The following is a 111,686-nucleotide window of genomic DNA, read 5'->3' on the forward strand; positions in this document are numbered from 1 at the left end:
CGTCGCCGGCACCGGCACGATCGACGACGCCGGCAAGGTCGGGCCGATCGGCGGGATCGAGATGAAGACGGTCGGCGCGCGTGCCAAGGGCGCCCAGTACTTCCTCACGCCCGCGGACAACTGCGCGGCGGCCGCCGAGGACACCCCCGAGGGTCTCACCCTCATCAAGGTGGACACCATCGACGACGCCCTCGACGCGATGAAGGACCTCGGCTCCGGCGACACCGCGGACCTGCCGACATGCACGGCTTCCTGACCGCGCGGGCGCACTTCCTGCCCTCCCGCGCGGGCACGCTTCCTACCCTCCCGCGCGGGCACGCTTCCTGCCCTCCCGTACGGGCTACTCCGCGAACGTCGCCGACAGCGCCTCCGCCAGACCCGGCACCAGGGCGGACCCGGTGAGGACCTCCGTGGGCGAGTCCTTCTCCCGCAGCCGCAGTGCGGAATCGCGGGCACCGTCACGCAGGACCGCGACCGTCATACGGACCTCCTGGCGCTCCGGGTGCTTCGCCACCCACGCCGCCAGCGCGGCCTCGTCCAGATCCTGCGGGACCTGGGCCTCCGCGGACGGCGGCAGCATCAGACGCTCCACGGTCAGGGCACAGCCGACCACCGAGTCGGGCCAGGCGATGGTGCCCAGGAACTCGTCGAGCGGCTTGCCCGTTGGAATCTCGTCCTGCTCGATCGGGGTGAGGGCGGTTGTCTCCTGCTCGTCGCCCAGACCGAGCCGGTCCGCCAGCGAGGGCTGTTCGGCGCGGAGCCGCGCGGTGTCTACGAGGGCGAAGAGACGGGCAGGCTGGTCCCAGCCGAGGCCGGAGACGTACTCGTCGATCTCGAGTACGGCCCGGGTGAGCGGGTTCGCCGCCATGGGTGTGTTGGACATGGTCACAATCCTCTCTCGTTCAGGACCGGAATCGGGAACTGAGTAAAGGGTGAGTAAGTTGCATAGGTGTGGGCCCACGATTGCGCGGGTCCACACACGGTCCACGAACTCGCGGACCTGACGAATCAACAGCGAATTTCGAGGTGCCTACCTTGGCTTTCCAGATGCCGGACCGTGGCGGAGGCCCGACAGGGCCACGGATGAGAGTGGGCCGCCCGTCCCGGCGGGTCCGGACCCTGCTCATGACCCTGGGCGTCCTGGCCGTCCTTCTCATGGTGTTCACCATGTTCGCGGGGTTCTGGACTGACTGGTTGTGGTACCGCTCGGTCGACTACTCGTCGGTGTTCACGACGACCCTGTGGACCAAGATCGGACTCTTCTTCGTCTTCGGCCTGCTGATGGCTTTCGCGGTCGGCTTCAACATCTGGCTGGCGCACCGGATGCGGCCGCCGCTGAGTGCCATGTCGTTGGAGCAGCAGAACCTCGACCGGTACCGGATGGGCATCGCGCCGTACAAGAAGTGGCTGCTGCTCGGCATCACCGCACTGGTGGGGCTGATCGCCGGCGCCTCGGCGTCGAGTCAGTGGCGGACCTGGCTGATGTGGGTCAACGGTGTGCCGTTCGGCCAGAAGGACCCGCAGTTCAAGCTCGACGTCGCGTTCTACGCCTTCGACCTGCCCTGGTACCGGTTCATGCTCGGGTTCGGCTTCGCCGCCGCGATCCTGTCGCTGATCGCCGCCGCGCTGACGCACTACCTGTACGGCGGGCTGCGGGTCACCAGCCCCGGCGCGCGGGCCACGGCGGCCGCCACCGGGCACCTGTCGGTGCTCCTGGGCATCTTCGTCGCCCTGAAGGCGGTCGCGTACTGGCTCGACCGGTACGGCCTGGCGGTCAAGTCCAGCGACTTCAAGGCGACCGACAACTGGACCGGTCTGCGGTACGTCGACGCCAACGCCTATCTGCCGGCCAAGACGATCCTGTTCTGCATCGCCGTGATCTGCGCGCTGCTGTTCTTCGCCACTCTGTGGCGGCGCACCTGGCAGCTGCCCGTGATCGGCTTCGGCCTGATGGTGCTGTCGGCGATCCTCATCGGCGGCCTGTACCCGGCGATCGTGCAGAAGTTCCAGGTCCAGCCGAACGAGCAGGCCAAGGAAGCGCCGTACGTCGAGAAGAACCTCAAGGCGACGCGTGAGGCCTACGGCATCGACGACGCCCAGGTCGACGAGTACCCGGGGACCAGCCAGACCGAGGACAAGACCAAGCTCCGGGACCAGGTCTCCGAGACGGCGAGCATCCGGATCATGGACCCGAACATCGTCTCGCCGACGTTCCAGCAGCTCCAGCAGATCAGGAACTACTACGCGTTCCCGACCAACCTGGACGTGGACCGCTATTCCGATCCCAAGACCGGCGAGGAGCAGGACACCGTCATCGGCCTGCGCGAGCTGAACCTCAACGGCATCCCGAAGCGGAACTGGATCAACGACCACTTCCGGTACACCCACGGATACGGTGTCGTTGCCGCCAAGGGCACCAGTGCCGACGACGGCCGTCCGGTGTTCACCGAGTCCGACCTGCCGTCCAAGGGCGACCTCGGCACGTACGAGCAGCGCATCTACTACGGCGAGCGGACGACGACGTACTCGATCGTCGGCGGTCCCCAGAAGGAGATCGACTACTCCGACGACAATGGCGAGAAGACGACCAGCTACAAGGGCGACAGTGGCGTCAACCTCGCCAACCCGATCAATCGGGCAGCCTACGCGGCGGCGTTCAGCGAGCCGCAGATCCTGTACTCCGGTGCCATCGGTGAGGGCTCGCGGATCCTGTACAACCGCACGCCCAAGGAGCGCGTCGAGGCGGTCGCCCCGTGGCTGACCATCGACGGCGACGCCTACCCCGCGGTGGTGGACGGCCGGATCCAGTGGATCGTCGACGCCTACACGACCACCAACGGCTATCCGTACGCGTCGCGGACGACCCTCGGTGACACCACGGCCGACTCGCTGACCGCCACCAACGACAACCGCGCGGTGGTGGCCCAGGAGAACCGGGTCAACTACATCCGCAACTCGGTGAAGGCGACCGTCGACGCGTACAGCGGCGAGGTCAAGCTCTACCAGTGGGACACCAAGGACCCCGTCCTGAAGACGTGGATGAAGGCGTTCCCGGACACGGTGGAGCCGAGGAGCGAGATCTCCGGCGGGCTGATGGACCACCTGCGGTATCCGCAGGACCTGTTCAAGGTGCAGCGCGAACTGCTGACCCGCTACCACGTGAAGGACGCCACCACGTTCCTCAGCGGCAGCGAGGTGTGGCAGGTGCCGGCCGACCCGACGAACAAGACGGGCGACGCGGTACCGCCGTACTACCAGAGCATGAAGATGCCCGACCAGAAGGAACAGGCCTTCTCGCTCACCACGACGTTCACTCCGAACGGCCGTGACAACCTCAGTGCCTTCATGGCGGTCGACGCCGAGGCGGGCAGCGAGGGGTACGGCAAGATCAGAGTCCTGAAGCTGCCGACGAGCACCACGGCGGCCGGACCCAAACAGGTGCAGAGCCAGTTCAACTCCGAACAGGACATCGCCGAGTCGATCAGGCTGCTGAGAGGCGGCGACTCCGAGGTCGAGTACGGCAACCTGCTGGCCGTTCCGCTCGACGGCGGACTGCTGTACGTGGAGCCGGTCTACGTACGTGGTGGTGGACTCAAGTACCCGCTGCTGCGGAAGGTGTTGGTGACCTACGGAGGCCAGACGGCCTTCGAGGACACGTTGGAGCAGGCTCTCGACAAGGTCTTCGGGGCCAAGGGTTCGGCCACCGAGCAGCCACCGGGCGAGGACGAGGGCACGCAGCCGCCGCCGACGTCCGAGAACCCGTCGGTCCAAGCGGCCCTGAAGGACGCCCAGGATGCCTTCCAGGCCGGTCAGGAAGCCCTGAAGAAGAACGACTGGGAGGCCTACGGCAAGGCGCAGAAGGATCTCGAGGATGCCCTGCGCCGGGCTGAGAAGGCCCAGTCGGCGGAGGGTGGGGGCGGCTCCGGTGGAGGCGGCTCGGACGCCTCGGAGAGCAGTCCCAGCCCCGACCCGAGCCCGAGCAGTTAGCAAGCCGCCTGGTCAAGGGCCCACCCCGCGCCGTGGTACGGTTGTACACACAACGGCGCGGGGTGGAGCAGCTCGGTAGCTCGCTGGGCTCATAACCCAGAGGTCGCAGGTTCAAATCCTGTCCCCGCTACTGAAGTCGCGATGACGGCGACATCAAAGGCCCGGATTCCTCAAGGAATCCGGGCCTTTGTGATGTGCGAACGCATGTGCCGAATCCGGCGACGGCCGCGCCGCCGACGGGAGTTGGCCGATCTGTGTTTGACTTGTCTCTCTGTGGGCATGTCGACAAAACGCTGAAGTGACCTCACTGACTGCGGCATGTCAGGTGTACCCAGGTTGCGGGTGGTGCGACGATGGACGTTATGGGGGATAGGGCAACTCTGTACGAGACGGGACGTTTTGAGCAGTCCTCCCCGCGGGAGGAACCTCGCGACGAGACGGGGGAAGCCGCCGACGAGGCGGCCGAGGAGCTGCGCCGGCGGCTCGCTGCCGAAGCCGGCGACGTGGAGGCGATGAGCGTCCTCGGCGCCATGCTGCTGCGCCGCGGCGACCTCGCCGGAGCCGAACCCCAGCTGCGTGCCGCCACTGCCGCGGGCGACCGCGCCGCCGCCAACAACCTGGGCGTCCTCCTGTTCCAGCGGGGCCACGCGGAGGAGGCCGCTGGATGGTGGCGGATCGCCGCCGTCGCCGGTTCCGCCCCGGCGGCCCACGCGCTCGGCCGGCACCACCGCGAGCGCGGTGACGAGCCCGCCGCCGAGTACTGGCTGCGCCAGGCCGCCGAGCAGGACCACGTGTTGGGTGCCTACGCACTCGCCGACCTGCTGGAACACCGCGGGGACACGGCCGGGGCCGAGCGCTGGATGCGGGCCGCCGCCGAGCGGGGGCACCGGGAGGCCGCCTACCGGCTGGCCAGGGCGCTGGACCGGAAGGCCGCGGAGGAGACCGACGACAGGGGCCGCCCGTTAGTGGAGGAGGCCGAGCAGTGGTACCGGCAGGCCGCAGCGCGGGGGCACCGCCGGGCCGCACTGCACCTCGGCGTGATCCTGGAGAAGCGCGGCGAGCTCAAGGAGGCCGGCCGTTGGTATCTGACGTCCGCCAAGGACGGGGAGGCGCGGGCCGCCTGCGCGCTCGGCTTCCTGCTGCGTGACGCCGGGGACACCGACAACGCCGCCGTCTGGTGGCTGCGCGCGGCCCAGGACGGCGACGGCAACGCCGCCAACGCGCTGGGCGCCCTGCACGCCGAGCGTGGCGAGACCCAGACCGCCGAACGCTGGTACCGGGCCGCGATGGACGCGGGCGACGTCAACGGCGCGTACAACCTCGCCCTGCTCTGCGCCGAGCAGGGCCGGACCGGGCCGGCCGAGCAGTGGTACCGCCGGGCCGCCTACGCAGGTCACCGCGAGGCGGCCAACGCGCTGGCGATCCTGCTGCTGACGGCCGGGGACGAGACGGGCGCGGAGCCCTGGTTCTCCAAGGCCGCGGAGGCGGGGAGCGTGGACGCCGCCTTCAACCTCGGCATCCTGCACGCGGGCCGGGAGGAGAACGCGACCGCGCTGCGCTGGTACGAGCGGGCGGCGGCCGCCGGGCACACGGAAGCCGCCCTCCAGGTCGGCATGGCCCGGTTGCGTGACGGCGACGAGGGTGAGGCGGAGCGCTTCCTGCGGTGCGCGGCGGGCGGCGGCAGCGCCGAGGCCGCCTACCGCCTGGCCACCGTCCTGGACGCCCGTCGCCCGCCGGAGCCCGCGCATGAACTGGGCGAACCGGTGAGCCGGCGCAGCGAGTGCGAGGAGTGGTACGAGCGCGCCGCCTCCCAGGGCCACCGGCGCGCTCAGGTGCGCGTCGGCATGCTCGCCGCGGCCCGCGGTGACGTGGTCGAGGCGGCCCGCTGGTACCGGGAGGCGGCCGAGGCCGGTTCCCGCAACGGCGCCTTCAACCTGGGTCTGCTGCTGGCCCGGGAGGGCAGCGAGCCCGAGGCGGCCGTGTGGTGGACCCGCGCGGCCGACGCCGGACACGGCCGCGCGGCTCTGCGGCTTGCCCTGGTCTACGCGCGCCGGGGCGAGCTCGCCGAGGGCCAGCGCTGGGCCGACCGTGCGGCGGCGCTGGGCCCGGCGGCGGTCACGGAACGAGCGATTCGCCTGCGCGACGCGCTCCGCGAGGAGCTGTCCGCGTGAGGGCTGACGGCGCACCCTCTAGGGCTCACGGCCTCCACCGAAAGGGATTTGCTTCCGTCCACATCCTTGACGTAACGTTGCATTCATCGACGCGGGGTGGAGCAGCTCGGTAGCTCGCTGGGCTCATAACCCAGAGGTCGCAGGTTCAAATCCTGTCCCCGCTACTGAAGGCCGAGGGCCGGAATCCGAAAGGGTTCCGGCCCTCGGTCTATGTCCCTGCTCAAGCTCCCAGACGCACGCGAAAGCCCCTCAGGCGCACGAAAGAGCCCCGGCACACTGCCGGGGCTCTCGCGTACGTCTGGGAGAAGGACGGCGCAGGCCGGGTGCCCTACGCTGCGGCGCAGTTCGGGCAGACGCCCCGATACGTCATCTCGACGCTCGAGATCGTGAAGCCGAAGCGCTCGGTGTCGGGGAGGTCGGCCAGCGGGTTGCCCGTCGGGTGCACGTCCCGGATCGCGCCGCACTGCGCGCACACCAGGTGGTGGTGCGGCCGGTGGGCGTTCGGGTCGTAACGCTTGGCTCGTTTGTCCGTGGCGACTTCCACCACCTCACCGAGGGTGACCAGTTCGCCCAAGGTGTTGTAGACGGTCGCTCGGGAGATCTCCGGCAGCCTGGTGACGGCTCTGGCGTGCACCTCGTCGGCTGTCAGATGGACATGATCGCCGTCGAGGACCTCGGCCACCACACGACGCTGTGCGGTCATCCGCCATCCACGTCCGCGCAGTCGTTCCAGAAGGTCGCTCATGGACACCAGCCTAACAGCTAGAGGGACCAGGTCCCGAACGGGTGTGACTTTGGAGCGTTGCTTGACTTAGACGTTGTCCATTGTGGGATCGGCGCTGGCTTTAGCCAAGGGTAAGTACTTCGGCGAGCGGCTGGAAGCCGCGGTCCAGGCCCTGTGCGGCTGATTCCAGCGCTGGACCGCTTGCCGTCGTGACGGGCCGGGCCCCCGGAAGGGGGCCCGGCCCGTCGGTTACACCGGCGTGCGCTGGGCGGCCTGCTGCCGTACGGGGGCCCAGCAGCGGATGATGTCGCGCACCGAGACGATGCCGACGGGCTCGCCCCGCTCCAGGACGATCAGATGGCGGAAGCCGCCGTGCGTCATGGCGTGAGCCGCGTCCTCGAGCGTCCAGGACGGGGTGGCGAAGACGACGTCGGTCGTGGTGTGGGAGTGGGCGTGCTCGGAGTCCGGGTCCTGCCCCAGTCCCAGGGAGTCGAGGATGTCGCGTTCGGTGAGAATGCCGATGCCGGTGCCGTCGGGGTCGAGGACCACGGCCGCGCCGACGCGGCGGGTGGACATCAGGGTGGCGGCCTGACGGAGGGTGTGGGCGGGGCCGATGGTGAGGACCACCGTGCTCATGGCGTCGCGGACGAGCATGGGATGGAGCCACCTCCTACCGGAAACCGTGCCGGCGGACCTCGGATCGATCCGCTGGTCCGCTAGTTCAAGGTTTCACAAGTTCACAAGCGGGGGGACTCTCACAGTCGCAGGTAAAGCGGGCGCCAACAAGAGGGCGTGTGCGGCGCAATGGGGGCGTGCGCTCGGACCGGACGTCAGTAGCGCTGGTTGAGATAGCCCAGCAGTTCGTCGTGCAGCAGCCCGTTCGAGGCGGCGGCGTTGCCGCTGTGCGGTCCGGGGCGGCCGTCGAGTCCGGTGAAGCTGCCGCCGGCCTCGGTGACCACGATCGCGGTGGCCGCCATGTCCCAGAGGGACAGCTCCGGTTCCGCACACATGTCCACCGACCCCTCGGCGACCATCATGTACGGCCAGAAGTCGCCGTACGCGCGCGTGCGCCACACCTCGCGGGTGAGGTCGAGGAAGCCGTCCAGCCGCGCCTGCTCCTCCCAGCCGCTGAGCGAGGAGTACGCGAAGGAGGCGTCGGAGAGCTTGGAGACCCCGGACACCTGGAGCCGGGAGGCCTGGGACAGGCTGCGGCCGGTGAAGGCGCCGTGGCCCTGCGCGGCCCACCAGCGGCGGCCCAGGGCGGGAGCCGAGACCAGCCCGACGACGGGCTGGAAGCCCCCCTCTTTGGCCTCCATCAGGGCGATCAGCGTGGCCCAGACCGGGACGCCGCGTACGTAGTTCTTGGTGCCGTCGATCGGATCGATCACCCAGCGTCGCGGTCCCGTGCCCTCCACCCCGTACTCCTCGCCGAGGATCGCGTCCCTCGGGCGGGCACGCTTCAGGTGGCCGCGGATGACGTCCTCCGCGCCCTTGTCCGCCTCGGTCACCGGCGTCATGTCCGGTTTGGTCTCCACCTTGAGGTCGAGGGCCTTGAACCGGTCCATCGTCGCGGCGTCGGCGGCGTCCGCGAGGACGTGGGCGAGACGCAGGTCGTCAAGGTAGTCGGGCATGCAATGAACCGTATCCGCCGAGATGGGGCCAGGGCCACCTCGGGTTCGCGGGGCTGTGCGCCCGCCGTGCACCGCCGTGTACGGATCGTGCGCGGGGAGTGCGCGGGTCACGTGCGCCCCGCGCACGATCCGCGTACACGCCGAGCGGCCGGGACACCTCCCGCGGCACCGCAACTCCGCACCCCACGCGAACCCTTGACAGTGCCCGGCGGTGCGTCAAATCTGAAGCGCAGAGCCGCTCGCCCGCCCCGAGGGAGGCGATGATGCCTGCAGCGCGGGAATCTCTGCTGGACGCCGCTTACGCGGCACTCGCGCGTCGCCCGTGGTCCGCGGTGCGGATGGTGGACGTGGCCGCGGCCGCGGGGGTGTCCCGGCAGACCCTCTACAACGAGTTCGGCAGCAAGGACGGACTCGCCAGGGCCCTGGTCCGCAGGGAGGCCGACGGCTACCTCGCCGGCGTCGACCGTGCCCTCACCGTCCACCACGACGCCCGCGACCGGCTCACCGCGGCTGCCGAGTGGACCGCCGCCACGGCCGCCGGGAACGCCCTGGTCCGCGCCCTGCTCACCGGCTGCTGGAGCGAGCGCCTGCCCTCCCCGGCCCTGGCGCCGGTCCGGTCCGGCTCCGCCGTGCCCGCCCAGCGCCGCGCCGACGGCCCACTGCCCTCGCCCGTCGACCTCGTGGCCCTCGTCCGCGACCGCGCCGTGGCCGTCCTGACCGGCCCCGGGGTGCCCAGGACCGACACCGCCGAGCTGGCCCGCTCCTGTGAGCTGGTGGTACGCCTCGCTCTGTCCTGTGTCGCCGCCCCGCCGCCGACCGAGGACGGCATCGCCGACCTGGTCCGCAGCGCCCTGAACCGTCAGCCGGTGCCGTAGCGCCGCATGCGACGCATGCTCATGACGGTCGGCGTTCCGCGCTCACCGCGCCGATCCCGACAGCTGGAGTCCGATCACTCCGATGATCACGAGGGAGATCGACACGATCTTCAGCGTCGACACCAGGTCCCCCAGGAACACCATCCCGTAGATCGCCGTCCCCGCCGCCCCGATTCCCGTCCACACGGCGTACGCCGGCCCGACGTCGAGTTTCTTCAGGGACAGGGTCAGCAGGCCGAAGCTGCCCAGCGCGAACGCGCAGAAGGCGATTGTCGGCCACAGCCGTGTGAAGCCGTGGGACAGCTTCAGACACACGGCGAACCCGGTCTCCAGCAACCCGGCCACCACGACCATGAGCCACGCCATGTGCCGTCCTCCCGTTGTCCCGGCCGCCGGTGACCGTTTCGCCGGATTCGACGGCTCCGGATCCGGCTCGGTGCGATTATGCACTTACCGTCCGCACGCCATGACAAACACGCGAGGATCAGTCGCCTTCCGTGTGCTCCCGCGTCGCCAGCAGCCTCCGCAGCGAGTACAGACGCGCCGGGTCCGCGTGCCCCTCGGCGACCCAGGCGTCCAGCGCGCAGTCCGGTTCGTCGTGACTGCACGCGCGTGGGCAGCCCTCCGTACCCGGCTCCAGGTCGGGGAAGGCGTGGATGACCCGGGACGGATCGACATGGGCGAGGCCGAACGACCGCACCCCGGGGGTGTCGACCACCCATCCCTGCGCGCCCGACAGGGGCAGTGCCAGTGCGGACGTCGTCGTATGGCGCCCGCGCCCCGTCACCGCGTTGACGTGCCCGGTCGAACGCCGCCGTTCCTCCGGCACCAGCGCGTTCACCAGCGTCGTCTTACCGACCCCGGAGTGCCCCACGAACGCCGTGATCCGGCCGTCCAGCTGCTCCCGCACCCGGTCGGCCGCCGCGCCGCTCTCCAGTTCCGCCCGGCTGGTGACGACGTACGGGATGTCGAGGTCGCCGTACAGCTCCAGCAGCTTGTCGGGCGGCGCGAGGTCCGACTTGGTCAGCACCAGCAGCGGGGTCAGCCCGCCGTCGTACGCCGCGACCAGACAGCGGTCGATCAGGCGCGGGCGGGGCTCGGGGTCGGCGAGGGCGGTGACGACGGCCAGCTGGTCGGCGTTGGCGACGACTACCCGCTCGTAGGGGTCGTCGTCGTCCGCGGTACGGCGCAGCACCGACGTCCGCTCGGCGATGCGGACGATCCGCGCGAGCGTGTCCTTCCTGCCCGAGAGGTCGCCGACGATCCCCACCCGGTCACCGACCACCGCCGCCTTGCGGCCCAGCTCCCGGGCCTTCATGGCGAGCACGATCCGGTCCTCGACGAGGCAGGTCAGCCGGCCCCGGTCGACGGTGAGGACCAGGCCCTCCGCGGCGTCCTCGTGCTTGGGCCGGATGTGGGTGCGCGGCCGGTTGCCCTTGGGGTTCGGGCGGGAGCGGATGTCGTCCTCGTCGGTGTGCTTGCCGTAGCGGCGCATCGTCTGCGTTCCTATGCCCCGAGCATCCCGGTCCACAGGTCGGGGAAGTCCGGCAGGGTCTTCGCCGTCGTCGCCACGTTCTCGATCTGTACGCCCTCCACCGCGAGGCCGATGACCGCGCCGGCGGTCGCCATGCGGTGGTCCTCGTAGGTGTGGAAGACGCCGCCGTGCAGCGGGCGGGGGCGGATGTGCAGACCGTCGGCGGTCTCGGTGACGTCGCCGCCGAGCTCGTTGATCTCCTTGGTGAGCGCGGCCAGACGGTCCGTCTCGTGCAGCCTGAGGTGGGCCACGCCGCGCAGGGTGGACGGCGAGTCCGCGAGGGCCGCGACGGCGGCGACCCCCGGTGCCAGCTCGCCGACGTCGCCGAGGTCCACGTCGATGCCGTGCACCGAACCGGAGCCGGTGAACACGAGCCCGTACTCGGTCAGTTCGCAGGAACCGCCCATCTCGGTGAAGATCTCCCGCAGCCTGTCACCGCCCTGGGTGGTACGGGCGGGCCAGTCCGGGACGACGACCCGGCCGCCGGTCACCAGCGCCGCCGCGAGGAACGGCTGCGCGTTGGACAGGTCCGGCTCGATCGTCAGGTCCCGTCCGAGCAGAGCCCCCGGAGTGACCCGCCAGACGTTGGGCTCACCGCCCGACTCGGGGCTGTCCACCTGGGCGCCCACCGCGCGGAGCATGTCGACGGTCATCCGGATGTGCGGCACGGAAGGGAGCGTCGAACCGGTGTGCCGGACCTCGACGCCCTGGTTGAAACGCGGCGCGGACAGCAGCAGGGCACTGACGAACTGCGACGACGAGGACGCGTCCACCGACACGGTGCCGCCGTCCAGGGCGCCGCCGCCGTGCACGGTCAGCGGCAGCGCGCCGCGGCCGTCGTCGTCGATCCGGGCACCGAGGTGACGCAGCGCGTCGATGACGCCGTTCAGCGGGCGCTCGTAGGAACGGGGGTCGCCGTCGAAGCGGACGGGACCGTCGGCGAGGGCGGCGACCGGGGGGAGGAACCGCATCACCGTGCCGGCGTTCCCGACATCGACGGTGGCCGGGCCGCGCAGGCCCGTGGGCAGCACCCGCCAGGCCTCACCGGTGCCGTCGGGGCCCACACCCTCCTCGATCTCGATGCCCATGGCCCGCAGCGCGCCCGCCATCAGCAGCGTGTCGCGGGAGCGGAGCGGACGGCGCAGCCAGCCGGGCTCGGAGGCGAGGGCGGCGAGCACGAGGGCGCGGTTGGTGACCGACTTCGACCCGGGTACGTGGACCGTCGCGTCGACGGCTCCGCTCGCGTGCGGGGCGGGCCAAAGGGCGGTGTGCGCAGGGTTAGCGGTCATGCGCCCCACTTTAGTGGGGGTCCCGACCGCCGGGCGTGCCCGGTACCTCCGGGTCGGGCTCTTCGGCACCACCGGCGTCACAGCCCCAGCAGCCACCGTCCCCCGCCGAGCAGCGCACACAGCGACACGGCGTGGAACAGGAACAGCCACAGCCCCGCCGGCACGTGCGTCAGCCGGGACAACTGGTCCGCATCCGAGTCTCCCGCACCCCCGCGCGCCCGCTTCGCCTGGAGTTCGAAGGCCGGACGCACCCCGCCGAGCAGCAGGAACCACACCACGGCGTACGCGAACGCCGCCTGGACCTGGGGGCCCGCCACCCAGGACACCAGGACGAAGGTGCCGCCGACCACCAGTACCGTCAACGCCCCGTACGCGTTGCGGATCATCACCAGCATCGCCACCAGCAGCAGCGTGGCCAGCCACAGCAGCAGGGTGATGCGCCCGGTGCCCAGCAGCGCCGCGCCGCCGAGCCCCAGCAGCGGGGGAGCGGTGTAGCCGGCCGCGGCGGTGAGGATCATGCCGATGCCGGTCGGCTTGCCGCGGCTGACGGTCAGGCCGCTGGTGTCCGAGTGGAGGCGTATCCCCGTGAGCGTGCGGCCGGTGAGCAGTGCCACGAGGCCGTGGCCGCCCTCGTGGGCGATGGTGATGGCGTTGCGGGAGAGCCGCCACAGCCCGTGCGGTGTGACGACGACGAGCGCGGCGGCCAGTGTGGCGATCACCACCCACAGATCCGGGTCGGGCTGGGTGCCGGACACCTCGTCCCAGAGTGAGGCGAGCGAGGCGGATGCGGTGCTGTCCATGTTCGGTGGGGGCTCCTCGGGGTCGCGGACCGGAGGGGGCGGCGCGGAGCGCCTCGTTGAGGGGTGGTGGCCGGGGGACGGGTGGGCCTGGCAGTGTTGCACGTATGTGCGGACGGTATGCAGCGAGTCGCAGGCCCGAGGATCTCGTGGAGATCTTCGAAGTCCAGAAGTGGGAGCCGGAGGAGACCCTGGAGCCCGACTACAACGTGGCCCCCACCAAAGAGGTCTTCGCCGTCCTGGATCGCGTGGTGAAGGACGCGGACGACCCGCGGCCGGTTCGGCAGCTGCGGAAGCTGAAATGGGGCCTCGTGCCGTCCTGGGCCAAGACGCCCGAGGGCGGGGCCCGGATGATCAACGCACGCGCGGAGACCGTGCACGAGAAGCCCTCCTACCGCCGCGCCTTCGCCACCCGCCGCTGCATCCTGCCCGCCGACGGCTACTACGAGTGGGTCACCGGCACGCAGGAGCGGGAACTGGAGGTCGAGGGCAAGAAGAAACGCCCCCGCAAGCAGCCGTACTTCGTGACGCCGGCCGACGGCTCGGTGTTCGCGATGGCCGGACTGTACGAGTTCTGGCGGGACCGGACCCTGCCGGACGACCACCCGCGGGCCTGGTGGGTGACGTGCTCCGTCATCACCACCGAGGCGGAGACCACGCCGCTCGCGGTGCCCCCGGCGGAAGGCCCGCGGACCCTGGCCGACATCCACCCGCGGATGCCGCTGATGCTCACGCCGGACCGATGGGACGCCTGGCTGGACCCCTCCCGGACCGACACCGGGGACCTGCGCGGGCTGCTCACCCCGCCGCCTCCCGGTCTGATGCGCGCCTTCCCGGTCTCCACGGCGGTCAGCAACGTCCGCAACAACGGCCCGGAGCTGCTGAACGAACTGGCCGCACCGGAAGAGGGCACACTCTTCTGATGTGACGAACGTGATGAACGTGACGAAAGCGAACGAGGAACCTTCGGCCGAGGCCACCGAGATCGTCGAGGCCACCGAGACCGTCGAGACGGAGGCCGGTCCCGCCCGCATCACCTGGCACCCTGCCCGGCACGCCCCACGCCTCGTCCTCGCACTGGGTCACGGCGCCGGCGGCGGCATCGAGGCGCGCGACCTGAAAGCCCTGGCCGCCGTGCTCCCCGCGCACGGCGTGACCGTGGCCCTGGTCGAGCAGCCCTGGCGGGTGGCCGGGAAGAAGGTGGCACCCGCGCCGAAGACCCTGGACCTCGCCTGGCGGGACATCTGGCCCGCGCTGACGAAGCCGGGCCTGCCGGTGATCTCGGGCGGACGCAGCGCCGGAGCCCGTGTCGCGTGCCGCACCGCCGGCGAACTCGGCGCCCGCGCCGTACTCGCCCTCAGCTTCCCCCTGCACCCGCCGGGCAGGCCCGAGAAGTCCCGCGCCGGGGAACTGCTCGGCGCCGCGGTCCCCACCCTCGTCGTGCAGGGCGGCAACGATCCGTTCGGCAAACCCGGGGAATTCCCCGAGTACAGCGAGTACAGGAGGGGCCGTGCGCCGGGGGTCCCCCCAGGCGTTCAGCTCCGGGGGAACGCCGGTGCGAGGGCGGTGGTGGGAGACGGGTGGGCATACGAACTGGTCGAGGTGGCCCACGGTGACCACGGCTTCGGCGTTCCCAAGCGGGCGGACATCACGCAGGACGAGGCCCTGAGGGTCGTCACCGGCGCGGTCGTGCGGTGGGTCGACGCTCTCGGACGGCGGCGGCCCGGCCCCCTCGGGTAAAGCTTCGGGAATGTCCCGACCCTCCGCGCTGTTGACCCCGACATATCAGCCGGTCACCGGCACCGACGTCGTAGGAGAGGGAGTCCGCCGCATGGGGTCGACGTATTGCCCGAGGCGCAGCAGCCGTGCCGACCTGGACTGGACGGTGCTGCACGCGGCCAGGACCGCCCCTGTTCGGGCGGCGGGCGGGCCGGATCGTCGTCTATCCTCCGATTCGAGTGGGGCCGCTTTGGGTCGCACGACGACTCTGGAGGAGGTGGGTCCGGTTCCCGGTACCGGCGCAGGGACCGAACACGGCCAGGCGGAGCAGCCCGAGGGCCAGGGCGGCAGGGGCGACAAGGGCGCCGAATCGCCCGCGGAGCGCAACGCGCGCTTCGAGCGGGACGCTCTCGAGTTCCTCGACCAGATGTACTCGGCCGCGCTGCGCATGACGCGCAACCCGGCGGACGCCGAGGACCTGGTCCAGGAGACGTACGCCAAGGCGTACGCGTCCTTCCACCAGTTCCGCGAAGGCACGAACCTCAAGGCGTGGCTGTACCGGATCCTCACCAACACCTTCATCAACTCGTACCGCAAGAAGCAGCGTGAACCGCAGCGCAGCGGCGCCGAGGAGATCGAGGACTGGCAGATCGCGCGTGCCGCGTCGCACATGTCGACCGGTCTGCGCTCGGCGGAGTCGCAGGCGCTCGACCACCTGCCCGACTCGGACGTCAAGGAAGCGCTCCAGGCGATTCCCGAGGAGTTCCGCATCGCCGTGTATCTCGCGGACGTCGAGGGCTTTGCCTACAAGGAGATCGCCGACATCATGGGCACACCCATCGGTACCGTGATGTCCCGGCTGCACCGTGGTCGCCGCCAACTGCGCGGCATGCTCGAGGACTACGCGCGCGAGCGCGGACTGGTCCCGGCGGGCGCCGGACAGTCGAACGAAGCGAAAGGCTCGGGGTCATGAGCTGCGGAGAGCCGCACGAGACGGATTGCAGCGAGATCCTCGACCATCTCTACGAGTTCCTCGACCGTGAGATGCCGGACGCCGACTGCGTGAAGTTCGAACATCACTTCGAGGAATGCTCGCCCTGCCTCGAGAAGTACGGACTCGAGCAAGCGGTGAAGAAGCTGGTCAAGCGGTGCTGCGGGCATGACGACGTGCCGGGTGACCTGCGGTCCAAGGTCATGGGCCGGCTCGACCTGATCCGCTCCGGTCAGGCCGTTCCCGATCAGGACGTCACGGCTTCTCCGGCTTCTCCGGCCCAGGCCCCCCAGGTCTCCGAGCCGTCCCAGGCCTCACAGGCCACGCCGCAGGAGTCCTGAGACCGGCAGGCCGGTCGTATGGCCGCCCGGCTTTGGCCGACCTGGAAACCGTTCCCCGAAAACGTCCCCCGAAAGGGGAGCGACGTCACCCGTACGTGCTAATCCGCGGGCCCTGGGTCCGCGGAGACGTCGTTCACCCCCTTAGGCTCCAGAACCTGACAGACGGCAGGCCGTCGAGCGCGGCAGGCACGGTCGGGGGGAGGGGCTCATGGAGGCGTTACCGACGCGGGCCCGCGTGTGTGTGGCCGGTGTCGCCGTGGCGGCCCTGCTCTGTCTGCTGCCGCCGCATGTCGCGCAGATCGTGCACGGTCTGCAGATGCCGCACGTTCCCTGGCGTGAGCTCGCCTCGCTCGCCGTGCTGTACGCGTGCTGTGAGTGCCTCGTCCGGTCCCGGCACCTCGGTGTCCCGAATCCGGGCGGCACCTTCCACCCCGTGCTGCTGGCCGCGGCCTTCCTGCTGCCGCCGTCCGCTGCCGCGCTGGTCGCGCTGCCCGGCGCGCTGCTCACTCCGGTGGAGCAGCGGCCGTTCCTCGCGCGGCGGGTCTGGCGGACCGGTCAGTTGACGCTCGCCGTGTGGGCCGCGAGTCGGGCACACCAGGCGGCAGGCGGCCGGGACGCGGTCGCGGCCGGGGACGTGCCGGCGGCGCTGGGTGCGGTCGGCGCCTCGGTGCTGGTGTTCTGCCTGCTCCTCACCCTGCTGGACCACGGCATCGTGGCGCTCACGGCCGGTGTGCCGCTCTGGCGTGGGAGCCCGGCCTCCCGGCCGGCCACCTGGCGGCGGCTGTTCCTGCGGTCACTCGCGCCGGTCACCGTGCACGGGCTCGCCGGACTGATGATGGCCCTGCTGTGGCGCAGCCCCTACGGGCCGGTGGCCGCGCTGCTCGTACTGCTGCCGATGTGCGTCTCGTGGTGGGCGTTCGCCCAGTACCACCGGGAGCGGGCCGCCCACCAGGCGACGATCCGCGCGCTCGTGCAGGCCGTCGACATCAAGGACGGGTACACGCGCGGGCACAGCGAGCGGGTCGGGCAGGCCTCCACGATGATCGCGCGTGAGCTCGGCATGGACGACGAACGGACCGAGGTGCTGCGCTTCGCGGGCATCCTGCACGATGTCGGCAAGCTCGGTGTGCCCACCCGGCTGCTCACCAAGAACGGACCGCTGACCCCCGAGGAGCGGCGGGTGATCGAACTGCACCCCGAGTACGGGCACGAGATGGTGCGGGGGATCTCCTTCCTGGGCGAGGCCCGCGCGGCGGTGCTGCACCATCACGAGCGGCTGGACGGCAGCGGCTACCCCTACGGGCTGGCGGGCGTTCAGATCCCGGAGTCCGCGCGGGTGGTGGCCGTCGCCGACGCCTTCGACGCGATGACCTCCACCCGGTCCTACAGCAGGGCCCGGCCGGTGCCCGTGGCGCTGGAGGAGCTCCAACGGTGTGCGGGCGCCCACTTCGACCCGCGCATGGTGGAAGCGCTGGTACGGGCGATCGGCCGGGCAGGCTGGCATCCCACGGTGACGGCCGAGGACGTCCGGCCCCCCGGTCCGTCCGCCCCCGCGCCGGTCCCCGACCTCGCTCCCGACGACGCCGGACCCGTCGCCGATCAGCCCCGGGCCCGCCGATGAGCCTCCGGCTGCACACCCTCGTGCACGCATGCGCCGCCGTGCTCGCCGGCGGCTGTCTCGGCGCCACCCTGTGGAACGGGGTCGCGGAACGCGGCATCGCCCTCGCCTTCGGGGTGCTCGTCGCCGTCGGCGAACTCACCCGGCACAACGGGCCGCACATCCGTCAGGCCGCACCGCTCGCCGCCGCCGGGGCACTGGCGTACGCGCTGCTCGGTGAGGCCGGTGGGAGGCACACCCACCACGACGCGGCCCAGATCGTCACCGTGGTCCTCGCCGGCTCCCTGCTCGGCAGCGTCCCGCACGTCGGGCGCGGCCCCGGGCCCGCCCGCGACCACCTGGCCCGCCGGACGCTCACCGTCGGGTTCGTCGCCGCGTGCTTCCAGCCCCTCTACGGCCGCGGGACGTTCGACGACTGGGGCGGCTCCGCCCACGCGCTGCTGCTGCTCGCCCTGCTGTCCCTGTCCACGCTCTGCGACGCCGTGCTCGCCGCCGCGCTGGCCCACTCCCGCACCGGCTGGCCCTTCCCGCCGGTGCTGCGCGACGAACTGCGGGCCCTGCCCGGCATCGGGGCCGCCGTCGTCGCGACGGGCGCGGTGATGGCACTCGGCGTCGCGGTCGTGGGACTGTGGGCGCTGCCCCTCCTGTCCGTGCCGTTGCTGCTCGCACAGCTGTCCTACCGGCGGTACGCCGCCGTCCGGGCGACCTACCGGCAGACCATCACCTCCCTCGCGCGGGCCACCGAGATCGCCGGCTGCACCCCGGCCGGGCACGCTCGCAGGGTCGCCGAACTCAGCCAGTCGGTGGGCCGGGACCTGGGGCTGACCGAACCCGACCTGACGGTGCTGGAGTACGCCGCCCTGATGCACGACATCGGCCAGCTCAGCCTCGTGGACCCGGTGCCCGTGGGCGCCACCGCCGCCCTGCCCGCCCCGGAACAGCGGCGGATCGCCCTCCTCGGCGGCGCGGTGGTCCGCCAGACCGGGGTGGACCCGCGGGTGGCGGGGATCGTGGAGCGGCAGGCCGACCCCCACCGGGAGCAGCCGCTGGCCGCGCGGATCGTCCGGGTGGTGAACGCGTACGACGAGAAGTCCCGGGCAGGAGGGCCCGGCGGGCCGCTCACGGCACTGGAGGAACTGCGGCTGGGTGCCGGGGAGTACGCGCCCCAGGTCGTCGAATCGCTGGCCCGGGTGCTGTCCCGGGAAACCGGGCAAACCGGGCAAACCAGGGAAACAGGGGAAGCAAGGGAAACCCGGGATCCCCAGGAGCACGGAGAGCGGTATGCGACATGAGGACATCGGCACGGGGGGCGGCGCCGGGGTGTGAGGACGGGCGCCGAGCGTGCCGAGAGCCGCGAACGGGACGGTCTTACCCGGCCCGGGGCTGGGTAACCCATGGGTAATGAGCGCCGTTCCGGCCGTACGTGGTTGGATGCGAAGGAGACGGTGTCCGGGGGGCTAGGCCGCCCACCGAACGGAACTGGCAGGCGGGAATCGTGAGGATCTTCGGCAAGGGACGGAACCGGCCCTCCGCCTCCTGGCGGCAGGCCACGGACCGCGCGTTCACACTCATCGGCGACGGTCGGTACGAGGACGCGGGCGCGCTGCTGACCCGGGCCGCCGATCTGGAACCCTGGCTGTCGGAGTCCTGGTTCAACCTCGCGCTGCTGCACAAGTTCCGGCACGACTGGGAGCAGGCACGGGCGGCGGGCCTCAGGGCCGTCGCGCTGCTCGACCGGGACACCGGGGCACCCGACTGGTGGAACGTCGGCATCGCCGCCACCGCCCTGCAGGACTGGCCGCTGGCCCGTCGCGCCTGGCAGGCCTACGGGCTCCGGGTGCCCGGGAGTCCCACCGGCTCGGGTGAGCCGCTCGGCATGGACCTGGGCAGCGCGGCCGTGCGGCTGTCCCCTGAGGGGGAGGCCGAGGTCGTCTGGGGGCGGCGGCTGGACCCCGCGCGGATCGAGGTGCTGTCCATTCCGCTGCCGTCCTCCGGCCGCCGCTGGGGCGAGGTCGTCCTGCACGACGGGGTGCCGCACGGAGAGCGGAGCACGGTCGCCGGGCACACCTACCCGGTGTTCGACGAGATCGAGCTGTGGGCGCCCTCACCCGTGCCGACCTGGGTGGTCCTGCTGGAGGCCGCCGGCGAGGCCGACCGGGACGCCCTGGAGCAGCTGGCCGCGGACGCGGGGTTCGCCGCCGAGGACTGGTCGTCCTCGGTGCGGCTGCTGTGCCGGATGTGTTCTGAGTCCCGGATGCCCTCCGACGAGGGCGAGGGTGAGCACCTCGATCCGCACGACCACAGTGAGCCCGGGCACCCCGGGCCGCTCGGTCACCGCACCGACGGGCAGCTGTGGGTGCCGGAGCGGGAGTGCGGGCTCGCCGCGCCCGCCTCGCTGGTCCGCGGCCTGCTGGACGGTTGGGTCGCGGACAGCCCGGACTCACGCGACTGGCGGGACCTGGAAGAGGTTTGCTAGGCCGGCTGCCGGGGCCGTGTGCCGGGCGCGGACCACGTCGGGGACCGGGGCCGACGGGGCGGCCGGCCACCGTACCCTGTATCAGCATCACCCCCCATGTTTTCCAGGAAGGCGTACGTCGGTCATGGCTCAGCAGGACACCGATCAGCAGCACGCGGGCGTGCTCCCCGTCGACGACGAGGGGTACGTCATCGACACGGAGGACTGCGCCGAGCGCGAGGCCGCCTGGGTCGAGCGAGGCACCTCGCGACCGATCACCGTGGTCGGCAACCCGGTGCTGCACAAGGAGTGCAGGGACGTCACCGACTTCGGCCCCGAACTCCAGCAGTTGGTCGCGGACATGTTCGCCAGCCAGCGCACCGCGGAGGGCGTGGGGCTGGCCGCCAACCAGATCGGCGTCGACCTGAAGGTCTTCGTCTACGACTGCCCGGACGACGACGGTGTGCGTCACGCCGGGGTGGTCTGCAATCCCAAGCTGGTCGAACTGCCCGCCGAGATGCGCCGGCTGGACGACACCAACGAGGGCTGCCTGTCGGTACCCACCGCGTACGCTCCGCTGGCCCGGCCCGACTACGCCGAGGTGACCGGTCAGGACGAGCAGGGCAACCCGGTCAAGGTGCGCGGCACCGGCTACTTCGCACGGTGTTTGCAGCATGAGACCGACCACCTCTACGGCTACCTCTACATCGACCGGCTGTCCAAGCGGGAACGCAAGGACGCGCTGCGGCAGATGGCCGAGAACGAGCCGCGCTACCCCGTGGTCGCCAACGACTGACCGCCGGGAACCTTCGCTCCCCCTGGGAGCCCAGTGGCCCCTGCCGCCGCTCAGGTCCCCCCGGGGCACAGAACCTCCCTGTGCACGGCGTCCGGTCCGGATTCCCTTCCGGACCGGACGCCGTTCGCCTTTCCGTCATATGTTCGACCCCTCGACGGGTCATCAATCCTGATATCAGCCACACAAGGGGAGAATCTCGGCATCGCGGGGTAGCGAATGAAGCAAATACGTTCCCAGGGAGGTCAGTTGTGGTGCTGAATGGAGGTGTGGATACGCACCGGCGCACGCCCGGCGGAGAGGACCGGGCGCATGACAACTGGCGGCCGAGAGGGGATTGTTCGTGCATGCTTTGTCACACGGCACCACATCGAAAACGACCACCGTCGCGGTACCGCAGACGCTGTCTCTCCCGGTGATCGAGGCGGCGTTTCCCCGGCAACTCCATCCGTATTGGCCGAAGCTCCAGCAGGAAACCCGTGCGTGGCTGCTCGAAAAGCGGCTGATGCCGCCCGACAAGGTGGCGGAATATGCCGATGGCCTGTGCTACACGGACCTCATGGCGGGCTACTACACGGACGCCGCCGACGAGGTCCTGCAGGCGATAGCGGACTACAGCGCGTGGTTCTTCGTCTGGGACGACCGTCACGACCGCGACATCGTGCACGGCCGGCCCGCCGCCTGGCGGCGGCTGAAGGAGCTGCTGCACACGGCTCTCGACAGCCCCACGGACCACCTGCGCCACGAGGATTCACTGGTGGCCGGGCTCGCGGACAGTGTGCGGCGGCTGTACTCGTTCCTTCCGGACACCTGGAACGCCCGGTTCGCCCGGCACTTCCACACGGTGATCGAGGCGTACGACCGGGAGTTCCACAACCGGACGGAGGGAATCGTCCCCACCGTCGAGGAGTACCTCGAGCTGCGTCGGCTCACCTTCGCGCACTGGATCTGGACCGACCTCCTGGAACCGAGTGCGGGCTGTGAACTCCCGGACGCCGTACGGAAGAACCCGTCCTATCGGAAGGCGGCCCTGCTCAGTCAGGAATTCGCCGCCTGGTACAACGACCTCTGCTCGCTCCCGAAGGAAATAGCGGGTCATGAGGTGCACAATCTCGGAATCAGTCTCATCACCCACGAAGGGCTGACCCTCGAAGAGGCGGTTGTCGATGTGCGGCGCCGCGTCGAGGAATGCATCACGGAATTCCTGGAAGCCGAACAGGGCGCCCTGAAGTTCGCCGACAGCCTCGACGACGGAACGGTGGGAGGAAAGGAACTGGGGGCCGCCGTGCGGGTCTGCCTCGGAAACATGCGGAACTGGTTCAGTTCCGTCTACTGGTTCCACCACGAGTCCGGCCGGTACATGGTCGACAGCTGGGACGACCGCTCCACGCCCCCGTACGTCAACAACGAAGCGGCAGGTGGGAAATGACCGTCGAGTCGGTGAAGCCCGACGCGTCCGACGCGTCCGACGCGTCCGCGGCGACCGAACCGCGCGAGCCTCCGGTGGCCGGTGGCGGAGTTCCCGGCCTGGGCCACGGCCTCAAGCTGGTCCGCGATCCACTGGCCTTCATGGCCCAGCTGCGCGACCACGGCGACATCGTGCGTCTGAAGCTCGGCCCCAAGACGGTGTACGCCGTCACCACGCCCGCCCTCACCGGGGCGCTGGCGCTCGATCCCGACTACATCATCTCCGGCCCCCTGTGGGAGTCCCTGGAGGGCCTGCTCGGCAAGGAGGGCGTGGCCACGGCCAACGGCCCGCTGCACCGGCGTCAGCGGCGCACCATCCAGCCCGCCTTCAAGCTCGACGCCATCCCCGCCTACGGCCCGATCATGGAGGAGGAGGCACACGCGCTGACCGAACGCTGGGCCTCGGGGGAGACGGTCGACTGCATCTCCGAGTCGTTCCGGATCGCCGTGCGCGTCGCGGCGCGCTGTCTGCTGCGCGGTGAGTACATGGACGAGCGGGCGGAGCGGCTGTGCGCCGCGCTCGCCACCGTCTTCCGCGGCATGTACCGGCGGATGGTGGTGCCGCTCGGCCCGCTGTACAGGCTGCCGCTGCCGGCCAATCGCGAATTCAACCGGGCTCTGGCCGATTTGCACCGCGTGGTCGACGAGATCGTCGCCGAGCGCCGTGCGTCCGGTCAAAAGCCGGACGATTTGCTGACGGCATTGCTGACGGCGAAGGACGACGACGGCGACCCGATCGGGGAACAGGAGATCCACGACCAGGTGGTCGCGATACTCACCCCCGGCAGTGAGACGATCGCCTCCACGATCATGTGGCTGCTTCAGGAGCTCGCCGCGCATCCGGAACACGGGGACAGGGTGCGAAACGAAGTTCTCGACGTCACCGGTGGGCGTCCGGTGGCATTCGAGGACGTCCGCAAGCTCACCCACACCAACAATGTCGTCGTCGAGGTCATGCGTTTGCGGCCCGCCGTCTGGATATTGACGCGCCGGGCGGTCGCCGAAAAGGAACTCGGTGGCTATCGCATTCCGGCCGGGGCGGACATCATCTACAGCCCGTACGCGATCCAGCGCGATCCGAAGTCGTACGAGCGCAACCTGGAGTTCGACCCGGACCGGTGGCTCCCGGAACGCTCGAAGGACATTCCGAAGTACGCCATGCGTCCCTTCAGTCTGGGCAACCGCAAGTGCCCGAGCGACCACTTCTCCATGGCCATGCTGACGCTGATCACCGCGGCGCTGGCGACGAGGTACCGCTTCGAGCACGTGGCCGGCTCCGACGACGCCACCTGCGTCGGCATCACCCTGCGGCCGAACCGGCTGCTGCTGAGGCCGGTCGCGCGCTGAACCGTCCCGTCCGGCGGGCGTTCAGGCGGCCTCGGGGCCGCGGAACGTCCGCCGGTAGGCGTTCGGGGTCGTGCCCACGGTGCGCATGAAGTGGTGACGCAGCGCGGCCGAGTTGCCGAAGCCCGTACGGCTCGCGATCGCGTCCACCGTCTCGTCCGTCCCCTCCAGCAACTGCTGGGCGAGCAGGACCCGCTGGCGCAGGATCCAGCGGTACGGCGTGGTGCCGGTCTCCTGCTGGAAGCGGCGGGCGAAGGTGCGGGGGGACATGTGGGCGCGGGCCGCGAGCTGCTCGACCGTGACCTCCTCGTCCAGATGGCGCTCCATCCACCTCAGCACCTCGGAGACGGTGACGCCCCCGGACCGCGGCAAGGGTCGCTCGATGTACTGGACCTGGCCCCCCTCGCGGTGCGGGGGCACCACCATGCGCCGCGCGATCCGGTTGGCGACGGCGGAGCCCTGTTCCTTGCGCACGAGATGCAGACAGGCGTCGATACCGGCGGAGCTGCCCGCTGAGGTGATCACCGGGTCCTCGTCGACGTAGAGCACATCCGGCTCGACGGTCAGGTGGGGATGCCTCCTGGCCAGCGCATCCGCATGGCGCCAGTGGGCGGCGGCGCGCCGGCCGTCGAGGAGGCCGGCGGCGGCGAGCACGAACACGCCGGAGCAGACGCTGAGTACCCGGGCGCCCCGGGCCACACCCCGGCGCAGCGCGTCCAGCAGCTCGGGCGGGAAGTCCCGTGTCTCGTAGCACGACCCGGCGGGTACGGCGATGAGGTCCGCCGCCTCCAGGCGCTCCAGGCCGTGCTCGACCTGGAGCGAGAATCCCGTGTCGCTGCGCAGGGCGGGGCCTTCGGCCGAGGCGACCGCGAAATCGTAGACGGGCAGGCCTTCATCGCTGCGGTCGACGCCGAAGACCTCGCAGACGACGCCGAGTTCGAAGGGGTTCACGCCGTCGAGCAGGACGACGGCCACGTTGCGGAGCATGGCTCCAGTGTGCCTCGCCGGTGGCAGTAAATCGAGGGGGTGCGGCAGTTCTGCCACTGGTTGGCAAGGAGTGTCCGGCGCGACAGTGATGTACATGGATACGACGCAGATGGAAGCACTGATCGGAACGCTGTTCGTCCTCGGACTGCTCGCCCTGATGGTTCTCCCCGCCGTCGTCGGCATCGCGCGCGACCGGAGGACGGACCGGCAGCTGAGGCAGGCCGAGGCCGACAGCGCCGCAGCCGAACGGGACGCAGCGGGACGTGCGGCTGCCGCGTGGCGGCGCACGGCCGCCGGGCCGTCCCGGCCGGCGGGGAGCACCGCGCACGGCCCCGCGCGGAGTGCCGCCTCGCAGCACACCGCATGCGCGGCGTGAGACGGGCGGCACCCCGGCGGATCCCGGACGAAGCCCCAGGTCCTGCGGGCCCTCCTAGAAGTCCTCGTCCAGGTCGACCGTGCCCTCCACGGCGACCTGGTACGCGGACGGACGCCGCTCGAAGAAGTTCGTGAGCTCCTGGACGCCCTGCAACTCCATGAAGGAGAACGGGTTGTCCGATCCGTACACCGGCGCGAAGCCCAGACGGACGAGGCGCTGGTCGGCGACGCACTCCAGGTACTGCCGCATCGACTCGGTGTTCATGCCCGGCAGCCCGTCACCGCACAGGTCGCGCCCGAACTGCAGCTCCGCCTCGACCGCCTCGCGCAGCATGTCCGTCACCTCCTGCTGAAGCCGGTCGTCGAACAGCTCCGGCTCCTCCTTGCGCACGGTGTCGACCACGTCGAAGGCGAAGGACATGTGCATCGTCTCGTCCCGGAACACCCAGTTGGTGCCCGTCGCGAGACCGTGCAGCAGGCCCCGGCTGCGGAACCAGTAGACGTAGGCGAACGCCCCGTAGAAGAACAGACCCTCGATGCACGCGGCGAAGCAGATCAGGTTGAGCAGGAAACGACGGCGGTCGGCCCGCGTCTCCAGCCGGTCGAGCTTCTCCACCGAGTCCATCCACTTGAAGCAGAACTCGGCCTTCTCGCGGATGGAGGGGATGTTCTCCACCGCGGCGAAGGCGGCGGCGCGGTCCTCCGGAGCGGGCAGATAGGTGTCCAGCAGGGTCAGATAGAACTGGACGTGCACCGCCTCCTCGAACAGCTGCCGCGACAGATACAGCCGCGCCTCCGGGGAGTTGATGTGCTTGTAGAGCGTGAGCACCAGGTTGTTGGCCACGATCGAGTCGCCGGTGGCGAAGAAGGCCACCAGCCGCCCGATCAGGTGCTGCTCCTCCGGACTGAGCTTCGCCAGGTCGGCGACGTCCGAGTGAAGGTCGACCTCCTCCACGTGCCAGGTGTTCTTGATGGCGTCCCGGTAGCGCTCGTAGAAGTCGGGGTAGCGCATGGGGCGCAGGGTGAGTTCGAAGCCCGGGTCGAGGAGGTTCTGGACTCGGGCGGTGGTGGCGGTGGTCGAGGTGGTGGCGGACATCACTGGCAGGCCTCGCAGGACTCGGGGTTCTCAAGGGAGCAGGCGACCGCTTCGGGGTCGGGCGCCGACTGCTGGACGGGGGCGGGAACGGGGGCGTGCGCCTGTGCCTGGCCCTGGGCCGCGCGGGCGATGCGGGTCGCGGGGCGCGAGCGCAGGTAGTACGTGGTCTTCAGACCCCGCTTCCAGGCGTAGGCGTACATCGAGGAGAGCTTGCCGATGGTCGGCGTCTCCATGAACAGGTTCAGCGACTGCGACTGGTCCAGGAACGGGGTGCGGTCGGCGGCCATGTCGATCAGACAACGCTGCGGGATCTCCCACGCGGTGCGGTACAGCCCGCGCACCTCCTCGGGGATCCAGGTGAGGTCCTGCACCGAGCCGCTTGCCTCGCGCAGCGCCTCACGGGTCCGCGCGTCCCAGACGCCCAGCCGCTTCAGGTCGTTCACCAGGTACGAGTTGACCTGGAGGAACTCGCCGGACAGCGTCTCGCGCTTGAACAGGTTGGACACCTGCGGCTCGATGCACTCGTACACGCCCGCGATCGACGCGATGGTGGCGGTCGGCGCGATCGCCAGGAGCAGCGAGTTGCGCAGGCCGGCCCGGCCCATGCGCTCGCGCAGCGCGGCCCACCGCTCGGGCCAGGTCGCCTCCACGCCGTAGTGGTCGGGGTGCAGGACGCCCCGGGCCGTACGCGTCTTCTCCCAGGCCGGCAGGGGGCCGTGGGACTCGGCGAGGTCGGCGGACGTCTCGTACGCGGCGAGCATGATCCGCTCGGCGATACGGGTCGAGAGGGCCTTCGCCCCGGGGGAGTCGAAGGGCAGCCGGAGCTGGAAGAAGACGTCCTGGAGGCCCATCACGCCCAGCCCCACCGGGCGCCAGCGGGCGTTGGAACGGCGCGCCTGCTCGGTCGGGTAGAAGTTGATGTCGACGACCCGGTCCAGGAAGGTGACGGCGGTGCGGACGGTGGTGTCCAGCCGCTCCCAGTCGAGGCCGCCGCTGGCCCGGTCGACGAACGCGCCGAGGTTGACCGACCCCAGGTTGCAGACCGCCGTCTCCCCGTCACTGGTGACCTCGAGGATCTCCGTGCACAGGTTGGACGAGTGGACGACGTGGCCCGGCTCGGCGGTCTGGTTGGCGGTGCGGTTGGCGGCGTCCTTGAAGGTCATCCAGCCGTTGCCGGTCTGGGCGAGGGTGCGCATCATGCGCCCGTACAGCTCCCGCGCGGGGAGCGTCCTCGTCGCCAGACCCGCCGCCTCGGCGGCCCGGTAGGCCGCGTCGAACTCCTCGCCCCACAGGTCGACCAGGTCCGGGACGTCGGACGGGGAGAACAGCGACCACGGCGCGTCGGCGTTCACCCGGCGCATGAACTCGTCCGGCACCCAGTGCGCGAGGTTCAGGTTGTGCGTACGGCGGGCGTCCTCACCGGTGTTGTCGCGCAGCTCCAGGAACTCCTCGACGTCCGCGTGCCAGGTCTCCAGGTAGACCGCCGCCGCGCCCTTGCGCCGGCCGCCCTGGTTCACGGCGGCGACCGAGGCGTCCAGTGTCTTCAGGAACGGGACGATGCCGTTGGAGTGCCCGTTGGTGCCGCGGATCAGCGAACCGCGGGAGCGGACGCGGGAGTAGGCCAGACCGATGCCGCCGGCGTGCTTGGAGAGGCGGGCCACCTGGTGGTAGCGGTCGTAGAGGGAGTCCAGCTCGTCCTTGGGGGAGTCCAGGAGGTAGCAGGACGACATCTGGGGGTGCCGGGTACCGGAGTTGAACAGGGTGGGGGAGGAGGGAAGGTACTCCAGACGGCTCATCAGGCCGTACAGCGCGGCGACCTCGTCCACCGAGCGGGCGCTGTCGTCCTCGGCGAGACCGGCGGCGACCCGCAGCAGGAAGTGCTGCGGCGTCTCGACGACCTTGCGGGTGACCGGATGCCGCAGCAGGTAGCGGCTGTGCAGGGTGCGCAGGCCGAAGTAGCCGAAACGGTCGTCCGCGTCGGGGTCGATCAGCGCGTCGAGACGGGCCGCGTGCAGCAGGACGAACTCGGCGGTCCGGTCCGCGACGAGGCCCTCGCGGTGTCCCGTCGAGACCGAGGAGGTGAACGACGTGACACCCTGCGAGGCGGCCTCGGCACGGATGCCGAGCGTCAGCAGTCGTGCGGCGAGCCGGGAGTAGGCGGGGTCCTCGGAGATGAGCCCGGCCGCCGCCTCGGTGGCCAGCTCCCGCAGCTCGGTCTCGTCCGCATGGGCGGACCGGCCGCGCAGCGCGGCGGCGGCGACCCGGCCGGGGTCGGCGTCGGGGAGATCGGCGGTCAGCTCGGTCAGGGTCCGCAGCAGCGCGGCACCGGGGCCGTCGCTCACGTCGGTCACGTCGACCGCTGAAGCAGGATCGGCTGGCGCGATGGTCACGTGGGGCTCTCCCTCGCTCGGCACGGGGCCTCGTCGAGGGCAGGGGGCAGCACACGGGCGCGCGCACGCGCCTCGCGCCCACCGGCCCATTCCACGAGGCCCGGACGTCAGGCACCCGGACCGGACGGCCGGGCGCACTGTCGGCAGGTCCTCGGACTGAAGCCCGTGCGGGCACGCGGGAAACGCGGACACGCACAAGTACACCGTTGCGGGACAGTTCCGGATTCACACCGGATTCCCCTGCGGCGACAGCAAGCATGAGCATACATCTTGTGCCGTCTGTCGCCAGCAGGCCCATATCTTGTGTCAGGGTGGTGCTGGAGCGCGGTGATGTCAGAGCGTCAGCTCGTAGGTGAGCAGCATGATGTCGTCCAGGTCCGGCAGCGGGTTCCAGTCGCGCTCAGGGGTGCGGGTGAAACCCAGCCGTTCGTAGACGCGGTGGGCGGAGCGCATGGTGCGCTGGGTCGACAGCACGATCCGCCGGCACCCCTCGACCGCCCGTGCCCGGTCGACGCAGGCGCGCACCAGGGCCTCCCCGGCGCCCCGGCCCCGGCCCGCGCGGGCGACCGCCAGCATCCGGATCTCCGCATCATCCGGCCCCGCTATGTCGGCCATCGGACCGGGGCCCGGCACGAAGGTCACCCCGCCCAGCACCGTCCCCCGCTCCACGGCGACCAGCACCTCGGCCGCCGCCGCCCGCCCCGCCACGTCCCGGAGCCGGCCGAGGTACGCGTCGCTCTCCCCGAAGTCCAGCAGCCCGTCCAGCAGGTAGGCCTGCGCGGTGATCTCACCCAGTTCCGCGTACTCGCCGGGCTCCACCGGCCGGATGACGATGTCCATGGTGCGAGTGTGCCGGACGGATACGACAACGGGCCGCCGGATTTCTCCGGCGGCCCGTCACCCGATGTGCCCGGGGCGTCAGTGGGAGCTGCCGGCCGTGGCCGGCGGGAGCTCCACCTTGACGCCCGGGTCGCCCGCGTCCGCCGTGTAGTCCTCCGGCCTGGTCTGGTCGATGCCCTCGGGCGCCTTGAGCGACCTCATGACGAAGGTCAGCACGACCGTGACCACGACATTGAGCACGAAGGCGGTGAGACCGATGTAGCCGATCTCGCCGATCCCCGGGATCTCCTTCGCGGACCCGCCGAAGTGCTTCTGCGTCGGCGAGGCCACCCCGTACGCCGCGACCGTGCCGTAGACCATGCCGACCGCCCAGCCGCCGAGCAGCGCCCAGCGGTGGAACCAGCGGGTGAACAGGCCTCCCACCAGGGCGGGGAAGGTCTGCAGGATCCAGATGCCGCCAAGGAGCTGGAAGTTGATGGCGACCGTCTTGTCCATGGTGAGGACGAAGGCCAGCGCACCCACCTTCACCAGCAGCGAGACCACCTTGGAGACCTGGGTCTCCTGTGCCGGTGTCGCGTCGGGCTTGAGGAAGTCCTTGTAGATGTTGCGGGTGAACAGGTTCGCGGCCGCGATCGACATGATCGCCGCCGGCACCAGCGCACCGATGCCGATCGCCGCGAAGGCCACACCGGCGAACCAGTCCGGGAACATGTTCTCGAACAACTGCGGGATCGCCAGCTGCCCGTTGCTGACCTCGACCCCGGCCGCGATCGCCATGAAGCCGAGCAGTGCCAGCAGGCCCAGCATCAGCGAGTACAGCGGCAGGATCGTGGTGTTGCGGCGGATCACCTCACGGCTGCGCGAGGACAGCGTCGCGGTGATCGAGTGCGGGTACATGAACAGCGCGAGCGCCGAGCCCAGCGCCAGAGTGGCGTAAGTCCACTGCCCCGCCTCGCCCGGCACCAGCGAACCGCGCGGCGCGCCCGTGGCCGGGTTGGTCTCGCTGTACGCCTCGCTCGCCCTGGCGAAGATGACGTCGAAGCCGCCCAGCTTGATCGGGATGTAGATGATCGCCACCGCGATCACGAGGTAGATCAGCGTGTCCTTCACGAACGCGATCAGCGCGGGGGCCCGCAGACCCGACGAGTACGTGTACGCGGCCAGCACGCCGAAGGCGATCAGCAGCGGCAGGTCCTTGACGAACCAGTGGGTGCTCTCCCCGCCGCCGACCCCCATCACGTCCAGCACTGCCTGGATACCGACCAGTTGGAGCGCGATGTACGGCATCGTCGCCAGGATGCCGGTGACCGCCACCGCCAGCGACAGCCCCTTGGAGCCGAACCGGCCGCGCACGAAGTCGGACGTCGTCACATAGCCGTGCTTGTGCGAAACCGACCACAGCCGGGGCAGGAAGGTGAAGATCAGCGGGTACACGAGGATCGTGTACGGCACCGCGAAGAAGCCCGCCGCGCCGGCCGCGTAGATCGCCGCCGGTACGGCCACGAAGGTGTACGCCGTGTACAGGTCGCCGCCGAGCAGGAACCAGGTGACCCAGGTGCCGAACGACCGCCCGCCCAGGCCCCATTCGTCGAGGCTGTGCTCGTTCGCGGCCTTGCGCCAGCGGGCGGCCAGAAAGCCCATCACCGTGACGAGGACGAAGAAGAAAATGAAGACGGCGAGTGCCACGCCGTTCACGCCGTCGTTCACCGCTGCGCACCGTCCTTCGCGGCCGCGCGGGCGCGCTGGTCACGCTGCCACAGCTTGTACGCGGTCATCGTCAGTGAGGCGGAGACCGGCACCCACAGCATCTGGTACCAGTAGAAGAACGGGATGCCGATGAGGACGGGGTCGGTCTTCGCGTACGAGCCGACCCACATCAGGGCCACTAACGGTGCCAGGAGGCAGACGGCGATGACGACGCGCATTGGCGTCACCACCGGCCGTCTGCTGGTTTCCGGGGCTTGCGACATAGAACGGTTCCGTCCCCTCGCTGATCGCCTGTTTGACGCGCAGGAAATCTAGATCGCGGTGGACCGGGGCGGAACCCCTCGCGGGGATTGCGTACTTAAACTCCACGGAACCTCGTCCGGACAGCGGTGGAATCTCCGGTGAAACCCCCGCCAATCCCTCCGGACTCAGTCCTGCGGGCGCTTCAGACGGGCGACGAACTTGTACCGGTCGCCCCGGTACACCGACCGCACCCACTCCACCGGCTGCCCGTCCCGGTCCCGGGAGTGCCGGGAGAGCATCAGCATCGGCAGTCCCACATCGGTGCCGAGCAGGCCGGCCTCGCGCGGGGTGGCCAGCGAGGTTTCGATGGTCTCCTCGGCCTCCGCCAGGTGGACGTCGTACACCTCGGCGAGGGCGGTGTAGAGGGAGGTGTACTTGACGAGGCTGCGGCGCAGCGCCGGGAAGCGCTTCGCGCTCAGGTGGGTGGTCTCGATGGCCATCGGCTCGCCGTTGGCCATGCGCAGCCGCTCGATGCGCAGCACCCGTCCGCCGGGGGTGATGTCGAGCAGTTCGGCGAGCCCGTCGTCGGCGGTGATGTAGCCGACGTCCAGCAGCTGGGAGGTGGGCTCCAGGCCCTGGGCGCGCATGTCCTCGGTGTACGAGGTGAGCTGCAGCGCCTGCGAGACCTTGGGCTTGGCGACGAAGGTGCCCTTGCCCTGGATGCGCTCCAGGCGGCCCTCGACCACCAGCTCCTGGAGCGCCTGGCGCACGGTGGTGCGCGAGGTGTCGAACTCCGCCGCCAGGGTGCGCTCGGGCGGGACCGGTGTGCCGGGCGGAGCCGTCTCGGTCATGTCCAGCAGGTGCTTCTTCAACCGGTAGTACTTGGGCACGCGGGCCGTACGGACCGTGGTTCCGCCCTCGCTCTCCGTGCTGTTGACGTCGGTGCTCATGCTCTGCCTTCCCGGCTCCGAGTGCCGAACGACCGACACCCCATCGGCCCCGGCTCACATCGTGGCACGGCTGTGGGCGGGGAGGTTCCCCGCACGCTCCGTGATCCCCTCTGTATACCCCTGGGGCGGGGGCTGGTCTAGTCCACCGGGGGCGGGCCCGTGGGCACCCGGTGCCCACGACGCCCGCACTGCCTTTGAGGCCTTCGGTCAGATCCCCTGCCAGTCCGGCTTGTTCACGTAGGCGTGCCGGAAGTAGTCGGCGAACTTGAGCTTGCCGGCGGCGGCCTCGTCGACGACGACCGTGGCGTGCGGGTGGAGCTGCAGCGCGGACGCCGGGCACACGGCGGCCAACGGACCCTCGACGGTCGCGGCGATCGCGTCCGCCTTGCCCTCTCCGGTGGCGAGCAGCACCAGGTGGCGGGCCTCCAGGATGGTGCCGATGCCCTGGGTGATGACGTGGTGCGGGACCTGGTCGACGTCGCCCGCGAAGAAGCGCGCGTTGTCCGCCCGGGTCTGCTCGGTCAGCGTCTTGATCCGGGTGCGCGAGACGAGTGAGGAGCACGGCTCGTTGAACCCGATGTGCCCGTCCGTCCCGATGCCGAGCAGCTGCAGGTCGATGCCGCCGGCCTCGCTCAGCGCCTTTTCGTACGCCTCGCACGCGGTCTGCACGTCCTCGGCCGAGCCGTCGGGGCCCATGAAGGCGTCCATCCCGATCCCGAGCGGCTCCAGCACCTCGCGCCGGATCACCGAACGGTAGGACTCGGGGTGATCGGCGGGCAGCCCCACATACTCGTCGAGCTGGGCGATCCTCGCCCGGGAGGTGTCCACGGCACCGGAGCGCACCTGGGCGGCCAGCGCCTGGTAGACGGGCAGCGGCGTGGAGCCGGTGGCCACGCCGAGCAGGGCGTCGGGCCTGCGCCGCAGGAGTTGCGCCATGGCCCCGGCGATGAGTTCGCCGCCGGCCTCGGCGTCCGGAACGATGACAACTTCCACGCTGAGCCTGCCGATCTGAGAGGGGACTCGACTGGTGACCGGCCCCGGACGGGGCGGGCGAGTCGTATGGTTTAGACCAATATAAATTTAACAGAACCGGGGTTCCGCCCCGGGCCGAGGCCGCGGATGCCGGGCCCTCGGCCCCACCCCAGCATCCCAGGACGGGACGGTTGCGGCCCACTCGCCGAAATCACCATGCGCTTCCGGTCCCGTACCGCGCCCCCGCGGGATAGGCTGCACGGTGGACGACCGTGGACCCGTCTCCGCGCGATCATGGAAAACGCGACGCTGAAAGTCAACACTGAAAGTCAACGCTGAAAGTTGACGCAGGAAGTCGATGTGAGAAGTCGGCAGGAGAAGCCGACGCGGAGAAAGACAACAGCGAACAGTCTCCAGCACATGGACACGGATAGTGGTCTAGTCCACAATGCGTACCAGTACACACCAGCCTGCCTTCCCCGCACAGGAAGGCGGACCGAGGACCCGGAGCTCTCTGCCCTGACTGCCCCGGTTCCTCACCCCTCGGCCGACCGGGACCGCACACCCCACGGCCGATGTCGCTCCGGGCTGCGGTGCCGGGAGGGCTGAGGGTCCCTCTCAGGCGCCGCGGCCCGCGGGTGTTTCCGGGGGAGGGTGCGACGCCCCGGTACGCTCGCTGACGTGCCCTCCATGAACGAACTCGTACTCCAGCACACGGCGCTCGACGAAACCGACCTCGAGTGGCTGCATCTGCTGGTCTCGGAGTGGCAGCTGCTCTCCGACCTGTCCTTCGCCGACCTGGTCCTGTGGGTCCCCACCCGGGACGGCACCCGTTATGTCTCCGTCGCCCAGATGCGGCCCAACACCGGCCCGACCTCGCACCAGGACGACATGATCGGCCATCTCGTCCCGCGCGGTCGCCGGCCGATGCTGGACGCGGCCCTGGACGAGGGACGGATCGTGCGGGAGGGCGACCCGGAGTGGCGCGAGGAGGTTCCGGTCCGCGTCGAGTCCATCCCCGTACGGCGTGAAGGCCGCGTTCTCGGCGTCATCGCCCGCAACACCAACCTCCTCACGGTGCGCACCCCCAGCCGACTGGAGCTCACCTACCTGCAGAGCGCCTCCGACCTCGCGCAGATGATCGCCACCGGAGCCTTTCCGTTCGCGGACCGCCAACTCGACATGGGTGCCCTGCCCCGGGTGGGCGACGGGCTGATCCGGCTCGACGCCGAGGGCATCGTCCAGTACGCCTCCCCGAACGCCCTGTCCGCCTACCACCGCTTGGGCCTCGCGGCCGACCTGGTCGGCCACCATCTCGGCCGGACCACCGCCGAACTGGCCCCTTCCCGCGGGCCGGTGGACGAAGCGCTCGCCAAGGTCGCCAGTGGCTGGGCGCCGCGCGAGTTCGAGATCGAGGCGACCGGCGGGGTGATCCAGTTCCGGGCGATCCCGCTCAAACCGAAGGGAACCCGGATCGGTTCACTGGTCCTGCTCCGGGACGTCACCGAACTTCGCCGTCGCGAACGCGAGCTGATCACCAAGGACGCGACCATCCGGGAAATCCACCACCGGGTGAAGAACAACCTCCAGACGGTGGCGGCGCTGCTGCGCCTCCAGGCCCGGCGGATCGGTTCCGAGCGCGGCCGCGCGGCGCTGGAGGAAGCGGTGCGCCGGGTCGGGTCCATCGCGATCGTGCACGAGACGCTTTCTCAGAACCTGGACGAGCGCGTGGAGTTCGACGAGATCGCCGACCGGGTCCTGGCGATGGTCGCCGAGATCTCCCCGGGCAAGGTCACCGGCCGGCGCGCCGGCCGCTTCGGCATACTCGACGCCGAGGTCGCCACCCCGCTGTCGATGGTGCTGACGGAGGTGCTGCAGAACGCCCTGGAGCACGGCTTCCGTGAGGGGGAGACCGGCACGGTCGAGGTGACCGCGGTCCGCGGTGGCACCACGAAGGAGACCCGCCTGCTGGTCACCGTCCAGGACGACGGCGTCGGCCTGCCCGAGGGCTTCGACCCGCACACCGCGGGCAACCTGGGCCTGCACATCGTGCGCACCCTGGTCGAGGGCGAGTTGAGCGGCACCTTCGACATGGTCCCGGCCCCGGAAGGGGGCACCCGGGTGGTCCTGGACATCCCGGTGGACATGGACAAGTGACGCGGAGCGACAAGCGAAGAGCCCCGGACCGGGAAACGGTCCGGGGCTCTTCGTCTGTGCGATGGCGTTCCCCTCCGGCTCGAGGTGAGTCGAGAACTCGGGGGAGCATCGGGGGAACTGCGTGCTGCGGCTCGGGGGCGGGAGTTGCGTACGCGCTGTACGCGCCGCCAAGCTCAGGCTGTCAGCAGGGGTGGGTTGTCAGGCGGATGCCTGACGGGCCCGGTTGCGGGCGGCGCGGCGCTTCATTGCGCGGCGCTCGTCCTCGCTGAGACCACCCCAGACGCCGCTGTCCTGACCGGACTCGAGTGCCCACTGCAGGCAGCTCTCGATGACCGGGCAGCGACGGCAGACGGCCTTGGCTTCCTCGATCTGCAGCAGCGCAGGACCGGTGTTGCCGATGGGGAAGAACAGCTCGGGGTCTTCCTCGCGGCAAACGGCGTTGTGACGCCAGTCCATGGCTGCTACCTCTCCTTGGTGTGAACTACACGATGGCTTGTGAATGTGAACGCTTTCACGAATCCCCCAACAAGTGAAGGGCCGAACGCCAGGTTCCCTGGCGTGGTCCTTGGGTACGAAGGGGGGTTCCGGCGGTCTGTGGAGGCCGATGCTGCGGGCCGTCCCGATCGCCATGTAGAGACTCGCAAACCTCGGCGGCGGATACAACCCCTTCCGGGAAGTTTTTTTTGATTCATCGGTGTCGACTAGGTCACAGCCGTACTTCCATGGGGTGGATCCTGGCCTAAACGTTCGAGTGAAAGGACTTTAGCCTTTTCCGCTCACACAATCACACGCAGTGCACGGCGAACGCCTGTGAACGTCACGCTGGTGCGCAGTCCGAGGTGGTCACCGTCCATCTGGAGGGGCAGTGGCACCTTCGAATGCAAGGTGAACTGGGTGAGATCGTGTCCGGCGACCACATGTCTGCCCCGGGGTCCGCGCTCGGGGGACGAAGTGAGCAACTGGGTGCCATACCGGGCAACGGCGGCGGTGGACAGCCGCTTCAGACCGAAGATGTCGAGGCCGGTATCGAACGAGGCCTTAGGTGACGCGTAGATCGGGCGATTGCCGAGAAACGTCCACGGGGAGGCGTTGGACACTATGGAGAGCAGCAGATCGGTGACCGGCTCCTCGCCCGGCTGCTCCAGCGTTATCGCCCCGTGTCGGCGGCGCGGCTCTCCGAGCAACTGGCGCACCACCTGACGCATGTACAGCGCGTGAGTGGACTTCTTGCCTCGCTCACGGTGCTGTTCCACTCGGCCGACCACCCCGGCGTCGAAGCCCAGTCCCGCGTTGAAGGTGAACCAGCGGGGCGGCACGGCCTCGTCGTCCGTCCCCGGCGTGCCCGACGTCAGCCCCAGACCGACGGTGCGCTCGCGGCTCTCGCGCAGCGCGTCCAGCAGGGCGCCGGTGGCCTCCACGGGCTGGTTGGGCAGACCCAGGGCGCGGGCGAAGACATTGGTGGAGCCGCCGGGGACCACGGCGAGGCCGGGCAGGCGCTCCGGGTCGGGGCCGGCGTGCAGCAGGCCGTTGACGACCTCGTTGACCGTGCCGTCACCGCCGAGGGCCACCACCAGATCGATGTCGTCGCTCTCCGCCGCCTGCCGGCCCAGGTCCCGTGCGTGCCCCCGGTACTCCGTGGTCACCGCCTCCAGTTTCATCTCACTGGCGAGCGCGTGGATCAGCACGTCGCGCGTACGCGCACTCGTGGTGGTTGCCGCCGGATTGACCACGAGAAGTGCACGCATGCGTTGCAGGGTACCTACTGGGCGGTACCGGAGCCCAGGCCGAGGGGGGATCGGAAACGGACGCGGGGTGGGACCAGGGGCGCGAACCTCGGCACGGGGGCGCGCACGGGCGAGGGCTACCCTTCAGGGGTGAGCAGCGAGCAGACCCCCACCACCACTCCGGACGCCGCCGGCCCCCGCCCGCGCCGTCTGACGTACGCCGCGGGGCTCGCCGCCCTGGAGGGGCTGGGCCTGCTGGCCGGCGGGGTCTGGATGCTGGTCCGCGGACTCACCGGTCAACCGGACGACCGACAGCAGGCCGTCACCGGCGGACTCACGCTGGTGGTGCTCGCACTGCTGCCGCTGCTCGCCGCGCGCGGGCTGCTCGGCCGCCGGAGCTGGAGCCGCGGCCCGGCCGTCATCACCCAGCTCCTGGCGCTGCCGGTGGCCTACAACCTGCTGCAGTCCGACAGTGTGGCCATCCCGGCGGGAATCGTGCTCGCGGTGGTGGCCGTGACGGCCCTGGTGCTGCTGCTCAACCCCGAGACGACCCGGGCCCTCGGCATCAAGGGGCCCGGGAACGCCGAGAAGTAGCTCCCCACCTCCCGGGCCGCCGCTGCCGTTCACTCCCACCGCGCGGCGGCTCGTTCCACCGCGCGGCGGTTCACTCCTCCACGAGCAGCTTCTCGCGCAGCTGCGCCAGCGTGCGGGCCAGCAGCCGGGAGACGTGCATCTGCGAGATGCCGACCTCCTGGGCGATCTGCGACTGGGTCATGTTGCCGAAGAAGCGCAGCAGCAGGATCCGCTTCTCGCGCGGAGGGAGGTCCTCCAGCAGCGGCTTGAGCGACTCGCGGTACTCCACCCCCTCCAATGCCTCGTCCTCGGCGCCCAGGGTGTCCGCGACCGCCGGGGACTCGTCGTCGGTGTCGGGGACGTCCAGGGACAGCGTGGAGTACGCGTTGGCGGACTCCAGGCCCTCCAGGACCTCCTCCTCCGAGATCGCCAGCTTCTCGGCGAGCTCGTGCACCGTGGGGGAACGGCCGTGCAGCTGCGAGAGCTCGGCCGTGGCCGTCGTCAGCGCCAGCCGCAGCTCCTGCAGCCGGCGGGGGACACGCACCGCCCAGCCCTTGTCGCGGAAGTGCCGCTTGATCTCGCCGACGACCGTCGGGGTCGCGTACGTCGAGAACTCCACGCCGCGGTCCGGGTCGAAGCGGTCGACCGACTTGATCAGACCGATGGTGGCGACCTGGGTCAGGTCGTCCAGCGGTTCCCCGCGGTTGCGGAAACGGCGCGCGAGGTGCTCGACGAGCGGCAGATGCATGCGGACCAGCCGGTTGCGCAGCTCCGCGTACTCGGGGCTGCCGTCCTGCAGGGTGCGCAGCTCGAGAAACAAGGTGCGTGCCCCGCTGCGGTCCTGCGGGTCGCGCTGGGCGCCGTGCGTCACCGGGGTGTGCTGGACGCCCTGTGCGCTCGGCGTCCGCGGCACCTCGCTCTCGGCGTGTCGCTCGTGCTCGTTCATCGTCCCGCCCGTCGCCCTTCCCCGAGCGCTCGCCTCGTCCCCCGCCGTCGACCTCGCCCGCGCCGGGGCTTCCTGGTGTCCGGGGGAGGCTCCGGGCCGCCGCCCGGCCTCGGGCGTACTCCGTGCGACACCGCCGGGCTGCCCGCCGCCCGGCGGACCGGCCTGAGCGGAGTCGTCCTCCGGATGGGGCCGGGCCTGTTCCGGGATGGCGTCGATGCCGTCGATACCGCCCGGCATCCGCTCGGCAGGCAGCCCCCGTGTGCCGCGTTCTTCGTCCCGCACCGGCCCGTCCTCGTTCCTCACGTCGGCCCGGGTCCCGCGCCGCGCTGTTTGTAGAGGCTGATCGAAACGGTTTTGTCGTCGTCCACGGCGGAGGAGACCTTGCCCGCCAGAGCGGACAGGACGGTCCACGCGAAGGTGTCACGCGAGGGAGCGTGACCGTCCGTGGTCGGCGCCGAGACCGTGACCTCGAGCGAGTCGTCGACGAGGCGGAAGACACAACTGAGCACCGAACCCGGCACGGCCTGCTGAAGCAGGATCGCGCAGGCCTCGTCGACCGCGATGCGCAGGTCCTCGATCTCGTCGAGGGTGAAGTCCAACCGGGCCGCGAGACCGGCCGTGGCCGTACGCAGCACCGACAGGTAGGCACCCGCGGCCGGCAGCCGGACTTCCACGAAGTCCTGGGTCGCGGGCTCGCCTGCGATCTGGGACACCCTCACCTCCAAGGTGGTACAAGCGTTCAGGACCGGGGTCGCCCCCGGGCAACGCGATACGTGGTTCAGCGGTGACGCTACCGCGCTCCCGACGGTCCTGTCCCCGGGACCCCGACCCGTGCTGTCACTCATAGTAAAACCACGGGCACGCTCCGTGGCTAGGGGTCTGCGGGCCCGAAAGGGAAGAGCGCGCGCCGGATTGACGTACCCAGACGTCACACGGTCGAACCGTCCGTTGCCGGAGTCCTCTCGCGTCACACCGGGACGTGCTCGACGAGATACTGGAACCAGTCTGCCACCGTGCTCATGCAGTCACGTGCTCACGTGCTCACGTGCTCACGTGCTCACGTGCTCACGTGCTCACGGGAAGGGGCGGCCGGTGACGACCGCCGCGACCGTGCTCCCGCGCGGGAACGCGTTCTCCTCGGCCAGGGAGACAAGGGCGTAAAGCAACTTGGCGACATAGACACGTTCGACGGGTACGCCGTGACGATGCTCGAAGTCCGCGGCGAACTCCTCGAGCTCCGGGGCGGTACGGGCGTAACCGCCGAAGTGGAAGCGGTCGTCCAGGCTCCAGTCGCCGCGCGGACCGCCGAACACCTCGGCCTGGAGGGCGCGTATGTCCGTGGCCAGAAAGCCGCCCTTCAATACCGGAACGCCCAACGCGCGAGTACCGGAGCCGAGTCCGGCGGCCAGCCCGGCGAGCGTCCCGCCCGTGCCGCACGCCACCGCGACGACGTCCGCCCGGCCGTCCAGCTCCTCCCCGAGCGCCCGGCAACCGCGCACGGCCAGGGGGTTGCTGCCGCCCTCGGGGACGACGTACGCGTCCTCGGCGCCCGCCGCGCGCAGCACGGCTGCCAAGGTGCTGGGCGCGGTCTTGCGGCGGTAGGTCGCCCGGTCGACGAAGTGCAGCCGCATGCCGTCGGCCGCGCACCGGGTCAGCGAGGGGTTGAGGGGGCGGTCGGCGAGCTCCTGGCCGCGCACCACGCCGACCGTGCGCAGACCGAGCAGCCGACCGGCGGCGGCGGTGGCCCGCAGATGGTTGGAGTACGCGCCGCCGAAGGTGAGCACGGTCCGGCCGGCTGCCGCCGCGAGATTCGGCGCGAGTTTGCGCCACTTGTTTCCGATCAGTTCCGGGTGGATCAGGTCGTCCCGTTTCAGCAGCAGCCGGACCCCGCGCCGCTCGAACCGCTCGTCCACGATGTCCTGCACCGGTGAGGGCAGGCGGGGGCGCAGATCCGCGAGGCCCGCGCGGTCGGCGGAGGAGGCGGCGGATGCGGGGGCGGGGGTGTCCGGGCTGGTCACCGGGCCATTGTCGCCCGGCGGGGGGAGCTGGGCACCGGGTGGGGCGGGCGCCGGCCGTCCGGGACGAGCATGGCCGAATTCCGCCGCAGTCGATCGCGCCACGGGAGAACGCGTGGCCGATGTCCTTCGTCAGTTCGAACTGCCGCTCGGGGCCGGCTTCCCGGTGCCGGGCCGCCCGGCGGCCTCGGCGGGGCTGTCGTGGCGGTGGCCGCGGCCCCGGTGACGGACGAGGTCGATCAGGGACGGGCCTCCCCACAGGCACCACAGGGCGATCACCGGATCGCAGATCGCGCAGCCCAGCGACGAGGTGGGGGCGAACGGGATGATGGGGTTGCCCTCGAGGTGGTGGACGACGTCCCACGCGGTGTGCAGCAGCCAGCCGACGCCGATGAACGTCCACGAGTCCAGGCCGCGGAACGCGACGTAGGTGATCAGTGCCGTGAAGGCGAACTCCCAGCGGCCCAGGCCGCCCCCGCTGAGGTAGGCGGCGCCCGCGCCGGCGACCATGACGGCGTTCAGCCGCCGCCGGTGCGGCTCGCGGACGAGGGACATCGGCAGGGCGTAGAGAACACCGATGCCGATGGGGGCGACGTACTGCATGGCGGGGCCTTTTCCTGGGGGGCCTGGGGTCGCTCACCACGCTAGAAGCGGGTTTGCCGCGCACCCAGGGGGCCGGGCGACAGCTTCCGACGGATTGTCGCCAGGCCGGGCCCGGCACCCCGTGCACCCGCGTACGTCCCCGGACGCCGCGTCACTTCAGCCGGTCACGGATGCGCGTTCGCATCGACGCCATCGTGAACCCGCGCGGATCCACCTTCCCGGGCTGCCACTCCAGGTGCCCGATCACCGATCGTTCGTTCCATCCGTGGTGGCGGCAGACCGCGGCGGCGGCTCTCTCGATGGCTTCCAGCTGCGCCGCGGGCCAGGGGTCGTCCCCGTCGCCCAGGTTCTCGCACTCGAAGCCGTAGAAATGCCGGTTGCCGTCGGTGTTCTGCTCGTTGTCCGCGGGGAGCGCCTTCTCCGCGATCACGGCGCGCAGCACGTCGTCGTCGCCCAGGCCCGCGTGGTTGGCCCTGCCGTAGCCGACGAGGTGGACCCGGCCGTCCTTGGTGATGACGCCGTGGCACAGCGGCCCCGGCAGGCCCTCGTAGCCCTCGCGGCACAGCTCGACGGTCCGGGCGCTGCCCCGGGTGACCGTGTGATGGATCATCACGCCGTGGACCGGGCCCCAGGAGCCCTTGTGATTGCGGTTGTGATCGCGCCAGTCGCCGACCTCGACGACTTTGAGACCCTCCGCTTTCAGAGCGCTCAGGAACGCGCTCGCGGACATGGGTGGGGCCATGGCCGCCCCTCCTTCTCGCGCCGCGACGGCCGCCGGTCGCGGCCGCCTCGTACCGGTGCTTGTACCTGAACGGAGGGAGCGCAACCAATCGCCCGATGCCCGTACGAGCCGATCCGGACAATGTCCGGTCGCCTGGCCGCCGCTGAACGGAACCCCATGAATGCCCATGGAGTTGAAGATCCATTCCCGCTCATTCGGGTAATACCGCAGCCACGTTCCGTGAGGAAGGCTCTGTCGCGGAGACCGACGCCCGGCACGGATGGGCGCCGGTCACAACTGGGAGGGCAATTCCTTATGTCGGTAGGCGAAGAGGTCCGCACGGAGCAGACCCGGCAGCAGCAGAGCCTCGGTACGGCGGCGGCGCGGAACCTGGCCACCACCACCAAGTCCGTACCGCAGATGCAGGAGATCAGCTCGCGCTGGCTGCTGCGCATGCTGCCCTGGACGGACGTGCAGGGCGGTACGTACCGGGTGAACCGGCGGTTGACGTACGCCGTCGGGGACGGACGGGTGACCTTCGTGAAGACCGGTGACCGCGTCGAGGTGATCCCGGCGGAGCTGGGCGAGCTGCCGGCCCTGCGGTCGTACGAGGACGAGGAAGTGCTCGCGGAGCTGGCCACCCGCTGCCGGCAGCGGGAGATCGGGGCCGGCCAGGTGATCACTTCGTTCGGCAGTCCGGCCGACGAGGTGTTCCTGCTGGCCCACGGCAGGGTCGAGAAGGTCGGCACCGGCCCCTACGGCGGCGACGAGTCCCTCGGAATCCTCGCCGACGGCGCCTACTTCGGCGATCAGGCACTCCTGGACGAGGGCGCCATCTGGGAGTACACCACCCGCACCCTGACCGCCTGCACCGTGCTCGTCCTGCCGCGTGACGCCGTCGAGCAGGTCGCCGAGCGGTCCGAGACGCTGCGCGAGCACCTCCGGGAGCAGCGCTCCGTCCCGAGCCGGCGCACCAACAAGTACGGCGAACGGGAGATCGACCTCGCGGCCGGCCACAGCGGGGAACCGGACATTCCGCACACCTTCGTCGACTACGAGGCCAGGCCCCGCGAGTACGAACTGAGCGTCGCCCAGACCGTGCTGCGCATCCACACGCGCGTGGCCGACCTCTACAACCAGCCCATGAACCAGACGGAGCAGCAGATCAGGCTGACCGTGGAGGCGTTGAAGGAGCGCCAGGAGCACGAACTCATCAACAACCGGGGCTTCGGCCTGCTGCACAACTGCGAGTACGACCAGCGGATCCAGCCGCACGACGGCGTACCCGCCCCCGACGACCTGGACGAACTGCTCAGCAGGCGACGCGGGACCAAGCTGCTCCTCGCCCACCCGCGCGCGATCTCCGCGTTCGGCCGCGAGCTCAACAAGCGGGGGCTCGTCCCCGAGACCATCGACATGGCCGGCAACCGCATCCCCACCTGGCGGGGTGTGCCCATCTTCCCGTGCAACAAGATCCCGGTGACGGAGGAGCGTACGACCTCCATCATCGCGCTGCGTACGGGCGAGGAGGAGCAGGGCGTCATCGGACTGCGGGCGTCCGGCCTCCCCGACGAGATCGAGCCGAGCCTGTCCGTGCGTTTCATGGGCGTCAACGAACAGGCCATCATCAAGTACCTGGTCACGGCCTACTACTCGGCTGCCGTCCTGGTGCCGGACGCGCTCGGCGTCCTGGAGAACGTCGAGATCGGTCGCTGGCGGTGACCTTCCGCGATCTTTCGGCGCGTACGCCGTGTCCCCGCCCGTTCGGGCGGGTACACCCTGGGGGTACGCGTGTGACGCCGGCGGAAGTACCACCTCCGCTCATCCTTCGAGACGGGGCCAGAGGTGAGTCCATGACGGAATCGATGATCGAGCCGAAGACGGAGAGCGAGTACCGACCCGCCGAGTGTCACGAGGCGACGATCCTGCTGGAGCGGGCGCGGGCCGAGGTCGTCCCCGTGCTGCGGGCCGCCATCGGCTCGATGCCCGGCCCGCTGCGCCGGATCGGTCTCTACCACTTCGGCTGGGAGAACGCGGACGGCACCCCGGCCGCGGGTGGGTCCGGCAAGGCCATCCGCCCCGCACTGGTGCTTGCCGCGGCCTCCGCCCTCGGCGGGCCCGCGGCCCGGGCGGCGGCGGTACGGGCAGCCGCCGCGGTGGAACTGGTCCACAACTTCACGTTGCTGCACGACGACGTGATGGACCGGGACACCACCCGGCGCCACCGGCCCACCGCATGGACCGTGTTCGGTGACGACGCCGCGATCCTCGCCGGAGACGCCCTCCACGCGCTCGCCCTGCGGCTGCTCGCCGAGGACCCGCACCCCGCGTCCCGGGCCGCGGTGGCCCGGCTGGCGGACTGCGTCGTGGAACTGTGCGCCGGACAACAGGCGGACACGGCCATGGAGGGGCGCGACCCCGGCGAGGTCACCCTCGAGGAGACCCTCGCCATGGCCGAGGCCAAGACGGGCGCACTGCTCGGCTGCGCCTGCGCGCTCGGCGCGCTGTACGCGGATGCCGCGGCGGCGGACGTGGCGGCACTGGACGCGTTCGGCCGTGAGTCGGGGCTGGCCTTCCAGCTCATCGACGACGTGATCGGCATATGGGGCGACCCTCGGCACACCGGCAAGCCCGTCGGTGCGGATCTGGCAGCCCGCAAGAAGTCCCTGCCGGTGGTCGCCGCGCTCACCTCCGGCACCCCGGCGGCGTCCGAACTCGCCGGACTGTACGGGGCTCCGCACGCGGACGAGGAGGACCTGGAGTACATCGCCCTGACCGTGGAACGGGCGGGCGGCCGCGACTGGGCGCAGGCCCAGGCGGCCGACCGCATGGCTCGGGTGATGCAGGAGCTCGCTCGTGCGGTGCCCGACCCGGAGGCGGCGGGCGGTCTGCTGGCCCTCGCCGAGTTCGTGACCCGGCGCACCGCGTAGACCGTCCGGTGGGTCCCGCACTTCCCCACGGTGTGCGGGACCCACCGGGCATGTGGCGCAGCCGGACGAGATGTCGGCAAGCGTCGGCCGTCGCCCTCCCGTTAGGCTCAACTACCGTACGGTCGAAGAGAGTTGAGGCGAAGGGGCGGACATGGGCGTGGCGATCCGGGCGGCTGGGGACGGGGACCGGGAACTGCTGGTCCGGCTTCTGGACGAGGCGTTCCAGGACGATCCTGTGAGCAGCTGGGTCTTCCCCGGCGAGGAGTACCGCCGTACGACGCACCACAGGCTGATGGCCGCCTTCACCGACATCGTGCTCGCCGAGGGACGCGTCGACGTCACGGAGGAGGGCTCGGCGTGCGCGCTGTGGCTGTCGGTGCCGGCGACCGAGCACGGCGACGGGACACCCGAGGACGACGAGGGGCCGGCCCGGGTACGCCGTGCCGTCGACCCGGAGAACGAGCGAGTGGAGATGATCGGCCGGCTGACGGCGGGCATCCACCCCTCCCGGGCGGGCCCACGAGTACCTGTGGATGATCGGTGTGACACCCGCCCGGCAGGGCGAGGGGCTCGGCACCGCGCTCATCGGCTCGGTCCTCGACCGCTGCGACCGGGAGGGGCTGCCGGTCTATCTGGAGGCGAGCAGCGTCCGCAGCCGTGTGCTGTACGAACGCCTCGGCTTCGCCCCGGCCGGCGAGCCCCTGCTCCTCCCGGACGGCCCCCACATGTGGCCGATGTGGCGCGAACCCCGCACTCGTGCGGCCGGCCCGCCCTTCGACCACGCCTGACCGCCCCGCTTCCCCTCCCTCTCCCTCTCCCTCTCCCCTCCCGAGTCAGGGACGTTCGGCCCTGGTCACCGGCCCGTGCCCCGGCTTCACTGGCCAGGGGCCGGGCCGGGGACCGGAGGCCGAGGACTGTCAGGGGCGAGATGAGTACAACGGCGCGTGACAACGGGGCGGGACACAACGGAGGGGCGGTCGGGGAGATCGCGCTGGTCGGGCACGCCGATCTCACCCCGCGCACGCTCGAGCTGGTGGAGTGCGAGCTGCGGCGGCGTCTGGAGGAGTGCTGCGCGCGGGGAGCGGCCATGGTGCGGTGCGGGGCGGGAGCGCCGCTGGCGTTCGGCCGCGCGGCGCGTGCGTCGGGCCGCCGCCTGATCGTCGTCATCCCCACGGACAACGGGGTTCCCGCCATGCCGCCCGGGCGCGACCGGATGGCCGCCGGTGAGCTGCTGAACCTCGCCGACCAGGCGCGGCTGCTGGCGTACGACCCGCATCACCGCGATTCCTGTGTCGGTGCGGACGAGCGGATGGTCGCCGCCAGCGGCCTCCTCCTGGCGGTCTGGGACGGGTCGCCGTCCAACGGCCGCGACGCCACCGCCCATCTGGTGACGTACGCCCGCGCCCGGGGCATCCCCGTCGAGATCGTCTGGCCCGCGGGCGCCGAACGCGAGGCCGTGCCTGTTGCACCTGCCGTACCGGCCACCGGGGAGCGGACCTCGCGGTGACGGAGTTCGCGCTCGAGCCGGTGCGTACCTTCACCAACGGTGTGCCGGTTCGGACGCACAGCAGGAAGCGCTGCACCACCCCCGGGCCTACCCTGGGGAGCATGGGCAGCGATGAGCCGGTCTGTCCCGCCTGCGGGCAGCCAGTGGAGATGGTCGTGCGGCGTCACAAGACGCTGGGCGTATGGGTCCCGACCTGGGTCCACGGACCGTGCGGCAACCAGGAGTGCGAGCGGTACCCGGACCGCGAGGCCGTCGCCGCCGAGCCCGCCGAGAACGCGGCCCCCACGAAGGAAGCGGGCCCGCGCTCCGAGCCCTGACGCGTACCCGTGGTCGACCGGTGACCACACGAAGACGACCGCACCCGGCCGTCAGGGCGCCGGGGTGGCGGTCTGCGGGCCGGGTGCGGCTGGAGGGCCGGGCGGCTGAAGAAGACAGCGCCGGTCAACAGGCATGACCGAAGGGTCAGGCCTTCTTCGTCTCCTGGTGATCGGCCAGGTTGGTGGCCTGCGGGGATCTTTCCTGTGGGGCGCTGACCTGCCCTTTTACCGTTGGCTGGCGATGGGGTGCGACGGGCTTGAACGGGTGTCCTGCGGACTGTGTGCGGACTGCTGTCCCGTCCGGGGGCAGACGTGGCTGATGCCGGACCGCTGGGGGCCGGAGCGCACCTCCGTTGCCCCTGGTCAACCGCTCTCAAGGGCGTGCCTGAGCGCAAGGACTGGCTTTGTCCCGGCTCGCCACCGGGCGCCGGGCACCAGGCCCCGAGGCAGGAAAGTACCTGGTCATCCGCGGCTTTCGGGCCAGCGAGCGGAGTAGTGTGAAGACACCGGGAGTTCTTCGCGCACCGGCTCCGCTGTGGGTGCCGTTTCCGGTGATCGACAAGGCCGGGCCGCCCCACGAGCCCGGGGGCAGGTCCGCGCCATGACAGTGATCATCGACCGTACGGCATCGAGCAGGCGCGCGCCGTCGCTGCCGGCCCGCCTGTCCCTGACGCCTGCGCCGGGCGGGCTGGACGGCACGTGGTGGCCTCGGTCCCGTGCCCTCTCCCGTGAACTGCCGGCCTTGACAGCCGCACTGGGCGACTTCTGGGGCCGCATCACAGGTGTCACGGTGAACCCGGACCACTGGCCCGTCATCCCGCGTTGGGTGTCCGTCGCCGGGCGCACCGTGCATGTGGGCTGGTCCACCGAGGAGCAGGATCCGCACCGGCTGACCCTTTTCTCCACCGGTGGCCGCCGGGACGTGCTGGTGGTTCCGCCGGAAACCGGTGTGGATGCCGCCGCACGGCTGATGGCCGGTGACGGTAACGATGCCCCTGGCCGGGAGGAAGCAGCAGACAGGATCGATGCCCGAAGCAGGGAAGAAGCGTGGGAGACCGACGGCGGGGCAGGGCCGCCGTCGTCCCCGCCCCGGCCCGTCGGCTCGACAGGGCGTTCACCCGCCGGTCGACGGAGGTGAGAGGACCATGACTGTCATCGCCGTGGCCGCGCTGCTCGTCCTGATCGCTGTCGGAGTCGCTCTGATCCACCGGCTCAACGCTCAGCACGACGAACGGATCGCTGCCTTCCACTACAGCGATGCTCTGCCGGGGATCGGCCGCCGGACCCGGAGGCACCGCCGGCCGACGGTGGACGCGACCGCCCCGGCACGCCCCACCGCGACAGCGCCCGCGGACGACATCGGCCTCGGCCCGACCGATGGCGGTAGAGGCCGGCATGTCACGGCGATACTGCGTGAGCGGAAGACGTACCGCGAGAAGATCATGCGGGCTCTGTACCAAGCCGCTGGGGGAAAACGGCTCCTGGGCGTCGACGGGGCGAAGCTCCGCACCGACCTCGGTATCCCTGAGCGGGACCTGGCCGCTGCCTGTACGTACCTGGCGGGCAAAGGCTGGGTCGTCGTCGACTGGGGGAGGGGCGACACGCCCGCGAGGATCACGCTGACGCACCAGGGGATCCGGCAGGTGGAGGCTGAAGAGGAAGAGCGTGACTGAGCCGCGTCCACAGAGGCGGTGCGGCCGCAGGGCGGGCGACCGGCACACGACAGACGAAGGGCGGTCGGACACCATGACCGACTCCGACACCTCCGACGCCTCCGACACTCCCAGGTTGCTGCCGAACGCCGTCCACCAGTCGGTGGGCCCCGGGACGGCCCTGCTGAGACTGGAGACGACACACGCGCGCGAGGGAATCCTGGACGGTGCCTGGTGGCCGCGGTCCCGGGACATCGGTGCCGAGCTGCCCTCGCTGGTCACCGCGCTGACCGGGCATCTCGGACCTGTCACCCGCGTCGGTCTGGACGCCAGTGCCTGGGACGAACTGCCGACACGGCTGGTGATCGACGGCCGAGTCGTGCACATCGACTCCTTCCCGGTCGGTGACGACACCGTCCTCATCACCCGAGGCGACCGGGACCATTTCTCCCTGCTGGTAGTCCCGCCGGACACGATGCCTGACGCGGCACGTGCCGCGATGGCCAGGGCCGTCCGGGCCGACAACGTCACCGGGGCCGAACAGATCCTCATCGACACGGGCAGCGACACGCCGTCTCCGCCGAACTGACACCTCCGTCGCAGACCGGATCTCCGGAAGTCGGGACGCTAGATACGGGCGAACTTCTCGGTCTGCTCGGCGAACTCCCGGGCCGTTGCGCTGCTGACCGTGGGCCGGGTGTCGCGGATCGTGGCCAGGTAGTCGTCCGTGGTGGGCAGGGTCCGGGTTCCGGTGTCGAAGGTGCGCTCGAACTGGGCCTGGGAGACAGTACGTGCCACGTGGGCGATGTCGGCGGGGGTGAACCCCTCGCTGGCGGACGAGAGTGCCGCGCTGTCGGCCTGGGCGCCCGCTCGGGCCAGGTAGCTCCTCCACAGTGCGGTCCTGGCGCGGTGGTCGGGAGGGCCGATGGGCAGCACGTAGTCGAAGCGACCGTGCCGCAGGAAGGCAGGGTCGAGGGTGGTCACGTTGTTCGTGGCGCAGACGAGCAGCCGCCCGTCCTGGGTTCGGAACCGGACGATCGCCTTGAGCAGTTCGTTGACGACGCCGACCGCGGTCGCGTCCGCACCACTGCGTTCACCGGCGACCTCCTCGACCTCGTCGATGAAGACCAGGACGTGGTCGAGCTGGGCGATCTCGTCGAAGCGCCGGCTCAGCCCGCTCGCCAGACCGTACTCGGCAGCCAGACGTGCGGGGAACAGTTCGAGAAAGGGCCAGCCCAGGCGGCCGGCGATCGCGTGCGCGAACGTGCTCTTGCCGGTCCCGGGCGGACCGAACAGCATCACCGCTCGCGGCAGTTCCACACCGTGCTGGGCGGCCAGTTCGGGATGGGCCAGCGGCAGGACCAGGCGGCGCTCGATGAGCTGCTTCTCCCTGTGCATGCCCGCGACCTTCTGCCACAGTCCTCCGGGCGGCAGCTCCGCTCCGAGCGAGGAGAGCATGCTGACCTCCTGAGGAGTCACCGGCCCGCGCTTCTCGAAGACGACCATGCCCGAGCGGGCGCCGAAGCCGCAGTTGTGCAGAGCGGCGGCACCGGTCTCGCCCTCGGGCAGGACCGCGTGCACCGCGCGGACGCCACCGGCGAAGAGCCGGTGCTCCAGGGCGGTGATCAGGTCGCTGCCCAGCCCCCGGTGCCGCCAGGCAGGTGCCATGCAGATGCGCAGGATCCATGCCCGGTCGCCCTCCACTCTGCTCACCGCGGCGCCGACCACCACCTCGTCCGCCGTGGCCACCACCGCAGGGTGGAGGGCCTGAAGGGCCGCCACGGCGTCCGAGAGCGGGAAGAGCGGTGGCTCTTCGACCGTGCTGCTCTCCGCATCGACGCGGATCACCGCTTCGAGATCGTCCTGGGAGTAGTCCCTGACACGCCACCCCGTCATCATCAGCTCCGCATGTTCGGCCGTACTCCCATCATCAGCCGATGCATGGAGTACGCGCGCGACAGGCGCCGACCGTGAGTCCGGTCAGTCGGCGCCGCGCCACTCGATGAGCAGGAGCGTCGCGTCGTCCGTCGTGATCCCGCCCCGTGCCCGTCTGAGCGTGTGGGAGAGGGAACGGGCCACGGCCCGGATCTCATACGCCGTACGTTCGATGCGGTCCACCCAGCCGATGAGCTGTTCCTCACCGAATTCCTCACCACCGGCATCGTGCTCCTCGATCAACCCGTCGGTGAAGCACATGATCCGGTCTCCGGGGTCGAGGGCCAGTTCATTGATCCGGGGCTCGTGACCGCCGAAGCCGACAGGGAGCGTCGTCGGGCCGCGGAGCCGCCGGACAACACGGTGTCCGCGGATCAGCAGGGGGGCGGGATGTCCCGCGTTGACCCACTGGACACGGCCCGTCATTGTGTCGAGCCGCATCATCTGAGCGGTCACGAAGTGGTCGGGGCCGAACTGCTCGGCGATGGCCCGGTCCATGAACGCATAGATCTCCGGCAGACCGACGCTGATCCGTCGGGCATGCCGGTAGGCACCGATGGCCACCGTGGCCATCGTGGCGGCGTCCAGGCCGTGCCCCATTGCGTCGACCATGGCCACATGCAGCACGTCACCGTTGAGGGCGTAGTCGAAGCTGTCGCCGGCCACGTCGTAGGCGGGCTCCAGCATTCCGGCCAACATGACCCGAGGCGTGGACATGGCCAGCGGCGGCAACAGCGACCACTGGATCTCCGCCGCCACACTCATCGGTTCTCTGCGCCGGACCCGGAAGAACAGATCGGTGTACCCGTGCTTGGTCACCAGCGTGTCGGCCACCAGAGCGGCGATCCTGCGCAGCAGCCGCCGGTCGGCGTCGTGGACGCCGTTCAGAGTGACGGCCATGACGCCCATCTGGTCGCCGCCGCCCAGCAGAGGCAGGTAGACCCGCACGCCGTCGGCCTGTGGAACCTCGACACGACGCGCCTCCCGAAAGGCGCGACCGGCATCGGAGCCGTCGATCGGCTGCGGGTCCCCGGCCGTCAGTCCGTCGCCCGGCAGGGGCACAAGCCACACCTGCCCGTAGTCCTGCAAGAAGATCGAGATCTCGCGGCCGCCGAGCCTGCCCACCTGCCGTGCGACGAGCGGACCGAGCAGCTGGGCGGGCAACTCGTGCCCTTGGTCCAGCAGAGTCCCCAGAAGCTCTTCCCCGAACCCCTCCGGCCGGTCCGTGCCTTCTCCACTGCCCTGCCGCTCACCGTCCGTCATCGCCGTGGCCCCGGTGGGCGCTCTGATGGCTCCGCACGAAGAAACTGTGCACACGAACTCCCGACGCAGCCTGACCGATCAGAGCAGCGTGCGACCGCCGCCCGATCCAACCGGGCCATTGCTCCGATCCCGTCGCCACGACCGGGCCACCGACCTGTGGCCGCCGACCCCGCTCTCGTTCGGCGAGGGCTGGCACAACCTCTATCACGCCGACCCCACCCGCGCCCGGCACGGCGTCGACCGCGGTCGGATCGACCTCTCCGCCGCGTTCGTCCGCCTCCTCGAACGCCTCGGCTGGGTCTGCGACGTGGGGCCAGTACGTCGATCCGCGCGCCGGACGGAGCTCGTTCGAGAAGTGCGCGAAGAAGTGGGAGGAGTCGCTCATCGCGGTCGAGACAGCCGAGCGCATCACCGACAACGCGCTGCGGCCGCACTTGGTCCCGGCGCTCGGCTCCCGAGCCATGGCGGCGATACGCCGCAACGACATACAGGTGCTGTTCGAGAGCCTGTCCGAACAGTTCGGCCCCGGCAGCGTGCGTAACGTCTACGACGCCCTCGTGCGTGTCATGAGCGCAGCCGTCGAGGACAAGGTCATCGCGTCAAGCCCGTGCCCCCGGATCAGCCTCCCGCCGATGGCGGACGAGGAGGTCACCCCGCCCACGGTCGCCCAGGTCGAGGCCATGACCCGGGTGATGCCGCCGTAATTCGCGCGGCCATCGTCACTCGCGCCGGATCAGGCTCGCGTACAGGCGAGCTGCTCGGCCTGGAGATGCCGGACGTCGACTTCGAAGCCGGCGCCGTCCGCGTCGAGCGCCGGCGGCTCCAGTCGGGGAAGGTAGGCCCGCCGAAGACCGCCAAATCCCGGCGTACGGTGCCGGTCGGCGAGATCGTTACCGACGCCCTCCCCGAGCACCTGGCCGCAAGGCCCTCCAAGGGGTGGCTGTTCACGATGGAGGAGGGCGAGTCCCTCGACTGTCGCCGTCGGAAGACGGGGTGGAACTGTGCCCGCAGGGCTCGGCAAGCGGAGGAGAACGAGGCGGCCGGACGCGAGGGGCGCAAGCCCGGCGAGCTGCCCCACATGGGGACCCACGACCTGCGGCACTACTACGCCTCCGCGCTCATCGCCGGCGGAGCGAGCGTCAAACAGGTGCAGCTGGTCCCCGGCCACGCGTCCGCCGTCATCACGCTGCGGATCTACGCGCACCTGTGGCCGGGCGAAGAAGACCGCACCCGGACCGTCATGGACGCCATGCTCGGCGGCCTGCGGACCGGGTGCGGACAGGGAGACGCTGCAACCAAGGTAATCGCAGGTCAGAGGGCATGATCGACGATCAGGCCTTCTTCGTCTCCCAGAAGATCTTGTCGATCTGGGCGATGTAGTCCAGCGCCTTCTGGCCGGTGGCCGGGTCGGTCGAGCCCTTGGCGGCCGACAGGGCCTTCAGGGTGTCGTTGACCAGCTGGTGCAGCTCCGGGTACTTCTCGAAGTGCGGGGGCTTGAAGTAGTCGCTCCACAGCACGGAGACGTGGTGCTTCGCCAGCTCGGCGCGCTGCTCCTTGATGACGGTGGCGCGGGCCTGGAAGTGCGGGTCGTCGTTGCCGGCCATCTTTTCCTGGACGGCCTTCACCGACTCGGCCTCGATGCGGGCCTGGGCAGGGTCGTACACGCCGCAGGGCAGGTCGCAGTGGGCGCTGACCTTGACCTTGGGGGCAAACAGGCGGGAAAGCATGGAGCAATCCTTCCTCGTGATCGTCTTCTCACAGGGGACATTACTCCGTGAAGGAGTGGATTCGGCGAGTGCCCCCGGGGGCCTAGGACAAAAGTCGGGGGACAGACTGAGACTGGTGGAGGAAGAACCGGGGAGGTGCCGGGTGATGCCGGAGCTGTCGCAGGATGCCGAGCGGGCGGGGGCGCCGCTGCCCTTCGGGGTGGCCGAGGTGACGGGGCCGTCCATGGTGCCCACGCTGCACCACGGGGACCGGCTCCTGGTGCATTACGGGGCCCGGATCAAGCCGGGCGACGTGGTGGTGCTGCGGCACCCGTTCCAGCAGGATCTGCTCGTGGTGAAGCGGGCCGCCGAACGGCGCGGGGGCGGCTGGTGGGTGCTGGGGGACAACACGTACGCCGGCGGTGACAGCACCGACTACGGGGTGGTGCCCGACGACCTGGTGCTCGGCCGGGTCCGTCTGCGCTACCGGCCGCGCACACCGGGTCGGCGGTCGCCGCTGGCGCTGGCGGGCTGGGCGCTGTCGGCGGTGCGGCCGGTGTTCTCCGTCCGCTCGGCCTCCAGGCGTTTGCGGGCGCGGTAGGCGGCCACGTTGGCCCGGGTGGCACAGCGGTCGGAACAGTAGCGCCGGGAGCGGTTGGTCGAGGTGTCGAGGTAGGCGTTGCGACAGGGCGGGGCCTCGCACAGACCGAGGCGGTCCACGCCGTACTCGGTGAGGTGGAAGGCGAGGCCCATCGCGGCGATGGCGGCGTAGCCGGCGGTCGCGTTGGACGGATGGTCGGCCAGGTGCATGTGCCACAGCGGACGGCCGTCGTCGTCACGGAAGTCGTGCCCGGAGATCTGCGGGCTCACCGGGAACTCCAGCAGCAGCGAGTTCAGCAGGTCGACGGAGAGTGTCTCGTCGCCGCCGTCCGCCGCCTCGAAGACCGCGCGCAGCCGGGCCCGGACCGAGCGGAACCGGGTCACGTCCGCATCGGTCGCGCGCCGCGCCGCGGACTGGTTGGCGCCGAACAGGGCGCGCACGGCCTCCACCGAGGTCAGGGTGTCCTTGCCCCGGGCCGGTTCCTCGGTGTTGACGAGGCGCACGGCGTAGTCCGAGTAATAGGCCAGTTCCACTTGTAGTCCTTACGTGGTGGCTTTATGGTCGTGTCAGCGGTTGAGTAACAGGCGATCGTGCTTACAGGGTATTACGTGACGTGGGTGAAGGAGCGGATTCATGACGGACGCGGACACCGGGACCACCACCGCCGCCGACTGGCCTGCCTGGCAGAAGAGCTGGGACCGGCAGCAGGAGTGGTACATGCCCGACCGCGAGGAGCGGCTGCGGGTCATGCTCGACATGGTGGAGGCCGTCGTCGGCACCTCCCCGCGCGTGCTGGACCTCGCGTGCGGCACGGGAACCATCACGGCCCGCCTGCTCGCCCGGTTCCCGGACGCCACCAGCACCGGCGTCGACCTGGACCCGGCGCTGCTCACCATCGCCGAGGGCACCTTCGCGGGCGACCCGCGGGTCACCTTCGTGACGGCCGACCTGAAGGACCCCGACTGGCCGACGGGGCTCCCCCACGACTCCTACGACGCCGTGCTGACCGCGACCGCCCTCCACTGGCTGCACAACGAACCCCTCGCGGATCTCTACGGACAGGTCGCCGGCCTCGTCCGTGGCGGCGGTGTCTTCATGAACGCGGACCACATGATCGACGAGACGACCCCCGGGATCAACGCGGCCGAGCGCGCCCTGCGCCACGCACGCATGGATCAGGCCAAACGGGACGGCGTCCTCGACTGGGCCGAATGGTGGCAGCTCGCCGCCGAGGACCCCGTCCTCGCCGAGCCCACCGCCCGCCGCTTCGAGATCTACGGCGAGCACGCCGACGGTGACATGCCGTCCGCGGCGTGGCACGCGCGCGTGCTGCGCGAGAAGGGGTTCGCCGAGGCCCGCCCGGTGTGGTGCTCCCCCTCGGACACCCTGCTGCTGGCGCTCAAGTGAGCCACGCGGATCCATGGCGAAGGGGCGGTACGGATCTCCGTACCGCCCCTTCGCCATGGGCCGTCGCCCCGTGCGTACCCGTGCGCGGTGTCAGAGCACCTTGGACAGGAACGACTTCGTGCGCTCGTGCTGCGGGTCGGTCAGGACGTCGCGCGGATGGCCGGACTCGACCACCACGCCGCCGTCCATGAAGACCAGGCTGTCGCCCACCTCGCGGGCGAAGCCCATCTCGTGGGTGACGACGATCATGGTCATGCCCGACTCGGCCAGGTCGCGCATGACGTCGAGGACGTCACCGACCAGCTCCGGGTCGAGCGCCGAGGTCGGCTCGTCGAACAGCATCAGCTTGGGGTCCATGGCGAGCGCCCGCGCGATCGCCACGCGCTGCTGCTGGCCGCCGGAGAGCTGGGAGGGGTAGTTCCCGGCCTTGTCGGCCAGGCCCACGCGCTCCAGCAACTGCCCCGCGCGCTCCCGGGCCTGCCCCTTGCTCACGCCCTTCACCTGCACCGGCGCCTCGATGACGTTCTCCAGCGCCGTCATGTGCGGGAACAGGTTGAAGCGCTGGAAGACCATGCCGATGTCCCGGCGCTTCAGCGCGACCTCGCTGTCCTTGAGCTCGTACAGCTTGTCGCCCTTCTGGCGGTAGCCGACCAGCTCACCGTCGACGTACAGACGCCCGGCGTTGATCTTCTCGAGGTGGTTGATACACCTCAGGAAGGTGGACTTGCCGGAGCCGGAGGGTCCGATGAGGCAGAACACCTCACCGGACTTCACCTCCAGGTCGATGCCCTGGAGGACGTCCACGGGACCGAAGGACTTGTGGACGCCCTCGGCCTTGACCATGGGAACGGAGGAATCCCGCGCGGGTGCGTCCGTCCCGCCCGGCCTGCCGGCCTTGCTCAGCTTGTCGGTCATGCCGCGCCTCCCTTCGGGCGGCCGAGGGCCAGCATGTTGGCCTTCACCTTCTGCCACGGTGTCGCCGGCAGCTGACGGAGGGAGCCGCGGGCGTAGTAACGCTCCAGGTAGTACTGGCCGACGCTGAAGACCGAGGTCAGCAGCAGGTACCAGGCCGCGGCCAGGAACAGCATCTCGACCGGGGCACCGGAGGTCTGGCCGATGTCCTGGGCGGCGCGGAACAACTCGGGGTACTGGACGACCGACACCAGCGAGGTCGTCTTCAGCATGTTGATGACCTCGTTGCCCGTGGGCGGCACGATCACGCGCATCGCCTGCGGGACGACGATGCGGCGCAGCGTCTTCGCGTGGCTCATGCCCAGCGCGTGCGACGCCTCCGTCTGGCCCTCGTCGACCGAGAGCAGGCCGGCCCGGCAGATCTCCGCCATGTACGCGGCCTCGTTGAGGCCGAGGCCGAGCAGTGCCGTCAGGAACGGGGTCATGAAGTCCGACCACTCGTCCCGGTAGACCGGCCCGAGGTTGATGTACTCGAAGACCAGGCCCAGGTTGAACCAGACGATCAGCTGTACCAGGACCGGGGTGCCGCGGAAGAACCAGATGTAGAACCACGCGATCGACGAGGTCACCGGGTTCTTCGACAGGCGCATCACGGCCAGCAGGATGCCGCCGACGATACCGATCGCCATGGCCAGCACGGTGAGCAGCAGCGTCTTGCCCACACCGCTGAGGACGCGGTCGTCGAAGAAGTAGGCCGGGATCGTGCCCCAGTCGATCTTGCCCTGGGAGAACGCGTAGATGATGGCGCCCAGCAGGGCGAGGGCGACGACGGCGGAGACGTACCGTCCGTAGTGCCGGACCGGAATGGCCTTGATGGCCTCCGGGCCGGCCGGTGGTGTGTCGGCCGGCCCTGTCGTCTTGTCGATGTCAACAGTCACGGGTGTTGCCTTTCAGTGCCGCGAGCCCGCGGTCACTTGCCGCCGTTGATGGTGGCTTCGTCGACTGAGCCCTCCGCGACGCCCCACTTGTCCATGATCTTCTTGTACTCGCCGTTCTCGATCAGCGCATTCAGCGCGGCCTTGAGCGCGTCCCGCAGCTCGGTGTTGCTCTTGGCGACCGCGATGCCGTACGGGGCGGCCTCGACCTGCTCGCCGACCAGCTCGAAGTCCTTGCCGCCACCGGAGGTCTTCACGGCGTACGCGGCGACCGGGAAGTCGGAGGAACCGGCGGTGGCGCCGCCCGAGCGCAGGCGGGTCTGGGCCTGCTGGTCGTTGTCGAAGGCCTCGATGGCGATCTTCTTGCCGGCCGGGCACTTCGCGTTCTCGGCCTTGGCGAGGTCCTCCGAGACCGTGCCGCGCTGCAGCACGACCTTCTTGCCGCACAGGTCGGACCAGGTCTTGATGCCCTGGTCGTCACCCTTCTTGGTGTAGATCGAGACACCGGCCGTGAAGTAGTCCACGAAGTCGACGCCCTCGCCGACCTTCTTGCCGGTCTCGGCGTCGATGCCCTCCTGGCGGTCCTTGGTGTCGGTCATCGCGGACATGGCGATGTCGTACCGCTTGGAGCGCAGGCCCGTGATCAGGGTGTCGAAGGTGCCGTTCTCGAACTCGAACGTCACGCCGAGCTGCTTGCCCATGGCGGCCGCGAGGTCGGGGTCGATGCCGACCACCTTGCCGGAGTCGTCCTTGAACTCGACCGGTGCGTACGCGATGTCCGAACCGACCTTGATGACGCCCTTGTCGCGGATCGACTGGGGCAGCTTGTCGGCCAGCGGGGCGGCGCTCGTCGACGCGGTGTCGCTGCTGTCCGAGCCGTTGTCCTGGGTCTGGTCACCGCAGCCGGTGATGAGCAGAGTGCCTGCGACCGCGATCGCGCCGACCGCTGCCAGTCGGGACTTGGCGGCGGGGGTACGACGGGTGGTGCGTGCGGCCATGGTGGTTCCTCCGGCGGATGAGTGGAATGCCGATGGGTTCGGCCACTGCCGATGGGGGCCGGCAGTGCCGCGGGTCGACGAGAGCACACGTCTTCGAGTGTCGCGACCTCGTGTGATTACCGCATCTTGCCATTCGGACTGCTCCGTCCAGTGGGGTCGCCATGTCAAAATCGGATAACGGGTGGCGCTCGAACCGCATTGATTCGTTCCAATACGGCCGGACGGTCTGCAGGAATACTCCGTTCCGACGGGAAGATCTCCGGCGCATGGCGTGGTATCGGTCGCCCGGCCATGGCGTTTGCCATGTCTCGAGCGTTTGTCAACCACCTGTCGGTAGATTGTCCTGAAATCAGGTGATGAACACCGGCGCCCGTATGTGATCTTTGCGTTATGGACTCGTCGCCGAAGGCGTCCGTCCGGTAAGAAGGTGCTTTACACCCCTCATCCGGGGATCCAGGGCGCGTGTGCGGCGCGCCCGTCGCGTCTGTGCCCGGCGTATCACCCCACGGGCCCTGCGCGGTCCCGCCCGCTCCTCACCCGGAGCGGCAACCCTCAGACCAAGAACGATTAAGGGGTCAACCAAGTGGCAGCGGAGATTGTCAATCCTCGCAGCGACAGCGAAAGCCAGAACGGTCATACGGAACAGGACGGCGGGGCCGAGCCCCTGGAGTCCATCGACCCGGCATTCGCGCTGCACCGCGGCGGCAAGATGGCTGTGCAGGCCACCGTGCCGCTCCGTGACAGGGACGATCTGTCCCTGGCGTACACGCCCGGCGTCGCGAAGGTGTGCAGCGCGATCGCCGAGCAGCCGGAACTCGTCCACGACTACACCTGGAAGTCCTCGGTCGTCGCCGTCGTCACCGACGGTACGGCCGTGCTGGGACTCGGTGACATCGGCCCCGAGGCCTCCCTCCCCGTGATGGAGGGCAAGGCGATCCTCTTCAAGCAGTTCGGCGGCGTGGACGCGGTTCCGCTCGCGCTGAGCACCACCGACGTGGACGAGATCGTCGAGACCGTGGTCCGGCTCGCTCCGTCCTTCGGCGGGGTGAACCTGGAGGACATCTCGGCGCCCCGGTGCTTCGAGATCGAGCGTCGGCTGCAGGAGCGGCTGGACATCCCGGTCTTCCACGACGACCAGCACGGCACGGCGATCGTGTCGCTGGCGGCGCTGCGCAACGCGGCGCGGCTGAGCGGGCGGGCGCTGGGCGATCTGCGGGCCGTGATCTCGGGCGCCGGCGCGGCCGGTGTCGCGATCGCCAAGATGCTGGTCGAGGCCGGGATCGGCGATGTCGCGGTGGCCGACCGCAAGGGCGTCGTCTCGCGCGAGCGCGACGACCTCACGCCGATCAAGCGGGAGGTGGCGGCGTTCACGAACAAGGCCGGCATCTCCGGTTCGCTGGAGACCGCGCTGGACGGGGCCGACGTCTTCATCGGCGTCTCCGGCGGCACGGTGCCGGAGTCGGCGGTGGCGTCGATGGCGAAGGGCGCCTTCGTCTTCGCCATGGCCAACCCCGAGCCCGAGGTGCACCCGGAGATCGCGCACAAGTACGCGGCGGTCGTGGCCACCGGACGGTCGGACTTCCCGAACCAGATCAACAACGTGCTGGCGTTCCCGGGGATCTTCGCGGGGGCGCTGCAGGTGCGTGCCTCGCGGATCACCGAGGGGATGAAGCTGGCGGCGGCCGAGGCGCTGGCGTCGGTGGTGGGGGACGACCTCTCCGCCGACTACGTCATTCCGTCCCCGTTCGACGAGCGGGTCGCTCCGGCGGTGACCGCGGCGGTGGCCGCGGCCGCCCGTGCGGAGGGCGTCGCCCGCCGCTGAGACGCGCGGAGCTGTGTCGGCCCCGTCCTCGGGTGGACGGGGCCGACTGCTTTTCCCGGCGGCCGGGCACACGGCGTGGGCCGGGGTGCGGGCGGGGCGCCGGGGTGCGGTGCGGCGTGCCGGCAAGAAGGTGTGTCTCACAGCGCCGCGTTGTTCCGTCAAAGGGACGGGCGGCCTATCGTCAAGGTCATGTTCGCTGTCTACGCCGCCAGAATCGACCGTGACCAGCCGCTTTCCGGTCTGGAGCTGGGAGAGCGTCCGGCTCCCGAGGCCCGTCCCGGCTGGAGCACCGTGACCGTGAAGGCCGCCTCCCTCAACCATCATGACCTGTGGTCCCTGCGGGGCGTGGGCCTCGGGGAGGACAAACTGCCCATGATCCTCGGCTGCGACGCCGCCGGGATCGACGAGGACGGCAACGAGGTCGTCCTGCACTCCGTGATCGGACAGACCGGCCACGGGGTGGGTCCGAACGAGCCCCGGTCGATCCTGACGGAGCGCTACCCCGGCACGTTCGCCGAGCAGGTCGCCGTGCCCACCTGGAACATCCTGCCCAAGCCGAAGGAACTGTCCTTCGAGGAGGCGGCCTGCCTGCCCACGGCCTGGCTGACCGCCTACCGGATGCTGTTCACCAACGCCGGGGTGCGGCCCGGTGACTCCGTCCTGGTGCAGGGGGCCGGCGGAGGCGTCGCCACCGCCGCGATCGTGCTGGGCAGGGCCGCGGGGCTGCGGGTGTTCGCCACCAGCCGGGACGAGGCGAAGCGGAAGCGGGCCGTGGAACTGGGCGCGGTGGAGGCGCTGGAGCCCGGGGCCCGGCTGCCGCAGCGGGTCGACGCGGTCATCGAGACGGTGGGGGCCGCGACCTGGTCCCACTCGGTGAAGTCGCTGCGGCCCGGCGGCACGCTGGTGATCTCCGGCGCCACCAGTGGCGACCGGCCCTCGCACGCCGAGCTCACCCGGGTCTTCTTCCTGGAACTCAAGATCGTCGGGTCGACGATGGGCACCAGGGACGAACTGGAGGACCTGCTCGCCTTCTGCGCCGCCGCCGGGGTGCGGCCCGTCATCGACGAGGTGCTGCCCATGGACCGGGCGCGGGAAGGCTTCGAGCGGATGGAGGCGGGCGGGCAGTTCGGGAAGATCGTGCTCACGGCTCCGTAGGTTCGCGGCTCTCAGGGCGCGCGGTTCCTCTCCACGGCCGGTCCGGATTCCGGACCGGCCGTAGGAACCGATCACGAGGCCACCCACGAGTCCCTGACGAGGGTCCTGTACGGGGAGGCGGGTCAGGGCTTCGGGGCGCGCAGGAGGGCTCCGATGTGGGCTGCCGCCGTGGACAGATGGCGACGGGCGTCGCGGAGCTGGTCCGGGGTGATCCCGTGGTCGCGGGTCGCGTCGCGGATGTCGTCCCGGAACCGGTCCAGCAGCCGGTCCAGGTCCCGCGCGGGGTCGCCGGTGGAGTCCGCGGCGCCCTCGTGCGCCCAGGCCGGGGTGTAGTCGGCCGGGAAGTCCTCCGGGGTCTGGGAGTACGACGGTCCGGGCGCCGGGGTGCCGCTCTCCGTACCGGTGCGGCCGAAGCCGAAGTCCTTGCCGAACTCGCCCACCTCCTTGACCAGTTCACCCAGTCCCTCGCGCAGTCCGGTCGGCCAGTCGCCGCGTGAGAAGTGGTCCTGCATCTGCTCCTGCACCCGCCGGGCGATGCGCTGCACCTCCTCCTGGGCCTGGGCGGTGGCCCGGTCCTGGGCCTCCTTGGCCTGACGGCGGGCGCGCTGAGCCTCGTCACGGGCGCGGCGGCTCTCGTCCTTGGCGCGCCGGGCCTGCTCCTTCCACTCCTGCTTGGCGCGCCGCATCTCCTCCTTGGCGGCTTGCCAGGCATCCTTCTCGCCGAGGCCCGTGAAGTCGCCGGGGCCGGGTTCGGCCTCCGTCTCCGCGTCCCGCCCCTGGCGGGCCTGGCCGGCGGCGGCCCGCATCTCGCGGCGCAGGTCGCCGGCCGCGCCGCGGACATCGGCCTGGATCTCGGCGGCGAGTTCGGCGACCGACTCCCGGATCTCCAGCTCCAGATCGGCCAGCTCACCACTGCGGTCGGCCAGTTCGGCGCGGCCGGCGTCCGTGATGGAGTACACCTTGCGGCCGCCCTCGGTGGCGTGGGTGACCAGGCCCTCCGCCTCAAGCTTGGCCAGGCGCGGGTAGACCGTGCCCGCCGACGGTGCGTACAGCCCCTGGAAGCGCTCCTCGAGGAGGCGGATCACCTCGTAGCCGTGGCGCGGGGCCTCGTCCAGCAGCTTCAGCAGGTAGAGACGGAGGCGTCCGTGAGCGAAGACGGGGGCCATGTCAGAGCACCTTCTTGTCAGTCGTGCCGTCAGCCGTTCCGTCAGCCGTGGCGTCGGCCGGTGCGTCCCACGGCTCGCTCTCCTCCTCGCGGGGCGGGCGGCGCAACAGGGCGATGGAACCGGAGACGGTGGTGGCCCGCAGCTTGCCGTTGCCCTCGCCCAGCCGGCCGGTGATCTTGTGGGCGCCCCACTGGCCGTGCACCCGCAGGCCGTCGAAGGCGTTGGAGACGGCGCCGCTCGCCGTGTTGGCCTCGACCTCCGCGTCCGCCGGATCGGGCAGTCGGATCGCGATCTCGCCGGAGACGCTGGCCAGCCGGATGTCGGTGGGACCGTCGGGAGCGAGGTCCACGATCATGGAGCCGCTGACCGAGTCCGCCCGCACGGTGGACCCGGACCCGTCGACCACGGTGAGGTCGCCGGATACCGAGTTGAACCGCAGGTCACCGGTGACGGACTGGGCCTCGACGTTCCCGGACACCGTGTCCGCGCGGACCGGGCCGGAGAGGGCGACCAGCGTCGTGTCGCCCGTGACTCCCCGGACCACCGACGGCCCTTTGACCCCGGAGACCACGGCCCCGGCACCGACCACCCCCACCTCGACCCGCGCCTGCGCCGGAACCGCCAGCGAGACCACCGCGCTGCGGTGCCGTCCCCTGCGGTCCAGCCACTTGAGGAAGTCCTTCCAGGGCAGGTCCTCGTAGGCCACCGTGAGGGTGCCGCCCTGCTGGGTGACCACCAGGGGTGGTCCCTCGATCTCGGAGACCTCCAGGCGGGCGGAACCTTCGTCCGTACCCACCACGTTCACCGTTCCGTTGACGATGCGTATGTGGAGCTCGCTCACTGGCTCGTCGAACGTGAGCTTCGCGGGCTCCGAGATGGACCTTTCGGACATGGTGGAACCTCCTGGGCCGGACTGCCTGACTGCCGGACGGCGAGGCGACGGGACGGCCGACCGGGAGTGGCGCCGGCGACGGACGCCCGGCACGCAAGAACCCCGACGCGCCATATCGCGTCTCACGTAATTCACGATATATCGCGGTCGGGGAAAGTCAAGACACTCGTTCTGGTGATCAGTCCTCATGCAGGAGGGGCGAACTGCCCTGATGTACTGCCATGTCGGCGGAACGATCCCAGGCCGGAGGCCGGGGGCGGGGCCGACCGGGAGCGGCGAGAGGAGCCGGAGCGCGGCGGGGCGCTCCGGTCGGCTCATGGCGCCCTGCGCCCGGCCCGCCCACGCCTTCACCCACCCGCGCTGCTGAAGCCCCCTGCGCGGCTGAAAGCCCGCCCGCGCGACTGGAATGCCTGCTACTCGTCGTCCTCGTCGTCGTCCAGCCGGGCCAGCCAGGTCGCCAGGCGCTCCACCGGCACCTCGAAGTCGGGGTTGAGGTCGACGAACGTCCGCAGCTGCTCGGCGAGCCACTCGAAGGTGACCTCCTCCTCGCCGCGCCGCTTCTCCAGTTCCTCGATGCCACGGTCCGTGAAGTACATGAGGACAAGGATATGTGTGCGCAAACGGGCCGGGCCGCACCCCCCGAAGAGGGGTGCGGCCCGGCCGGGAACGACCCGTGACGGCGTCGGTCAGGCGTCGAACACCTCACGCACCAGCTGCTCCTGCTCGGCCTGGTGCCGCTTCGCGGAACCGACGGCCGGGGACGAGCCGTGCGGACGCGAGATGCGGCGCAGACGCTCGTCGTGCGGGACGTCGGCGCCGACGGCCAGGTCGAGGTGGTCGATCAGGTTGAGCGCGATGAACGGCCAGGCACCCTGGTTCGCCGGCTCCTCCTGGGCCCACAGGTACTTCTCGGCGTTCGGGTACTTCTTGATCTCCGCCTGGAGCTCGGTACCCGGCAGCGGGTACAGGCGCTCGAGGCGGATGATCGCCGTGTCCGTGATGCCGCGCTTCTGCCGCTCGGCGTCCAGGTCGTAGTAGACCTTGCCGGCGGTGAAGACGACCTTCCTGACCGCGGCCGGGTCGACCGAGTCGTCGCCGATGACCGGGCGGAACTGGCCCGTGGTGAACTCCTCCGCCTTCGAGGCCGCCGCCTTCAGGCGCAGCATCGACTTCGGAGTGAAGACGACCAGCGGCTTGTGGTGCGGGTTGTGCACCTGCCACCGCAGGAGGTGGAAGTAGTTCGACGGGAGGGTCGGCATCGCGACCGTCATGTTGTTCTGCGCGCAGAGCTGCAGGAACCGCTCCGGGCGGCCCGAGGAGTGGTCCGGGCCCTGACCCTCGTAGCCGTGCGGCAGGAGCAGGGTCACACCGGAGGTCTGGTTCCACTTCTGCTCGGCCGACGAGATGAACTCGTCCACGACCGTCTGCGCGCCGTTGACGAAGTCGCCGAACTGCGCCTCCCACATCACGAGTGCGTCGGGGCGGGCCAGCGAGTAGCCGTACTCGAAGCCCATCACCGCGTACTCGGAGAGCAGGGAGTTGTAGACGTTGTACCGGGCCTGGTCCTCGGACAGGTACAGCAGCGGCGTGAACTCGGCACCCGTCTCGCGGTCGATGACGACCGCGTGGCGCTGGCCGAAGGTGCCGCGCTGCGAGTCCTGGCCGGAGAGCCGGACCGGGACGCCCTCCAGGAGCAGCGAGCCGACCGCGAGGGTCTCGCCCATGCCCCAGTCGATCGTGCCGTCCTCGACCATCGCCGCCCGGCGCTGCAGCTGCGGCAGCAGACGCGGGTGGATGGTGACGTGGTCGGGGATGTTGACCTGCGACTCGGCGATCCGCTTGACGACCTCGGAGGTGACCGCCGTGTTCACCGCCACCGGGAACTGGGCCTGCGGCTCCGAGGGCTCGACGGCCGACGGCTGGGACGCCGCCTCGCGGACCTCGGTGAAGACCTTCTCCAGCTGGCCCTGGTAGTCCTGCAGCGCCTGCTCGGCCTCTTCCAGGGTGATGTCACCGCGACCGATGAGGGACTCGGTGTACAGCTTGCGCACCGAGCGCTTCTTGTCGATCAGGTCGTACATCAGCGGCTGCGTGAAGGCCGGGTTGTCCGACTCGTTGTGACCGCGGCGGCGGTAGCAGATGAGGTCGATCACCACGTCCTTGTTGAACGCCTGGCGGAACTCGAAGGCCAGCCGCGCGACGCGGACCACGGCCTCCGGGTCGTCGCCGTTCACGTGGAAGATCGGGGCCTCGATCATGCGGGCCACGTCCGTCGCGTACATCGACGAGCGCGAGGACTCGGGAGCGGCGGTGAAGCCGACCTGGTTGTTGATGACCACGTGGACCGTGCCGCCGGTGCGGTAGCCCCGCAGCTGCGACATGTTCAGGGTCTCGGCCACCACGCCCTGGCCCGCGAAGGCCGCGTCGCCGTGGATCACCACCGGCAGGACGGTGAAGTCCGTGCCGCCCTTGCCGATGATGTCCTGCTTGGCGCGCACGACGCCTTCCAGGACCGGGTCCACCGCTTCCAGGTGCGAGGGGTTGGCGACCAGGGAGACCCTGATCTGCTCGCCGTCGAGACCGGTGAAGGTGCCCTCGGCGCCCAGGTGGTACTTCACGTCGCCGGAGCCGTGCATCGACTTCGGGTCGAGGTTGCCCTCGAACTCGCGGAAGATCTGCGCGTACGACTTGCCCACGACGTTGGCCAGCACGTTCAGCCGGCCGCGGTGGGCCATGCCGATGACGACCTCGTCGAGACGGGACTCGGCGGCCGAGTCCAGAACGGCGTCCAGCAGCGGGATGACGGACTCGCCGCCCTCCAGGGAGAAGCGCTTCTGGCCGACGTACTTGGTCTGCAGGAAGGTTTCGAACGCCTCCGCGGCGTTCAGCCGGCGCAGGATGCGCAGCTGCTCCTCGCGCTCCAGGTTGGAGTGCGTGCGCTCCACGCGGTCCTGGATCCACTTGCGCTGCTTCGGGTCCTGGATGTGCATGAACTCGATGCCGGTGGTGCGGCAGTACGAGTCGCGCAGCACACCCAGGATGTCGCGCAGCTTCATCAGGGTCTTGCCCGAGAAACCGCCGACCGCGAACTCGCGCTCCAGGTCCCAGAGGGTGAGCCCGTGCTCGGTGATGTCCAGGTCGGGGTGCTTGCGCTGGCGGTACTCCAGCGGGTCGGTGTCGGCCATGACGTGGCCGCGGACCCGGTAGGAGTGGATCAGCTCGAAGACGCGGGCGGCCTTCGTGACGTCGTCGTCGTGGGAGGCGTCGATGTCCTTGAGCCAGCGGACCGGCTCGTAGGGGATGCGCAGCGCCTCGAAGATCTCGTCGTAGAAGTCCTTCTCGCCGAGCAGGAGGTTCGCGACCGCGCGCAGGAACTCGCCGGAGGCGGCACCCTGGATCACCCGGTGGTCGTAGGTCGACGTGAGCGTCATGACCTTCGAGATGCCGAGCTTGTTGAGGGTGTCCTGGCTGGTGCCCTGGAACTCCGCCGGGTAGTCCATGGAGCCGACGCCCATGATCACCGACTGGTTGGGCATCAGGCGCGGCACGGAGTGGACGGTGCCGAGGCCGCCGGGGTTGGTCAGCGAGACGGTGACACCGGTGAAGTCGGCCATCGTCAGCTTGTTCTCGCGGGCGCGACGGACGATGTCCTCGTAGGCCTGCCAGAACTCGAAGAAGTTCAGCGTCTCGGCCTTCTCGATGCCCGCGACGACCAGCTGGCGGTCGCCGTTCGGCTTGACCAGGTCGATGGCGAGGCCGAACTTGATGTGCTCCGGCTTCACCAGGGTGGGCTTGCCGTCCACCTTCGCGTAGTGCCAGTTCATCGACGGCATCGCCTTGATGGCCTGGACCATCGCGTAGCCGATGAGGTGCGTGAAGGAGATCTTCCCGCCGCGGGCACGCTTGAGGTGGTTGTTGATGACGATGCGGTTGTCGAACAGGAGCTTCACCGGGAGTGCGCGCACGGACGTGGCCGTGGGCACCTCCAGCGAGGCGTCCATGTTCTTCGCGACGGCCGCGGACGGACCGCGCAGCGTCACCTGCTCGGGGCCCTGCTTGGCCTCGTCGGCGGGCTGCGCCTTGGCGGCCGGGGCCTTCGCTGCGGCGGGCTTGGCGGGGGCGGCCTGGGCGGGGGCCGGGGCGGCCTTCGCCGGAGCGGGCACCTGCGCCGGGGCCTTGGCGGCCGGTGCCGCGGCGGCGGGCTGCGGGGCGGAGGGCGGCGCGGGGGCGGGCGCGGGCGTGGCGGCGGGCTGGGCCGGAGTGGCCGGCGGAGCCGTCGTCGTGCCCGCGGTCCCCGTGGACGCGTTGCTCACCGGAGCAGAAGCCTGGGGCGCCCCCGGCTTGTAGTCGGCGAAGAAGTCCCACCAGGCCCGGTCGACCGAGTTCGGGTCCTGGAGGTACTGCTGGTAGATCTCGTCGACGAGCCATTCGTTGGCACCGAAGGCCGCAGCGGGGTTCTTGCCCGCTTGGTCGGTGTCGGTCGAGATGCTCGAGTTACTGGGGGACTGTGGCGACACGGCGTCAACCGCCCTCTTCCGCTTCACAAGATGATGGACAGCGGAAATTAAGGCTACGCCTCCAAGAGCGGGAAGGTCAGGTCGGGCCCGTTCAACGTCGCGTAAGTCACATCTCGGAGGGCGTTTCGGCGTGGGAAATGGCGGGAAACAAGCCTGGTTCCGCTTCTTCGGGCTGCGTCGGGCATGGGTCGGTCACGGCCCGGCGCACTCGCGACCCGGGTCTTTGCCTGATCACACGTGTCCGCCAGGGCGAACACGTGTGGATCTTGCGACTCGGCTTCGAACCTTACGTCAACCTGACACGGGAGACGCTCCCGGAAGAGTGATAAGGATCCGGCAACCACGCTCGGATTCGGCCACCCCGATCCGTCCGCCGTGGAGATCGACGGCCCAGCGGGCGATCGCCAGACCGAGACCGGTGCCGCCGTCGCTGCCCGGGCCGTGCGGCAGATTCACGCTGCCGCGGTTGAATCGCTCGAAGACGCGGTGCCATTCGGTCCGCGGAATGCCGGGTCCCTCGTCCAGGATTTCCAGCCGCAGCGAATCCGGCTGCGTTCCGGGCCGCGCCCTGACCGTCACATGGCCGTGCGGCGGACTGTGCTTGACCGCGTTGTCGATGAGGTTGGCGACCACCTGGTGGATGCGCTCCGGGTCGACGTGCGCGGTGAGCTCCGGCGGCGAGACGTCGAGGCGCAGATAGACGTCCGTACGGGTGTGGCTGCCGGAGCCGGTGGCCATGCCCGCACGCGCGGAGGCGACCATGTTGGCTTCCTTGAGCACGCCGGACAGATACGGCCACACCTCGAAGCGCTGCCGCTTCAGCGGGACGACACCGTTGTCCAGGCGGGACAGGTCGAGCAGCGTCTCCACCAGCCGGCCGAGCCGTTCGGTCTGCTTCAGCGCCGTGCGCATCGTCTCGGGGTCGGCCTCGGTGACGCCGTCGACGATGTTCTCCAGCACCGCGCGCAGCCCCGCGATCGGGGTGCGCAGCTCGTGCGAGACGTTGGCCACCAGTTCCTTGCGCTGATGGTCCTGGGCCTCCAGCTCGTCGGCCATGACGTTGATGGTCTGGGCCAGGTCGCCCAGCTCGTCCCGGCGGTTCTCCCGCACCCGGCGGGTGTAGTCGCCGTGCGAGATGGACCGGGCCACGGCGTTCATGTCGTCCAGCGGCGCGGTGAGCGAGTGCGCCACGAACTGCGTGATGAGCAGTGTGGCGATCATCGAGAAGACCGTGATGAAGCGCAGCTCGGTCTTGGTGTGCACCGCGATCATGGAGAGACCGGTGGTGATCAGCACCGAGATGACGACCAGCGCGCCCAGCTTGGTCTTGATCGAGAACGGGCGGACACCGCCCCAGGGACCGCGGTCCCCGGGGCCTCTCCGTGTGGCCGGCCGGTCGCTCACGGCGTCGGCGTCTCCAGGGCGTAGCCCACGCCGTGCACGGTGCGGATGCGCTCGGCGCCGATCTTCCGGCGCAGCGCCTTGATGTGGCTGTCGACGGTACGGGTGCCGGAGGCGTCCGCCCAGTCCCAGACCTCGGCCAGCAACTGCTCCCGGGAGAGCACCGCGCGGGGCGTGTTCGCCAGGCACACCAGCAGGTCGAACTCGGTGGGCGTCAGGTGGACGTCCTCACTGCGCACCCGCACCCTGCGCTGCGCGTGGTCGATCTCCAGCTCGCCCAGGCGCAGGATGCCGCTGCGCGGTGTGGTGGCGGCCAGGGCCGCCCGCTCCATGCGGCGCAGCAGTACGTGCACGCGGGCCGCCAGTTCCCGCATGGAGAACGGCTTGGTCATGTAGTCGTCGGCGCCGACGCCCAGCCCGACCAGCATGTCGGTCTCGTCGTCGCGCGCGGTCAGCATCATGACCGGCACCGGCCGCTGGGCCTGCACGCGCCGGCAGACCTCCAGGCCGTCGAAGCCCGGCAGCATGATGTCGAGGATCAACAGGTCGGGCTGCCACGCCTCCGCCGTGTCGACGGCGGACGGACCGTCGCCCGCCGTCTGCACCAGGAATCCCTCGGCACGAAGGCGGGTCGCGATGGCGTCCACGATCGTCGCGTCGTCCTCGACCACCAGGACCCGGCGTTGTGCGCCCGGAGTGGCCGCCGCCGTGCCGTTGTGGGAGGTGTGTGTCTGCTCCATCGCCCGCCCCTGAAGTGTGCTTTCCGGAATCCGTGGGGTGATCCGTCCCTGCGCATGACTGCGATTGACGCTTGAATGATCGGCGCCAAGGCAGCAGCGTACGGGGAGTCATCGCGCCTTTGCTATCCAGGGCGGACGCCGAGGTGCACGACGTCCGGAACGCCCCGGGCAACCGGGACCTCTTCGGTACGCACCTGCTGGAACCCGGCATTACGCAAGGTTTCTTCGAAATCCGGAGACGGCTTGGCCGACCACACCGCGAGCACCCCGCCGGGGTTCAACACCCTTGCGCAGGCCAGGAGTCCGGTGGGGGAGTAGAGCCCCTCATTGCCCTCGGTGACGATCCAGTCGGGCCCGTTGTCGATGTCGAGGCAGAGCGCGTCGAATGTGTCGGAAGTCTCATTGACGTACGCCACCAGGTCGGTCTCGACGATCGCCGTGCGGGGATCGGCGAGGGCGGGGGCGGAGACCGGGGCGAACGGAGGCAGCGGGCCCGCGCGGTGCCAGTCGATGACGGCGGGTTCGCGCTCCACCACGGTGATGCGCCCCCAGCGGGGCCGGGCGGCGGCGTGGGCGAGCGAGAAACCGACGCCGAGCCCGCCGATGAGGACGTGCGGGCCCGGCCGCGGACCGTGTCCCGCGCGGGTGTCGGCGGCGTCGAGTGCGGCCAGGGCGGCGTCGATCAGCCGTCGCTCCGAACGGCCGTCGGAGGTGTCCATCAAAAAGCAGCCGTTCGCGATGATCTGCAGCAGGCTGCCGTGCCGGCGGAGCACCACCTCCCCGTACGGGCCCTCGCGGCGGTCCAGGACTTCGGGAATGTCGTACGGGGTGGTCATGCGTTCATCCTGGCAGCACTTTCCGTTCGGCGGACCTGCGGGCCGGTGTCGTGCGGGAGTTCCTTCCGTCGCCCTCGCGAGTGATCGCTGAGAGCGAACGCGACCTGGGGAACATTCGGCGGTTCACGAGCATTGAGTCGATGAAGCTCAACTTGACTGCCTAAGGGGAGATCATGGCTGCTGAGTCCACATCGCTCGCCCTGCCTGTACTGCCGCTCGACGACGAGGTCGTGCTGCCCGGGATGGTGGTTCCGCTGGACCTGAGCGACTCCGAGGTGCGCGCCGCGGTGGAGGCCGCCCAGGCCGCCGCCGCGTCCGCGCCGGGCAAGCCCCGGGTCCTGCTGGTGCCGCGTCTCGACGGGACCTACGCCGGTACCGGCGTCCTGGGCACGGTCGAGCAGGTCGGCAGGCTGGCCGACGGCGACCCGGGCGCCCTGATCCGGGGCCGCGGCCGCGTGCGGATCGGCGCCGGGACCACCGGGCCGGGCGCGGCGCTGTGGGTGGAGGGCACCCGGATCGAGGAGACCGTGCCGGAGCCCCTGCCCGGACAGGTCGGCGAACTGGTCACGGAGTACAAGGCGCTCGCCACCGCCTGGCTGCGCAAGCGCGGCGCCTGGCAGGTCGTCGACCGGGTCCAGGCCATCGACGACGTCGCCGCCCTCGCCGACAACTCCGGTTACTCGCCCTTCCTGACCGTCGAACAGAAGGTGGCGCTGCTGGAGACCGCCGACCCGGTGGCCCGGCTGAAGCTCGCCACCCAGCAGCTCCGCGACCACCTCGCCGAGCAGGACGTCGCCGAGTCCATCGCCAAGGACGTCCAGGACGGCGTCGACAAGCAGCAGCGCGAGTTCCTGCTGCGGCGCCAGCTGGAGGCCGTACGCAAGGAACTGCGCGAGCTGAACGGAGAGGACGGCAAGGACTCCGCCGAGGAGTCCGACGACTACCGGGCCCGCGTCGAGGCCGCCGACCTGCCGGAGAAGGTGCGCGAGGCCGCCCTCAAGGAGGTCGACAAGCTGGAGCGCTCCTCCGACCAGTCGCCCGAGGGATCGTGGATCCGCACCTGGCTCGACACGGTCCTGGAGATGCCGTGGAACGAGCGAACCGATGACAGCGCTTCCGAGTACGACATCCGGGGCGCCCGGGCCGTGCTCGACGCCGAGCACGCGGGCCTGGAGGACGTGAAGGAGCGCATCACCGAGTACCTGGCGGTGCGCAAGCGGCGCGCCGAGCGCGGACTCGGCGTGGTCGGGGGCCGCCGCGGCGGTGCCGTGCTCGCCCTGGTGGGGCCGCCCGGCGTCGGCAAGACGAGCCTCGGCGAATCCGTCGCCCACGCGATGGGCCGGAAGTTCGTCCGGGTCGCCCTCGGCGGTGTCCGCGACGAGGCCGAGATCCGCGGCCACCGGCGTACGTACGTCGGCGCGCTGCCCGGCCGGATCGTGCGGGCGGTCAAGGAGGCCGGGTCGATGAACCCGGTGGTGCTGCTCGACGAGATCGACAAGGTGGGCTCGGACTTCCGGGGCGACCCGTCCGCCGCCCTCCTCGAAGTGCTGGACCCGGCGCAGAACCACACCTTCCGGGACCACTACCTGGAGGTCGAGCTGGACCTCTCGGACGTCGTGTTCCTCGCCACCGCCAACGTCCTGGAGGCCATTCCGGAGGCGCTGGCGGACCGGATGGAGATCGTCCGTCTGGACGGCTACACGGAGGACGAGAAGGTCGTCATCGCACGCGACCACCTGCTCCCGCGCCAGCTGGAGCGGGCCGGGCTCGCCGCGGACGAGGTCGACCTCGACGACGGCGCGCTGCGCAAGCTGGCCGGCGAGTACACCCGTGAGGCGGGCGTACGCACCCTGGAGCGGTCCATCGCGCGGCTGCTGCGCAAGGTCGCGGCCCAGCACGAACTGGGCGAGCGGGAGCTGCCGTTCACCGTCACGGAAGGGGATCTGCGAGGACTGATCGGCCGGCCGCACCACGTGCCCGAGTCCGCCCAGGACCCGGCCGAGCGCCGTACCGCCGTCCCCGGTGTCGCCACCGGGCTGGCGGTGACCGGCGCCGGCGGTGACGTCCTCTATGTGGAGGCGTCCCTGGCCGACCCGGAGACGGGCGCCGCCGGACTGACCCTGACCGGACAGCTGGGTGACGTGATGAAGGAGTCGGCGCAGATCGCGCTGAGCTTCCTGCGGTCGCACGGCGCCGAGCTGGAGCTGCCGGTGGCCGACCTGAAGGAACGGGGCGCGCACATCCACTTCCCGGCGGGTGCGGTGCCCAAGGACGGCCCCAGCGCCGGTGTCACGATGACCACCGCGCTGGCCTCGCTGCTCTCCGGGCGCCTGGTCCGCACGGATGTGGCGATGACCGGTGAGGTCTCGCTGACCGGGCGGGTGCTGCCGGTCGGCGGGGTGAAGCAGAAGCTGCTCGCCGCGCACCGGGCGGGGATCACCACCGTGATCATCCCCAAGCGCAACGAGCCCGACCTGGACGACGTCCCCGCCGAGGTGCTGGACGGGCTCGACGTCCACGCCGTCACCGACGTCCGCCAGGTCCTGGAGCTGGCGCTCGCGCCGGCGACGAACGGTGCGGCGCCGGAGGTTCCGGTGGCGGCTTGATCGCCGTCCGCCACCGGAAGGGCGGCGGCCCGGGTCCCGGGAGGGAGGCCCGGGCCGTCACCGGGCGGGGCGAGGGCAAAGGCGCGAGGCGGCGTCAGCCGAGCGCCAGCGCCCGCACCCGGTCGACCGTGCCGTTGAAGAGGTCGTGGTCCCCCACCGTCGGCCCGGTCGAGGTGTACTGCCACATCGTGTAGAAGTCCCAGCCCGCGGGCAGCTCACCCGCGGTGGAGGCGTACCGGGCGATCCACAGGGGATTGTCGGCGGCGAACCCGGCGTGGTTCCCGGTGCACTGCTTCCACCAGCTGGTCGCCGTGTAGATCACGGCGTGCCGGCCGGTGCGCTCCCGGTACTGGTCCAGGAAGTCGCCGATCCAGCTCACCATGGCGCTCTGCGACTTGCCGTAGCAGGCGTCCCCGTAGGGGTTCCACTCGATGTCGAGCACGCCCGGCAGTGTCATGCCGTCGCGTGACCAGGCGCCGCCGTGGTCGACGAAGTAGTCGGCCTGGGCGGCGCCGCTCGTCCTGTCGGGGGTCGCGAAGTGGTACGCGCCGCGGATCATGCCGATGTCGTACGAACCGTTGTACTGCTGCGTGTAATAGGGGTTCGTGTAGTACGTCCCCTCCGTGGCCTTCGCGTAGGCCCATTTGACCCCGCTGTCCCAGAGGGTCGACCAGGGCACGTCGCCCTGGTGGCTGGAGACGTCCACGCCCTCCGTCCAGGCGGTGCGGCTGGCGGGCGTGCCGTCCCGGCCGTCATGGGCGACGACGCCCATGCCCATGTGGGCGGAGCCGCGCGGTGGGACGTCGGGGGCGGCCGCCGTGGCCGCGGGTGTCGTGCGGGGAAGCGAGAGGATCGCGAGCAGGACCGCCGCGACGGTCGTGAACGCGCGTAGACGGGTGAAGCCGAATCTGTGCACGGGCATGACGTGTCTCCGAGGAACTTGGTGCGGGACCCTTGAGAAGAGGAAGCAAGGGAGGCGACGCACGCGGACCGCGACGTGAGCCCCGGGGGCGCCCAGGGCTCCCCGGGGATTCGGAAACCGCCGCCGGGCCGCGTCTGCGAAATACTTGCGGAGCCGCAGCGGCGTCGCCACTTGGCGGGAACACGGACGACCGGGAAAACCGAGGCAGGAACTGACGTGCACGAAGGCGGAAACGGCGGCGCAGAGGACACCTTGTCCGAGGCGCCCGCAAGCGGTGTGGAACAGCCTGGATTCCTCGCTCTGGAACGGGAGTTGACGGTGCTGCTGCGTCGCGCCAGGGCCAGCCAGGGCGAGATGTCCCGCGAGGTCCATCCGGACCTGGAACCGTCCGCGTACGGTCTGCTCGTCCGTCTGGATGAGTGCGGCAAGCAGCGGGCCACCGAACTCGCCGCCTACATCGGCGTCGGCAAGGCGACGATGTCGCGTCAGCTGCACGCCCTGGAGGAGCTCGGGCTCGTCACCCGCGAGCCGGACCCGGCCGACGGCCGCGCCTGGCTGGTCGCCCTCACCCCGGAGGGCCGGGACCGGGTGAGCAGGGTCCGCGAGGCCCGCCGCGCGCGCTACGCCCGCCGCCTCGCCGACTGGGACACCGGCGAGGTCACGGAACTCGCCCGGCTGCTGCACCAGCTGAACCGCGGGACGGACAGGTGACCGGAGCGCCGTTCGAGGCAACTCGGCGCCGTCCTGGGGATGTAGGGCATCGTTCGGAGTAATCCGAGTAATCCGAGTAATCCGAGTAATCCGAGTAATCCGAGTAAGCGGAGTAAGCGGAGCAGTCGGAGCAAGCGGGGCGCTGTTCAGGGGAAGCGGGACGCCGTTCGGCGTACCGGAGTGATCGAGCCCGGCGGCGTACGGGGGAATCCGGCGGCGTACGGGTGAACGGGACGGCGACGGGTGAGCGGGGTGGTGTACGGGTGGTCAGAACTCCACGTACACCACCGTCGCGTCGTCGTGCGTCTTGCTCCGGCCCAGCATCACCCGGTCCGTGTCCGCCCGCTCCAGAGCCCGTACGCGATCCACCAGCGCCCGCGGCCCCTCCTTGCGGACGAGGGCGAGACACTCCGTCCAGTCGCCCTCGCGGAACTTCTCCACCCAGCGCGCGGCCCCGTCCGTCAGCGCGGCCAGGGCGTGCACCTCGGCACGCGGAAGGGTGCCGGTGACCGCGCGCGCCGCGACCGACGGATCGGCGGCCGCGGTGAAGAAGCCGCCCTCCTTGTTCCGCACCGTGGCGTCCACCAGTGCGTCCGTGGCCAGAGCCGAGCGGGGCAGCAGGGCCAGCCGGTCGTCCAGCAGCGGGGTGACCACCCCGTCGGGGGACTCGACGAGCAGGACCGAGTCGGACAGCACCAGGTACTCGACGGACTCCGGTGACCAGCGGGCCAGCACCACCGTCGCCTGCGGAGTGCGCGGGTGAGAAAGGTCACAGGTTTCGGCGTGCGCGTCAGCGGTACGCGCAAGGGCCCGGGACAGCAGGTCGACCAGGGGGACATCCGGGAGTGAAACGGTCAGTTCGGCGAGTGCCCCGCCGAGCCGTGCGGTGAACCAGGGGACGGAGTGCCGGCAGCCCGCCCCGTCCCGCGGCGGCGTGACGCCGTCCAGCACGACCAGTGAACCGCCCTGTCCGGAGGCCGGAAGTCCGACACTGGCGAAGTCCTCGTTGGGGTGGTCCGCATCGCCGGGCTCCGAGGCGAGTTCAGTACGCATTCTTCTAGTCTGCACGAGGCCTCCACGAGGACCGCCGGAGGCCGGACGGGTTCGCCGATTTCCCAGGACCGTGCAGGTCAGGAGCCGAGTTTGGGTGGGAATGCCGTGCTCCGGGCGCGCGTGGCGGCGAATACTGCCATTGGCCGCCGCAGACGTCCAACCGGCCCGCCGCGCACGGCCGCCGCGTGGCGTGGCGGGACTTGCCCCTCAACTCGCCTCCGATGTTCACTCCTTCGAGTGGCGGGTCAGGTGATGCGTATCCAGCGCCCAGAGGCGCTGGGAGGGTCGGGAGGCGCTGGGGGCGTCTCACGGGCCCAGCGCGGTCGACAGTCCGGGCAGGACGCAGGTGCCTGTCACGAGCAGGGCGTAGACGCCTGTTGACGGATCGTCACCCGGACCCACGGGTACACGAGTCAGGAATGCGAGCACCGGTGCAGAAGACGCGGCCTCGTCGCACAGGCAAGCAGACGGCCCCCACGGGGGACGCCGACCAGAAGCCCACCGTCGGCAAGGGCCGCCCCACCCATGTGCGCAATCGGCTCATCGTGGCCGTCGCGGTGGTGGCCGCCGCGATCGCGGGCGCCGGAACACCGTCCGTGCTGGCGGCCTCCGGGCAACTGAACGACTCCCAGAACCTGGTGACCCTCGCCGAGCGGACCCAGGACTCCCTGACGCTCGCGCACTCCCTCGCCGACGAACGGGACGAGGTCACGTCCTACATCGCGGCCGGCCGCCCCAAGTCCAAGGCACCCGCCGAACAGGACAGCGCCCGCGTCGACCGGCAGGTCGAGGAGCTGCGCGCCGACACCGGCACCCCCCAAGCGATGCGCGACGACCTCGACGCCATCGCGGCCGTGCGCAGGGCGGCGCTCACCGGCAAGAGCAGCGCGCTCGAGGCGCACCAGGCGTACTCCACCGCCATCACCCAGCTGCACCGGCTCGCCGAGCAGCTCGCGGAGCGGACCCCGCCCCGTGCGGGCTCCGGAGCCCACGCGCTCGCCGAACTGGACTCCGCCGTCCAGCAGGCAGCCGCCACCCGCGGGCTGCTGCTCGCCGCACTCAACGTGCCGAGCACCACCCAGACCGTCATCGACCCGATCACCGGTCTGCCCACCACGTCCACCGCCTCCTCGGACGCCGACACCGAGCGGCGCGACGAGCTGACCACCGCGGCCCTCCAGGCCCGCCTGCGCTCCGACGCCGCCCTCGCCGACTTCCGTGACACGGCGCCCAGGGCGGCCCGCGCGTCCTACGACTCCACGGTGACCGGACCCGAGGTCGACTCCGCCGAGAAGTACCTCGCGAGCCTCACCGACCAGCCGTCCCTCTCCGACGACGAACTCGCCACCGACGCCAAGAAGCTGGAGGCCGCGCTCACCGCCCGCGTCGAGACGATGCGCGGAGTGGAGTCCGCCCTCTTCGAGAAGCGCACCAAGGACCTCGCCCAGCTGCGCGACGACGACGTCACCGCGCTGGAGATCCACGTCGCCGTCCTCGGCGCCCTCATGCTGCTCGCGGTCGGCGTCGCCACCGCCATGGCCCGCACCCTCACCCGCCCGCTGTCCGTGCTGCGCCGCGGTTCGGCCCGCCTCGCCGGGGCCGAGGACCCGAGCGTCGAAGAGCCGGTCACCTTCACCGGACGCAACGACGAGTTCGCCCAGGTCGTCCGCTCCGTCAACGCCCTGCACGCGCACGCCGCGCAGCTCACCACGCGGATCGCCACCCTCGAGGCCGACCGCAAGCACCTCGTCGCGCAGCGGCAGCTGATGGCCGACGCCCGCGAGGAGCTGCGCACCGAGCTCACCGAGTCCGCCGCCCGTCTGGAGCAGCTGCGCACCAGCATCGGCGGCACCTTCGTCAGCCTGGCGCTGCGCACCCTCGGCCTGGTCGAACGGCAACTCGGTGTCATCGAGGGCCTGGAGGAGCGCGAGGACGACCCGGACCGCCTGGCCACCCTGTTCAAGCTCGACCACTTCGCCACGGTGATGCGCCGGCACAGCGAGAACCTCCTCGTCCTCGCCGGCACCGAACACGTCCAGCACGCGGCGGGTCCGGTGCCGCTCGTCGACGTCGTACGGGCCGCGGTCAGCGAGATCGAGCGGTACGAGCGGGTCAGGATCGCCTCGCTGCCGCCGCACGCGCACATCGCCGGGTTCGCCGCCGACGACCTCAGCCATCTGCTGGCCGAACTCCTGGAGAACGCCACCTCGTTCTGCCCGCCCGACCTGCCCGTCGAGGTCTCCGGCTGGCTGATGGAGAGCGGCGAGGTCATGCTCTCCGTGCAGGACGAGGGCATCGGCATGGCCGGGGACCGGCTGGAGCGGCTCAACGCCCGCCTGTCCGACTTCGACCCGGAGGCGCCCTACGAGCACGAGGGCGAGGACGGCCTCGGACTCGGCCTGTACGTCGTGGCCCGGCTCGCCCAGCGGCACGGGGCGAGGGTGCGGCTGAGGGAGCAGAAGCAGGGCGGCGTCGCCGCGGTCGTGGTCCTTCCCACGAGCCTGCTGGCCGCCAAGCCCGCCCCGCCCACCGCCGTACCCGCCTCCGGTTCCGGCACCGCCGGCGCACAGCGCGTCTCCCTGCCGGGCGCGGACGCCGAGGCCAACGCCAACGTCCTGCACGGCCGCACGGAGAGCGACGACCCGCTGGTCGCCCTGGCGGAACAGGCGGTGGAGCAGCAGCGACCCGCCACGGAGGCACCGGCCACGGAGCCCCCCGCCGAGCAGGAGCCCACGGGCGACGCGCCGAAGGAGCCCGCGGAGAACGCCCCTGCCGAGGCCGCCGCCGAGCCCCTCGCCGGAGCAGGCGACAGCGGCAGCGACGACAGCGACGGCGACGGTGGCCCCGAGGCTGCGGACGGGACGCATCAGCGGCCCGCCGAGACCACCATGGAGCTGCTGATCCCGTCGCCCTCGCCCGCGCCCGACGCGACCGCGGCGGCGGACACGAAGGCCCCGGGTGCCCAGCCGGACACCAGGCCCGAGCCTCCGGCCGCACCGCCGGCCCGGTCCGTGCCCGCTCCCGCCTCCGCTCCCGACGCCGAGCACACGCGCGTGCCCGACGGCCCGGAGGCGGAGGAGGAGGAACCGGTCACCGCCAAGGGCCTGCCCAAACGCACACCGAAGATCGCCGCGCGCGCCGAGGCCCCCAGGCAGCGCACCGGTTCGGTGGACGCCGACGCCCTGCGGCGCCGCCTCGGCGGCTTCCGCCAGGGGGCGGAGGCCGGACGCCGGGACGTCGAAGTGGAGATCGCCGAGGAGACGGGACCGCACCGACCGCCGTCCACCGCGGCCGCACCATCCGAAGAAGTCACGGGGGGCACCGTCGAGGAGGCAAGCAGTTGACCGCGCCCAGTACCTTCGGACTGAGCAGTGAGGCCCGCAACCTGCACTGGCTGCTGACCAACCTCGTCGAGGAGGTGCCCGGCATCCTCTCGGTCGCCGTGGTCTCCTCCGACGGGCTGCTGCTGCTCTCCTCCGACCCCGACCTCGTGCACGCCCGGACGAACCAGGGCGAGGCCGCCGCCGGGGCACCCGAGGCGCGAGCCGGGAAACGCGCCGGCCCGCGAGGCTCCGCCGCCGATCTGGCCACCATCGTCTCCGGCATCGGCAGCCTGACCATCGGTGCCGCCAAGCTGATGGACTACGGCCAGGTCAAACACACCATGGTGGCGATGGACGAGGGCAGTCTGTTCGTGATGTCGATCAGCGACGGCTCGCTGCTCGGTGTGCACGGTTCCGCGGAGTGCGACATGAGCGTGGTGGCGTACCACATGGCCCTGTTCGTGGGCCGGGCCGGCCATGTCCTGACCCCCGAGCTCCGCAGCGAACTGCGCAAGTCCCTGGAGAACAAGACCCTGGAAACGAGTCCACCGGGAGCCCCTGTTGAGCGGTAAAACCAGGAAGAACCTCCCGATCCGCGGCGGGGACCGCAAACCCGCCCGGGTTCGCCCTTATTCGCTCACCGGCGGCCGTACCCGCTTCGGCCATGTGCTCCTCGTCGAGACGTTCGTGGCGGCCACCGCCGAACTGGAGGCCGCCGAGCAGCGCAAGGAGCTGACGAAGGGCTCGCTGAAGTCGACGATCATGCCGGAGATGCGGGCCATCGTCGAACTGTGCCGCCGGATGCGCACGGTGGCCGAGATCGCCGCGCTGCTGAGGATGCCGCTCGGCGTGGTCCGGGTGCTCCTGAGCGACCTCGCGGACCAGGGAAAGATCCGTGTCTACGGAACGGGAACCGGCCACGGCACGGGCCGCCCGGACCGCGTGTTGCTGGAAAGGGTGCTGAGTGGACTCCGCCGTCTCTGACGCAGTTCAAGGCGTCTCCCCGCTCGTCGAGGACGACGAGCAGTTGCTGCCCTGGCAGACGGACCGTACCCGCGCCCCGATCGCCACGAAGATAGTGGTGGCCGGCGGCTTCGGAGTCGGCAAGACCACACTGGTCACCACCGTCTCGGAGATCAAGCCTCTGGAGACCGAGGCGCTGATGACCGAGGCGAGCGCCGAGACCGACGACCTCACCGCCACGCCGGACAAGCTGACCACCACCGTGGCCATGGACTTCGGCCGCATCACGCTCGACGACGACCTGGTGCTCTACGTCTTCGGCACGCCGGGGCAGCAGCGGTTCTGGTTCATGTGGGACGACCTGGTGCGCGGTGCGATCGGCGCGGTCGTCATGGCCGACACCCGCCGGCTCAAGGACTGCTTCCCGGCGCTCGACTACTTCGAGAGCTGCGGGCTGCCGTACATCGTCGCGGTCAACCACTTCGACGAGACCGAGATGTTCGAGCCGGACGATGTGCGGGAGGCGCTCACCATCCCGGACCGCATACCTGTCATGATCATGGACGCCCGGCGCCGGATCTCGGTCATCGAGACCCTCCTGTCCCTGGTGGGTCACGCGCTCGAGGAAACCCCGGAGTAGCCCGGAAGCCCCCGCTCGGCTGCCGGAAGCCCCCGTCCCCTAGGAGAACCCCCCGCATGCGGAAAATACTCGTCGTCGGAGCCGGTCAGTCCGGTCTCCAGCTCGCCCTCGGCCTTCAGTCGCACGGGTACGAGGTCACCCTGATGTCCAACCGGACCGCGGACGAGATCCGCACCGGACGGGTGATGTCGACGCAGTGCATGTTCCACACGGCCCTGCAGCACGAGCGTGATCTCCAGCTGAACTTCTGGGAGTCCCAGGCCCCGAAGATCCAGGGGCTCGGTGTCTCGGTCGCGGCCCCCGGCTCGCACGACCCGGGCCCGACGCAGCGCGCGATCAACTGGCTGGGCCTGCTCGACGGGTTCGCGCAGTCGGTCGACCAGCGGGTGAAGATGGCGGGCTGGATGGACACGTTCGCGCAGCGCGGCGGCCAGCTGGTCATCCACGGCGCGGCCGTCGGCGACCTGGACTACTTCTCCCGCACCTACGACCTCGTGCTCGTCGCCGCGGGCAAGGGCGAACTCGTGCAGATGTTCGGCCGCGACGCCTCGCGCTCCCCGTACGCCGAGCCGCAGCGGGCGCTCGCGGTGGCCTACGTCCACGGGATGGACCCGCGTCCGGAGCACCCGGACACCGAGGCGGTCCGCTGCAACATCGTCCCCGGCGTCGGCGAGATGTTCATCATGCCGACGCTCACCACGTCGGGCCGTGCCGACATCCTGTTCTGGGAGGGCATACCCGGCGGCCCGCTGGACGCCTTCAAGGACGTCAAGGACCCGGCGGAGCACCTCTCCCTGACCCTGGAACTCATGGAGAAGTTCCTCCCCTGGGAGCACGCGCGGACCAGCAAGGTCGAACTGACCGACGCCGGCGGCACCCTCGCCGGCCGTTACGCCCCGACCGTCCGCAACCCCGTCGGCCGGCTGCCCGGCGGCGGCCTGGTCCTCGGCGTCGCCGACGTGGTCGTGGCCAACGACCCGATCACCGGCCAGGGCTCCAACTCGGCCTCCAAGTGCGCCGCCTCCTACCTCGCCTCGATCATCGAGCACGGTGAGCAGCCGTTCGACGAGGCGTGGATGCGGCAGACCTTCGACCGCTACTGGGACACGGCCCAGTACGTCACCAAGTGGACCAACGCCATGCTGGCCCCGCCGCCCGCGCACGTCCTCGAGGTGCTCGGCGCCGCGGGCAGCCTCCAGCCCGTCGCCGACCGGTTCGTCAACTGCTTCGACGACCCGGCCGACCTCGAGAACTTCTTCTACGACCCGGAGAAGGCCGGGGCCTACCTGGCGGAGGTCTCGGGAGCGGCGGGCGGCGCGTAGGCGCGCGCGTAGCCCTGGTCGGGTCCCTCCGTCGCCCCCTCGGGGAGCTCCGGCGGCACATAGTGCCGCAGGGGCTCCCCGGCCGGGTCGGGGCGTACGGCGCCCAGGACCGGGTTGGCCGCGATCGGGGAGACCTTGACCCGCGCGCCGGGCCGGGGTGCCTGCACCACCATGCCGTCACCCAGGTAGAGGGCGACATGCGTGGCCTCGGGGAAGTACACGACGAGGTCACCCGGCCGCAGTTCGTCCAGCGCGACCCGCTCCAGCCGCGCCCACTGCTCCTGGCTGGTCCGGGGGACGGACGTTCCGGCGGCGCCCCACGCCTCGGACGTCAGCCCCGAACAGTCGTACGCCCCGGGGCCTTCCGCGCCCCACTCGTACGGCTTCCCGATCTGCTGCACCGCGTACCGCACGGCCCGGTCGCCCGCCGCGGAGGGGGTGCGCCCGCCGCCGGGAGCACCGGACACGCCGGGTGCGCCCAGGGCGCCGGAGGCCAGGAACTCCGCCTGGTCCCGGGCCACTTCGGCCCGTTCCCGCTCGGCGAGGGCGGCCAGCTCCTCGGGGCTGAGCGAGGCGAGCAGTTCCTCGACCTCGTCGAGCCGCTCGCGCACCGCGTCCCGCTCCTTCCCGCGCCGTTCGGTGAGGGCGAACCGGTCGGCGAGCGCCCTGCGGGCCCGCCGGGCGAGCTCGTCGGCCCGCTTCTCGCTGCCGGTCAGCCGGCCCACCGTGTCCGCCCGGTTGCGCGCCAGCCGCCCGATCACATGCCCCTGGTCGAGCGCGCGCTGCGGATCGCGCGCCAGCAGCAGCCGTACGTACGGGGAGATCCCGGTGCTGTTCTGGTACTGGTGCCGGGCCAGCCGTCCGGCCGCGCCCCGGCTGTCGTGCAGGGAGAGCCGGGCGCGGGCGAGGGCGCTCTCCAGCCGCCGGGTCTCGGCGCGCTGCTCCGTCAGCCGCTCCTCGGTGGCCTCGTAGGCCGCGGTGGCGTTCCCCACCGCGCGGTACAGCCGCTGAAGGTCCGTCAGCAGCTCGGCGACGGAGCGCTCGCGGGGTCCGGCCGGCGGTTCGAGAGCACCGTCGTCGTTCCCGGAGGCCCCGGGGAGCCGCACCGCGGTGCTCTCCAGCGGCTTTGGGGCGGCCGTCGCGGGCACCGGCGCGAGAACGGTCCCGGCCGCGACCGCCGCCGTGCACACCAGACGCAGAAGCATTCCTGACACGCCATCACCTCCGACGCGGGCGGCTCCTCCGCTCCGCATCGCGAGCATCCGGCGGCCTGGCCGGGCCCGCTCGCCGGGTGTGCGCGGTTCGGCGCAACGGCGTCACCCGTCGGCGTCGTCCGGCTTGCCACCCGGCGTGGCGTCTGGATCGGCGGCGGGCTTCCGGGTGCGCCCCGACCACGGCCACCTCGGCCGGCCGGTCGCCGCCCCGCTCGGGTCGTACAGGTACTTCCACCCCCGCGTCAGCCCGATCCGCCCGCCCTGCTCCCGGGGCACCCGCCGGTAGATCAGCACGGTGGCCGGGCCGCCGTCCGGGGCCGGGACGGGAATGCGGTACGTCTTGGGCGGGTGCCCGGTGATGCCCAGCAGCACGGGCAGGACGCGCCCGTCCATGGGCCCGCCCTCGAAGGGGGTGTCCTGACTCTTCACGCCTCCAGTGTCGGCCATGCCGCCCGCAGGCCGTCCGGTCGGCGGCGGTACGTCAGCCGTCCGCCAGCAGGGCCCGGACGAGTGCCTCGGTCTGCGCGTCGCGCCGCGCGGTCACCTCCAGGGCGGCCAGGAACTGCTCCACCAGCCAGTCCCGCAGCTCGTCGACCGGCGGGAGCCTGTCCTCGTCGAGCCAGATCAGCGAGGCCGCCTCCACGGCGGTGATCCACATCCGGATGGTCATCCGCAGCCCGGGGCCCGGCTCGGTGACTCCGAGATGGCTGAGGATGTGCTCGGCGGCGGCCCGGCGCACACCGTCGACGACGGCGGTCGTCCGGGAGGTCTCCACGACGCTCCCGCCCTGCAGCAGCGCGCTGAACCCGGGGCCGTGCCCGTCGACGAAGGCGAGATAACGGTCGAGGGCCCTGGCCAGCCGGGGCAGCGGCGGACCCTCGCGCGGCTCGTCGAAGCAGTGCCGCAGCTCGTCGGCGGCGGACCTGAGCGCCGCCTCGTACAACTGCTGCTTGCCGCCCGGGAAGTACCGGTACACCAGGGGGCGCGACACCCCGGCAGCCTCCGCCACGTCGTCCAGCGACACCTCGTCGGGCGCGCGGTGGGCGAAGAGGGACAGCGCGGCGTCGATCAGCTGACTGCGCCGCTCCTCGACGCCGAGGCGCCGATAGGCGGGGGTGGGAGCCTGCGGGGTCATGCCCCGCAGCGTAACCAACCGCTTCCGGCGACTGCCTATGCCAACAGTCCGGACGACTTCCACAACCGCCGTCCGACCCCGCGCAGCACGCCGATGTCGTCCAGGAACTCCGTCAGCCGCTTCGACCCCTGCCGCATCACGTCCCGCCGGTGCCCGCTCGCTGCGACCTGGGCGACGGCCTCGCGCTCGTCCAGCCCGACGTTCGGGTACACCTCGGGGTTCACGAACGCCACCGAGAAGACGCGGGCGAACTCGCCGGAGGCGATCCGGGTGAACTCCTGCGACCACTTCGGCGCGGTCACCATCTGGCGCCGCAGCTCCTCACGGGCGTAGCGGACGTGCCGGGCCTCCTCGACGACGTGGATGCGCGTGACGCCCCGGATCAGCGGCTGGACGCGCTCGTCCGGGAAGGTCAGCCGCTGCATCCAGTCCAGGACCTCCTCGCCGAGCAGGGTCGCCGTGAAGGAGCCGGGCGTGGTGGAGATCGTCTTGAACAGCCGCCCCAGCTGCTGATGGGTCCGGCTCACCGGGTACCACGGGGTGCCGCCACGCGTGATCACCCGGGCGAACATCCTGGAGTGCCGGCACTCGTCCTCGATCTCGGTGAGCGCGTACCGCACATGCGCGCTCGTGGCGGCCTTGTCGTAGACGTGCCGCACCAGCAGCTGCATCAGGATCAGCTCGAACCAGATGCCGAGCGAGGCGAGCGCCGCGGCCTCGTGCCGGGAGAGCGCGATGCGCTGCTCCTCGCTCATCCGCTTCCACAGCGGGGTGCCGTACAGGGACACCAGCTCCGGCGGCCAGAACCACTTGCCCTCCTCGAACGGAGCGTCCCAGTCCAGCTCCTCGTCCGGGTCGAAGGAGTGCCTGGCGGAGGCGTCGAGCAGCCGCTGGGCCACCTGTTCCCGGTCCTTGAGCGGGCCGAGCGCGTCGCGCAGCCCGTCGAGCGCATCGGCTTCCGTCAGGGTCCGGTTCTGGCTCGTCATGGCGGCTCCACCTCGAGGGCGTATCGGGTTACCGACGGTTCACCCCACTTATGAGACTGCTTGTCAGCAAGCCCGTCAATCCCTCGGGCGGCACTTGTCGACGGACGACCCACCTGACGCCCCGGGTACGCTGACGCGGCCGGGCAGACCCCAGTACATGGGAGCGAGCATGCGCACAGCGCGCGACTACGGGCTGGACGGCGACCACGAGTGGCCTCGTCCGCCAGAGGGCGGCTGGACCGCGGACGACCTCGACGAGCTTCCCAACCTGCCGCGGCGCACGGAACTGATCGACGGGAGTCTTGTCTTCGCGAGCCCGCAGACACGTTTCCGTGCGCGCACGGTCAGCCTGCCGGAACGCGCCCTCGTCGAGCAGGCGCCGGACGCATGCGAGGTCTACCGCAATTCCACGGTGACACTCGACAAGCGGAAGCGTCCGGAACCCGACGTGATGGTGGCGCGCGCCGATGCCGACACCGGGCCGAAGCGAACCAGGCTCCTGCCAGGGGACGTCACCCCGGCCGCCGAGGTCGTGTCCGACGACTCGGAGGACCGGGACCGCGAGACCAAGCCCCGCAATTACGCCGCCGCGGGTGTCAGGCACTTCTGGCGCGTCGAGGAGAACGACGGGCTTCCCGCGGTCTACGTCTACGAGCTGGACCCGGCGACCAAGGCGTACGTGCCCGTGGGCATCTTCCACAACCGCCTCAAGGTCACGGTCCCCTTCCCCATCGACTTCCCCATCGACATCGACCTCACCGCTGTCGACCGCCGCCGCTAGACCGAGCCGTCCGGGAACGACGTCCGGAGGGTGAACGCGTAGGGGGTCGGGCCGTGGGTGCGCAGGTGCAGCAGCCGCGCCTCCGCCTCCGCGACCGTGGGGCGGTGGCCCTTCGGGACCCACCACAGGGCCGTCATCGCCTCCCGCACCCGCTCGAACCACTCTGCGCGCCGGCCCAGCATCTCCCGGTGCCGCCCTTGGTACACGTACGCGGTCAGGGCGTCGGTGTCCCGCCACACCGACATGTTGACGATCAGCCACGCGTCGCCGAGGACCGGTATGTCCGTCGCGTTCCCCTCCTCGCTCTGCAGGCGCCAGACGAAGCCGTCGGCGGCCTCGGCGTCCCCGTTCACCGGGTCGAGGTTGTCGACGAAGTCCTTCAGCTGCGGCGAGTCCAGCGGGGCCTTGAGGCGGGCGATGTTCACCTGGGCGAGTTCGTGGGTGGTGCCGGCTCCGGTCATGAACCGGACGGTAAGCCGGGAACGGGACGCCTCGGTAGCCCCCGTCTCACCAAGTGGTCCTCTCCGCCTACGAGTTCAGTACCGCTTCCATCACCGCCCGCGCGATCGGCGCCGCTGTTCCGCCGCCGCTGATCTCCCGGCGGTTCGCCGCCGCGTCCTCCACCACCACCGCCACCGCGACCTTCGCCTCCGCGTCCCCGTCGCCCTGTGCCCAGGACACGAACCACGCGTACGGCGTACCGGAGTTGCCGATGCCGTGCTGGGCGGTGCCGGTCTTGCCGCCGACCACGGCACCCCGGATGGCGGCGTTGGTGCCGGTGCCCCCCTCCACCACCCCCCGCATCAGCTCCCGCATCCGCAGCGCCGTCGACGGGTACATGGCGCGCCGCGTCGGACGCGAGCCGGCCGTCGACACGGTGCCGCCGCCCGCCCGGGTCGTCCGCTCCACCAGATACGGCTCCCGCACCTGCCCGTTGTTGGCGACGGCCGCCGCGACCATCGCCATCTGCAGCGGGGTGGCCCGCGTGTTGTACTGCCCGATCGACGACAGCGCGACCTGCGCCCGGTCCATCGTGGTGTCGAAGGTGCTGCGCGCCACCGGGAACGGCACCCGCAGCCCGCCGTCGTTGAAGCCGAAGCCCTCGGCCGTGGTCGTCAGGTCCGCCAGGCCCGTGGCCACGCCCAGCTTGGCGAACACGGTGTTGCAGGACCAGGTGAACGCTTCCCGCACCGAGGCGTCCGCACAGCCCCGGGACCCGTTCGTCAGCCGTGTCGTCGTCCCCGGCAGGAGGTACGGGTCGGGGGAGTCGGTCGGCGCGTCGAGGTCGGTGACCGCGCCCGAGTCCAGCGCCGCCGCCGCGGTGACCACCTTGAACGTCGACCCCGGCGGATACGTCTGCCGCACCGCCCGGTTCAGCATCGGCCTGTCCGGATCGGCGTTCAGCCGCTCCCAGGCGCCGCGCGCCGCCGCCCCGTTCCCGGACAGCAGCTCCGGGTCGTACGACGGGACGGACACCAGCGCCAGGATCCGTCCGGTCGACGGTTCCACCGCCGCCACCGCGCCCTTGCGCGAGCGCAGCCCCTCGTACGCGGCCCGCTGCGCGGCCGGGTCGATCGTCGTGACGACGTTTCCGCCCGCGTTGCGCGAGCGCGTGAAGTCGTTCCACAGCGGCAACGGCTGGAGCACCGGGTCGGTGCCGGACAGCAGCCCGTCCTCCGTGTCCTCCAGCAGGGTCGTCCCGTACTCCTGCGAGGCGTACCCGGTCACCGGCGCGTACAACGGTCCGGCGTCATAGGTCCGTTCGTAGCGCAGATGCTCCCCGGTGTCCCGCGAACCGGTGACCGGGCGGCCGTCGACCAGGATGTCGCCGCGCGGCTGGCGGTAGCGGGCGATGGCGTCACGGCGGTTGGCCGGGTTGTCGTCGTAGGCGTCGGCCCGCAGCACCTGCACACGCGTGGCGTTCAGCAGCAGGGCGAGCAGCAGCAGCGCGCAGAAGGCGGCGGCGTGCCGGATGTACCGCGTCACGACCCGGCGCCTCCGTTCCCCGGACGGCACCCGTCCCCCTGGCGCCGTGCCGAATCGCTCAGTCGGGCCAGCAGCGCCACGATCGCCCAGTTGGTGACCACCGACGAACCGCCCTGCGCCAGGAACGGCATCGCCATCCCGGTCAGCGGGATCAGCCCGGTCACCCCGCCCGCGATGACGAACACCTGGAGTGCCACGATCGCGGCGAGCCCCACGGCGAGCAGCCGGCCGAACGGGTCGCACAGCACGAGCCCCGCGCGGTAGCCGCGCTCCACCAGCAGCCCGTACAGCAGGAAGATCGCGCAGAGCCCGGCCAGCCCCAGTTCCTCGCCCGCCGTGGCCAGGATGAAGTCGGACTTGACCGCGAAGCCGATGAGTACGGAGTTCCCGAGCCCCAGTCCGGTACCGAGCAGCCCGCCCTCCGCGAAGGCGAACAGGGACTGCGCCAGCTGGTTCGGGCCCTCGCCCGCCTCGATCGAGGCGAACGGATGCAGCCAGGTCTCGATCCTGCTGTGCACATGCGGCTCCAGCCGGCCCACGGCCACCGCGCCCAGCGAGGCCAGGAGCAGGCCGACGGCGAGCCAGCCGGTGCGGCCGGTGGCGACGTACAGCAGGACGACGAACAGGCCGAAGAACAGCAGTGACGTGCCGAGATCCCGCTCCAGTACCAGCACGCCCACGCTCACCAGCCACACCGCGACGATCGGTCCGAGCACCCGGCCGGTGGGCAGTTGGAGACCCCAGACCCTGCGGCCGGCGTAGGTGAGCGCGGCCCGGTTCTGCGCCAGGTACGCGGCGAAGAACACCGCGAGCAGCACCTTCGCGAACTCGCCCGGCTGGATGGAGAACCCGGCGACCCGGATCCAGATACGGGCCCCGTTCACCGCCGGGAAGAGGATCGGCGCCGTGAGCAGGACGAGCGCCAAGGCGGCACAGGCGCGGGTGAAGCGTTGGAGCAGCCGGTGGTCGCGCAGCAGCAGGACGACCGCGATGAACAGCGCCGCTCCCAGCGTCGACCACACCAGTTGGGTCGGGGCGGCCCGGTCGCCGGGTGTCTCCAGGTCGAGCCGGTAGATCAGCACCAGACCGAGCCCGTTGAGCAGGACGGCGATGGGCAGCAGCAGCGGGTCGGCCCAGGGGGCCCGGAAGCGCACCGCGAGATGCGCGACCAGGGCGAGCACGCCGAGCCCGGCGCCGTAACCGGCGGCGCCGGGCGGGACGGAGCCGTTCCTGGCGAGTCCGACGGCGCAGTAGCCGAACACCGACAACAGGACGGCCAGGACGATGAGGGCGAGTTCGATGCCACGGCGCCGGGGGAGGGGAGCGGCGGGCGTGGTCGGATCAGCCGTCGCCAGGGAGATTCCGGCCTTGCTCATGTGCGGAACCTACCCATATGAGGCGGTTTACATGGTGTGCCCGTCAGCACCAGCGTGGCGCGGGCCCGATGGTGTCGATGTGGCGGGCGGGGCCCCAGGCCCAGGTGCCGTCGGTGAGGAGGTACCAGAGCGGGTTGCCCTGCACGGAGTCCCCGCCGACCTTGCAGTAGATCGAGACGACATCGCCCTTGCGGACGTAGCGGATGACGCGTGAGCCGCGGTGCGGCGAGCTGCGCAGGGCCAGCGAGTCCGCTGTGACGACGCCCTTGAACTTGCCCTGGTTGCCGTGGTTGCCGCCGGCCTGGTTGCCACCGCCCTGCTGGTTGTTGTTGCCGCCGCCTTGCTGGTTGCCGTAGCCGTGGCCCTGCTGGTTGTTGCCGTTGCCGTTGCCGCCGCCCTGCTGGTTGTTGCCGTTTCCGTGGCCGTTGCCGCCGGCCTGGTTGCCTCCGTTGTTGTTGCCGCCGCCCTGCTGGTTGTTGCCGTGGCCGTTCCCGTTGCCACCGCCCTGCTGGTTGTTGTTCCCGTTGCCGCCGCCTTGCTGGTTGCCGTAGCCGCCACCCTGCTGGTTGTTGCCGTTGCCGTTCCCGTTGCCGCCACCCTGCTGGTTGCCGTTGCCGTTGCCGCCGCCCTGCTGGTTGCCTCCGTTCCCGTTCCCGTTCCCGTTCCCGCCGCCCTGCTGGTTGTTGCCGTTGCCGTTGTTGTTGTGGCCGTTGCCGCCCTGCTGGCTCCAGCTCGCTTGGTCGCCGTCGTCCCCTCTGTCGCTCGCGACGGCGGGGGTGACGGCGGTCGCGAGGGCGAGGGCACCGACGGCCAGGGATATGGGTAGCCGGCGGATGAGGGGAGAACGCGACGAGCGCGACGAACGCGGGGAGTGCGAGGACATGCAGTACCTCCATATGGGGGTGAAAGAGTCGAAGGTGACTAATCGCCACACTAGGAGCAGCCCTGCACACCCGCCTGCCTTGGTGCGCCATCGGGGACGGTGCTGCTACTCGGCCAGTTCCTCCAGCAGCCGGACTGTTGTCAGCCCCGCTCGCAGGTAGTCGGCGAACAGCTCGTTGTGCAGGGCCCAGCCCGAACGGCGGGCCCGGATCAGCCGGATGGCCGCATCGGCGGAGCTGCCCCGGCGCATCAGCGCGTGCGCGACGACCAGGCCGGAGCGGTTGTACCCGTGGTAGCAGCGCACGAGGACCTTGCGGCCGTCGTCCAGCGCCTCGCAGGCCGCCTCGGCGAGCCGCATGACCCCCAGAAGCTGCGTTCCGTCGAGCGGTCCGTCCGGGATGGGCCACACATGGTGCTCGACCCCGGGACCGGGCCCGTGCCCCGGCAGCCGCAGCAGCGTCTGCACAAGATCGAACTCCTGTCGGACCACCGCGAGCTCCAGCTGCCCGGACCGGCCCCTGAACTCGTGCCCACCCATCCACAGGCCGGGCGCGATCTCGTTCCACGGACTGTCCGGCGCCGGTACATCGGGTTGGTTCCTGCGGGTATGCAACGGTGCCTCCCCCACATCACCGTTCACGTCATCTCAAAGGTATCCGGGTTCTTGCCCCGGGAGCACCTGCCTGTTCCCATGGAAGACGGGGTGATGGTGCATGAACGGTCTGCGCGTCATACCGGCCTGGCGGCACGGCCAGGAGCGGCTGTACGTCTGTCTCCCGGACGGCAGGAACCTCGCCTGGTACGACCGTGAGTCGGCCAGGGTCAACGTGCTCGGCGAGGACCACGAGGCGGATGTGCTCGAAGCGCTCGGCCCCTTCCTCACCGGCCCGGTCTCGGTCGGCCCGCCCCCCGTCCCCACCCCCGCCGAGCTGGCCCGACTCTCCCTGCACCCCGACGACGATCTCGCGCCGAACCGCCCGGGTGAGGCCCTGCTGATCGCCCTCGACCGCGACCCCGGCCCGGCCCACCGCTTCCGCGCCGACCCGCGCCGGCAGGCGCTCACGGCGGAGCGGGCGGTGGGGGAGGCCCTGGACCGCATGGACGGCCTGGGCGTACGCACCCTGCACTCGGTGCCGCTCCCCGGCGGCGACCGTGTCCACCACCTGCTCATCGGCCCCGGCGGGCTGTACGCCGTCCACGCCCTGTACGCCCACAAGCAGCGGGTGACGGTCGACGACCCCCGGGTGGCCCTCGGCCGCCGCGAGCCGCGCCCTCTGCTGCGCCGCCTCCGCGCCGACGCCGACCGGGTCTCGTACGCCCTGACCGCGGAGGTCCGTCCGGTGCTGGTCCTGGTCGGCGCGTCCCACATGACGGTGGCGACTCCGCCGCGCGAGGTGCGCGTCCTGACGGACGGCGACGTGGAGAGCCTGGGCCGTCTGGGGGGAGTGCTGAAACCGGCCGACGTGGAGGCCCTGCACGCGATGGCACGGGACCGGAACACGTGGGCCCGGCTGTGAACGGGACGGGCGGAGCCGGCCGAACGGGCTGACCTGCCCGTATTCCCCGTACCAGGCATGTCGTGGCGCGCCTGCCGCGGGAATCCGTCAGCCGCGAGCCGGTGCGGAGACCGGTCGGGGAGCACGGGACAGCCCCTCGACGCCGTCCTCACCGGCGAGGACGCCGGTGAGGAGATCGTCGAGGGCGGCGTCGAGCCGACGGCGCAGTGTCGCCGAGTCCGGGGCGAGTGAGCCGACCAGGAGGCCGGGCCCGGCCAGCGGCATGACCGTGCCGTCACCGGTGCCGCCACCGCCAAAGCGGTGGCCCGTGGGACGACGCGCCGACCGGCCAGCGGGACGAGTTCGGCCTCCACGGTGGCGCCCGGGGCGAACCGCACCATCGCGCCCGCCAGGATGTTCAGACGCTTGCCCCAGGCCAGATCCCGGTCGAACCGCAGGGCAGGGTTCGCCTCGGCCAAGTGGTAGTGCGAGCCGACGCTGACCGGCCGGTCGGCGGTGTTGTCCACCCGCACCGTGACCACGGGCCGCCCCGCGTTGATGGTGACCGGTTCGTCGGCGTAGACGATCTGTCCCGGCGAGCCTTCCAGCTCGCCCGAGTCGGCGCCGGGCTGGACGATCCCCGTACGCCCGCTCTTCCCGAACGCGGGTACGAGTTCCTCTCCCGATCCGGGGCCGCGCCGAGGGCTGGTCACTGGATCGGCTCCTGCACCGCGATCAGCTTCGTGCCGTCCGGGAAGGCCGCCTCCACCTGCACCTGAGTGAGCATCTCCGGTACGCCGTCCATCACGTCCCCCCGGCGCAGCGGACCCCGGCCGGCGTTCCGCAGATCGGCCTTGGTGCGGCCATTGCGAGCGCCTTCGAGGAGAAACGAGGCGATGAACGCGGTCGCCTCGGGGAGATTCAGCCTCAGGCCGCGCTCCTTGCGCTCCAGGGCGAGCTTGGCCGCCGTGCAGATCATCAGGCGTTCCCGCTCCGGCAGACTCAGCAGCATCACCACCTCCAGGCGTCTCGCACCGGACCCCGGGTACCGGATGCGGGCCGCGGCACCCTCAAATGACCACAAGGAGATAAATCCTCTCGATCACCGCGCGGCGGTGACCCGACGGCATCTCGACCGGGTGAGCACGGAGGCGCCGACGGCGGAGACAAGGGGGACGGGGCCGGCGCACGGGCGGCCGTACGGCGGTCGATGGATCCTCGGACCCGTGTTCGGCGTCTTCCCTGAGGGCTGTGCTTCCATATGCGTGATCTGCGGGATCTGTGCACATGACAGGGACAGCCGGGTCGCAAGGGACATTCAAGGACACCGGCGGAGGGCATGACCGAGGACGAGTTCGACGCTTTCTACGCGGCCGCGTTCCCCCGTCTGACCGGGCAGCTCTTCGCCTTCACCGGGGATCTGGGCGAGGCCCAGGACGTGGTCCAGGAGGCGTTCGTACGGGCCTGGGACCGGCGCCACAAGCTCCAGGCCGACGGGGCACCCGAGGCGTGGACCCGCACCGTCGCCATGCGTCTGGCGGTCAGCCGCTGGAGACGGGCGAAGCGTTGGCTGGAGCTGGTGCGCCATTCCGCGCCGCCGGAGTCGACCCCCGGCCCCGGCCCCGAACGCACCGCGCTGGTGGCCGCGTTGCGCCGACTGCCGGAAACCCAGCGCATGGCCGTCGTCCTCCACCATCTGTGCGACCTCACGGTCGAGCAGGTAGCCTCCGAGACCGGCGCGCCCGTGGGGACGGTCAAGGCCCGGCTGTTCCGGGGGCGGGCGGCACTGGCCAAGGAGCTGGCGGTGGACGAGGCCGAGGAGCCGGCCTGGAGGGAGGGCGGCCGTGTCGGATGAACTCGCCACCGCGTTGCGCGAGTTGGCGGCGGACCACGAAGCGCCGCCGCCCGTGACGGCGGTCGAGGTGCGCACCCGGGCGCGGCGCCGCTCCCGCCGTCGCCGGACCACGGTCGCATGCGGCATGGTGGCCACGGCGGCCTGTGTGCTGACGACGATCGGACTCACCGTGCACACCGAGGAGCCCGGCCACAACCGTCACCTCCCGGCCGCCTCGTCCGGCGCCCGGGCCTCCGGTACCCCGACGACCGCCGGCACGTCGGCGCCCGACGGGGCACCCACACGCTCGGCCTCCGCCACGGACGGCTTCCTCGACCTGGGCCGCCGTACGCTCACGATCGGTGGCCACGTCATGCGTGTCGACTCGCACGCCGTCGCCGCGCTGCCTCCCGGCCACCGACTGACCGTGCGCGCCAAGCACAAGGCCATGACGCTGCCGGGCGATCCGAGGGCCGAGAACCGCCGTGGCACCGAGGTCCCGTACGTGGTGGAGTTGCGTACCGGCAACCGGATGTCCGTCTACGCGGGTGCCCTGGCCGGCGGCACCAAGCCCCTGGGTGCCCTCGGCGTGAGGACCGGCTGGCTGGGCCTGAGCGTCAAGGACGCGCGGTGGTTCTACGCCCGCGTCCGGCAGGGCGAACTCATCGAGATCACGTCCACGCCCGTCCCGGAACCGGGAGCACCGGCTCCACCGACCCGGTCGGCGGCCCGCGCCGGCTGAACGGCCGCCGTCCGGGCGGCCCGCCACGTGCCGGAGTCCGGAACGGGCCGGCTCCCCGTGCCTGGCCCCGTCTGTGTTCCTGCCTGTGTTCCTGTCCCTGAACCGTTCCGGGTTCGGTGGAGACTCGATCATTCGAGAGGATCGAGTCATGGCACGTTCTTTCCTTCTACCCGCCTGAGCTGCGCCCTCGTTGTCCTGACGCATCGTCAGTCGCGTTGCCGTGCACGGCAACGACTGGTGGCGGCGCGTGCTGTGGGCCCTACAGCAGGTGGTCGGCCTTGCCTGCCTCGATGTCGGTGACGAGGGCGCGCAGGGCTTCGAGGGAGTCGGTGAGGTAGTGCTCCTCCTGGCCGGCAACGGCTGTGTTGCCGTCGCCGTTGCCGTCGCCGTCGCCGTCGGCGCCGAGGCGCCGGAGCCGGCTCCAAGACGAACGGCGGTTCGGGGCCGCTCAGCCGGCCGCGGCCCTCAGCCGTTCGTCGCACCACCGGCGGGCGGCCTCGGCGACCTGTTCCAGTGCGCCGGGCTCCTCGAACAGATGGGTGGCACCCGGCACGACCCGCAGGGTGTGCGGACCGCTCAGCCTGCGGGCCGCCTCCTCGTTGAGCCGTATCACCTGGTCGTCCCGTCCGCCGACGATCAGCAGGACCGGCATGCGTACGGCCTCCAGGGCGTCGCCCGCCAGGTCCGGCCGTCCGCCGCGCGACACCACGGTCAGCACCCGGGCGGGCCGCTCGGCGGCGGCGACCAGGGCCGCGCCCGCACCGGTGCTGGCGCCGAACAGGGCGACGGGCAGGTCCCGGGTCTCGGACCGGGCCTCGAGCCAGTCGATCGCGGCCACCAGGCGGCGGGCCAGCAGGGCGATGTCGAAGCGATGCTCGCCGGTCACCGTGTCGCGCCGCTCCTCCTCCTCGGTGAGCAGGTCGATCAGCAGGGTGCCGAGCCCCGCGGTACGCAGTTCGGCGGCGACCGCACGGTTGCGCGGGCTGTGCCGGGAGCTGCCGCTGCCGTGCGCGAACAGCACGACCGCCCGCGCGGGCGTCGGCACGTCGAGGTCGCCCGTCAGCTCGATGTCGCCGACGGGCACCGTGCACACTCGGGAGATCATCGGCCTCACCCTTTTCCTCGCTGCCCCGCTGCTTTTCCCGCTGCCTCGCTGCCCCGCTGTCCGGTTACCCCGCTACCTTGAGGCACCGGCTTCCCGCTCGCGCCGCAGCCGACGGATCACGACCCACAGATCGACCACCGCCGACAGGGCGAGTACACCGCAGACGACCGTGATCACGACCAGCTCGCCGCGGCCGGGGCTGTCGCCGGGCCCGGATTCCGCCGCCCAGAGGCCGAAGAACACGGCCGCCGCGGTGAAGAGCGGCAGGAAGGCGCCCGCCAGCAGCAGCCGCAGCCGGAGCGGACTGCGGGCGGTGACCGGTTCGGTGCCCGTCCGCGGCCAACGCCGGCCGATCGACCCGGAGCGCGCCCTCGGCGCCTCCCGAGTGGTCACGTCGGGGTCTTCGTCGCGCACGATGTGCCTCCGTCAACGGCTGGGGGAGGCCCTGCTGACGTCCACCAGGGCCGAGTGCGGGTCGCCGGCGGTGGCGAGGTCGCCGAGACTGACGATGCCGACCGGGCAGCCACCGTGCTCCACCACCGGCAGGCGGCGCACGGCGTACCGCCGCATCAGCTCGACCGCGTGATCGGTGGTGTCGTCCGGCGCCAGGGTCACCACCGGCGGGCGGGTGCACACCGAGCCGACGGACGTGACCGCGGGGTCGAGGCCCTCGGCGAGGGCCCGGATCACGATGTCCCGGTCGGTGAGCATGCCGAACAGGTCACAGTCGTACGTCACCAGAACGTCGCCGATGTCCTGCTCCCGCATCAGCCGGGCGGCTCGCGCCACCGTGGTCATGGGCTCGACGGCGGCAGTGCCGGGCGACATCACGTCACGTATCCGCGTGGTCATGGGAACCTCCGGGTCTGCGTCGGCGGTGCGTCGCACCGCCCGCGTAGCCCGCACCGGCGGCGGTAAACCGTTCGGGAGGGACGCGGTGCCGGCGCTGGAACTCACCCCGTCCGTCGTGAGCGCCGGTTCGAGCGTCGACGCAGGGTGAAGAGGCAGGCGAGCATGCCGAGGCCCCAGGCGATCAGGAGGGCGCCCCACAGCGGCATGGTCACCATCGGAATGAGAAGCCGGATCTCGACACTCGCGCGGTTCTCGAAGATGAAGATCAGAGCGATCGCGGTGATCAGGGCGAACGGTGCGAGGCGACGGACGCCGGGGCGGGAAAAGAACGGCGTGTGCGCCTTGTGGCCTGTACTGGTCCGAGCCATGGGGTGTCTCTCCATCACGTTGCCCCTGCATCCAGGGTCCTCTTTCAGCAGGTGACACGCCACCGAACGATCCGCGAAGCCGTGCGATCCCTTCAGAGCGGCGAACGGGACGCCGCGGGCGTTGGGGCGGACGGCGTCCTTCAGCTGCCGGGCCGTGGTGGTGCGGCCCTGGCACGGTCCAGGAACGGGACCGGGCCGTCAGGTCCGACGACGGGCGGGCGGCCGGGCGGCGTCGTACGGACGTCCTGTGACGCTCACCGGAACAGACCCGCGACCCGGCGGGAACTCATCGGACGAAGAGGGGAACTCGAACAAAGTGGGTGACGCCTCCCATGGGGAAACCGGTGAGCCGACGCACAGGTGAACCGGTGAACCGCTGAACCGTCGAACGGGTGACCAGGCGATGACTACGAAGACCACCGGGAAGGCCGGTAAGAAGACGACCGGCGCGACGGACGAAGCCGTGGCGCGCGCACTGCTCGACCGACAGCGGCGCACCTGTGCGGCGCAGGCGGGCATCCGGCTGCGCAACACCCCGGCACCGCTGTACCAGACGCTCGTGCTCGCGACTCTCCTCAGCGCTCCCATCAGGTCCGACACCGCGGTGGCAGCGGCCAGGGCGCTGTTCGACGCCGGAATGCGCACCCCGCGGGCGATGGCGGACGCGTCCTGGCAGCAGCGCGTCGACGCACTCGGCGAGGGCGGCTACCGGCGGTACGACGAGCGGACCTCCACGATGCTGGGCAAGGGGGCCGAACTGCTGCTGGAGCGCCACGGCGGCGATCTGCGCCGACTGCGCGAGGAGCCCGACCCGAAGAAGGCCCTGATGGACATCCCCGGGATCGGGCCCACCGGGGCCGACATCTTCCTGCGTGATGTGCAGGGCGTGTGGCCGGAGTACGCGCCGTACATCGACCGCAAGGCCCTGGACGGCGCCCGGCGGCTCGGGCTGCCGGCCTCACCCGACAGGCTGAGCAGCCTCGTTTCCGCCCGCGAGATGCCCCGGCTGGCGGACGGCCTGGTCCACGCGGCACTCGACGAACCGCTGGCGGACGAGGTGCTCACCGCCGCCGGGGCAACCTGACAGACCTCTTTGCAGGGCACAGGGCACGGCAACCGGGTGACACATCGCCACGGGGCGAACGCCGCCTGACGCGGCACCGTCCTGCTCCGGTGACTTCCAGTCAACTCCATTGGGTCAACGGCCGATCGGTACACACTGGTGACGGCGACGCCGAAGATTCCCGTCGACCCATTACCAAGCGTTTGGTGAGCAGATACCTTTCTCCTTGCCGGTGGCAGGGGCAGAGCGATCCAGCCATCCCTGCCTGCCCGGAGTACCGCTGCACATCGTTCGGCCTGTTTTCGGTTTTACGCCCATTCCCCATGGACCGCCGGAAGGAAGCGCTTTGAACGCTCGGAACCGCCGCACCACGGTAGTCGCCGTATCCGTCGCAGGGCTCATAACGCCGCTGCTGCTGATCGGATCGGGCACCGCCTCCGCCCACAGCGACCCTGCCAAGGAGGCTGCCAAGCTCGCGAAGAAGCTCGTCAAGAAGAGCGACGCCAAGGATGCCTACGAGCATCTGAGACAGTTCCAGCGGATCGCCGACAAGAACGGGAACACCCGGGTGGCCGGGTCGGAGGGGCACCGGAAGTCCGCCGAGTACGTCGAAGGCCTGCTGCGGAAGGCCGGGTACTCGGTGACCCGGAACGCGTTCGACTTCCCGTTCACCGAGACGCTGGCGCAGAGCCTGCGGGTGGTGTCGCCGCAGCAGCAGGACGTCCCGGTGACCGCCATGACGTACTCCGCCAGCAGTCCGGTCGGCGGCATCACCGCCCCGGTCGCGGCGGTGCCGGTCGACGACACCACCGGCTGCGAGCCGGGGGACTACGCCCCCGAGACGTTCACCGGCAAGATCGCGCTGATCAAGCGCGGCGGCTGCACCTTCGCGGAGAAGCAGGAGGCCGCCGCCGGTGCGGGCGCGGTCGGCGCGATCATCTACAACAACACCGAGGGCGCGCTCAACGGCACCCTGGGAGACCCGGCCGTCGCCAAGATCCCGGCAGGCGGCGTCACACAGGCGGACGGCGAGGCGCTCGCGGCCAAGGCCGCCGCCGGCGCGGTGACCGTCAACCTGGAGATCCGCACCTTCTCGGAGACCCGGCGCACCTACAACGTGATCGCCGAGACCAAGGGCGGCTCCGCCGACAACGTGGTGATGTTCGGCGCCCACCTGGACTCGGTGGCGGACGGCCCGGGCATCAACGACAACGGCTCCGGCTCCGCCGGCATCCTCGACGTGGCCCTGAACCTCGCCCACGAGAAGACCAAGAACAAGGTGCGCTTCGCCTGGTGGTCGGCTGAGGAGTTCGGCCTGCTGGGCTCGGAGGCGTACGTCGACGGCCTCTCGGCGGCGGACCGTGCGAAGGTCAAGCTGTATCTGAACTTCGACATGATCGCCTCGCCGAACCACGCCCAGTTCGTCTACGACGGCGACGACTCCGACCAGGTCGGTGCCGGCCCCGGCCCGGAGGGCTCGGCGCAGCTGGAGCGGCAGATCACCGACTACCTGGACAGCCGGCGCATCCCGCACGAGGGCACCGACTTCACCGGCCGGTCGGACTACGGGCCGTTCATCGAGGTGGGCATCCCCTCGGGCGGCACCTTCACCGGCGCCGAGGGCATCAAGACGGCCGAGCAGGCGAAGGCGTACGGCGGCAAGGCCGGTGTCGCGTACGACGCCTGCTACCACGCCGCCTGCGACAACCTGAAGAACATCAACATGAAGGCGTTCGACGTCAACATCGACGTCATCGCCAACGCGGCGGGCCAGTACGCCTGGGACACCAGCCTGCTGAGCAAGCCGGTGGCGCCGCGGAACACCAAGGGTTCGGCGGGCAGCGGCGGCGGCCTGCACGAGGGCCACGACCACGAGGTCACCGAGTAACTCCCGGCACACAGGGGAGGACCGGACAACAGCCCGGCCCTCCCCTCCTGTTGTTGCCGAGGTCCCTTGCGGAGGGAGAAAAATGTTCGCAGGAGACGGCCGAGATCGTGTCTCGTGAGACCATACGCCCGAGAATGTGGTACGGGGGAGCGCGGGGGGCGCGGTGACTGCTGGCACTGGTGGGGACTTACGTTTCGCGATCCTGGGGCCGCTCGAGGTCAGAGCCGGCGACACCCGGATCCGACTGGGCGGGCCCATCGCCTCCAGGGTGCTCACCACCCTGCTGCTCGATTCGGGCCGTATGGTCCCGGTGTCCCGCCTGGTCGAGGCCGCGTGGGACGAGGAACCGCCGGCCACGGCCGCACACCAGGTGCGCAAGGCGGTGGCCGAGCTGCGCCAGCGCATACCGGGCGGCGCCGCCCTGCTCGTCACCGACGGGCCGGGCTACCGCGCGGACGTCAGCCGGGAACAGCTCGACCTCAGCAGGTTCTCCGACCGGTTGCGCGAGGCACGGGACGCCCTGGAGGCGGGCCGGCGCGCCGACGCGGCGGACCGGCTGCGGGCCGCGCTGGCCCTGTGGCGCGGCCCCGTCATGCCGGGTGGCGGGGGATCGGTGATCGCCGCGGCCTCGGTCGTCCTCCAGGAACGCCGACTGGCCGCCGTCGAGCAGCTGATGGAGCTGCGTCTCGCGCTCGGCGAGAGCCGGGAACTCGTCGGCGACCTGCGGGAGCTCGTCGCCGAGCATCCGATGGCGGAGACCTTCCGCGGACAGCTGATGCTCGCGCCCTACGCCTGGGCCGACGGGCTGGCGACTCTCACGGTATGGGGCTTTCAGAAGAGAAGCTGCGGCGGCTGGGTGGTGGGCGGTCGCGCTGCCCGTACTGCGGGCTGCTGCAGGATCGTGTGGCGACACTTGAGCAGGAATGGGTGCTGCTGGAGCCGGACACGCGCCCGCCGGCCCATACGGTGCCGGCGGGGCATCGGTGGATCGAGCTGTCCGATGGGCGAGTGGCGGTCTACGGGGTGTGTCCGCCGGATCAGTTCCAGCGGTGCCGTATCGAGCACCGTCTCGCCTGCCCGGCACAACCTCTGCCGGATCTGTGGCCGTGGTTGACGAGCTTACGAGGGGAGAACGCACGGCGAGTGGAGCGCCGGGACGACCCGGAACCGCCTCCGCCTCCTGAGGAGTGGCCGGACGCCGGCTGACGGGCACTTCGAAAACCTCAGGGCTGACCAGGGAAGATGCCCCAAGATCCTGTCCACGAACAGTCCACAGGTCCCGACATACGGCTGCTTCGGGCGGCACACGCCTGCACATACGCGAAGACCCCGGCCTCAGCGTTTCCGCTGGTGACGGGGTCTTGGGCACACTTGCACAGGGTGCCCCCGGCAGGATTCGAACCTGCGCACACGGCTCCGGAGCACGTTCAGATTTTGGCCTGGAAGCGTGGTCCGATCAGGCAGTTCCTTGATCCAGAGAGGCATGTGGAGCCTCTGTGTATCGCAGATGGTGCGAAGCCGGCGTTGCCTCTGGGTCCTGCACCCGTTGGTCGTCTGCGGCCAGACAGCCTGACGCCGGCACTTTGAGGGGAACTGTGCGAGAGGTCCGCTGCACTCGGGCCGCTGTCTGCCCTGCCATCGTTTGACTGGCAGGCCGAGCTGACCTGAAGCGAGAGCATGTAGCGCCTCCTACTGACAGCGGTACTCGTGCACTGATTAAATCTGTACTTGGCGGAACGCTGTTGGGCCAGTTATGTGGGGGTAGACGACGTGACAGGTCAAGTCGAGACTTCTCCATCCGGCGAGATTGGGCACTACTCAAAGGCTATGCGCCTATTCGGAGACATTGTCACGGTTAGTGATATCGGAAGAATTCCGTCTCCGCGAGATATGCATTATAGTCAGTGTGGTGGGGATGAGTGTGCCGATATTCTGGACCAAATCAAAGCAGTATGGATGCCGGTTTTGGAGCGAGCTGAAGAGATGGTGCCGGTTACGGATTCTGGCGTCACGGAAGATGATGAGACAAGTTGGCGTACGGCTAGCCTTATTCTGGCGGACCACTTCTGTACTGTCATGAAATATGCCGAGAAAGCTTTCTTGCGTGACGGGCGCAGGGCTTGGCCCTTTCATCGACAGTTCCAGCATGAAATTTTGACGGCCGATTATGGGTTTGATGCGGCTGTTGAAAGAAGGTTGCTTTCAGAATTTTGTAGCGGTTGGTGGGACTCCTACTTCATGGAGGTTGCGGGGTCGGCGGCAATGGGTAAAACGCCGGTCGGGTACGACCTGTTCGTGTTTTGGGCCATTGAGCACATGTCGGAAGTAGCTCTTGCTAGCTCACACAGAGAGCATCTCACGATGGCTCACCTCTTTGCGCGTGCTCTGGCGCAGCGCTCCAGGGAGGCGGTGGATCGGCGAGACAAGGCCGATGTTGAGTTTAGGGACCTAATTTGGCGGGATGCTGTCTCAATCCGCGAATTGCGATCCTTGGCAAGGAGAGAGGAGCGGGTCGTTGAAAAGTACGGGGAAAAGAATGTTGAAGGCAGGTTCGAAGATTCTCTGAACTTGCTCATGCAGAGTCTGGGATTCATGGTCGTTCCGACCCAACGAGGCCAGCGGCGGGTTGATCTAATCTGCATTTCCTCGGGTGGTGGTTCAGACCCTTACACGATGCTGGTGGAAGCGAAGAGTACGCACAACCACTACGCTCTTCCCACGAAGGATGCCAGAGCGATCACCGAATATATCCGCGATGTGCGAGGACGCCTTAAAACCTTGCCCCCATTGAAGCTTGTTCTGATCGTCGGACCCGAGGGCTCAAAGACCATTAAGGCTAAGATCGAGGATCTCAACTATGAGTCATCAGTTCCTGTGCGGTACCTTGTCGTAGATGCCCTTATTCTGCTGTACGAGGCACTCCGGGGGGTTGTGCCGGCGGACTCGTTTCTTCGCGCGATGACTGCTGCGGACGGCATTGTTTCGCGCGCGGATATAGATTCGATCATCGGCGCTTACCGGAACGCTAATACGGCTCACTCTGAGTTCATCTCAAGGCTTCTCGGAGGATGATGAGGGGACAGCCTCAGTCCGTCGAGCGCCTGAGTAGTACGCAGTGCTGACGATTCGTCTGCTCGCGGTGTGCCAAGAGCTGACACCTCCTGACAGCCAGGCAGGCGTGACACCCAAACCCCTAGGCAAGCGCGGGTGTCACGCGCTCCTGACACCGAGGTTGACACCGCCTGACAGTCAGCCTGCGGCTGGCCCGTGACACCTCCGGCGGAGCAGTCGCACCGCTTCTTCCACGGGGGTGCCGTTCCGTTCCGCTTCGCCGGGGATGCGTCCGGGGAGGTGCCGGGGAGGCAGGGAGTTCTCCCTGAGTGCCTCCCCGGCGTGCCTCCCTGTATCTGACCTGCGTAGATCAACGATCAGGGAGTCAGGGAGGCACGCAGGTCGGTGCGGTGAAACCCCCTCCTGAGAGCAGTTGAAAGGGTGTGGCTCAGCCTCCCTAAGCGAGTCTGCGGCGAGTTCCGCTTAAGAGCGAAGAGCGGTGATGAGCCGCTTCGCGGCACGACCCTCGAACGGCGGCGCCGCCGCCGAACTGCACGGGGACCGGCCTCCGGCCGGGCGACCTTCGGGCGCCTGTCCGCTCGGGAGCTCCTGGCCGGACGGCGCCCGCGCGCCCTCTCTCTCCAGAGTCCGCTACAAAAAACACGGTCCTGAGCTGGGATGTAGCGGCGTAGCGGATGTAGCGGACTCTGGAGAGAGAGGGGGAAGAGACCGTGATTCGCCACACAGAGTGAAAGGCGCTCGGCTCAAGCGGCAATCGCCGTCCGGCCGGGAGTTCCCGCCTGCCGGGCGGTCCTCCTACCCCTTGCTTTCCTGGGCTACCTCATCCAGTGCCTTCAGGACCGACTCTGGGTCGCCGTTGTACACAAGGTGTGGCTCGCCTGACTCCGGAGGCACGAACCGGGTGCGGTAGCGGAGCAAGTCACTTTCGGCGAAGTAGATAGAGTTCGGGTCGGCTTCATGCTGCGCATTCCGCTTGCTCACACGGGCCCATAGTTCCTCGTGGCTCGCCTCCAGGTAGACGAGCACCGTGCTCGCCCCCGCGTCGGTCGCGATCGATCGCCAATGAGCTCGGTCTTCCGGTGTCCAAAAGCCGTGGTCGACCACCACGTCATGCCCGGCCCTCAGTTGCTCGCGGAGCTCTATGGCGGTCTCTTCGAGGACCGGGCGTTCGAGGGTCGGGAAGACTCCACGGGGGAAGTCGACCCCGTAGACGCCATGCTGACGGAACATCTCTTCGTCGGGGCAGAGCCTGAGGAAGCCGCGGGCCGTGAGCGCGCGGGAAAGCGTTGTCTTGCCCGAGCCGGGCAGTCCTGCCATCAGCACGCAGGACGGACGCGCGGTGTGGTTAGCGGCCGTCACGTGGTGACTTCCGATTCCGTGCGCCACGTACGTCCTGGGCCCCCGAGGTCAACGCCGTACTCCACCACGTTGCTTTCGCTGTCGATGAACTTCGCTGTCATCACGACTACCGGCTCGGCTGGAGGCTGCGCGGCGTTCAACTCCAGGAGTCGTGCATCCTCAGGCGTCAGGAGGCGAGCCGACGCGGTGTCGATCCGGTGAGTGATCGGGCGGCCCGTGGCCTGCGCGATGAGCTGTAGCGACGTTCCACCGGTCAAGCGGTCGCTCTTAATCAACTCCGGGATCAACCGTCCGTACCGCACGGGAATCCACGACGTGGAGTGCGCGACGATCCCGTGCCTGTCGCGGTACACCCGGCGCCGCCTGACCACCTCCGAACCGGGCGTGATGTCCAGCGCACCGGCCACATCTGCGGGCGCCGGCACAACGGCGGCCTGGTGGGAGTCGGACCGTTCGCCGGACCCCCAACTTGACCCGCTGCGGCGGCCCCGGTCCTGGCGCTGGGAGCCGGAAGACATCGAGGAGGGGCGGTCCAGCACTTCCGTTCCGATGCCGTGAATGCCTCTGACCAACCCTTCGGTGCGCAACTTCCGCAGCGCCTTTTCGGCGGTCGCGGTGCTGACTTTCCACTCTTGCGCGAGGTTCTTGATGCTCGGCAGAAGCGAGCCCGGCGGCAGTTCGCCGGACGTGATCAGCCCCGTGTAGTGGGCGGCAATCTGCGCGTACGGCGCTCGATTGTCGGCCTGCTCCGACATCTCCGTAGCTCCCTTGTCTCAGTGGACGCCATGCCTACTGTACCCCTTGACACCCTAGGGTGCCCTAGGGAACCTTAGGGATGTGCCCGCCGGTCGGATCGGTCGATCGGAGACCGCTTGTCTGGCGTGCGATGAAACACGAAAAGTCCTGGCCAGTGCCGGGACAAAGCAAGGAGCGGCTCCTACCGCCAAGCAGACAGCCGCTCCCTGACCCTCGAAGGGGTATCTCCATGATGCCTGAGATGACCGTGGCCGTTGACGGTCCGGCGCCGCAGCAGCCGCAGTTACTGCAGTCCGCAAACAGCCCGTTGGGGCGTGCGCGGGTGGCTCGGGGTTGGTCGCAGGACAAGGCCGTGCGGGCCCTGGTCCTGCTGGCCGATGCGTGGGGCTGGCAGGTGGCGTCCGAGCCGTCGCTGAAGGTGCAGCTCTCGCGCTGGGAGCACGGTGGGAGCCGCCCGAACGAGACCTACCGGGTGCTGCTGTGCTCGCTGTACCGGGCCACCCCGAACGAGCTGGGGTTCGACCGCGCGCCGCAGACCACCAAGGGACTACGCGACCGGATCAGCACCCTCGAAGCCCTGGTGGAGAACCTGACGGCCACGCTGATGGCGCAGGGGGTGCAGGCATGATGGCGCCCGCTTTCACCAGCGTGGACGTGTCCGGCCTGACGGTTCCTGAGCGGACCGTGGCGCTGTACGCCTCGGACATGGCCACCCCGACCACCCTGGGGACGCCGGACCTGGTCCGCGCCTGGATCGTGCAGGGTGCCGAGCGGCTTGGCACGGCCGAGCTGCGGCGGCTGGCCGAGTTCTTCCACGGGTTCTTCCTGCTGGAGATGGACGGCGTGGCGACGCCCGCGCTGCTGGCCCGCCATGAGCAGTGCTTCCCGGACGTGGGTCGTCTGGACGCGGCGAACGCGGCGGCGGCGCTGAGTGTGCGGGTGCACGGGATGACCGAGACGGCCCGGACCCGGAACGGGGCAGCGTCGATGGACGACTGCCCGTGCGGGGGAACCGGCACGGTCGACATCGACGACCCGGACCCGGACCTGTCCTTCTCGCTGTACTGCCCGGTCCACCAGACGGCCACCGCCCTGCGCATCCGGGCGGGTGTCCGATGACCGCTCCGGGACCGCTGGGCGCGCTGTACGCCCGTGTGACGGCTCCGGCCGCTCCCGCCGTGCCTCTGGCACGGCGGGAGCGCCGCCGCGCCGCTGAGGCTTTCCCCACGGTCCCCATCCGGGGCCTGGAGCTGACGATGGGGGAGGTTGCCGCCGCACTGTTCGAGACGGGGGCCGACGAACTCACCCTTCCGGTGCCCGACACCGACACCCTCTATGACGCCCTCAACGGTGCCGTGCGCATGCTGGGTCCGGCAGGGATCGCCGAAGTCATCGACCACTTCGCCGCATTGGACAGTGCCGAGTTTCCCGAGGTGGGCGCCTGCCGTCAGTTCGCCTACCGGCTCGCCCTGTCGTTCTGGTACGCCGAGGCCCGCTCGCGGCCGATGACGGTAGGTGAGGCGGCCGTGGCTCTGTACCTGTCGCCTGCCTACCGGCATCACCAGGTCGACGCGGTCACCGTGCGACGGGCGCCGCTGCTGGTCTCGCGTGCGATCCGGCAGGGTGCCGCCCTGGTACCGGTGGAAACCCTCATGCGCCTCGGAGAGGCCATGGGGCGCGAGTTCGCAGCCTCCGCGCTGACCTGCGTGACGCCCGGCGTCACGGGTGCGTCGCGCCCCGGCGTCACGGGCGCCACGGGCCGTGACTGGCTGTACCGGCAGGCTCTGCCGGACTGGCACCGCCGCCGGTTCTGTTTCGACCTCATGCGCGCCGACACGCGCCAGCCCTCCCCGCTCATCGTCCGGTTGGACGGCGGTGGCTACGTGGTCGGGGCCACCCCGCCGGCTGGGCCGGATGGCACCTGGCGCCGCGCGCTGCGGGCGGAGTGGTAACCATGCCGAACAAACCCCACAGGGACGTGCGCCGCCGCCGCAAGCGGCAAGCGGCCTACGTCTTCCGGCACCGGTGCGCCTACTGCCGTCGCCGCTTCCGCACGCTCGATGACGCCACCCTCGATCACATCGTGCCCCGGTGCTTGTGGCACACCTGGTCGGCGACCGCACTCGCCCTTGCCTGCCTCGACTGCAACCACCGCAAGGCCGACCGCTTCCCCCTCTCGATCGCCCTGTTGCTGCTGCGGTCGATCGCCCCGGCCGGGTCCGTCATCCACCCGGCCGCCCTGTCTCTCCTGGCCCGACTCGCCCACACCAACCAGATGGCCGCGCCCACCCCGGAGCGGTCTACCCCCGACCTGCCCGAATCGACCCTGAACCATCAGATCTTGGAGAGGACGGCGGCATGAGCGCCCGCACGGTGGACGAGAAGATGACCGTTCAGGAAGTCCTTGCGGATTTGAAGGTCGCCCCGTCGACCTTCTACCGGTGGCGTCAACTCGGAAAGGGGCCCCGCTCGATCAAGCTCCCGAACGGTGACGTGCGTATCCGGCGGTCGGAGTACGAGCGTTGGCTCACGGAGCGGGAGGACGCTGCGTGAGCACGACTGGCGACGCTCCGGCCCGCCGCCCGCACGGGGAGGCGCGGCCGGGGTACTCCCTCGACATCCGACTGTGGAAGGTCACAAAGGTCAATCGGAAGGCCCGTCCCTATCAGCTCCGGTGGGTTGTAGGCGGGAAGGTGAGCAGCGCGACGTTCGCCACGTCCGCACTTGCCGAGAGCCGACGCTCGGAACTGAGGCAGGCCATGCGTCGGGGCGAGGCTTTCGAGATCGCGAGTGGACAACCTGAGTCCGAAGTCCGCGCGGCGGTGGAAGCAGCCGCGGCGGCTGAGGTGAAGCCGCCGCGTCGGTGGTTCGAGTTCTGCCGGAGGTACGTCGCCGGACGGTGGCGTACGAGCGCAGCCAAGACCCGTGAGGGCATGGCGGACGGCCTTGCGGCTGTGAGTCTTGCCATGGTCAAGCGTGGGGACTGCGCTCCCACGGATGAGCAACTGCGGTTGGCGTTCCGGTGGGGGATCGTGCCCGCGAACGCGGGTGAGGGCCCGCCGGCCGACCTCAAAGCCGCGTATGACTGGCTCACGACGGCGGACCGCCCGGTCGTCGACCTGGCCGACCCCGAGGTGTTCGAAGACGTGCTGTATCGCCTGAGCTACAAGCTGGATGGCACCCCGGCGGCAGGCGATACGTACCGGCGCCGCCGCCGTGCCCTGAACACCGCCCTTGAACACGCGGTGGTCGCGGGAGAGCTCCTGGAGAACCCGCTTCAGCGCGCCCGCGGGAAGCATGTCGGCTCCAACAGCGTGGTTGATCGACGTGTCCTCGTGAATGCCGTACAGGCCCGCCAGTTGCTTGCGGCAGTTTCCTACGTCGGGTCGTGGGATCGCTGCCGTGGGCGGCGCCTGGTGGCCTTCTACGCGGTCCTGTACTACGCGGGCCTGCGCCCCGCTGAGGCGGTCGGACTGAAACTGTCGGACTGCTACCTACCAGAGGCGGGGTGGGGCACGCTGACGCTGCGGGAGACGCGTCCCGTCTCCGGGAAGCAGTGGACCGACTCCGGGGAGCGGCACGACCGCCGGGGGTTGAAGGCGCGGGAGGCAACCAGCGACCGGCCGGTGCCCATCCCGCCCGTCCTGGTCACCATCCTCCGGTCCCACCTGAAGACCTTCGGGTCGGCCAAGGAAGGGCGCGTGTTCGGCAACGAGCGTGGGGGAGTGGTCGGCTCATCCACCTACTGGCGGGTGTGGGAGGAAGCGCGAGCCTACGCGCTGCCGCCCGAACGGGTCGCCTCCCCGTTGGCCGGTCGTCCGTACGACCTACGGCACGCCTGCATTACGCGGTGGCTGAACGCGGGGGTTCCGATCGCCGAGGTAGCGCGCAGGGTCGGCAACTCACCAGAGGTGATCCACCGCCGGTACCACGGTTGCATTGACGGTCACGAGGAAGCGGCCAACGCGAAGATTGCAAAGGCATTGGAGGAGGAGGGCGACTCCGCGTAGCGACGACGCAAACGCTGGAAGGGCGGTCCGAAAAATCGGACCGCCCTTCCAGCGTTGAGGCTGCCTGATCAGGTTGCCCTAGGAAAGTCCTAGGATCACGCGAACGCGGTCCTCCACCTGCCTCATCTCGGCCGGATCTAGCAGTCCGAGACGCCTACGGAGCCTGGACTTGTCGACTGTGTGCAGGTCAGTGCAGTTGACGTAGGACTCGTCGTATTTGGTAACGCCGCATTCAGGACCAATGGGAATGTGAGTAGCGGCAGGCCCAGACGTCCCCGTGACCACGGCAATCGTCACCGCCGATAGGGGCTCAGCAATGCGATTGACTGTGAGAACCACTACCGGATGTGCGCCAATGGGGCTTGGCAGCACACATCCCCAGACCTCACCGCGCAATGCAGTGCCGGGGCTCACCATTCGATTTCGTCCCCTGCCGCCAGCTCCTCTGCTGTGGCGGGCAGTACACCTGCGGGAGCAGGAGCGGGAGTCCCCTGGTAGAAGGATCGAATCTCCTCAGAGGCTGCTACCTCTGCTGCCTCACGTGAGAGCAAGCGGAGTCCCTCTCGAAGCGCATCGGAGACCGATGGCAGGTTCAGGGACTGCATCACCAGTCGCAGGTCTGCCATTTCGTCAGGCCTCAGCCTGACCTGAGCCACTTCGGTAGATCGGGAGTAGCTGCCTTTTTGGAGCAGGCCACGGTACTGATCAGACTTTGTGTTTTTCGTGGTCTTGCTACTCAGAGGGGTCTTGGTCGTCCTGCTGCGTGTAACGCTCGCCTCGCCTCGCTTCGCGCGGGTAACGGCTGGCTTGGCTTTCTTGCCTCGGGTTTCAGGGGTCATCGTTCCTCCTTCCGGAGCTCCGTAGTACAGATGTCATACGCCAAGTGTCAGGGGCACGGCTCGGCTGGTCAAGGCAGCACGGTGGGGCTGGCAGGCGTCGGCCCGGAGCGTGTCAAAGGTGTGTCGCGTGTATCGCAGATGGTGCGCGAACAGTGAGAGACAACGAGAGAGGGCGGGAGTCAGTGAGACTGACTCCCGCCCTCTTCTCTCGGCATCCGCCCTGGTGAACCACACCTAAACGTTGAAGGGTGGTCGCTCCCTGGGCAAGTGCCCCCGGCAGGATTCGAACCTGCGCACACGGCTCCGGAGGCCGTTGCTCTATCCCCTGAGCTACGGGGGCGTGTCGGTTGCGGTGATCGCTTCGACGGGTAGAACAGTACCAGTTCCGGCGGGGTGGGTAGGAACCCGTTTCCCGGGGGGCGTCACCCTGGGTGCTCGCGGGGCATCCTTGGGAGTGGAAGTGGGGAAAACGCGGACGCGGTGGCCGGTCTCGACCTACTCTCGAGTTGTGCCAGGGGCGTCGCGCCGGGTTCTTGTTGTGGACGACAACAAGGTCATCCGGCAGTTGATCAGGGTCAATCTCGAGCTTGAGGGCATCGAGGTCGTGACCGCGGCCGATGGTGCCGAGTGTCTGGAAGTCGTCCATCAGGTGCGGCCCGACCTCGTCACCCTCGATGTCGCCATGCCGCGGCTGGACGGGCTCAGGACCGCGGCCCGATTGCGTTCCGATCCCCGTACCCGGGACCTTCCGCTCGCCATCATCAGTGCCTGCACCCGGTACGAGGTCGAGAGCGGGCTTGAGGTCGGGGTCGATGCCTTCCTCGCCAAGCCCTTCGAACCCAGTGAACTCGTGCGGGTCGTCTGGAAGTTGATCGAGCGGCGGCGGTGCGGGAGCAAGGGCGGCAGGGGCGATGGACGTGGTGTCGGGGGTACCGAGCGGGCTGCCGGGCACGCCGGGGGGTAGCGGGGGCAGGAGATCTGTCCGGCGGGGCGTCCAGATGGCGGACTTCCGGGTAAACCGGCTCGCCCACCCACCCCCCTCCTCCCCTACGCTTGTCCCGTGACCCCCGTCGAGCTCTCCCGCACCGTGCTGCACGCGGTGCGTCGTGCTGTCGACGAAGGGGAGCTGCGGGTGACCGTTCCCGAGCGGGTCGCCGTCGCGCCGCCGGGGCCCGGGGGGTGCGGGGAGTACGCCACCAACGTCGCGCTTCAGCTGGCCGGCCCGGCCGGGCACACGCCCCGGCACGTCGCCGAGGTGCTGCGGGCCCGGCTCCTTCAGGACGGTGGCATCAGCGACGTCGTCGTCACCGGGCCCGGGTTCATCAACATCAGTCTGCGGGGGGCCGCTCCCGTGGCCCTCGTGGAGGAGATCCTGAGGGCAGGAAGCACCGGTGGTGCCGGTGGCGCTCCCTACGGGCATCTGGACGGGGGGAGGAGCGGGAGCCGGGAGCGGGTGCTGCTGCACGGGGCCGCCGAGGTGCGTGCCCTGGTTCAGGTCGACGCCCTCGCTCGCATCCTGCGGTCCCAGGGCGTGGTGGTGCGGACCAGTTGCGATGTAGACGTAGCGGCCTCCGCGCCCGAGTGGGGCGCTGCGCTGGCCGTTCTCGGGGTCGTCATCGACGACGCCGGCGAGGGCGACCCGGACGACGCCCCCCGGTTCGACGTCCGGCCCGTG

At 70.3% G+C, this 111,686-nt stretch carries 108 protein-coding genes, 3 tRNA genes, 4 pseudogenes and 1 riboswitch (2 of these 116 only partly in view); of the genes and pseudogenes, 56 read left to right on the forward strand and 59 right to left on the reverse strand.

What is annotated here, in order from left to right; translation table 11 throughout:
• Positions 1-256, forward strand: partial view of a YlbL family protein gene (locus tag ACVW19_RS22605; protein WP_457461273.1) — the final stretch only. 839 nt of this gene lie to the left of the window's left edge; only the last 256 of its 1,095 coding nucleotides appear in the window; its start codon lies off the left edge, out of view; its stop codon occupies positions 254-256.
• A gap of 84 nt (positions 257-340) precedes the next feature.
• Here the strand turns inward: ACVW19_RS22605 and ACVW19_RS22610 are convergent, their stop codons facing one another.
• Positions 341-883, reverse strand: a complete 543-nt coding sequence (locus tag ACVW19_RS22610) for a PPA1309 family protein (protein WP_457461274.1) — start codon at positions 881-883, stop codon at positions 341-343.
• 164 nt (positions 884-1,047) lie between these two features.
• Between ACVW19_RS22610 and ACVW19_RS22615 the strand changes: the two genes are divergently transcribed.
• The 4 genes from ACVW19_RS22615 to ACVW19_RS22630 all read left to right on the forward strand — a co-directional run bounded on the left by ACVW19_RS22615 (position 1,048) and on the right by ACVW19_RS22630 (position 6,322).
• The gene (locus ACVW19_RS22615; protein WP_457464733.1) at positions 1,048-3,987 is read left to right on the forward strand and encodes a UPF0182 family membrane protein; all 2,940 of its coding nucleotides are present in this window, start codon (positions 1,048-1,050) and stop codon (positions 3,985-3,987) included.
• Between the two features lie 56 nt (positions 3,988-4,043).
• Positions 4,044-4,117 (forward strand) — tRNA-Met (locus ACVW19_RS22620).
• 223 nt (positions 4,118-4,340) lie between these two features.
• Positions 4,341-6,158, forward strand: coding sequence for a tetratricopeptide repeat protein (locus ACVW19_RS22625; RefSeq protein WP_457461276.1), 1,818 nt, complete (start codon positions 4,341-4,343; stop codon positions 6,156-6,158).
• Between the two features lie 90 nt (positions 6,159-6,248).
• A tRNA-Met gene (locus tag ACVW19_RS22630) sits at positions 6,249-6,322 on the forward strand.
• Between the two features lie 164 nt (positions 6,323-6,486).
• Here the strand turns inward: ACVW19_RS22630 and ACVW19_RS22635 are convergent.
• The 3 genes from ACVW19_RS22635 to hisN all read right to left on the reverse strand — a co-directional run bounded on the left by ACVW19_RS22635 (position 6,487) and on the right by hisN (position 8,513).
• On the reverse strand, positions 6,487-6,903 hold the full coding sequence (locus tag ACVW19_RS22635; RefSeq protein ID WP_202277922.1) for a Fur family transcriptional regulator: 417 nt from the start codon (positions 6,901-6,903) through the stop codon (positions 6,487-6,489).
• Between the two features lie 228 nt (positions 6,904-7,131).
• Positions 7,132-7,536, reverse strand: coding sequence for a CBS domain-containing protein (locus ACVW19_RS22640; protein WP_457461278.1), 405 nt, complete (start codon positions 7,534-7,536; stop codon positions 7,132-7,134).
• Between the two features lie 176 nt (positions 7,537-7,712).
• The gene (gene hisN, locus ACVW19_RS22645; RefSeq protein WP_457461280.1) at positions 7,713-8,513 is read right to left on the reverse strand and encodes a histidinol-phosphatase; all 801 of its coding nucleotides are present in this window, start codon (positions 8,511-8,513) and stop codon (positions 7,713-7,715) included.
• A gap of 260 nt (positions 8,514-8,773) precedes the next feature.
• Between hisN and ACVW19_RS22650 the strand changes: the two genes are divergently transcribed.
• Positions 8,774-9,388: a TetR/AcrR family transcriptional regulator gene (locus ACVW19_RS22650; RefSeq protein ID WP_457461282.1), complete on the forward strand. Its 615-nt coding sequence runs from the start codon at positions 8,774-8,776 to the stop codon at positions 9,386-9,388.
• 42 nt (positions 9,389-9,430) lie between these two features.
• On the opposite strand, the gene ACVW19_RS22655 is transcribed toward ACVW19_RS22650, so the two are convergent.
• From ACVW19_RS22655 to ACVW19_RS22670, 4 genes are all read right to left on the reverse strand, one after another.
• On the reverse strand, positions 9,431-9,754 hold the full coding sequence (locus ACVW19_RS22655; protein WP_457461283.1) for a DMT family transporter: 324 nt from the start codon (positions 9,752-9,754) through the stop codon (positions 9,431-9,433).
• A 118-nt stretch (positions 9,755-9,872) separates the two neighbouring features.
• Positions 9,873-10,883 (reverse strand): ribosome small subunit-dependent GTPase A, encoded by a 1,011-nt coding sequence (gene rsgA / locus ACVW19_RS22660; RefSeq protein WP_457461284.1) that lies wholly within the window; start codon positions 10,881-10,883, stop codon positions 9,873-9,875.
• 11 nt (positions 10,884-10,894) lie between these two features.
• A complete protein-coding gene (gene aroA / locus ACVW19_RS22665) occupies positions 10,895-12,211 on the reverse strand; it encodes a 3-phosphoshikimate 1-carboxyvinyltransferase (protein ID WP_457461286.1) in 1,317 nt (438 codons plus the stop codon).
• A gap of 77 nt (positions 12,212-12,288) precedes the next feature.
• Complete coding sequence (locus ACVW19_RS22670) at positions 12,289-13,011, reverse strand: M50 family metallopeptidase (protein WP_457461287.1); 723 nt, start codon at positions 13,009-13,011, stop codon at positions 12,289-12,291.
• Positions 13,012-13,115: 104 nt separating this feature from the next.
• Here ACVW19_RS22670 and ACVW19_RS22675 point away from each other — a divergent pair, with 104 nt between their 5' ends.
• The 10 genes from ACVW19_RS22675 to ACVW19_RS22720 all read left to right on the forward strand — a co-directional run bounded on the left by ACVW19_RS22675 (position 13,116) and on the right by ACVW19_RS22720 (position 23,739).
• Complete coding sequence (locus ACVW19_RS22675; RefSeq protein ID WP_457461289.1) at positions 13,116-13,931, forward strand: SOS response-associated peptidase; 816 nt, start codon at positions 13,116-13,118, stop codon at positions 13,929-13,931.
• A 13-nt stretch (positions 13,932-13,944) separates the two neighbouring features.
• Positions 13,945-14,748 carry an alpha/beta hydrolase family protein gene (locus ACVW19_RS22680; RefSeq protein WP_457464735.1) on the forward strand — a complete coding sequence of 268 codons (804 nt, stop codon included), beginning with the start codon at positions 13,945-13,947 and terminating at the stop codon, positions 14,746-14,748.
• 256 nt (positions 14,749-15,004) lie between these two features.
• Positions 15,005-15,700, forward strand: coding sequence for a sigma-70 family RNA polymerase sigma factor (locus tag ACVW19_RS22685; protein WP_457461290.1), 696 nt, complete (start codon positions 15,005-15,007; stop codon positions 15,698-15,700).
• Positions 15,697-16,059, forward strand: coding sequence for a mycothiol system anti-sigma-R factor (gene rsrA / locus ACVW19_RS22690; RefSeq protein ID WP_457461291.1), 363 nt, complete (start codon positions 15,697-15,699; stop codon positions 16,057-16,059). The genes ACVW19_RS22685 and rsrA overlap by 4 nt, the downstream gene beginning before the upstream one ends.
• A gap of 208 nt (positions 16,060-16,267) precedes the next feature.
• Positions 16,268-17,680 (forward strand): HD-GYP domain-containing protein, encoded by a 1,413-nt coding sequence (locus tag ACVW19_RS22695; RefSeq protein ID WP_457461293.1) that lies wholly within the window; start codon positions 16,268-16,270, stop codon positions 17,678-17,680.
• Entirely contained in the window at positions 17,677-18,969 is a 1,293-nt protein-coding gene (locus ACVW19_RS22700; protein WP_457461294.1) for an HD-GYP domain-containing protein, read from the forward strand. The genes ACVW19_RS22695 and ACVW19_RS22700 overlap by 4 nt, the downstream gene beginning before the upstream one ends.
• Positions 18,970-19,172: 203 nt before the next feature.
• On the forward strand, positions 19,173-20,153 hold the full coding sequence (locus ACVW19_RS22705) for a tetratricopeptide repeat protein (RefSeq protein WP_109376934.1): 981 nt from the start codon (positions 19,173-19,175) through the stop codon (positions 20,151-20,153).
• A gap of 124 nt (positions 20,154-20,277) precedes the next feature.
• Positions 20,278-20,928: a peptide deformylase gene (def, locus tag ACVW19_RS22710; RefSeq protein ID WP_457461295.1), complete on the forward strand. Its 651-nt coding sequence runs from the start codon at positions 20,278-20,280 to the stop codon at positions 20,926-20,928.
• Between the two features lie 340 nt (positions 20,929-21,268).
• Complete coding sequence (cyc1, locus tag ACVW19_RS22715) at positions 21,269-22,354, forward strand: epi-isozizaene synthase (RefSeq protein WP_457461297.1); 1,086 nt, start codon at positions 21,269-21,271, stop codon at positions 22,352-22,354.
• A complete protein-coding gene (locus ACVW19_RS22720; protein WP_457461299.1) occupies positions 22,351-23,739 on the forward strand; it encodes a bifunctional albaflavenone monooxygenase/terpene synthase in 1,389 nt (462 codons plus the stop codon). Before cyc1 ends, ACVW19_RS22720 begins: the two co-directional genes overlap by 4 nt.
• 21 nt (positions 23,740-23,760) lie before the next feature.
• Here ACVW19_RS22720 and ACVW19_RS22725 read toward each other — a convergent pair whose 3' ends face one another.
• A complete protein-coding gene (locus ACVW19_RS22725) occupies positions 23,761-24,723 on the reverse strand; it encodes a helix-turn-helix domain-containing protein (RefSeq protein WP_457461301.1) in 963 nt (320 codons plus the stop codon).
• Between the two features lie 94 nt (positions 24,724-24,817).
• Between ACVW19_RS22725 and ACVW19_RS22730 the strand changes: the two genes are divergently transcribed.
• The gene (locus tag ACVW19_RS22730; RefSeq protein ID WP_457461303.1) at positions 24,818-25,099 is read left to right on the forward strand and encodes a hypothetical protein; all 282 of its coding nucleotides are present in this window, start codon (positions 24,818-24,820) and stop codon (positions 25,097-25,099) included.
• A 54-nt stretch (positions 25,100-25,153) separates the two neighbouring features.
• On the opposite strand, the gene ACVW19_RS22735 is transcribed toward ACVW19_RS22730, so the two are convergent.
• The 7 genes from ACVW19_RS22735 to nagB form a co-directional block, all read right to left on the reverse strand.
• On the reverse strand, positions 25,154-26,194 hold the full coding sequence (locus ACVW19_RS22735; protein ID WP_457461305.1) for a ribonucleotide-diphosphate reductase subunit beta: 1,041 nt from the start codon (positions 26,192-26,194) through the stop codon (positions 25,154-25,156).
• Positions 26,194-28,584: a ribonucleoside-diphosphate reductase subunit alpha gene (locus ACVW19_RS22740; RefSeq protein WP_457461307.1), complete on the reverse strand. Its 2,391-nt coding sequence runs from the start codon at positions 28,582-28,584 to the stop codon at positions 26,194-26,196. The genes ACVW19_RS22735 and ACVW19_RS22740 overlap by 1 nt, the downstream gene beginning before the upstream one ends.
• Before the next feature lie 125 nt (positions 28,585-28,709).
• A riboswitch (cobalamin riboswitch) is annotated at positions 28,710-28,849 on the reverse strand.
• Positions 28,850-28,917: 68 nt separating this feature from the next.
• Positions 28,918-29,424 (reverse strand): GNAT family N-acetyltransferase, encoded by a 507-nt coding sequence (locus ACVW19_RS22745; RefSeq protein ID WP_457461309.1) that lies wholly within the window; start codon positions 29,422-29,424, stop codon positions 28,918-28,920.
• Between the two features lie 78 nt (positions 29,425-29,502).
• Positions 29,503-31,131: a monocarboxylate uptake permease MctP gene (gene mctP, locus ACVW19_RS22750; protein ID WP_457461311.1), complete on the reverse strand. Its 1,629-nt coding sequence runs from the start codon at positions 31,129-31,131 to the stop codon at positions 29,503-29,505.
• A complete protein-coding gene (locus ACVW19_RS22755) occupies positions 31,128-31,394 on the reverse strand; it encodes a DUF3311 domain-containing protein (RefSeq protein WP_457461312.1) in 267 nt (88 codons plus the stop codon). The genes mctP and ACVW19_RS22755 overlap by 4 nt, the downstream gene beginning before the upstream one ends.
• A 165-nt stretch (positions 31,395-31,559) precedes the next feature.
• A complete protein-coding gene (locus ACVW19_RS22760; RefSeq protein ID WP_457461314.1) occupies positions 31,560-32,324 on the reverse strand; it encodes a GntR family transcriptional regulator in 765 nt (254 codons plus the stop codon).
• A gap of 207 nt (positions 32,325-32,531) precedes the next feature.
• Positions 32,532-33,317, reverse strand: a complete 786-nt coding sequence (gene nagB, locus ACVW19_RS22765; protein ID WP_457461315.1) for a glucosamine-6-phosphate deaminase — start codon at positions 33,315-33,317, stop codon at positions 32,532-32,534.
• Between the two features lie 669 nt (positions 33,318-33,986).
• Here nagB and ACVW19_RS22770 point away from each other — a divergent pair.
• The gene (locus ACVW19_RS22770) at positions 33,987-35,453 is read left to right on the forward strand and encodes a sensor histidine kinase (protein ID WP_457464737.1); all 1,467 of its coding nucleotides are present in this window, start codon (positions 33,987-33,989) and stop codon (positions 35,451-35,453) included.
• 198 nt (positions 35,454-35,651) lie between these two features.
• Here the strand turns inward: ACVW19_RS22770 and ACVW19_RS22775 are convergent, their stop codons facing one another.
• Positions 35,652-35,909, reverse strand: a complete 258-nt coding sequence (locus ACVW19_RS22775; protein ID WP_030219886.1) for a WhiB family transcriptional regulator — start codon at positions 35,907-35,909, stop codon at positions 35,652-35,654.
• A gap of 320 nt (positions 35,910-36,229) precedes the next feature.
• Complete coding sequence (locus tag ACVW19_RS22780) at positions 36,230-37,198, reverse strand: diacylglycerol/lipid kinase family protein (RefSeq protein WP_457461316.1); 969 nt, start codon at positions 37,196-37,198, stop codon at positions 36,230-36,232.
• A 129-nt stretch (positions 37,199-37,327) separates the two neighbouring features.
• On the opposite strand from ACVW19_RS22780, the gene ACVW19_RS22785 reads away from it, so the two are divergent.
• Positions 37,328-37,771, forward strand: coding sequence for a hypothetical protein (locus ACVW19_RS22785; RefSeq protein WP_457461318.1), 444 nt, complete (start codon positions 37,328-37,330; stop codon positions 37,769-37,771).
• A 70-nt stretch (positions 37,772-37,841) separates the two neighbouring features.
• Here ACVW19_RS22785 and ACVW19_RS22790 read toward each other — a convergent pair whose 3' ends face one another.
• The 5 genes from ACVW19_RS22790 to ACVW19_RS22810 form a co-directional block, all read right to left on the reverse strand.
• Positions 37,842-38,999 (reverse strand): RNA polymerase sigma factor SigF, encoded by a 1,158-nt coding sequence (locus ACVW19_RS22790; protein WP_457461320.1) that lies wholly within the window; start codon positions 38,997-38,999, stop codon positions 37,842-37,844.
• The gene (locus ACVW19_RS22795; protein ID WP_129802215.1) at positions 38,996-39,409 is read right to left on the reverse strand and encodes an ATP-binding protein; all 414 of its coding nucleotides are present in this window, start codon (positions 39,407-39,409) and stop codon (positions 38,996-38,998) included. Before ACVW19_RS22795 ends, ACVW19_RS22790 begins: the two co-directional genes overlap by 4 nt.
• Positions 39,410-39,769: 360 nt before the next feature.
• Complete coding sequence (locus ACVW19_RS22800; protein WP_457461321.1) at positions 39,770-40,714, reverse strand: 1-aminocyclopropane-1-carboxylate deaminase/D-cysteine desulfhydrase; 945 nt, start codon at positions 40,712-40,714, stop codon at positions 39,770-39,772.
• 129 nt (positions 40,715-40,843) lie between these two features.
• Entirely contained in the window at positions 40,844-41,314 is a 471-nt protein-coding gene (locus ACVW19_RS22805; protein WP_457461323.1) for a DUF6010 family protein, read from the reverse strand.
• 151 nt (positions 41,315-41,465) lie between these two features.
• Entirely contained in the window at positions 41,466-42,044 is a 579-nt protein-coding gene (locus tag ACVW19_RS22810; RefSeq protein WP_457464739.1) for an N-acetylmuramoyl-L-alanine amidase, read from the reverse strand.
• A gap of 306 nt (positions 42,045-42,350) precedes the next feature.
• Here ACVW19_RS22810 and ACVW19_RS22815 point away from each other — a divergent pair, with 306 nt between their 5' ends.
• The 8 genes and pseudogenes from ACVW19_RS22815 to ACVW19_RS22850 all read left to right on the forward strand — a co-directional run bounded on the left by ACVW19_RS22815 (position 42,351) and on the right by ACVW19_RS22850 (position 49,030).
• Positions 42,351-43,757 carry a family 2B encapsulin nanocompartment shell protein gene (locus ACVW19_RS22815; protein ID WP_457461325.1) on the forward strand — a complete coding sequence of 469 codons (1,407 nt, stop codon included), beginning with the start codon at positions 42,351-42,353 and terminating at the stop codon, positions 43,755-43,757.
• Between the two features lie 131 nt (positions 43,758-43,888).
• Positions 43,889-44,965 (forward strand): family 2 encapsulin nanocompartment cargo protein polyprenyl transferase, encoded by a 1,077-nt coding sequence (locus ACVW19_RS22820; RefSeq protein ID WP_457461327.1) that lies wholly within the window; start codon positions 43,889-43,891, stop codon positions 44,963-44,965.
• Positions 44,966-45,116: 151 nt separating this feature from the next.
• Positions 45,117-45,753, forward strand: a pseudogene (locus ACVW19_RS22825) (GNAT family N-acetyltransferase).
• A gap of 140 nt (positions 45,754-45,893) precedes the next feature.
• Positions 45,894-46,472 carry a hypothetical protein gene (locus ACVW19_RS22830; protein WP_457461329.1) on the forward strand — a complete coding sequence of 193 codons (579 nt, stop codon included), beginning with the start codon at positions 45,894-45,896 and terminating at the stop codon, positions 46,470-46,472.
• A gap of 101 nt (positions 46,473-46,573) precedes the next feature.
• Entirely contained in the window at positions 46,574-46,789 is a 216-nt protein-coding gene (locus tag ACVW19_RS22835) for a hypothetical protein (protein WP_457461331.1), read from the forward strand.
• A gap of 601 nt (positions 46,790-47,390) precedes the next feature.
• Complete coding sequence (locus ACVW19_RS22840) at positions 47,391-47,927, forward strand: DUF5994 family protein (protein ID WP_457461332.1); 537 nt, start codon at positions 47,391-47,393, stop codon at positions 47,925-47,927.
• 7 nt (positions 47,928-47,934) lie between these two features.
• Positions 47,935-48,462, forward strand: coding sequence for a hypothetical protein (locus ACVW19_RS22845; RefSeq protein ID WP_457461334.1), 528 nt, complete (start codon positions 47,935-47,937; stop codon positions 48,460-48,462).
• Between the two features lie 73 nt (positions 48,463-48,535).
• On the forward strand, positions 48,536-49,030 hold the full coding sequence (locus tag ACVW19_RS22850) for a DUF5994 family protein (RefSeq protein ID WP_457461336.1): 495 nt from the start codon (positions 48,536-48,538) through the stop codon (positions 49,028-49,030).
• A 38-nt stretch (positions 49,031-49,068) separates the two neighbouring features.
• Here ACVW19_RS22850 and ACVW19_RS22855 read toward each other — a convergent pair whose 3' ends face one another.
• Together ACVW19_RS22855 and ACVW19_RS22860 are read right to left on the reverse strand one after the other, a co-directional pair.
• Positions 49,069-50,337 (reverse strand): ATP-binding protein, encoded by a 1,269-nt coding sequence (locus tag ACVW19_RS22855; RefSeq protein ID WP_457461338.1) that lies wholly within the window; start codon positions 50,335-50,337, stop codon positions 49,069-49,071.
• A gap of 84 nt (positions 50,338-50,421) precedes the next feature.
• On the reverse strand, positions 50,422-51,639 hold the full coding sequence (locus ACVW19_RS22860; RefSeq protein ID WP_457461339.1) for a PP2C family protein-serine/threonine phosphatase: 1,218 nt from the start codon (positions 51,637-51,639) through the stop codon (positions 50,422-50,424).
• Positions 51,640-51,944: 305 nt separating this feature from the next.
• Here ACVW19_RS22860 and ACVW19_RS22865 point away from each other — a divergent pair.
• Positions 51,945-52,963, forward strand: a pseudogene (locus tag ACVW19_RS22865) (tyrosine-type recombinase/integrase); the annotation flags it as partial.
• Positions 52,964-52,970: 7 nt separating this feature from the next.
• Here the strand turns inward: ACVW19_RS22865 and sodN are convergent.
• The gene (gene sodN / locus ACVW19_RS22870; protein WP_003992892.1) at positions 52,971-53,366 is read right to left on the reverse strand and encodes a superoxide dismutase, Ni; all 396 of its coding nucleotides are present in this window, start codon (positions 53,364-53,366) and stop codon (positions 52,971-52,973) included.
• 145 nt (positions 53,367-53,511) lie between these two features.
• Here sodN and sodX point away from each other — a divergent pair, with 145 nt between their 5' ends.
• Entirely contained in the window at positions 53,512-53,946 is a 435-nt protein-coding gene (sodX, locus tag ACVW19_RS22875; RefSeq protein WP_457461341.1) for a nickel-type superoxide dismutase maturation protease, read from the forward strand.
• Here the strand turns inward: sodX and ACVW19_RS22880 are convergent.
• A complete protein-coding gene (locus tag ACVW19_RS22880) occupies positions 53,829-54,479 on the reverse strand; it encodes a CGNR zinc finger domain-containing protein (protein ID WP_457461343.1) in 651 nt (216 codons plus the stop codon). The genes sodX and ACVW19_RS22880 overlap by 118 nt on opposite strands.
• A 100-nt stretch (positions 54,480-54,579) precedes the next feature.
• Here ACVW19_RS22880 and ACVW19_RS22885 point away from each other — a divergent pair, with 100 nt between their 5' ends.
• Complete coding sequence (locus tag ACVW19_RS22885; RefSeq protein WP_457461345.1) at positions 54,580-55,353, forward strand: class I SAM-dependent methyltransferase; 774 nt, start codon at positions 54,580-54,582, stop codon at positions 55,351-55,353.
• 90 nt (positions 55,354-55,443) lie between these two features.
• Here the strand turns inward: ACVW19_RS22885 and ACVW19_RS22890 are convergent, their stop codons facing one another.
• From ACVW19_RS22890 to ACVW19_RS22900, 3 genes are all read right to left on the reverse strand, one after another.
• Positions 55,444-56,196 carry an amino acid ABC transporter ATP-binding protein gene (locus tag ACVW19_RS22890; protein WP_457464741.1) on the reverse strand — a complete coding sequence of 251 codons (753 nt, stop codon included), beginning with the start codon at positions 56,194-56,196 and terminating at the stop codon, positions 55,444-55,446.
• Positions 56,197-56,264: 68 nt separating this feature from the next.
• Complete coding sequence (locus tag ACVW19_RS22895) at positions 56,265-57,203, reverse strand: amino acid ABC transporter permease (RefSeq protein ID WP_457461347.1); 939 nt, start codon at positions 57,201-57,203, stop codon at positions 56,265-56,267.
• A 32-nt stretch (positions 57,204-57,235) separates the two neighbouring features.
• Positions 57,236-58,198: an ABC transporter substrate-binding protein gene (locus ACVW19_RS22900; protein WP_457461349.1), complete on the reverse strand. Its 963-nt coding sequence runs from the start codon at positions 58,196-58,198 to the stop codon at positions 57,236-57,238.
• 583 nt (positions 58,199-58,781) lie between these two features.
• Here ACVW19_RS22900 and ACVW19_RS22905 point away from each other — a divergent pair.
• Entirely contained in the window at positions 58,782-60,020 is a 1,239-nt protein-coding gene (locus ACVW19_RS22905) for an NAD(P)-dependent malic enzyme (protein WP_457461350.1), read from the forward strand.
• Between the two features lie 189 nt (positions 60,021-60,209).
• Positions 60,210-61,175, forward strand: a complete 966-nt coding sequence (locus tag ACVW19_RS22910) for a zinc-binding dehydrogenase (RefSeq protein ID WP_457461351.1) — start codon at positions 60,210-60,212, stop codon at positions 61,173-61,175.
• 122 nt (positions 61,176-61,297) lie between these two features.
• Here ACVW19_RS22910 and ACVW19_RS22915 read toward each other — a convergent pair whose 3' ends face one another.
• From ACVW19_RS22915 to ACVW19_RS22945, 7 genes are all read right to left on the reverse strand, one after another.
• The gene (locus ACVW19_RS22915) at positions 61,298-62,341 is read right to left on the reverse strand and encodes a helix-turn-helix transcriptional regulator (RefSeq protein ID WP_457461352.1); all 1,044 of its coding nucleotides are present in this window, start codon (positions 62,339-62,341) and stop codon (positions 61,298-61,300) included.
• A gap of 1 nt (position 62,342) precedes the next feature.
• Complete coding sequence (locus ACVW19_RS22920; RefSeq protein ID WP_457461353.1) at positions 62,343-63,233, reverse strand: DUF4097 family beta strand repeat-containing protein; 891 nt, start codon at positions 63,231-63,233, stop codon at positions 62,343-62,345.
• 413 nt (positions 63,234-63,646) lie between these two features.
• Entirely contained in the window at positions 63,647-63,829 is a 183-nt protein-coding gene (locus ACVW19_RS22925; RefSeq protein ID WP_019058231.1) for a DUF6104 family protein, read from the reverse strand.
• 90 nt (positions 63,830-63,919) lie between these two features.
• Positions 63,920-67,750, reverse strand: coding sequence for a multifunctional oxoglutarate decarboxylase/oxoglutarate dehydrogenase thiamine pyrophosphate-binding subunit/dihydrolipoyllysine-residue succinyltransferase subunit (locus ACVW19_RS22930; protein ID WP_457461355.1), 3,831 nt, complete (start codon positions 67,748-67,750; stop codon positions 63,920-63,922).
• A gap of 291 nt (positions 67,751-68,041) precedes the next feature.
• On the reverse strand, positions 68,042-69,154 hold the full coding sequence (locus ACVW19_RS22935; RefSeq protein ID WP_457461357.1) for a HAMP domain-containing sensor histidine kinase: 1,113 nt from the start codon (positions 69,152-69,154) through the stop codon (positions 68,042-68,044).
• A complete protein-coding gene (locus tag ACVW19_RS22940) occupies positions 69,151-69,891 on the reverse strand; it encodes a response regulator transcription factor (protein WP_202277501.1) in 741 nt (246 codons plus the stop codon). The genes ACVW19_RS22935 and ACVW19_RS22940 overlap by 4 nt, the downstream gene beginning before the upstream one ends.
• A gap of 122 nt (positions 69,892-70,013) precedes the next feature.
• Complete coding sequence (locus tag ACVW19_RS22945; protein WP_457461359.1) at positions 70,014-70,727, reverse strand: spermidine synthase; 714 nt, start codon at positions 70,725-70,727, stop codon at positions 70,014-70,016.
• Positions 70,728-70,900: 173 nt separating this feature from the next.
• On the opposite strand from ACVW19_RS22945, the gene lon reads away from it, so the two are divergent.
• Positions 70,901-73,333: an endopeptidase La gene (gene lon / locus ACVW19_RS22950; protein WP_457461361.1), complete on the forward strand. Its 2,433-nt coding sequence runs from the start codon at positions 70,901-70,903 to the stop codon at positions 73,331-73,333.
• A gap of 94 nt (positions 73,334-73,427) precedes the next feature.
• On the opposite strand, the gene ACVW19_RS22955 is transcribed toward lon, so the two are convergent.
• On the reverse strand, positions 73,428-74,255 hold the full coding sequence (locus tag ACVW19_RS22955; protein ID WP_457461362.1) for a lysozyme: 828 nt from the start codon (positions 74,253-74,255) through the stop codon (positions 73,428-73,430).
• A 216-nt stretch (positions 74,256-74,471) separates the two neighbouring features.
• Between ACVW19_RS22955 and ACVW19_RS22960 the strand changes: the two genes are divergently transcribed.
• On the forward strand, positions 74,472-74,966 hold the full coding sequence (locus tag ACVW19_RS22960) for a MarR family winged helix-turn-helix transcriptional regulator (protein WP_457461364.1): 495 nt from the start codon (positions 74,472-74,474) through the stop codon (positions 74,964-74,966).
• A 267-nt stretch (positions 74,967-75,233) separates the two neighbouring features.
• Here the strand turns inward: ACVW19_RS22960 and ACVW19_RS22965 are convergent, their stop codons facing one another.
• The gene (locus ACVW19_RS22965; protein ID WP_457461365.1) at positions 75,234-76,019 is read right to left on the reverse strand and encodes a protein phosphatase 2C domain-containing protein; all 786 of its coding nucleotides are present in this window, start codon (positions 76,017-76,019) and stop codon (positions 75,234-75,236) included.
• Between the two features lie 431 nt (positions 76,020-76,450).
• Between ACVW19_RS22965 and ACVW19_RS22970 the strand changes: the two genes are divergently transcribed.
• Genes ACVW19_RS22970 through ACVW19_RS22990 form a run of 5 tightly spaced genes read left to right on the forward strand, consistent with a single transcriptional unit; the run spans position 76,451 to position 82,267 of the window.
• Positions 76,451-79,363 (forward strand): nitrate- and nitrite sensing domain-containing protein, encoded by a 2,913-nt coding sequence (locus ACVW19_RS22970; RefSeq protein WP_457461367.1) that lies wholly within the window; start codon positions 76,451-76,453, stop codon positions 79,361-79,363.
• Entirely contained in the window at positions 79,360-79,914 is a 555-nt protein-coding gene (locus tag ACVW19_RS22975) for a roadblock/LC7 domain-containing protein (protein WP_457461370.1), read from the forward strand. Before ACVW19_RS22970 ends, ACVW19_RS22975 begins: the two co-directional genes overlap by 4 nt.
• Entirely contained in the window at positions 79,904-80,326 is a 423-nt protein-coding gene (locus tag ACVW19_RS22980; protein ID WP_457461372.1) for a DUF742 domain-containing protein, read from the forward strand. The genes ACVW19_RS22975 and ACVW19_RS22980 overlap by 11 nt, the downstream gene beginning before the upstream one ends.
• On the forward strand, positions 80,307-80,945 hold the full coding sequence (locus ACVW19_RS22985; RefSeq protein ID WP_457461373.1) for a GTP-binding protein: 639 nt from the start codon (positions 80,307-80,309) through the stop codon (positions 80,943-80,945). The genes ACVW19_RS22980 and ACVW19_RS22985 overlap by 20 nt, the downstream gene beginning before the upstream one ends.
• Positions 80,946-81,001: 56 nt before the next feature.
• Positions 81,002-82,267: a styrene monooxygenase/indole monooxygenase family protein gene (locus ACVW19_RS22990; protein WP_457461375.1), complete on the forward strand. Its 1,266-nt coding sequence runs from the start codon at positions 81,002-81,004 to the stop codon at positions 82,265-82,267.
• On the opposite strand, the gene ACVW19_RS22995 is transcribed toward ACVW19_RS22990, so the two are convergent.
• The 4 genes from ACVW19_RS22995 to ACVW19_RS23010 all read right to left on the reverse strand — a co-directional run bounded on the left by ACVW19_RS22995 (position 82,228) and on the right by ACVW19_RS23010 (position 85,602).
• Positions 82,228-83,481 carry an NlpC/P60 family protein gene (locus ACVW19_RS22995; protein ID WP_457461377.1) on the reverse strand — a complete coding sequence of 418 codons (1,254 nt, stop codon included), beginning with the start codon at positions 83,479-83,481 and terminating at the stop codon, positions 82,228-82,230. The two genes, ACVW19_RS22990 and ACVW19_RS22995, sit on opposite strands and share 40 nt — an antisense overlap.
• Before the next feature lie 102 nt (positions 83,482-83,583).
• Positions 83,584-83,910 carry a hypothetical protein gene (locus tag ACVW19_RS23000; protein ID WP_457461378.1) on the reverse strand — a complete coding sequence of 109 codons (327 nt, stop codon included), beginning with the start codon at positions 83,908-83,910 and terminating at the stop codon, positions 83,584-83,586.
• 52 nt (positions 83,911-83,962) lie between these two features.
• On the reverse strand, positions 83,963-84,616 hold the full coding sequence (locus tag ACVW19_RS23005) for a TetR/AcrR family transcriptional regulator (protein WP_457461380.1): 654 nt from the start codon (positions 84,614-84,616) through the stop codon (positions 83,963-83,965).
• A 35-nt stretch (positions 84,617-84,651) separates the two neighbouring features.
• Positions 84,652-85,602, reverse strand: coding sequence for an AurF N-oxygenase family protein (locus ACVW19_RS23010; RefSeq protein WP_457461382.1), 951 nt, complete (start codon positions 85,600-85,602; stop codon positions 84,652-84,654).
• 169 nt (positions 85,603-85,771) lie between these two features.
• Here ACVW19_RS23010 and ACVW19_RS23015 point away from each other — a divergent pair, with 169 nt between their 5' ends.
• Positions 85,772-86,383 (forward strand): Uma2 family endonuclease, encoded by a 612-nt coding sequence (locus ACVW19_RS23015; protein WP_457461384.1) that lies wholly within the window; start codon positions 85,772-85,774, stop codon positions 86,381-86,383.
• Here the strand turns inward: ACVW19_RS23015 and ACVW19_RS23020 are convergent.
• The 5 genes from ACVW19_RS23020 to ACVW19_RS23040 form a co-directional block, all read right to left on the reverse strand.
• Positions 86,380-86,844, reverse strand: a complete 465-nt coding sequence (locus ACVW19_RS23020) for a DUF3291 domain-containing protein (RefSeq protein ID WP_457461386.1) — start codon at positions 86,842-86,844, stop codon at positions 86,380-86,382. The two genes, ACVW19_RS23015 and ACVW19_RS23020, sit on opposite strands and share 4 nt — an antisense overlap.
• A 67-nt stretch (positions 86,845-86,911) precedes the next feature.
• Entirely contained in the window at positions 86,912-88,369 is a 1,458-nt protein-coding gene (locus ACVW19_RS23025; protein WP_457461387.1) for a penicillin-binding transpeptidase domain-containing protein, read from the reverse strand.
• On the reverse strand, positions 88,366-89,745 hold the full coding sequence (locus tag ACVW19_RS23030; RefSeq protein WP_457461389.1) for an FtsW/RodA/SpoVE family cell cycle protein: 1,380 nt from the start codon (positions 89,743-89,745) through the stop codon (positions 88,366-88,368). Before ACVW19_RS23030 ends, ACVW19_RS23025 begins: the two co-directional genes overlap by 4 nt.
• A gap of 43 nt (positions 89,746-89,788) precedes the next feature.
• Positions 89,789-90,628: an SH3 domain-containing protein gene (locus tag ACVW19_RS23035; RefSeq protein ID WP_457461391.1), complete on the reverse strand. Its 840-nt coding sequence runs from the start codon at positions 90,626-90,628 to the stop codon at positions 89,789-89,791.
• Between the two features lie 105 nt (positions 90,629-90,733).
• Positions 90,734-91,240: a protein-tyrosine phosphatase family protein gene (locus ACVW19_RS23040; RefSeq protein ID WP_457461392.1), complete on the reverse strand. Its 507-nt coding sequence runs from the start codon at positions 91,238-91,240 to the stop codon at positions 90,734-90,736.
• 100 nt (positions 91,241-91,340) lie between these two features.
• Here ACVW19_RS23040 and ACVW19_RS23045 point away from each other — a divergent pair, with 100 nt between their 5' ends.
• Positions 91,341-92,144, forward strand: a complete 804-nt coding sequence (locus tag ACVW19_RS23045) for a nuclease-related domain-containing protein (RefSeq protein WP_457461394.1) — start codon at positions 91,341-91,343, stop codon at positions 92,142-92,144.
• 87 nt (positions 92,145-92,231) lie between these two features.
• Here the strand turns inward: ACVW19_RS23045 and ACVW19_RS23050 are convergent, their stop codons facing one another.
• The 3 genes and pseudogenes from ACVW19_RS23050 to ACVW19_RS23060 all read right to left on the reverse strand — a co-directional run bounded on the left by ACVW19_RS23050 (position 92,232) and on the right by ACVW19_RS23060 (position 93,135).
• On the reverse strand, positions 92,232-92,408 hold the full coding sequence (locus tag ACVW19_RS23050) for a hypothetical protein (protein WP_457461396.1): 177 nt from the start codon (positions 92,406-92,408) through the stop codon (positions 92,232-92,234).
• A gap of 44 nt (positions 92,409-92,452) precedes the next feature.
• A pseudogene (gene ureB, locus ACVW19_RS23055) lies at positions 92,453-92,731 on the reverse strand (urease subunit beta); the annotation flags it as partial.
• Positions 92,732-92,832: 101 nt separating this feature from the next.
• Positions 92,833-93,135 (reverse strand): urease subunit gamma, encoded by a 303-nt coding sequence (locus tag ACVW19_RS23060; RefSeq protein WP_457461397.1) that lies wholly within the window; start codon positions 93,133-93,135, stop codon positions 92,833-92,835.
• A 327-nt stretch (positions 93,136-93,462) separates the two neighbouring features.
• Here ACVW19_RS23060 and ACVW19_RS23065 point away from each other — a divergent pair, with 327 nt between their 5' ends.
• Both ACVW19_RS23065 and ACVW19_RS23070 read left to right on the forward strand, forming a co-directional pair.
• Entirely contained in the window at positions 93,463-93,978 is a 516-nt protein-coding gene (locus ACVW19_RS23065; RefSeq protein ID WP_457461399.1) for a SigE family RNA polymerase sigma factor, read from the forward strand.
• The gene (locus tag ACVW19_RS23070) at positions 93,968-94,699 is read left to right on the forward strand and encodes a hypothetical protein (protein ID WP_457461401.1); all 732 of its coding nucleotides are present in this window, start codon (positions 93,968-93,970) and stop codon (positions 94,697-94,699) included. Before ACVW19_RS23065 ends, ACVW19_RS23070 begins: the two co-directional genes overlap by 11 nt.
• Before the next feature lie 448 nt (positions 94,700-95,147).
• Here ACVW19_RS23070 and ACVW19_RS23075 read toward each other — a convergent pair whose 3' ends face one another.
• From ACVW19_RS23075 to ACVW19_RS23090, 4 genes are all read right to left on the reverse strand, one after another.
• Positions 95,148-95,804 carry a dienelactone hydrolase family protein gene (locus ACVW19_RS23075; RefSeq protein WP_457461402.1) on the reverse strand — a complete coding sequence of 219 codons (657 nt, stop codon included), beginning with the start codon at positions 95,802-95,804 and terminating at the stop codon, positions 95,148-95,150.
• Between the two features lie 72 nt (positions 95,805-95,876).
• Positions 95,877-96,218, reverse strand: a complete 342-nt coding sequence (locus ACVW19_RS23080; RefSeq protein WP_457461404.1) for a DUF6343 family protein — start codon at positions 96,216-96,218, stop codon at positions 95,877-95,879.
• A gap of 12 nt (positions 96,219-96,230) precedes the next feature.
• On the reverse strand, positions 96,231-96,656 hold the full coding sequence (locus ACVW19_RS23085) for a CBS domain-containing protein (RefSeq protein ID WP_457461405.1): 426 nt from the start codon (positions 96,654-96,656) through the stop codon (positions 96,231-96,233).
• Positions 96,657-96,757: 101 nt separating this feature from the next.
• The gene (locus ACVW19_RS23090) at positions 96,758-97,024 is read right to left on the reverse strand and encodes a hypothetical protein (protein ID WP_457461407.1); all 267 of its coding nucleotides are present in this window, start codon (positions 97,022-97,024) and stop codon (positions 96,758-96,760) included.
• Positions 97,025-97,427: 403 nt separating this feature from the next.
• Here ACVW19_RS23090 and ACVW19_RS23095 point away from each other — a divergent pair, with 403 nt between their 5' ends.
• The 5 genes and pseudogenes from ACVW19_RS23095 (at position 97,428) to ACVW19_RS23115 (ending at position 103,047) form a co-directional block, all read left to right on the forward strand.
• Positions 97,428-98,108, forward strand: a complete 681-nt coding sequence (locus tag ACVW19_RS23095) for an endonuclease (RefSeq protein ID WP_457461409.1) — start codon at positions 97,428-97,430, stop codon at positions 98,106-98,108.
• Between the two features lie 325 nt (positions 98,109-98,433).
• Entirely contained in the window at positions 98,434-99,975 is a 1,542-nt protein-coding gene (locus ACVW19_RS23100) for a M28 family metallopeptidase (RefSeq protein ID WP_457461411.1), read from the forward strand.
• Positions 99,976-100,276: 301 nt separating this feature from the next.
• Positions 100,277-100,759 (forward strand): annotated as a pseudogene (locus tag ACVW19_RS23105) (AfsR/SARP family transcriptional regulator); the annotation flags it as partial.
• Positions 100,760-100,797: 38 nt separating this feature from the next.
• Positions 100,798-101,181: a DUF6083 domain-containing protein gene (locus ACVW19_RS23110; RefSeq protein ID WP_457464742.1), complete on the forward strand. Its 384-nt coding sequence runs from the start codon at positions 100,798-100,800 to the stop codon at positions 101,179-101,181.
• A 750-nt stretch (positions 101,182-101,931) separates the two neighbouring features.
• A complete protein-coding gene (locus ACVW19_RS23115) occupies positions 101,932-103,047 on the forward strand; it encodes a hypothetical protein (RefSeq protein ID WP_457461413.1) in 1,116 nt (371 codons plus the stop codon).
• Positions 103,048-103,842: 795 nt separating this feature from the next.
• On the opposite strand, the gene ACVW19_RS23120 is transcribed toward ACVW19_RS23115, so the two are convergent.
• Entirely contained in the window at positions 103,843-104,433 is a 591-nt protein-coding gene (locus ACVW19_RS23120) for an AAA family ATPase (protein WP_457461414.1), read from the reverse strand.
• Complete coding sequence (locus ACVW19_RS23125; RefSeq protein ID WP_457461416.1) at positions 104,403-105,161, reverse strand: GntR family transcriptional regulator; 759 nt, start codon at positions 105,159-105,161, stop codon at positions 104,403-104,405. Before ACVW19_RS23125 ends, ACVW19_RS23120 begins: the two co-directional genes overlap by 31 nt.
• A 353-nt stretch (positions 105,162-105,514) precedes the next feature.
• Here ACVW19_RS23125 and ACVW19_RS23130 point away from each other — a divergent pair, with 353 nt between their 5' ends.
• From ACVW19_RS23130 to ACVW19_RS23155, 6 genes are read left to right on the forward strand one after another with little or no spacing between them, the layout of a single operon-like run.
• Positions 105,515-105,790 carry a hypothetical protein gene (locus tag ACVW19_RS23130; protein ID WP_457461417.1) on the forward strand — a complete coding sequence of 92 codons (276 nt, stop codon included), beginning with the start codon at positions 105,515-105,517 and terminating at the stop codon, positions 105,788-105,790.
• Positions 105,787-106,281, forward strand: coding sequence for a hypothetical protein (locus ACVW19_RS23135; protein ID WP_457461418.1), 495 nt, complete (start codon positions 105,787-105,789; stop codon positions 106,279-106,281). The genes ACVW19_RS23130 and ACVW19_RS23135 overlap by 4 nt, the downstream gene beginning before the upstream one ends.
• On the forward strand, positions 106,278-107,114 hold the full coding sequence (locus tag ACVW19_RS23140) for a hypothetical protein (protein ID WP_457461419.1): 837 nt from the start codon (positions 106,278-106,280) through the stop codon (positions 107,112-107,114). The genes ACVW19_RS23135 and ACVW19_RS23140 overlap by 4 nt, the downstream gene beginning before the upstream one ends.
• 2 nt (positions 107,115-107,116) lie before the next feature.
• Entirely contained in the window at positions 107,117-107,524 is a 408-nt protein-coding gene (locus tag ACVW19_RS23145; protein ID WP_457461420.1) for an HNH endonuclease, read from the forward strand.
• Positions 107,521-107,715 carry a helix-turn-helix transcriptional regulator gene (locus ACVW19_RS23150; RefSeq protein ID WP_457461421.1) on the forward strand — a complete coding sequence of 65 codons (195 nt, stop codon included), beginning with the start codon at positions 107,521-107,523 and terminating at the stop codon, positions 107,713-107,715. The genes ACVW19_RS23145 and ACVW19_RS23150 overlap by 4 nt, the downstream gene beginning before the upstream one ends.
• Positions 107,712-109,172 carry a tyrosine-type recombinase/integrase gene (locus tag ACVW19_RS23155; protein ID WP_457464744.1) on the forward strand — a complete coding sequence of 487 codons (1,461 nt, stop codon included), beginning with the start codon at positions 107,712-107,714 and terminating at the stop codon, positions 109,170-109,172. Before ACVW19_RS23150 ends, ACVW19_RS23155 begins: the two co-directional genes overlap by 4 nt.
• A gap of 78 nt (positions 109,173-109,250) precedes the next feature.
• Here the strand turns inward: ACVW19_RS23155 and ACVW19_RS23160 are convergent, their stop codons facing one another.
• Together ACVW19_RS23160 and ACVW19_RS23165 are read right to left on the reverse strand one after the other, a co-directional pair.
• Complete coding sequence (locus tag ACVW19_RS23160) at positions 109,251-109,589, reverse strand: type II toxin-antitoxin system PemK/MazF family toxin (RefSeq protein ID WP_457461423.1); 339 nt, start codon at positions 109,587-109,589, stop codon at positions 109,251-109,253.
• Positions 109,590-110,279: 690 nt separating this feature from the next.
• Positions 110,280-110,351: transfer RNA gene (locus ACVW19_RS23165), tRNA-Arg, on the reverse strand.
• Positions 110,352-110,471: 120 nt separating this feature from the next.
• Between ACVW19_RS23165 and ACVW19_RS23170 the strand changes: the two genes are divergently transcribed.
• Both ACVW19_RS23170 and nrtL read left to right on the forward strand, forming a co-directional pair.
• The gene (locus ACVW19_RS23170) at positions 110,472-110,975 is read left to right on the forward strand and encodes a response regulator (protein WP_457464745.1); all 504 of its coding nucleotides are present in this window, start codon (positions 110,472-110,474) and stop codon (positions 110,973-110,975) included.
• 96 nt (positions 110,976-111,071) lie between these two features.
• Positions 111,072-111,686 carry the 5' portion of an ArgS-related anticodon-binding protein NrtL gene (nrtL, locus tag ACVW19_RS23175; RefSeq protein WP_457461425.1) on the forward strand. It continues 486 nt past the right edge of the window, so 615 of the gene's 1,101 nt are visible here — the first part of the coding sequence; it begins with the start codon at positions 111,072-111,074; its stop codon lies off the right edge, out of view.

It is taken from the genome of Streptomyces sp. TE5632 (assembly GCF_054061295.1).

Coding starts and splice junctions, on each gene's coding strand:
- ACVW19_RS22610 (WP_457461274.1), bottom strand. CDS start 883: ATGTCCAACACACCCATGGCGGCGAACCCGCTCACCCGGGCCGTACTC.
- ACVW19_RS22615 (WP_457464733.1), top strand. CDS start 1,048: ATGCCGGACCGTGGCGGAGGCCCGACAGGGCCACGGATGAGAGTGGGC.
- ACVW19_RS22625 (WP_457461276.1), top strand. CDS start 4,341: ATGGACGTTATGGGGGATAGGGCAACTCTGTACGAGACGGGACGTTTT.
- ACVW19_RS22635 (WP_202277922.1), bottom strand. CDS start 6,903: ATGAGCGACCTTCTGGAACGACTGCGCGGACGTGGATGGCGGATGACC.
- ACVW19_RS22640 (WP_457461278.1), bottom strand. CDS start 7,536: ATGCTCGTCCGCGACGCCATGAGCACGGTGGTCCTCACCATCGGCCCC.
- hisN (WP_457461280.1), bottom strand. CDS start 8,513: ATGCCCGACTACCTTGACGACCTGCGTCTCGCCCACGTCCTCGCGGAC.
- ACVW19_RS22650 (WP_457461282.1), top strand. CDS start 8,774: ATGATGCCTGCAGCGCGGGAATCTCTGCTGGACGCCGCTTACGCGGCA.
- ACVW19_RS22655 (WP_457461283.1), bottom strand. CDS start 9,754: ATGGCGTGGCTCATGGTCGTGGTGGCCGGGTTGCTGGAGACCGGGTTC.
- rsgA (WP_457461284.1), bottom strand. CDS start 10,883: ATGCGCCGCTACGGCAAGCACACCGACGAGGACGACATCCGCTCCCGC.
- aroA (WP_457461286.1), bottom strand. CDS start 12,211: ATGACCGCTAACCCTGCGCACACCGCCCTTTGGCCCGCCCCGCACGCG.
- ACVW19_RS22670 (WP_457461287.1), bottom strand. CDS start 13,011: ATGGACAGCACCGCATCCGCCTCGCTCGCCTCACTCTGGGACGAGGTG.
- ACVW19_RS22675 (WP_457461289.1), top strand. CDS start 13,116: ATGTGCGGACGGTATGCAGCGAGTCGCAGGCCCGAGGATCTCGTGGAG.
- ACVW19_RS22680 (WP_457464735.1), top strand. CDS start 13,945: ATGAACGTGACGAAAGCGAACGAGGAACCTTCGGCCGAGGCCACCGAG.
- rsrA (WP_457461291.1), top strand. CDS start 15,697: ATGAGCTGCGGAGAGCCGCACGAGACGGATTGCAGCGAGATCCTCGAC.
- ACVW19_RS22695 (WP_457461293.1), top strand. CDS start 16,268: ATGGAGGCGTTACCGACGCGGGCCCGCGTGTGTGTGGCCGGTGTCGCC.
- ACVW19_RS22700 (WP_457461294.1), top strand. CDS start 17,677: ATGAGCCTCCGGCTGCACACCCTCGTGCACGCATGCGCCGCCGTGCTC.
- def (WP_457461295.1), top strand. CDS start 20,278: ATGGCTCAGCAGGACACCGATCAGCAGCACGCGGGCGTGCTCCCCGTC.
- ACVW19_RS22720 (WP_457461299.1), top strand. CDS start 22,351: ATGACCGTCGAGTCGGTGAAGCCCGACGCGTCCGACGCGTCCGACGCG.
- ACVW19_RS22725 (WP_457461301.1), bottom strand. CDS start 24,723: ATGCTCCGCAACGTGGCCGTCGTCCTGCTCGACGGCGTGAACCCCTTC.
- ACVW19_RS22730 (WP_457461303.1), top strand. CDS start 24,818: ATGGATACGACGCAGATGGAAGCACTGATCGGAACGCTGTTCGTCCTC.
- ACVW19_RS22735 (WP_457461305.1), bottom strand. CDS start 26,194: ATGTCCGCCACCACCTCGACCACCGCCACCACCGCCCGAGTCCAGAAC.
- ACVW19_RS22745 (WP_457461309.1), bottom strand. CDS start 29,424: ATGGACATCGTCATCCGGCCGGTGGAGCCCGGCGAGTACGCGGAACTG.
- ACVW19_RS22755 (WP_457461312.1), bottom strand. CDS start 31,394: ATGTCGCAAGCCCCGGAAACCAGCAGACGGCCGGTGGTGACGCCAATG.
- ACVW19_RS22760 (WP_457461314.1), bottom strand. CDS start 32,324: ATGAGCACCGACGTCAACAGCACGGAGAGCGAGGGCGGAACCACGGTC.
- ACVW19_RS22770 (WP_457464737.1), top strand. CDS start 33,987: ATGAACGAACTCGTACTCCAGCACACGGCGCTCGACGAAACCGACCTC.
- ACVW19_RS22775 (WP_030219886.1), bottom strand. CDS start 35,909: ATGGACTGGCGTCACAACGCCGTTTGCCGCGAGGAAGACCCCGAGCTG.
- ACVW19_RS22780 (WP_457461316.1), bottom strand. CDS start 37,198: ATGCGTGCACTTCTCGTGGTCAATCCGGCGGCAACCACCACGAGTGCG.
- ACVW19_RS22805 (WP_457461323.1), bottom strand. CDS start 41,314: ATGCAGTACGTCGCCCCCATCGGCATCGGTGTTCTCTACGCCCTGCCG.
- ACVW19_RS22810 (WP_457464739.1), bottom strand. CDS start 42,044: ATGTCCGCGAGCGCGTTCCTGAGCGCTCTGAAAGCGGAGGGTCTCAAA.
- ACVW19_RS22815 (WP_457461325.1), top strand. CDS start 42,351: ATGTCGGTAGGCGAAGAGGTCCGCACGGAGCAGACCCGGCAGCAGCAG.
- ACVW19_RS22820 (WP_457461327.1), top strand. CDS start 43,889: ATGACGGAATCGATGATCGAGCCGAAGACGGAGAGCGAGTACCGACCC.
- ACVW19_RS22830 (WP_457461329.1), top strand. CDS start 45,894: ATGAGTACAACGGCGCGTGACAACGGGGCGGGACACAACGGAGGGGCG.
- ACVW19_RS22835 (WP_457461331.1), top strand. CDS start 46,574: ATGGGCAGCGATGAGCCGGTCTGTCCCGCCTGCGGGCAGCCAGTGGAG.
- ACVW19_RS22840 (WP_457461332.1), top strand. CDS start 47,391: ATGACAGTGATCATCGACCGTACGGCATCGAGCAGGCGCGCGCCGTCG.
- ACVW19_RS22845 (WP_457461334.1), top strand. CDS start 47,935: ATGACTGTCATCGCCGTGGCCGCGCTGCTCGTCCTGATCGCTGTCGGA.
- ACVW19_RS22850 (WP_457461336.1), top strand. CDS start 48,536: ATGACCGACTCCGACACCTCCGACGCCTCCGACACTCCCAGGTTGCTG.
- ACVW19_RS22855 (WP_457461338.1), bottom strand. CDS start 50,337: ATGACGGGGTGGCGTGTCAGGGACTACTCCCAGGACGATCTCGAAGCG.
- ACVW19_RS22860 (WP_457461339.1), bottom strand. CDS start 51,639: ATGACGGACGGTGAGCGGCAGGGCAGTGGAGAAGGCACGGACCGGCCG.
- sodN (WP_003992892.1), bottom strand. CDS start 53,366: ATGCTTTCCCGCCTGTTTGCCCCCAAGGTCAAGGTCAGCGCCCACTGC.
- sodX (WP_457461341.1), top strand. CDS start 53,512: ATGCCGGAGCTGTCGCAGGATGCCGAGCGGGCGGGGGCGCCGCTGCCC.
- ACVW19_RS22885 (WP_457461345.1), top strand. CDS start 54,580: ATGACGGACGCGGACACCGGGACCACCACCGCCGCCGACTGGCCTGCC.
- ACVW19_RS22890 (WP_457464741.1), bottom strand. CDS start 56,196: ATGGTCAAGGCCGAGGGCGTCCACAAGTCCTTCGGTCCCGTGGACGTC.
- ACVW19_RS22900 (WP_457461349.1), bottom strand. CDS start 58,198: ATGGCCGCACGCACCACCCGTCGTACCCCCGCCGCCAAGTCCCGACTG.
- ACVW19_RS22910 (WP_457461351.1), top strand. CDS start 60,210: ATGTTCGCTGTCTACGCCGCCAGAATCGACCGTGACCAGCCGCTTTCC.
- ACVW19_RS22915 (WP_457461352.1), bottom strand. CDS start 62,341: ATGGCCCCCGTCTTCGCTCACGGACGCCTCCGTCTCTACCTGCTGAAG.
- ACVW19_RS22920 (WP_457461353.1), bottom strand. CDS start 63,233: ATGTCCGAAAGGTCCATCTCGGAGCCCGCGAAGCTCACGTTCGACGAG.
- ACVW19_RS22925 (WP_019058231.1), bottom strand. CDS start 63,829: ATGTACTTCACGGACCGTGGCATCGAGGAACTGGAGAAGCGGCGCGGC.
- ACVW19_RS22940 (WP_202277501.1), bottom strand. CDS start 69,891: ATGGAGCAGACACACACCTCCCACAACGGCACGGCGGCGGCCACTCCG.
- ACVW19_RS22945 (WP_457461359.1), bottom strand. CDS start 70,727: ATGACCACCCCGTACGACATTCCCGAAGTCCTGGACCGCCGCGAGGGC.
- lon (WP_457461361.1), top strand. CDS start 70,901: ATGGCTGCTGAGTCCACATCGCTCGCCCTGCCTGTACTGCCGCTCGAC.
- ACVW19_RS22955 (WP_457461362.1), bottom strand. CDS start 74,255: ATGCCCGTGCACAGATTCGGCTTCACCCGTCTACGCGCGTTCACGACC.
- ACVW19_RS22965 (WP_457461365.1), bottom strand. CDS start 76,019: ATGCGTACTGAACTCGCCTCGGAGCCCGGCGATGCGGACCACCCCAAC.
- ACVW19_RS22990 (WP_457461375.1), top strand. CDS start 81,002: ATGCGGAAAATACTCGTCGTCGGAGCCGGTCAGTCCGGTCTCCAGCTC.
- ACVW19_RS23005 (WP_457461380.1), bottom strand. CDS start 84,616: ATGACCCCGCAGGCTCCCACCCCCGCCTATCGGCGCCTCGGCGTCGAG.
- ACVW19_RS23010 (WP_457461382.1), bottom strand. CDS start 85,602: ATGACGAGCCAGAACCGGACCCTGACGGAAGCCGATGCGCTCGACGGG.
- ACVW19_RS23015 (WP_457461384.1), top strand. CDS start 85,772: ATGCGCACAGCGCGCGACTACGGGCTGGACGGCGACCACGAGTGGCCT.
- ACVW19_RS23020 (WP_457461386.1), bottom strand. CDS start 86,844: ATGACCGGAGCCGGCACCACCCACGAACTCGCCCAGGTGAACATCGCC.
- ACVW19_RS23030 (WP_457461389.1), bottom strand. CDS start 89,745: ATGAGCAAGGCCGGAATCTCCCTGGCGACGGCTGATCCGACCACGCCC.
- ACVW19_RS23035 (WP_457461391.1), bottom strand. CDS start 90,628: ATGTCCTCGCACTCCCCGCGTTCGTCGCGCTCGTCGCGTTCTCCCCTC.
- ACVW19_RS23045 (WP_457461394.1), top strand. CDS start 91,341: ATGAACGGTCTGCGCGTCATACCGGCCTGGCGGCACGGCCAGGAGCGG.
- ACVW19_RS23050 (WP_457461396.1), bottom strand. CDS start 92,408: ATGCCGCTGGCCGGGCCCGGCCTCCTGGTCGGCTCACTCGCCCCGGAC.
- ACVW19_RS23060 (WP_457461397.1), bottom strand. CDS start 93,135: ATGCTGCTGAGTCTGCCGGAGCGGGAACGCCTGATGATCTGCACGGCG.
- ACVW19_RS23065 (WP_457461399.1), top strand. CDS start 93,463: ATGACCGAGGACGAGTTCGACGCTTTCTACGCGGCCGCGTTCCCCCGT.
- ACVW19_RS23075 (WP_457461402.1), bottom strand. CDS start 95,804: ATGATCTCCCGAGTGTGCACGGTGCCCGTCGGCGACATCGAGCTGACG.
- ACVW19_RS23085 (WP_457461405.1), bottom strand. CDS start 96,656: ATGACCACGCGGATACGTGACGTGATGTCGCCCGGCACTGCCGCCGTC.
- ACVW19_RS23090 (WP_457461407.1), bottom strand. CDS start 97,024: ATGGCTCGGACCAGTACAGGCCACAAGGCGCACACGCCGTTCTTTTCC.
- ACVW19_RS23095 (WP_457461409.1), top strand. CDS start 97,428: ATGACTACGAAGACCACCGGGAAGGCCGGTAAGAAGACGACCGGCGCG.
- ACVW19_RS23110 (WP_457464742.1), top strand. CDS start 100,798: ATGGGGCTTTCAGAAGAGAAGCTGCGGCGGCTGGGTGGTGGGCGGTCG.
- ACVW19_RS23115 (WP_457461413.1), top strand. CDS start 101,932: ATGCCGGTTTTGGAGCGAGCTGAAGAGATGGTGCCGGTTACGGATTCT.
- ACVW19_RS23125 (WP_457461416.1), bottom strand. CDS start 105,161: ATGTCGGAGCAGGCCGACAATCGAGCGCCGTACGCGCAGATTGCCGCC.
- ACVW19_RS23135 (WP_457461418.1), top strand. CDS start 105,787: ATGATGGCGCCCGCTTTCACCAGCGTGGACGTGTCCGGCCTGACGGTT.
- ACVW19_RS23140 (WP_457461419.1), top strand. CDS start 106,278: ATGACCGCTCCGGGACCGCTGGGCGCGCTGTACGCCCGTGTGACGGCT.
- ACVW19_RS23145 (WP_457461420.1), top strand. CDS start 107,117: ATGCCGAACAAACCCCACAGGGACGTGCGCCGCCGCCGCAAGCGGCAA.
- ACVW19_RS23150 (WP_457461421.1), top strand. CDS start 107,521: ATGAGCGCCCGCACGGTGGACGAGAAGATGACCGTTCAGGAAGTCCTT.
- ACVW19_RS23160 (WP_457461423.1), bottom strand. CDS start 109,589: ATGGTGAGCCCCGGCACTGCATTGCGCGGTGAGGTCTGGGGATGTGTG.